This is a genomic window from Streptomyces sp. NPDC017676, from assembly GCF_044329325.1.
In the GTDB taxonomy this organism is placed as follows: Bacteria; Actinomycetota; Actinomycetes; order Streptomycetales; family Streptomycetaceae; genus Streptomyces.
In genome coordinates, this window is record NZ_JBIRJA010000002.1 from 628,149 (window position 1) to 743,491 (window position 115,343).

Consider the following 115,343-nt stretch of genomic DNA (forward strand, 5'->3'; position numbering starts at 1 on the left):
GAGCACGGCGTAGCCGAGGTTGGAGTACTCCTCCGCCTGGCCGGGGAGGCGGGTGAGGAGTGTGCCGAGCCAGATGCGAGAGCGTGATACCCGTCCTGGGCGCTGTCGGTAGCCATCGTTCGAGGGGATCGCCGGGAGCGAGCACCCCGGACGCGGCCCTGCGGGCCGTCGCCGTGCCCGTGACGACCTTGGTGAGCGAGCCGATCTGGACGAAGCGGGTCGACGGCGTGGCCGTCCCTGAGGGCCGGCGGGGCCGCGCCGCTCGACACGCACGTCGGGACGGGCCGCAGCGCGCCCTTCACACGCCCCGCCGTGGCACCGCACACGCGGGCGTGCCACCGGGCAGACGAAGGCGGTTGCGGGACACCCAGCGGTACGTCACACGGGCGCAGGCGCGGATGCCGGGCAGACGGACCAGGGCCGCGAGCGCGCGGTACGCGGGCGACGGCGAGGTGCCCACGTAGCGGGCCAGGGCGTCCGCTCCGCCCGCGAGGACGGAACCGCGATGGAGCAGCAGGACCTCACGGTCCAGACGTTCGAGGTACGGCGCGGTCGACTCGGTGGGCAGGGACTGCCACGGCACCGCTTCCAGGGCCGGTGCGGCGAGAGCCCGGATCCGGTCGACGGACGTCTGGCAGAAGCCGCAGTCGCCGTCGTAGACGAGGACGGGTGATGACGGCCTGACATCGGGGTGGGTCACGGGTTCTCCGTCCAGTCACGTGCTCGGATGCGCTCCGCATCTCCCTGTATGGTCCACCCGCGTTCTCCGTCAGCGGTACCCGTGCGGCGTCCTCTTCCGGCGCGGCCCCGCGAGCACTCGTCAGACGAACCGCTGCCTCAGCTCGCCGATGCCCTCGATGGAACTGACCAGTTCGTCGCCGGGGGTGAGCCACCGCTGGGGGTTCCGTCCGAGGCCGACACCGGACGGCGTACCGGTGTAGAGGACGTCTCCCGGGAACAGCTCCAGCACGTGCGACAGTTTCGAGACGAGCGCCGGGACGGAGAAGATCATGTTCCGGGTGGAGTCGTGCTGCACCTCCTCGCCGTTGACGCTGCACCGCAGTTCGAGGTCGTCGGGGTCGTCGAACTCGTCGGGGGTGACCAGGCACGGTCCCATGGGGGAGAAGCCCGGGAAGGACTTCGCCAGACCGAACTGGGGCGCGGGGCCGCTCATCTGCAGAACGCGCTCCGAGAGGTCCTGTCCGACGGTCAGACCGGCCACGTGGTCCCATGCGCCGGCCTCCGTGACCCGGCGTGCGGTCCGGCCGATGACGACCACCAGTTCCACCTCCCAGTCCGTGTGGCCTCCCTCGGGCAGCACCACATCGGTGAGGGGACCGGTGATGCTGCCGGCGAACTTGGTGAAGACGGGCGGCATGCCCTCGGGCCTCGTGAATCCGGCCTCGTCCACGTGCTCGCGGTAGTTGAGGCCGATGGCGAAGAGCTGGCGGGGAGCGGGCGCCGGGGCGCCGAGGCCGGCCGGGTCGTAGGGAAGACCGGGCACCGTGCCGGTGTCGGCCCAGGCGCGGAACTCGTCCCAGCGTTCGTAGACGGCCTGGGGGTCGGGCGGGAAGCGGCCGTCACTGGCGTCGTGGACGTCCACCGCCCGTCCGTCCTTGAGCAGGGTCAGACGTCCGGACAGGTTGGCGATGCGCATGACGGGTTCTCCTGTGCTGTGCGTCGCGGGCGAAGGCGGTGGTGCGGGGGGGCCGGCGGGGTCAGGCGGGTCTGGTGACCCGTTCGAGGAGCAGCAGCACCGACTGGTAGGGACGGCCGGTGACGTGCTCCATGCCGATCTCGCAGGTGCGGTTCGCCGAGAGGTAGGCGTCGTGGTGCCCCGCCACGACTTCCTCGGCCTCGTGGGCCGTCGCCGACTCGGTCAGTTCCCTGTGCAGCATCCCGCGGTCACCGGCGAAGCCGCAGCACTCCGCGTACACCGGGACGGTCACCCGGTCGGCCACGAACCGCGCCAGCTCCTCCAGCTGGGCCACGTCACCGAGGTGGTGCATCGAGCAGGTCGGATGGATCACCGCACTGCCGACCGTGGCGACCGCGGTCAGGTGCGGCATCAGTTCCTCGGCCGCCCAGACCAGCGAGTCGACGACCTGGAGCCGCTCGTGCCGGCGCTTGTTCTCCGGTGTGAGGTACGGGACGATCTCGTGCCCGATGCCGAGCGTGCAGGACGAGGCGTCGACCACGAGCGGCAGTTCGCCGCCGCCGGTCCACTCCCAGGCCCGTTCGACGGTGCGGTTGGCCATGAGCGTGTTGCCGTCGTCGTACCCCTTGGAGTGCCAGATGGTCGCGCAGCAGGAGCCGCCCAGGTCCGGCGGCACCCACACGGGGCGCCCGGCCCGCGCGGAGAGGGTCACCACCGCCTCGGGGAGCGAGAGGTCCTCGCCGCCTGCCGGACCCGCGAAGATGCGGTTGACGCAGGCGACGAAGTAGACGGCGGCGGCGTCCTCGCGCCGGGTCCGCGGCAGCCGCTTCCCGGCCGGACCGGGGATCGCGCTGATCCACTCCGGCACGAGGTCCGGTGAGACCGCCTTGCGCGCGAGCGAGGTGACGCCGCGCAGGAGGCGGTCGTCGACGTGCTCGGCCACGCCCAGCGCGGCGCGGACCGAGGTCTCCACGGCCGCGAAGCGCTCGGCGGCCCGCTCCGCGTTCCGTTCGGCGCGCCGACCGTGGCGCTGGTGCCGGAAGCGCTTCATCATCGCGCCGGTGTCGATGCCGACCGGGCACGCGATCGCGCAACTGGAGTCGCCGGCGCAGGTGTCCACGGCGTCGTAGCCGTAGGAGTCCAGCAGGTTGTCGGTGACGGGAGAGCCGGCGGACTGCCGCATCATCTCGCGCCGCAGCACGATGCGCTGCCGGGGCGTCGTCGTCAGGTCCCGGCTCGGGCAGACGGGTTCGCAGAAGCCGCACTCGATGCACGGGTCCGCGACGGCCTCGATGGTGGGGATCGTCTTCAGGTGCTTCAGATGGGCCTTCGGGTCGCGGTTCAGCACCACGCCGGGGGCGAGCACGCCGTGCGGGTCCAGGGCCCGCTTGACCCGCCACATCAGCTCGGTGGCCCGTTCCCCCCACTCCGCCTCCAGGAAGGGCGTCATGTTCCGGCCGGTTGCGTGCTCCGCCTTGAGGGAGCCGTCGAACCGGTCGACCACCATGGCGCAGAACTCCTCCATGAACGCCCCGTACCGCTCGACGTCCGCGGGCCGTGCGGCGTCGAAGGCGAGCAGGAAGTGCAGGTTGCCGTGGGCCGCGTGACCGGCCACCGCGGCGTCGAAGCCGTAGCGCCGCTGCATCTCCAGCAGGGCCGCGCCGGCCTCGGCGAGCCGGGAGGGCGGTACGGCGAAGTCCTCGGTGATCAGGGTCGTCCCGGTGGGCCGGGCCTTGCCCACGGCGGTCATGAACGCCTCACGGGCGTGCCAGTACGTATGCACCACGCCCGGGTCGGTGACGAACGCGTTCGTCACCGACTCCACGGGGGCGACCAGTTCCAGCCCCTCGGCGACGGCGCGGGCGGTTCGTTGGTCGGCGAGGTGCTCCTCCGGTGTGGAGGCGCGGAACTCGACCAGCAGCGCGGCGTTCTCCCGCGGCACGTCCCGCCAGTCGTCGGGCACCCCGTCCACGGCGGCGCAGGCGCGCAGGGTGTTGCCGTCCATCAGCTCGACGGCCCGGGCGCCCGCGCTGTTGAACAGGGGCACGGCGGCGGCCGCCGCGGGCAGGTCGGGGAAGAACAGCAGCGCGGTGCAGGTCATCCGGTCCAGGGGGACCGTGTCGAACACGGTCTCGGCGATGAAGCCCAGTGTGCCCTGGGAGCCGACCATCAGACCGCGCAGGATCTCCACGGCGGTCGTCCCGTCGAGGAACGCGTCCAGCCGGTAGCCACTGGTGTTCTTGAGCTCGTACTTGGCGCGGATGCGGGACACGAGCGCGCTGTCCGCCTCGATCTCGGCCTTGAGCTCGGCCAGGGCCGCCACGAGGTCCGGTTCCGCCGCCCGCAGCCGCTCCTCCGCGTCCGGTGCGGCGGTGTCCACGACCGTGCCGGAGGGCAGCACCATGGTGAGGGAGGACAGCAGCCGGTAGGAGTTCCGCAGGGTGCCGGCGGTCATGCCGGACGCGTTGTTCGCTACGACACCGCCGACCGTGCACGCGAGGGAACTGGCGGGGTCGGGTCCCATCAGACGGCCGTGCCGGGAGAGCGCGATGTTGGCCCGCCCGATCGTCGTACCCGGCCTGATCCGGGCCCGCACACCGTCGTCGAGCATCTCCAGCCCGGTCCAGTGACGGCGTACGTCCACCAGGATGTCGTCGCCCTGGGCCTGGCCGTTCAGCGAGGTGCCGGCCGCGCGGAAGACCACGTGGCGGCCGTTGTCGCGGGCGTGACGGAGCACGACGGCCACGTCCGCGGTGGTCTCGGCGACGACCACGACACGGGGCACCAGACGGTACGGGCTGGCGTCCGAGGCGTACCTCACCAGGTCCGAGATCTTGTGCAGCACCTTCTTGGGGCCCAGTTCGGCGACGAGGGCGTCCCGCAGGCCGTCCGGCGTACCGGAGGCCCGGTCGTCGGGGACCCGGTCGACGGAAGGACCGTCCACCGGGTGCGGGCGCAGCGCACCCGGCTCTGGATCGAGCAGCGGCATGTGTGCTCCTTCGGGTGGGCGGGCATGACGAGGTGGGTGGAGGCGACCTCGACGGAGATGTCGGTGCCGGGGGTGTCGCAGCGCTCGACGGGGAAGGGGCCGAGTGCCGCGGTCCGCGCGCTCAGCCCTTCCAGCCGTCCAGAAACGCCAGCAGCTCCGCGTTGACCACCTCTGGCTTCTCCTCCTGGCAGAGGTGACCGCACTGGGGGATCGGGACCCCGCGGACGTCCCGGGCCATGCCCTTCCACACGTCCAGCACGTCGTAGGCCTGGCCGACGGCGCTGAAGTCCTCGCCCCAGATGGTCAGCACCGGGCAGTCGATGGGCTGGTCCTCGTCCTCGCGGTCCTGGGCGACGTCCTCGGGGGCCGCGCGGTAGTCCATGCACGACCCGCGGACCGCCCCGGGCTGCTGATAGGCGCGGACGTAGACGGCGATCTCCTCGGGCGTCAGCATCTCCGGGTCGTACGACCAACCGCGGTAGAAGTGCGTCAGCCAGGTCTCCTCCTTGCCGGCGATCAGCGCTTCGGGCAGGTCCGGAACCTGGAGGAAGGTGAAGAACCAGTACCCCTGCCGCGCCAGGGCCACGTCGTAGGTGTCGGCGATCACCCGGGTCGGGATGTTGTCCATCGCGACGAACCGGTCGATGCGCTCCCGGTGGTCCTTGGCGAAGCGGGTGCCCACCCGCGCGCCCCTGTCGTGGCCGACCAGCGCGATCCTCTCGTGGCCGAGGTGGTCCATCAGGGCGAGGACGTCCCGCGCCATCGTGCGCTTGTCGTAACCGGACGCCGGCTTCTCGGTGTCCCCGTACCCGCGCAGGTCGGGCGCGATGACGGTGTACTTCTCGGCGAGGACCGGGATCTGCTTCCGCCAGCCGTACCACGTCTCCGGGAAGCCGTGCAGCAGGTAGACGGGCGGGCCCTGCCCGGCGCTGACCCAGTGCTGGTTGATGCCGTTGAGCACCTTGGTGTGGTGTGTGATCTCCGCGGTGGCTGTCATGTCGGCTCGCTCAGGTCGGAGGAAGGTCGGAGGAAGGTCGGAGGAAGGTCGATGGGAGGTCGGAGGACCAGTCGCTGTCCACTCTGCGCCGGTTCTCGTACGTTCCTTGTCCGGCAGTGCACGCCTTTGTGTGCTTCCGTGCCCCGTTCGGTTGCCGGCACGGCGGCGACGGCGCTGTCGTCCGGTGGCGCCGCCCCGGACGCCGTACCCCTGCCGGGAATGCCCGGCGAAAGACCGGCGTCCGAACGGCACCCGGCGGAGATCAGCCCTCGAAGACCTCGCGCAGGCGGGCTTCCTGGTCCCGGTCGAGGTTCGAGCGGATGAGTTCGGCGTGCTGGGTGGGGAACGCCTCCTTGACCCGGTCGAGCACCTCGTCCTGGGTCAGCAGGAACAGCGCGGACGTGCCGCGGGTCACCTGCGCCTTCACCGACTCGATGAAGTCGTCGTCGATGCCCACGTCGGTCAGCTTGCCGCCCAGGGCGCCGGCGGCGGCCCCCACGGCGGCGCCGAGCAGCGGCATGAGGAAGATGAGGCCGAAGAGCAGCCCCCAGAAGGAGCCGGACAGGGCACCCGCCCCGACCAGATCGGTCAGTTGCTTGGTCTTGGGCTTCTTCGCCTTCTCGGGCCAACTGACGGTGGCGGCGTCCACCACGGTGATCAGTTCCTGCTTCTGCAACCCGAGCAGTGTCTGCTCCACCTGCTCCGCACTCTCCGGCGTGTCGAATTTCCAGACCGTCAGCGTGGCCATCGGTGAACCCTTCCGTTCGCGGCTGTGTGTTCCGGTGAAGATCCGCCCGTGGCGTTCCCAGGCACGGGCGTCGGCGAGGCGCTGCCGGTCAGCGGCGGACCGAGGGCGACGCGTAATCGGAAGGCGTCGCGGACCTCGTCCCCGCGACCGGCGGCGAGGAGTGCTCGGCCGGTCAGCCCAGCTGGTCGGCCCAGTCGGCCGGCACCCGTCCCGCCGGTCCGGGAACGGGCTGGTCGGCCGGATGGCTGTGCGGCGGCGCGAGCCGCGGCCCCGTCTCGTAGAGGGTCGACGTGTCGTAGTCCCAGAACCACTCCTCGCCGGGTTCGAAGCTCTGGATGACCGGGTGGCCGCTCGTCCGGGCGTGGGCGGTGGCGTGCTTGGAGGGGGAGTCGTCGCAGCAGCCGATGTGACCGCAGCGCGCGCAGCGCCGCAGGTGGAACCACCAGGCGCCGGTGGCTTCGCACTCCACGCAGCCGGTGCCGCTGGGCGGGACGTCGGGAGCGATGCTGTCGGATGTCGTCACTGTGTCTCCACGGGGTGCGGGCCGGGGGGCCGAGGGGGAACCGGGGGCGGGCGCGCGCGGTCGGCCGGCCGACGAAAGGCGGCCGACCGGCCGGCCGACCGCCTTCGTACGCAGGCGCCGCTCCGTACGCGCCGTCCCGCCCGCGGTCAGCTGCTGTGCAGAGCGGTGTGCAGGGTGCGGGCCGCCAGGGTGATGGCGAGCTCCGCGCCGTGGGTCTCCCGCAGGGCGTTGAGCATCACGAAGTCGTGGATGACGCCCTCGACGCGGACAGCGGAGACGGCGACGCCCGCCTGACGCAGCTTGGACGCGTAGGCCTCGCCCTCGTCGCGCAGCACGTCGGCCTCGGCGGTGATGACCAGGGCCTGGGGCAGACCGGTGAGCTGCTCGATGGTGGCCCGCAGCGGGGAGGCGGTGATCTGGGCGCGCTCGGTCTCGTCGGTGGTGTACTGGTCCCAGAACCACTGCATGCCGTCGCGACGCAGGAAGTAGCCCTCCGCGAACTGGTGGTAGGAACCGGTCTCGAAGCTCGCGTCCGTGACCGGGTAGAACAGCACCTGCTGCACCAGGGGGACGTCACCGCGCTCCTTGGCCATCAGCGTCAGCGCCGCGGCCATGTTGCCGCCGACCGAGTCACCGGCCACGGCGAGGCGGGACGCGTCCAGGCGCTTGCCGGCGCCGTCCTTCACGATCCACTGGGCGACCGCGTAGTTCTGCTCGATGGCGACCGGGTAACGGACCTCGGGGGAGAGGTCGTACTCGGGGAACACCACGGCCGCGTGGGCGCCGACGGCGAGTTCGCGGACCAGGCGGTCGTGGGTGTGGGCGTTGCCGAAGACCCAGCCGGCGCCGTGGATGTAGAGGATGACCGGCAGCGTGCCCGTGGCCCCGGCCGGCTTGACGATCCGGGCCCGCACCGAGCCGGTCGGACCGCCCTCGACGGTGATCCACTCGTCGTCCACCGCGGGCTTGGCGATGTCGCCGGACTGCACCTCGTCGACCGTCTTGCGGCCCTCGACCGGGCCCAGGTCCGCCAGGTAGGGCGGCTTGTCGGTCGCCTCGGCGAACGCGGCCGCGGCGGGCTCCAGCACCGGCTGCACCGGCTCGTACACGTACGACATTGCACACTCCTGAGACGTCATGGATGTGCCGGTGGTACCGGCGCGGCCGTGTCCACCGGATGCGGGATCCACTGGACTGCCGCCACGTTAGAGCCGCTGCCACGTCCGCTCTTGCGCGTGTGCGCACTCACTCTGAACAGCCCGTGCACAATGAGGCGGGCGGGCGCGCCCCCCCGAGCGCCGGGCCGTCCTGGTCGTCGTGTGCGGCGGCCGGGGCCTGGCCGGGCCGCCGAGCCGCTGTGCCGGATGCGGGCGCGGTCAGCGGTGCTTGACGCCGGGCTGGGCGCCGGGGGCGAGGGTGGGTCCGGTGACGGGGACGTCGCCGAGGGCCTCGTCGACGGCCGCCAGCAGGTCTTCGGAGAGCTCTACACCGGAGGCGGCGGCGTTGGCGTGGACCTGTTCGGGGCGGGAGGCGCCGGTGATCGCGGAGGCGACCTCGCCGCGCCGCAGGATCCAGGCGAGCGCCAGGGTGGGCATGCTCATCCCGGCCTCCTCGGCGATCGGGACGAGGCGCTGCACGGCTTCGAGGGTGGCGTCGTTGTAGACGAGGTCCTTCGAGACCGCCATGTCAGGGGAGGCGAACCGGCTTCCCTCGGGGACCGGCTGCCCCGGCTTGTACTTTCCGGTGAGGACGCCCTGCGCGAGCGGGGACCAGACGATCTGCGAGATTCCGTTCGCGGCGCACGGGCCGAACACCTCGGCCTCGGGGGCCTGCCAGAGCATGGAGTACTGCGGCTGGGAGGAGACGAACAGGTCGGGGCCGGCGATGTCGACCGCGGCCTGGATCTGCTCCGGGGTCCACTCGCTGAAGCCGATGTAGCGGGCCTTGCCCTGGTCGACGACCTTCTGGAACGCCTCGACGGTGTCCTCGACCGGCACGGACGGGTCGAAGCGGTGCGCCTGGTACAGGTCGACGTGGTCGGTCTTGAGTCGGGCGAGGGAGGCGTCGATCTGCTTCGCGATCTGGGCGGGGGACAGGCCCTGGTCCGCGGGGTCGTCCGACATCGGGAAGTAGACCTTGGTGGCCAGGACGTAGGAGTCGCGGGGGTGGGCGGAGAGGATCTCGCCCCAGGCCGTCTCGGCGGCTCCCCGCCCGTAGACGTTGGCGGTGTCGAAGAAGTTGATGCCGGCGTCGAAGGCCGCTTCGGTGCAGGCGCGGGTGGCGTCCGCCTCGATGCCGCCGGAGTAGGTCAGCCAGGAGCCGAGGGAGATCTCGGAGACCTCCAGGTCGGAGCTGCCGAGTGTGCGGTACCGCATGGTTTCTCTCTTCTGTTGATGGGTGGTGGTCGACGGCCCACGGGTGTCCGGGCCGGCGTCGGTGTGTACCCGGTCCCGGATGGGTTCATGACCGTGCCGGGGGACGGTCTCGTCGATGTCCGGGGCCACGGAGGCGGCGTACGGCAGGCGGCACACGTCCCGCGGCGGACGGGTGTGCGGAGTGCACCGGCCGCACCCGGCGTCAGTGCTCGCTGTCGGACCGCGCGGCGGCCCCGGCCCGGTTCTGGGTGGCCGCCCAGCTGGCCAGGAGCCGCAGAGCGTCGGCGGTCGGGGTTCCGGGATCGGCGCTGTAGACGGTGATGGACAGTCCGTCTTCGCCGGGCAGGTCGAGACTCTCGTGGACCAGTTCGAGATCGCCCACCACCGGGTGCCGGAAGCGTTTGGTTCCCCTGGTGAAGACGTGCACGTCGTGCGCGCCCCACATGGTGCGGAACGTGTCGCTGCGGGTGGACAGCTCACCGATCAGGTCCTGCAGCTCGCGGTCGTAGGGGTTCTTGGCGGCTTCGACCCGCAGCACGCCCACTCCGTCGCGGGCCACGCGCTCCCAGTCGCGGTAGAACACGGTCGCCCGCGGGTCGAGGAAGACGAACCGGCAGGAGTTGGCCGGCGCCTGTTCGAACGCCTGGCAGTGCAGGGCGCGGGCGAGGGGGTTGGCCGCCAGGATGTCCATGCGGTTGTTCCGCACGTACGCCGGCTGGTCGTGCAGGCCCTCGATGATGCGCAGCACGCTCGGCCGCACGGTGGCCTTCCTGGGCCGGCGGCGGTTCCGGAGAGGGCCGGCGTTTGCCGCACGGGCGAGATCGTACAAGTGCTCCCGCTCGGTGTCGTCGAGCAGCAGGGTCTGCGCGAGCGCGTCCAGGACGCTGTCGGAGACCCCGCCGAGGTTGCCGCGCTCCAGGCGCGTGTAGTACTCGACGCTCACCCCGGCGAGCATGGCGACCTCGCCGCGGCGGAGCCCGGGGACCCGCCGCTGCCCGTAGACCGGCAGCCCCGCCTGCTCGGGTGTGATCTTGCCGCGGCGGGACTTCAGGAATGCACTGGCTTCGGCCCGATGGTCCATGATTCCAGCGTAGGGACGCGGTACGGCCGGTGGGGGTCCCTGTCAGTGCCCCCCAGTAGGGAAGGATTCCGGGGCGGTCGCCGGCTCGTTCGCGGGGGCCAGGGTGCCGGGGGGTGTCGCCAGGCGCAGGGCCTCGGCCAGGACGTCGATGAGGACCCCTGTCCACCCCCCTGGCACGACCCCTGCGCGCGCCGTGCCGGCGGCCTCCGGTGTCAGAGGGACGCACGCACGCGCGCCTTGTCTGCGTGCGGCGTGGCCTGCGCGTCAGCGGCACCGGTGTCCACGAGGCGGCCACGGCGGGTGAGGGTCCAGACGAGGAGGCCGACGAGCGTGATGCCCAGCGCGACGGCCATGATCGCGGTCCAGCCACCGAGCGCCCAGAGCGGGCCGGTCAGCGCGGAACCGATCGCGCCACCGAGGAAGTTGCAGACCACCAGGGCCGTGTTCAGCCGGCTGCGCGCGGAGCCGGGCAGGGCGAAGAGCCGGGCCTGTCCCAGCACGACGGTGCCCTGAACGGCGACGTCCAGTACGACGATGACGACGACCAGCGCGATGAGGGAACCGCTCGCCGCCCGGCCGGCGACCAGGGACAGCGCGAGGAGCCCCAGCGCGGCACCGGTGGCCGGGGCGGACCAGCCGCGGTCGTGCAGGGCGCCGGCCCGCCGTACGGCGAGCGCACCGGCCGCCCCGGCGAGACCCAGCAGGCCGATCCGGCCGGCCGAGTAGGAGAACGGTTCCGCCGAGAGCAGGTAGGTCAGGGACGTCCAGAACATCGAGAACACGGTGAAGCTCGCGGCGCAGATGGCAAGCGTCGGGGCGGCTGCCCGGTGGCGGGCCACGGTGGTGAAGACCGAGCCGAGCAGGCGCTGGTAGGGGACGGGTTCACGCGGTTCGAGGGGCGGGATGACCGCGCGCAGTACGACGGCGAGGAGCCCATCGGGTGGTGGAATCTCGTGGCCGGCACGAGGTCGTCCCGGCGGTCCTTGATCGCCCGGCCGACGATCTCCTCGGACTCGCCGCGGGAGTAGACGTCGGCGGTGTCGATGAAGTTGATGCCGGCGTCCAGGGCGCGGTGGATGATCCGGACGGACTCGTCCTGGTCGGGGTTGCCCCACGGGCCGAACATCATCGCGCCCAGGCACATCTTGCTGACGGACAGACCGGTACGGCCGAGCAGACGGTGTTCCACGATCGTCTCCAAGGGTCGGCTACGGGGTGCAGGGAGCCGTGCAGGCCCCGTCGGCATCCACGGAATCAGCGGCGACGCCCCGCGGACAGTCACGCTTGTGAGGGGTGACAGCAGGGACCCCCTCACACCGAGACCGGGAGTGGCGGCGGTCCGTGATCGCCTCCCTCGGAGGCGGAGAAGTCCTCTCCCAGAGGTCGGGCCGGCGTGCCGTCGAGTTCCAGCCTGTCGTCGTGGGCTGGATCACACCCGGCGGATTGAGTACGGTCCCCCGTGGAGGTCCGTACCCCCGCATGACGACCGAGGTCCGGATGCGAGGATGAGGCGCCATGACAGCAGGGCCGTGTGCTCGCGCGACACGGGCCGCGGTGTTCGCGGCCATGTGCGTGCTGCTCGCTGCCCTGGGCCACGTCCTGATGTCCGGCAGCGACGTGCCCGCGTGGGCGCTGGCCGCCGGCGGGGCCGTGACCGGTTCCGTGGGCTGGTGCCTGGCGGGGCGTGAGCGGGGGCTGCCGTTGATCGTGACGGTGGTGGTCGCCGCCCAGGCGGTCCTCCACGAGGTGTTCTCCCGCGCCCAGTCCCTGTCCGGCACGTCCGACGGCTCGGCCTCCATGGGCATGAGCGGCATGGGCTCCATGGACAGCTCCATGAGCATGGGCTCGATGCGGATGGACTCCATGGACATGGGCTGGATGCGGATGGACTCCATGGACATGGGCGCCCCGCACATGGGCCACCCGGGCATGAGCCCCGTGCGTCACATGGGGCACTCCATGGACGGCGGTTCGTCGTCCGGGATGCTCGCCGCCCACCTGATCGCCGCGATGCTGTGCGGCCTGTGGATGGCCTACGGCGAGAAGGCCACCTTCCGGATCCTGCGGGCGACGGCCGGATGGCTGGCCGCGCCGCTGCGGCTGCTGCTCGCCCTGCCCGCCACCCCCGACCGCCCCCGCCTCCACATGCGGCGCCGCCGCTCGGACCGGGCGCCGCGTCTTCTGCTTCTCGTCCACGCGATCACTTCTCGGGGTCCGCCCGTGGGAACAGCTGTCGTCTGAAGACAGCTGGTTTCCCGAGGTCGCCCGGCTCGCCGTGTGGGCCTCGGGCCAACGGCCGTACGACCGCACAGGTGCTGGAGCGCCGTAGCGACTCCGTAGGGCCGTCCTGCCCACTTCACCGGACCGCGCGCTTCGGCGCGCCCTGGTCCGGATCACGGTTGACCCGAGAAGGACACCAGGTGATCACCTCTGCCCTGCCCACCTCGCGCACCCGCAGTGACACTCCGGCAGCGCTCGACGAATCGATCACCGCGTGGGCGCTGGCCGCCCGGAGCGGTGACGCGGTCGCGGTCGAGCGGTTCGTGGGCGCCCTGCACCGGGACGTCCAGCGCTATGTCGCCCATCTGTGCGGCGACCCCCAGGCCGTGGACGATCTGGCACAGGACACGTTCCTGCGCGCGCTCGCCAGCCTGCACCGCTTCGAGGGGCGTTGCTCGGCGCGTGCGTGGCTGCTGTCCATCGCCCGCCGCGCGGTGATCGACAGTTACCGGTACGCCGCCGCCCGGCCGCGCCTGACCGACGTACCGGACTGGCAGTCGGCCGTCGAACTGGCCCAGCCGCGTGAGCTGCCGGGCTTCGACGACGGCATCGCACTGCTGGATCTGCTGGCCGCGCTGCCCGACGACCGCCGGGAGGCGTTCATGCTCACGCAGCTGCTCGGCCTGCCGTACGCGGAGGCCGCTGAGGTGAGCGACTGCCCGATCGGCACCGTCCGCTCCCGCGTGGCCCGCGCCCGCGCGACGCTGAGGGCCCTGCTGGACGACGGGGGCACCAAGTCAGTCGGGGAGGACACGCCGGCCACGCCGGCGGCCTGACGCTCCGGCAGGGTGCCGGCGCCGGCTGGAAGAACGGCATCGGCACCCTCGATCTGTCGGCTCGACCTGTCGAGCACCCGGCTGTCGGCGAGCCGGCTCACCACCGCGCCTGCGGCTGCCGCGGGCCCACCAGCCGGTGAAGGTGTCCCCGTGTCCTGCGCGGGCGTCGCCCACGCCCGGACCCCGACCGCCCCCCCGCGGGCGGATGGAACCGTGCGGCAGCCGGGATCCGTTCCGTCGAGGTCACTTGGTGGCACCCTGCGCGAAGCCGTTGTAGATGTAGCGCTGGAGGAAGAGGAAGACGAGGAGGGTCGGTGCGATCACCAGGATCGTGCCGGCCGAGATGTCCTCCCAGTGCGCGCCGAACGGGCCCTTGAAGCGGAAGAGCGCGGTGGAGATGGTGCCCAGATCCTCCGACGGCATGTAGAGGAACGGGACGTAGAAGTCGTTGTAGACGGTGATGCCCTTGATGATGACGACCGTGGCGATCGCCGGCTTGAGCAGCGGAAGGATGATCTTCCAGTAGATGGTGAGGGAGTTCGCCCCGTCCAGGCGCGCGGCCTCGTCGAGGGAGACGGGGATGCCGCGGATGAACTGCAGGAAGATGTAGATCGAGACGATGTCCGTGCCCATGTAGAGCAGGATCGGCGCCCAGAGGCTGTTGAACAGGCCGAAGCTGTTGACGACTTGGAAGGTCGCGACCTGGGTGGTGACTCCGGGCACCAGGGTGGCGATCAGGAAGAGCGCCATGACCGGCTTCTTGGCCCGGAAGTGGAAGCGGTCGATGGCGTACGCGGTCATCGAACCGATGAGCACCGTGCCGGTGATGGAGAACAGCAGGATGACGGTCGTGTTGAAGAAGGCGGACAGCATCTTGCCGTCCGTGAAGGCCGTCACGTAGTTGTCGAGGTTCAGCCAGTCGTGCGGCAGGGACAGCGGGCCGCCGTCGGTGACCTCCCGGGAGGTTTTGAGGGAGGTGAGGAAGACGACGACGAGCGGGACGAGGACGACCAGCGACGCGACGATCAGCGACAGGTAGGTGAGGGCGGGGGCGAGGCGGCGCCGGGCGGGCAGGGGCGTGGTCATACGAGGTCCACCTTCTCGTCGGGCACGAGGCGGCGCTGGATCCAGGTGATCAGCAGGATGATCAGGAGCAGGACGACGGCGGCGGCCGAGGCCAGGCCGGTCTTGTTGAACTGGAAGGCGAGCTTCACCGTCTGGATGACGAACGTCGTGGTGCCGGTCGCGCCGCCGGTCATGATGTAGGGGATCTCGAACACCGACAGGGAGCCGGAGATCGCCAGGATGACGCTCAGGCTGACCACCGGGCGGATGCTCGGGGCGATGATGTGCCGGAACTGCTGTCGGCGTGTGGCACCGTCCAGCTGCGCCGCCTCGTACAGTTCTCCGGGGATCGACTGGATGGCACCGAGGAACAGCACGAAGTTCAGGCCGGTGAAGCGCCAGACGGACACTCCCGCGAGGGAGGTGTTGGCGGATTCGGGATCGCCCAGCCAGGCGTGGTCGGAGCCGGTGCCGAACCAGGACAGCACCGAGTCGAGCGTGCCGCCGTCCTGGAAGAAATACAGGAAGACGAAGCCGATGGCCACGCCGTTGACCAGGTAGGGGAAGAACAGGATCCCCTTGAAGAGGTTCCGGAACCGCAGGTCGAAGCTGAGCACGGTCGCGAAGTACAGCGCGATCGCGATCTGTACGGCGGAGGCGGCGAGGTAGTAGAAGCTGACGAAGAACACCCGGAACAGCTCGGGGCGGGTGAAGATCTGCTCGTAGTTGTCGACGCCGACGAAGTGCCGGTCCGGGCTGACGCCGTCCCAGTCGGTGAAGCTGTAGTAGATCATGTTCCCGACAGGCACATAGGTGAACGTGATCAGCAGGGCCAGGGGGACGGCCAGGAAGAGCCACGGGGTGAGTCGGCGCAGCACGCTTCCGCCCCGGCGTCCGCCGTCGGGGACCGCGGTGCGGGCTGGTGCGGCCTTGCGCGGCACCTTGGCGGGCGCCGTGTGGGTCGTCTCGGTCATGCCGGACCTTTCGTCTTCACGGGTGCGCACTGCCGCCGGGCCCCGTCCGGTGCGCACGGGGCCCGACCGCAGTCGGTGAGGGCAGGAGGGGGAGGGGCCGCCGGTCAGGAGCCGGCGGTCCGGGCCGCCTCGTCCCACCGCTCGTCCAGGTCCGCGAAGTAGTCCTGGAGGCTGCCCTTCTGGGCACCGCGAGCGAGGTCGACCAGCTTCTGGCGGTAGTCGGGCTTGTTCAGGCCGATCTCGGCGGCGTTGTCGATCGTGTTGACCTCGCCGGTCCTCGCCTCGGAGCGCTCCACATAGGTGACATCGTTGTCAGTGAAGTCCTTGAGGGTGCTGGGCATGGCAGCGGACTTCACGGCCGACACGGCACCCTCCTCGGCCGAGTAGCCCGACTTGTCGGTGAACCAGTCGATCCAGGCCCTGGCGGCCGTCTTGTGCGAGGAGTGGATGTTCACCGCCTGCTGGTAGTCGGAGGCGAGGACGGCGCAGTACCTCCCGTCCTTCTGCACCGGGAAGGGCATGAAGCCGATGTCGGCCGGGTTCCTGCCCGCCTTCTTCGCCGCGTCCCGCATCTGCGTGATGGCCCAGGAGCCGAGCTGCATGGTGGCGACCCCGCCCTGGGCGATCATGCCTTTGGACGCCTCCCAGTTGGTGGTGTTGGGGTCCTTCTCGGAAAGACCGCCCTTGACGATGTCGTAGAGCAGGGAGTCGATCGTGTTCAGCTCGCCGCCCTTCCTCCATGGGGACACCGCGCCGGCGAGCTTGTCGTTGGCCTTGGTGTCGCAGGTGACGGAGCCGATGTTGTTGCTCCAGGCGGTCAGCGGCCAACCGTCCTTGAAGTTCGTGTAGTACGGCAGCGCGTCCGTCTTCGCCTTGACGGCGCGGAGGTCGGTGAGGAACTCCTCCGGAGTGGTCGGCCACCTGGTGACGCCGGCCTTCTTCCAGACGGCCTTGTTGTAGACGAAGCCGTTGGCGGTGCCGAACTGGGCGATGCCGTAGACCTTTCCGCCGACGTCGGTCTTGTCGCTGAAGCGGTACTTGGCGCCCAGTTCGGCGGTGGTGCCCAGAGGGGAGAAGAACTTCGGGTAGTCGTTCTTGGCGACGGCGGCCGGGATCATCAGGACGTCACCGTAGTCGTCGGTGTTCATCCTGATCTTGACCTCGCCCTCGTAGTCCGTGAGGGCCTCGAACTTCACCTTGACGTTGGGGTAGGTCTTGTTGAACTCGGCGGCGTACCGGGCCATCGTCCCGTTCTGCACGAGGTCGGTCCGGGCGGTGAGCACCTTGATCGTGCCCGAGGCGTCGGCCGGGTCGGCGGGTGCCTCGGCGGTCTCGCCGGAGGCCGTGCCCCCGCCCCCGCATCCGGCGGCGCTCAGTATCGCGGTCGCCACGAGCGCTCCCGTGAACGTCCTCTTCGTCCTCATGTGCCCAACTCCTTCAGGATGGCGGCTCGGCTCCGTGGGTGGGATGTCGGCACTATGTCAGCCGTCCAGTTAACCGGTAAAGCTCAAATTTCGAGTGTGATGCCCAATCGTTACCGTCGTCCTCCAGCTGCTGGCTTCACGTGCCCGTTCTTGGTGGCGTACTGACGCTTCCGTAGATGAACCGGTTTATGGACAAGGTCCTGATCAGCGGGTTAGGTTGTGCGCCGTTGTCCGTCGACCGGTCCGCGTCAGGCGATTGGAGCCGCACCATGAAGGACGTCACCCAGCTCACCGACGGCTGGTGTCTGCGCCACGGGGAGGACGTGCTGGAGGCCGGCGTCCCCGGCTGCGTGCACACCGATCTGCTGGCCGCTCAGGTCATTCCCGATCCGTACCTCGGTCGCAACGAGGTCGACGTCGCCTGGGTGGGGCGCCACGCCTGGACCTACGTCCGGCACCTCGGTCACGACAGCGCGCACGAGCGCACCGATCTCGTCTTCGAGGGGCTCGACACGGCCGCGTCCCTCACCCTGGCGGGCCGGCCCCTCGGCACCACGCGCAACATGCACCGCACCTACCGGTTCGACGTCACCGGACGCACCGGTGAGCTCGAAGTCCGTTTCGCCTCCGCGTACGACGAGGCCGCGGCCGTGCGCGCCGTGACGGGGGAGCGGCCCAACGTCTATCCCGAGCCGTCGCAGTACATCCGCAAGATGGCCTGCAACTTCGGCTGGGACTGGGGGCCCACGCTCGTCACCGCCGGTATCTGGCGGCCGGTCCGGCTGGAGCACTGGTCCACCGCCCGCCTGGCCGAAGTGCGCCCCCTGGTCACCGTGGCCGACGGGATGGGACGGGTGGAGGTACGGCTGCGGGTCGAACGCACCGCACAGGGCGGTGGCCGGGTCCTGCGCGCACGGGCGGAAGTGGCCGGTGTGCACGCCGAGGCCGAACTGAGCGGCGAGGAGGCGGTCATCCGCCTGGACGTTCCCGCCCCCCGCCTCTGGTGGCCCCGGGGCTACGGCGACCAGCCCCTGTACGACCTCGACGTCACCCTCGACGACGAGACCGGCCCACTGGACGCCTGGCGGCGGCGGATCGGCTTCCGCACGGTCGAACTCGACCGCTCGCCCGACGAGCACGGCTCGGGCTTCACCCTCGTCGTCAACGGCGTCCGGATCTTCGCCCGCGGCGTCAACTGGATCCCCGACGACGCCTTCCCCTCCCGGATCACGCCCGAGCGCTACCGCACCCGCCTCGCCCAGGCCGCGGAGGCCAACGTCGATCTCGTCCGGGTCTGGGGCGGCGGCATCTACGAGGACGACGCCTTCTACGACGCGTGCGACGAACTCGGCCTGATGGTGTGGCAGGACTTCCTGTTCGCGTGCTCCGCCTACCCGGAGGAACAGCCGCTGCGCGGAGAGGTCGAGGCCGAGGCGCGCGACAACGTTGTCCGACTGATGCCGCACCCCTCGCTCGTGCTGTGGAACGGCAACAACGAGAACCTGTGGGGCTTCCGCGACTGGGACTGGGAGCGCCCCCTCGCAGGCGACTCCTGGGGCGAGGGCTACTACCTCGGGCTGCTGCCGCGTGTCGTCGCCGAACTCGACCCCACCCGCCCCTACACCGCCGGCAGCCCGTGGTCCGGCTCCTGGGACCACCACCCCAACGACCCCGCCCACGGCACCCACCACTCCTGGGAGGTGTGGAACCGTCAGGACTACGCCGAGTACCGGGCGAGCGTGCCCCGCTTCGTCGCGGAGTTCGGCTGGCAGGCGCCGCCCGCCCTGGCCACCCTGCGCCGCGCCCTGCCCGGTGAGGACCTCGCCCCCGATTCGCCCGGCATGCTCCACCACCAGAAGGCCGAGGACGGCAACGGCAAGCTGAACCGCGGCGTCGCCCGGCACTTCGCGCTGCCCGACGACGACTTCGACCGCTGGCACTACCTCACCCAGCTCGTGCAGGCCCGTGCGGTCGCGGAGGGCATCGAGCACTGGCGCTCGCACTGGCCGGTGTGCGCCGGCACGATCGTCTGGCAGCTCAACGACTGCTGGCCGGTCACCTCGTGGTCCGCCATCGACGGCGACGGCCGCCCCAAGCCGCTCCACCACGAGCTGCGCCGCGTCTACGCCGACCGGCTGCTGACCCTGCGCCCCGACGACGGCGGCCTGGTGCTCGCGGTGATCAACCAGGCCGCCACGCCCTGGCGGACCTCGGTGAGCCTGCGGCGCATGGAGGCCGACGGCACCACGGTCGGCGAAACCGTCGTCGAGGTGTCGGCCGAGCCGCGCTCCGTGGCCCGGATCCCCGTCCCCGCGGCGCTCACACCGGACGAGCGGTCCGCCAAGGAGTTCCTGGTGGCCGACGCCGGGGAGGCCCCCGGCTCGCACGACGACGAGAGCGGGGCAGCGCTGCGCGCCCTGCACTTCCCGGTGCCGGACAAGGAGTTCGCGTACCCGCTCCCGGCCTACGACGTCACCGTGGAGCCGGTGCCGGGCCGGGGAGATACAGTCGATGTCGTGGTCAGCGCCCGTACCCTCGTCAGAGACCTCCTGCTCCAGCCCGACCGGCTCGACCCCGCCGCCGTCTGCGACAGCGGCCGGCAGACCCTGCTGCCCGGCGAGCGGGCGCGCATCCGCGTCAGCGGCTGCGGCTCCGTCACGGCCGACGCGGTGAAGGCCGCCCTGTTCTGCGTGGATGTGGTGTGAGCGGCTCGCCGGAACGCGTCACGATCAAGGATGTCGCGGCCCGCGCCGGGGTGTCCAAGGGAGCGGTGTCGCTCGCGTTCAATCACAAGCCCGGCGTCTCCGAAGCCACCCGCGAGCGGATCTTCGCGGTGGCCAGGGAACTCGGCTGGGCCCCCAGCGCCACCGCCCGCAGCCTGTCCAGCCGACGGGTCGACATCATCGGGCTCGCCCTGTGCCGCCCCGCCCGGCTGCTCGGCCTGGAGCCGTTCTACATGGACTTCATCTCCGGTATCGAGAGCATCCTGGCGGAGCGTTCCTGCTCGCTGCTGCTGCGGCTCGTGCGCGACCTCGACGAGGAGATCACGCTCTACAAGGAGTGGTGGCGCGGCCGGATGATCGCCGGCGCCATCCTGGTCGACTTCCGTGAGGACGATCCCCGGGTGCCCGCCCTGCAGGGCCTCGGCATGCCCGCGGTCGCCGTCGGCCACCCCTCCCTCACGGGACCCTTCCCCGCGGTGTGGACGGACGACGCGTCGGCGGTCACCGAGGCCGTCCGCTACCTCGCGGCCCTCGGCCACCGGCGCATCGCCCGCGTCGGCGGCCCCACCGACCTCGGACACAGCGCCATCAGGGCCCGCGCCTTCGCCGACACGATCCGCGAACTGAACCTGGAGGAGGCGAAGCAGATCAGCACCGGGTTCGACGAGAAGGAGGGCGCGCGCGCCACCCGCACTCTCCTGCTCGCCGCCGACCGGCCCACGGCCATCGTCTACGACAACGACATCATGGCGGTCGCGGGAGCGGGCGTGGCCGCGGAGATGGGGCTCACCGTCCCGGACGACCTGTCGCTGCTGGCATGGGACGACTCGCAGTTGTGCCGGATCACCCATCCGACGCTGTCGGCCATGAGCCACGACGTGCACCACTTCGGCGCCGAGGTGGCACGGGTGCTGTTCGACGTGGTCGCCGGGACGCACACGAGCGGCCACCAGGTGCCGACGCCTTCACTCATCCCGCGCGGCTCCACCGCGCCGGCGCCGGGAGCGGGCCCGTCATGACGACGCCGAAGGGCCGCGCCCCCCGCGGACGCGGCCCTTCGGCATGCCGGGAGCGGGGCGTCAGTTCTTCACGCAGGCGGTGCCGTTGAGGCTGAAGGCGGCCGGGGCGCCGTTGGTTCCGGTGGTCGAGGAGCCGTTGAAACCGAAGCTCACGCTGCCACCGGCAGGGATCGTCTCCGTCCAGGACTCGTTGTTCACCCGGACCTCACTGCCCTGCTGCACGGCCTTGGCGTTCCACACGGAGCCGAGTCGCTGCCCGCCGGGGAAGGCGAAGGCGAGCTGCCAGCCCTTGACGGCCGTCGTACCGGTGTTGCGGACGGTGACGTCGGCGTTGAACGTGGTGCCCCAGTCGCTGAGGCGGTAGCCGACCGAGCAACTCCCGTTGCCGGAACCGCTGTCGGGGTCGGTACTGGTGTCGCTGAAGACACTGGCTTCCTTGGCGGTCTGCCGGATGCCGTCGGGGCCGGAGAAGATCCGCTGCCCCCAGGCGGTGAGACGGGAGGCGTCGAAGCCGGTGGCCATGTCCAGGTACTCGACACCGCCGCCGTTGCCGCTCCAGGACCATCCGAGGTAACCCACGCCCGACTGCTGCGCGGTGGACATGATGGCGTCCTCGTCCGGGTCCCCGTCCGAGTGCATGTCACCGAATTCCCCGATGACAAGCGGAAGATGCTGCGAAGTGAACCGGTCAATGTAGTTCTTGACCTTGTCGGCGCTGTTGAACACGCCGTACATGTGGATCGAGAAAACGGTGTTGCGCTCGGGATCCGCCGCGAACACCTCGGCGGCGTGATCGCGCATCGTGAAGGACCAGTCCTGTCCCCAGTTCGGGGCGTCCACCATGAGAGTGTGGTGGAATCCGGCGGCCCGCATGCGGGTGAGGGCGTTCTCGGTGTCGGAGGTCCACGCCGTGTAACCGGAATTCCCGTACGGCTCGTTGCCGATGTTCAGGACGACGTACTTCTCCTGACCCTGCACCGCGTCCTTGACGCTGATCCAGTAGTCGACGGCGCGGGAGAGCGCGACGGCCCCGTCCTGTTCGCCGTAGCCGGTGGTGTCATGTGCCTCCAGGACGCAGACGAGCCGGTTCTGCTTGCACTGTGCGACGACGGCCGCGACGTCGGCGGTGTCGTTCCTGGTCCACCGGTCACCGGTGGCGAGCACCACGCGCACGGAGTTGGCGCCCAGTGCCTTGATGTCCTTCAGCGCCTGCGCCGTCCTGGTGGGGTACCAGGCATGGGCGTGGTTCGCGCCGCGCAGGACGAACTCCTTGCCGTTCGCGTCCACCAACCGCCCGTCGGTGACGTGGAACCCCGACGTGCTCCGCGTGTCCGCCTGCGCGGGGGACGGTGCGGCCAGTATCGAAACCGCCAGGGCCAGCACCGCTCCCGCCGCGGTGGCCAGTCTCTTCCTCATCCATGCTCCCAAGGAGGTGATGCGTGCCGCCGGACCGGGACGCGCCGACGGCACGGCACTGCCTTTCACTGTGTGACCGAGCCACGGCTCGCGCCGGCCCAACGGTGCGCTGGAAGCCGGAATACGAAATGCGCGAGCCGGTCTGACGCCCCGCCCAGGTATGGGACAGCAGCTCAGCGGGCGGCGGGACGATGAATCACCGACGGAGACCGCTTACCGACCTCGCCACGGAACAGGCGGCTCGGTCATGCCTCGCGATCGGCGACTGGAAGAGAGGCTAGGGCGATCGGCCCGCGCGTTCAACCATGAAGACGAAACCGGTTCAGTTTAGTGGGAGTTCAGTTCATCGAGTTGTCTGACGGCTGTAAGTGGCCCGGAAAGGGAATATCCCGCGCGGCAGGAAGGTGTTCGCCACGCCGGAGGAGGAGACCTTCTGGACGAGACGCGGGGAGGGGAACGGGGCGGTGCGGGCGGCTGGCCCAGGAGGCTTCCGCCGGTGGCGTCGAGGGAGGCGCAGGTGATCCAGCGCGCCCGGTCGGTGGCGAGGAAGACCACCACGACGGGGGCGGATCATTGCCGCCGCGCGCACGGTCTTCGGGAGCGCGGGGCTGAACGCGTCGATGGCCTCGGTCGCGCGGGAGGCCGGGGTCGGGATCGCCACCCTCTTCCGCCACTTTCCCCGCAAGGAGGACCTGGTCGCTGCGGTCTTCGCCGACCGTATGAAGGCGTACGCGCAGGCCACCGCCGAGGCCCTGGCCGACCCGGACCCGTGGCACGGCTTCACCGGCTACATCCAGCACGTGTGCGCGATGCAGGCCGCCGACCGCGGCTTCGCCGACATCCTGACCATGAGTTTCCCCGGCGCCCCGGACATCGAGGAGTACCGCGCCCAGGCGTACGAGGGCTTCCTCCAACTCATCGGCCGCGCCAAGGACAGCGGGGAGCTGCGGGAGGACTTCACCAGCCGTGACCTCGTGCTGCTGCTGATGGCCAACGCCGGCGTCCTCAGCGCCACGGCCGAGGCCGCACCGGACGCCTGGCGCCGCCTCGTCGCCTGGATGATCCAGTCCTTCCGGGCCCCGGCCCGCGGCCCGCTGCCGGACCCGCCCGAGGACGCCGCCCTGTACGAGGCCATGCGCCGCGCCGGCCAGGGCGTCACCTCGCTCGAAACGGGGAAGCGCCGCTGAGCCCCGGCCGGCGGCGGCCCCGTCGCCGCTCTGCCTTGACCGCCGCGCCGGCCGGGAACCGGGGCCCGGCGCCCCGGGATTCGCGGACCGGCCGCGTCGGGCGGACAGCCGGCGTCCGCGGGTTGAGGCGGCGGGCGCCTCGGTGCTCACGAGCAGCCGACCCGCCGCATGACGGCACGCCCCGGTGCGAAATACTCTCCCGATGAGTTCACGCACTTCCCCGATCAGCCAGCCGATCACGATACGGAGGGCCGTGGCGCGGGATGCCAAACGGCTCACGCGGCTCGTGCGCGGCTCAGGCGCCTACCAGGGTAAGTACGCAGCCGCGGTGGCGGGCTACCGGGTCGGGCCTGACTACATCGAGGCCCACCGCGCGTTTGTGGCCGTCGGCGCCGACGAGCATGGCGGCCGGGTCCTCGGGTTCTACTCGCTCGTCCTCTCTCCACCGGAGCTCGACCTGCTGTTCGTCGCCGATGAAGCGCAAGGACGGGGTATTGGACGGCTGCTCGTCGCGCACATGCAGTCCGAGGCCCGTGCCGCCGGGCTCGACCGTGTCAAGGTCGTGTCGCATCTTCCGGCCGAGGACTTCTACCACCGCGTGGGCGCGGAGCGGACCGGAACCGCGCCGGCGAACCCGCCCTCCGTACTGTGGGACCGTCCCGAATTCGAGTTCCGCATCCCTTCGGAATGACGCGGTGTGCCGGTCCGCACGGCACCGGCGGCCCCTCCCGCCGACTCCCTCCGCCTCGCCTGCCACACCCTTTCCAAGGCCCCGCCTCTGGGTGCACTCGGCTCGTTGCAGCACGCATCCCGCTGCTCGGCACCCCTGTGCCGGTCCGACCGGTACGCCGATCGGGCCACGCTGCGTGCAATGAGTCCGGGCCGCCGATCCGCGCGCGGCGGCTCACCCCACGGCCGAGACCGAGAACCGGACCTCGACGCTCTCGAACTGCCGCCGGGGAAGCAGCCGCCGTCCAGGGCCGACTCAGTAGCTCCGGACTGAGGCTCGGCCGAGGACGACGGAGGCGCTCCGCAGTGACGGATGGTTTGTGCCGGTGTGCTGTGAGACCTCCAGAACGGGTGAAGGAGCACACACCTTTACTCACACTCCCGTGTCAGGCAGGCTCTTGTGAGCGTCCTGGGACGGGTGTGGTGCGGCATGGTGCGAGGAGGCCCTTGCGACCTGCTTGAGCGCGGATGCCGTGGTGGGGTCGCCGACCTTGGCCGGTTGCTCGTGCGGGTGATCTGCGGGGCGGTCCTGGTGGAAATGGGAGGGTGCCAGCCTGTCGCCGGCGCCGTAGGACTCCGGGCCGGCGGTTTCCCTGGGCGTGGTGCCGGTGTCGGCTACAGCGGACCGTATGCCGCCCTTTGCCAGGTCACTCGGCTCCTCGCTGTGCCGGGGGTGTGGCTGGGTCAGCCAGGCGACGGCCGCCCCGGTGAGGGCCACGGGCCATTCCACCACTCCGGCGACGCCGAGCACCCCGGCTCCGGTGTAGACCGCCACCCGGCGGCCGCGTGGGGAGATGACCCCGATCCAATCCAGTGCACTGTCGGCGACCTTGCTCACCTGCTCTGCTCCGGGCAAGCGGCGCAGTCCGGAGCCGATGACCCGCAACGGCTGAGGAAGACCGGATGAACTCTCCTGCATCTGGTTCATGTCGAGCTCCCTCCGTCGGTCTCTCAAGGAGTGCCAGACCCGAGTTTCCCGTTGTCACACCGCCTATGCCGTGTGGCCACGGCGGGGTCTCACTCTTTTCGGTCGGAGGGGAGATGCCTCAGCTCACGCCCGCCCCTCGCTCGTGTGGTGGCAGGCATGTGTGTGAGGTGAGGGGGTAGCCGGGCGTCGTCGGCCGTTTCACGGCGGGCCGTGGAACGAGTTCGAACCAGGAGGGGACCTCATGGCGCTCATGAGCAGGTGGGACACGCAGCTGGCCGAGCTGCCCGAAGTAGCCGACCCTTCCCGCGTGGCGCCCAAGGACGCCCGCGAGCTCTCCCGCTTGTTCTTCGAACAGCTCGCGGTGCTGGAGGAGGGCACGCCCGAATACAGCTACGCCCGTAACACGCTGATCGAGATGAACATGTCCCTGGTCCGCTACGCGGCCGGCCGCTTCCGCAGCCGCGGGCCGGAGGAGATGGAGGACATCGTCCAGGTCGGGATGATCGGCCTGATCAAGGCGATCGACCGGTTCGAGCTGTCGCGGGAGGTGGAGTTCACCTCCTTCGCCATCCCCTACGTCGTCGGGGAGATCAAGAGGTTCTTCCGGGACACCACCTGGGCGGTGCACGTGCCCCGCCGCCTCCAGGAGGCCCGCGTCCAGCTCGCCCGCGCCACCGAGGAACTGCGCAGCCGGCTGGGCCGCACGCCGACGGTCAAGGAACTGTCGGAGCTGATGAGCCTGTCCGAGGACGAGGTCCGCGAGGCCCGCCTGGCTTCCAACGGCTACAACTCCTCCTCCCTGGACGCCACGATCGGCGGCAGCGAGGACGGCGAGAGCGTCCTGCAGGACTTCATCGGCACCGAGGACACCGCGCTGGAGTTGGTGGAGGACTTCCACTCCCTGGCCCCGCTGATCGCCGACCTGGATGAGCGGGACCGGCAGATCATCCACATGCGGTTCGTGGAGGAACTCACCCAGGCCCAGATCGGCGAACGCCTCGGCGTCTCCCAGATGCACGTCTCCCGACTCCTGTCCCGCTGCCTCGCCCGCCTGCGCGAGGGCCTGCTCACTACTGGCTGACAGCCGGTTGTCCGCGTTCCGCTGATGCCCGCCGCAGCCGTGGCGGGCATCAGCCGCATCAGCTGCATGAGAGGCCACGGTCCCGAGGCCAGGGAAGCCAGGCGTCCGGAACGGCACGGGGCCGGGCGCGTGTTCCCACCGGGCCGGCCTCACCGAGGACGACTGTGCCGGAAGAAGGGGGCCGCCATTCGAGCGGCACTCTCTCTGGAGTGTCTGCGGTAGAAGCTCACGTGTACTCCGTAGAGAAAAACTGTCGTGGCGGCAGTAGACACTCTGGCGTTGCAGGGTTAGCGTTGTCTACGTACCCAGGAGTCGAAGTGGGCACAGCAGGTACGGCTGTGCAGGTAGACCAGAAGGACACGGCCCCAGCGGGGCTGTGAGCAGCATCCGCGGTATCCGCGCAATCGAAAGGTAAGGAGCAGAACGCCATCAGGATCGCCCGGGCGAGGAAGCAGTCCGCCCGGGTACCGCAAGGCCCCGGATTGGAAGGTGGTCCCCGGTCACGCATCCGCGATCCCCGCAGCCCCGCCCTCCCGGGCGGCCCCTGCGGAACAAGAAGGCCGGCGCAGTGCGCCGGTAGATGGTGTTGAAAGCTCGGGGCCCGGGTGCCGGTACTGGCACCCGGGCCCCCCGACGCGTCCCCGAAAGAAGAGGTATATGCCGCCTGCCGGTTCCCGTCCCGTCGCCCCTCTCGACGATGACGACTACCCCGCCTACACCATGGGCCGGGCCGCTGAGATGCTCGGCACCACACCCGCCTTCCTCCGGGCCCTCGGCGAACACCGCCTGATCACCCCGCTGCGCTCCGAGGGCGGACATCGCCGCTACTCCCGTTACCAGCTGCGCATCGCCGCCCGCGCCCGCGAACTCGTCGACCAGGGGACCGCCATAGAGGCCGCCTGCCGCATCGTCATCCTCGAAGACCAGCTCGCAGAGGCCCAGCGCATCAACGAGCGACTGCGCGCCGAAGGCAGCTAGCCTCAGCCGAAGAGATCAGCCTGATCGGACCACTTGAACCCGAGGCAACCGATGTCCCGCTGGCGGACGAGGCGACCGGGAGACCCCACCGCCGTTCCGCACCCCAGGCGGGCTCAACGCGTCGACCAGATCCCGACGGAAGAGAAAACCGCGAGCGCGCGCGATGGATGTGCTGGGTGAAGACGGGCGAACCCGGGGAAGAAGGAGCGGCAACGGACAGGAGGTGGCCATGGGTGGCGGGGATCTGGAACTGGGGCAGCTTCTGGCCGCCGCGGAGGCGGCACCGCCGGGGGAGTCCGTCGAGGTAGTCGCGAACGACTTGCGCAAGCGTTTCGGGGCGGAGCGCGTGTCCTTCCTGTTCGTCGATCTCGTGGGCCATCGGCTGTTGCGCCTGATCACACAGGCCGATGACGGCGGGGGCGCTGCCGAGCGGATCGACCTGGAGGGCAGCGTCTACGACGCCGTCCTGCGCAGCCAGCGCCAGCACGTGGAACCGGACGGCCTGGGCGGTCGGCGTGTGATCTCGCCGGTGACCAACCGCGGCGACTGCATCGGTCTGCTGGAGGCGACGCTGCAGAACGCCGACGACACCGTGCTCGCCCAGATCGAGGACGCGGCGCACGCACTGGCCTACATCATCGTCACCGACCGCCGCTTCACCGACCTGTATCACGCGGGCCGGCGCACCACCCGGACCAGCCTGGCCGCCGAGATCCAGCACCAACTGCTTCCCTCGGCCTCCTGCTGCGAGGCTCCCCAGTTCACCCTCGCCGCGGGGCTGGTGCCGGCCGACGACATCGGCGGGGACACATACGACTTCACGCTCGATCGCGACACACTGCACCTGTCCATCACCGACGCCATGGGTCACGACACCCACTCCGCGCTGCTCGCCACGCTCCTGATCGGCGCTCTGCGCGGCGCTCGCCGCAGCGGTTGTGACGCGCTCCAGCAGGCCCAACGCGCCCATGACGCCTTGCTGACCCACAGTCGTGGCCTGGCCACCGGTCAATTGCTGTGCATCAGCCTCGCGACGGGGACCTGCGAACTGGTCAACGCCGGGCATCCCCGGCCGCTGCGCCTGCGCAAAGGCGCCACCGAGGTCGAAGAGGTCCAGCTCGCGGCCAACCTCCCCTTCGGCGTGGCGGCCCCCGCCTCCTACCGTGTCCAGCAACTCCAGCTCCTCCCCGGCGACCGTCTGGTCCTGCTCACCGACGGCATGCAGGAACGCGGCGCCGGAGCCGTCGACCTGGCATCCCTCATGTGGGACACCCGCGCCTCACACCCCAGGGAGACCGTGCGCACCCTGACCACCGCGGTGCTGGATGCCTGTCGGGGAAACCTCAGGGACGACGCCACCGTGCTCGTCTTGGACTGGCACGGTCCGCACCGCGAAGACGGGTAGAGCCCAGTCCGCCGATCAAGGACTACGGTTCGTCCCTCACGGCTGCGTAGCGTGATGCCCGACGACTGCACGTCACGGCACGAAGCCAGTGATCAGGCGCCGATGGAGCGGCCGATGCCGAAGCGTCAGTTGCTGAGGGCTTGGCGGAGCGTTTCCCGGCAGTCGATGAAGGTGTCGACGCCGACGATGTTCAGGGTGCGCATCACGGATTCGCGGGGTGCGGCCAGACGCAGCCAGCCGTCGGCTTCGCCGAGGGTGCGGTGAGCGGCGATGAAGATGTTGATGCCGCTGGAGTCCATGAAGGTGACCTGGTGCAGGTCGACCACGACGCGGGGGCGGGGGGTGTCGGAGACGTCCAGGGCCTGGCGGAGTGTGTCGCCGGTGTGGTGGTCGATCTCTCCGGCCAGGGTCACTACGTGGATGCCGTCGATGGTCGTGGACACGACCGATAGCCGGCCTGACGGCTCAGTGGGTCCGTTGTCGGTCATCTCCGCCTCAGCCACATAGGTGATCCCGGCATATGCACACCGTCGTACGCGGTGTCGCCCGGCATGGTACGGGCGGAGTCTTTGTGTGGCACAGTCAACAAGGCGGGCAAGGCGTGAACCTCGGCTGCGGGGGTATGCGCGCGCGTTGTAGATGGGGAAAGAACGGCGGCGTTGATGGGGCCAGGCCCGGTGGGGGAGGACGACACCGCGGACGACGCCGCGCCTGACGCCCGTGTTCTGCAGACCGCCGTGGCGCTGGAGGGGGACGGCGCCTGCATCGCCCAGGCTCGCCATCTGGCCGCAGGCTTTCTCGCCCATGCCCGGAGCGGGCAGGGAGTACCGGTCTCGCAGCGTGCCGTGGACCTCACCCAGCTGGTGGTCAGCGAACTGGTCACCAACGCCCGCAAGTACGCGCCCGGACCCGTACTGATGGAACTGCGGATCACTGGCGAAGTGGTGGAGGTCGTCGTGTGGGACTCCGACCCGGTGCTGCCGGTGGCGCGGGTCTCGGACGCAGGCCGCGTCGGGCAGCACGGCCTGGAGATCGTGATGGCCGTCGCGCAGGGCGTGGAAGTCCGGCGCGAGCCGGTCGGGAAACGCATCGCCGCCCGCATTGCCCTCGCTGACGTCCCCGGCCTGGCCGGCACCCGCGACAAACCCTAGGAATGCGGTCGGCTACCCCAGCCTCGCCGGTGACGATCACGGCCATCTCGGCTGCCGCCACCCGCTCCCTGCGGCAGCCTGGTGCTGGGCGTGCTGCCGTGCGAGCGACGAACACAGCCCCGCGTTGAAGATCCCATTGGTGACTTGCCGTTCGTGAAGACCCCTCCAGGGGGCCCGTACTCCAGCGGCACCCGAACTCAGAGTCCAGGTGGAGACCGGGTGAGCCGATTGGGCCGATTCCGATCGGTGCCGTACAGTTCACCGTACCGACGCGGGGTGGAGCAGCTCGGTAGCTCGCTGGGCTCATAACCCAGAGGTCGCAGGTTCAAATCCTGTCCCCGCTACTCGAACGTGAAGGCCCGGTGTCCACCGGGCCTTCACTGTGTGTGCCGGTTCGCTCCTGGCTCTCGGCGAACAGGGCACCGCGGTCGCACAAGGCGACAACGCACTGGGCTGCACCGACGACGCCGTACGCCGCCTCAGCCACCGTGCTTGTCCCAGTACCTCGCCGCCAGGGGGCTGCAGCGCACTCACCCAGCACGCGCCGGCACTGTCGAACTCCCGGCGGACGACTTTCGCGGGATCTGCCGGTCACCCGGCAGACACGGATGGTTCACCGGGCAGGCAGGGGTAACCCGACAGGTGGCTCCCACCGGCTGCGCACAGCACGCGTCGGCGGCGGCCCAGGGCCACCCGCGCTGGAGGAACCTCGTGAACGGCGAATCGACCACCCCATCCTGCGAGACGCGCTTCCCCGCGGTCACGGCGAGCATCACGGCCGCCCGGCACTGGGTCCGCGACTGCGTGGAAGGTTTCGGCGGCCCGCTGTGCCGGCACCGGATGATCCAGACCGCCGAACTGCTCGTCTCGGAACTGATCACCAATGCCATCCGCCACGGCTCCGGCCCGCCCCTGATCCAGCTCACCTGGAACGGGCGGTGGCTGCGCATAGCCGTCAGCGATTCCAGTGACCGCTGGCCCCGCGAACGCGCCACCGCGAACACCGAGCCCGGCGGTTTTGGCATGCAACTCCTCGACCGACTCGCCCGACGCTGGGGTGTCACCCCGGGTCACCCCGGCAAAACGGTCTGGGCCGAACTCAGCCCCGACTCCTGAGCGCGGTGGCGCAGCCGACCACCAACAGCGCCATCCTCGGCGCCGGCTGGGGCACCTCTCGTCCGTGCCCCCACCGGCCCCGGCAGCACTACCGTTCGCTGCGACCTCCCCGGCCGACCGTGCAGGAACGGGACAGTGCTGCCGGGCTGTGGCTCAGGCGTCGATGATGACGGGGATGATGAGGGGCTTGCGGCGGTGGGCGCGGAACGCCCAGTTCGCCACGGCCCGGGCGAGGAGCTGTTCGAGTTGGCGCGCGTCCCCGACGCCTTCCTCGGCCGCGGTGGCCAGAGTCTTCTCGATGACGGGGACGACCGGCTCGAAGGTGGTGTCGTCGTGCACGAAGCCGCGGGCCAGGAAGTCGGGGGCCTCGGCGAGGGCCCCGGTGTCCGCGTCGACGATCGCCACCACCGTGAGCACGCCTTCGGAGGCGAGGGTGAGGCGGTCCTTGAGAGACGCTTCGGTGGCGCCGCCGACTTCCATGCCGTCCACGTAGACGTTGCCGGCGGGGACCTTGCCGGTGATGGAGGCGCGCCCGTCGACGAGGTCGACGACGACGCCGTCCTCGGCGATGACGACCCGTTCGGGGTCGACACCGGTACGGATGGCGAGGTCGGCGTTGGCCCGCAGGTGGCGCCATTCGCCGTGCACGGGCATGACGTTGCGGGGCTTGACGATGTTGTAGCAGTAGACGAGTTCGCCGGCGCTGGCGTGCCCGGAGACGTGGACCTTGGCGTTGCCCTTGTGGACCACGTGGGCGCCCCACCGGGTGAGTCCGTTGATCACCCGGTAGATGGCGTTCTCGTTGCCGGGGATGAGGGAGCTGGCGAGCAGGACGGTGTCGCCCTTGCCGATGCGGATCATGTGGTCGCGGTTGGCCATCCGTGACAGCGCGGCCATCGGTTCGCCCTGGGAGCCGGTGCACACCAGAGTGACCTTGTGGTCCGGGAGCTTCTCCAGCTCCTTCGTGCTCACGACCAGACCGGAGGGGACCTTCAGATACCCCAGGTCACGGGCGATGCCCATGTTGCGGACCATCGACCGGCCGACGAAGGCGACCTTGCGGCCGTGCTGGTGGGCGGCGTCCAGGACCTGCTGGATGCGGTGCACGTGGCTGGCGAAGCTGGAGACGATGACTCGGCGCGGCGCGGTGCGCATCACCTGCTCGATCGCCGGGTTCAGCTCACGCTCGGAGGTGGTGAAGCCGGGCACCTCGGCGTTGGTGGAGTCGGTGAGGAACAGGTCCACACCCTCCTCGCCGAGGCGGGCGAAGGCGCGCAGATCGGTGATGCGGTCGTCGAGAGGGAACTGGTCCATCTTGAAGTCGCCGGTGTGCAGCACCAGCCCGGCCCGGGTGCGGATCGCGACCGCGAGGCTGTCGGGGATGGAGTGGTTGACCGCCACGAACTCGCAGTCGAAGGGCCCGAAGCCACGCCGGTCGCCCTCTCGCACCCGCACCGTGCGCGGCCGGATGCCGTGTTCCTTGAGCTTGGCCTCCAGGAACGCCAGCGTCAGCTTGGAGCCGACGACGGGAATGTCGGACCGCTCCCGCAGCAGGTACGGCACGCCGCCGATGTGGTCCTCGTGGCCGTGGGTGAGTACCACGGCCACGATGTCGTCCAGCCGGTCCCGGATCGAGGTGAAGTCCGGCAGGATCACGTCCACGCCGGGCTGGGTCTCCTCGGGGAACAGCACGCCGCAGTCGACGATCAGCAGCTTGCCCGCGTGCTCGAAGACGGTCATGTTGCGGCCGATCTCACCCAGGCCGCCCAGGGCGATGACCCGCAGCCCTCCTTCAGGAAGGGGCGGGGCGGCTTTCAGTTCGGGGTGCGGATGACTCATACCCTGACGGTACCCGGAGAGCGGGACGGATGATCCATTGCCTGCGCGATCTCCCTTCCCCGACGGTGCCCAGGCACCCGCAGCGGGTGCCCCGGCACGATCGGATCACGCCGGCGGCCGGAACGGTCAGTGGTGGCAGCGCTAGCACCGTCCGTGGCCGAACCGTGCGCCCGGTGCAGGAGAAGACGCGAGCGCCGTCAGCGCTCAGAAGCAAGTGGGCTGAGAGGGCCCCGAGGCAGCCTCCTTCGCCGGGCACACAGACGGAGGCGTCCCCGAAGTACTCGCCGCCCCCGCCCGCCATGCCGGAAGCCGATGTGGTGTCCCGTGAACTCGACGACGAGGTCGCGCGGGGTGTGGCTCGTCCGTGTATTGAGCCCGACGACGGGCAGGCCGCCGTCCTCCGAGAGCGGCCGGGCTGCCTTGTCCGGGGGAGGCCGCATGTCGAACTCGTGCTTGATCAGCCTGCCGGTACACGGGGCCGGCGCGCGGAAGCCCTGGTGATCGCTCTCACCGGTCACCGGAGGCGTAGCCCGTTCGGCGAGCCGGAGCCGGCTCCCGCGGGGGGAGCCACGACAGCCCCGGCCCTCGTCCTCACGACCGGTTCGCGATGGGGCCGACCCCCGCTCACCCCACGGTCGCGAGGACCGACTCAAGAGGCCCATGCCGGGGGAAGGGCGCGGATCTCTCGTAGACGCCGCCCCCGCCGACCCGGGCGGCGGCCCCCTCACTGTCCCCACCCTCAGCCAGAAAACAGTCGGTGGCGGGGAGGCCATGCCTCGTCGCCTTGTGCAGAAGAAGGGCGCGAGACTGCTTGATCACCATCTGCCGAGCCTCACGGGTGATCCAGCCCTTCGTTCCCGGCCGGATGCCGGCGCGTTTCCGCTAGCGGCTTCCATCATGCCGTTATAGCGTTGTGATCAGCAGTCGTGGTTCCGAAGTTCCGTTCGCCCGTGATCGCCATCACGGGCGTTCCTGCTGTTCAGCGCCTCTCCGGACCAGGGCGATCACCTCCCGGTCGCGCAGGGTGCGTGCCCGGTTTCCCTCGAAGGAGACAGTTATGGCCAAGGGCACAGTGAAGTGGTTCAACAGCGAGAAGGGCTTCGGGTTCATCGAGCAGGAGGGCGGCGGCCCCGACGTCTTCGCCCACTACTCCAACATCGCCAGCCAGGGCTACCGCGAGCTGCAGGAGGGCCAGAAGGTCGAGTTCGACATCACACAGGGTCAGAAGGGCCCGCAGGCGGAGAACATCCGCCCCGCCTGATCGCGCGCCTCGGTAAGGGTCCGGCATCCCGGCTTCGGGACTCCGGGCCCTTACCGTCTGCCGCAGTGGTCAGCGGACCAGAGCCGAGATACGCAGCCCGCGAGGTGTTCAACCTGGTCAGGCCGGTCGCTCGCACCCCCGCGTCATAGGGGCGTCTGTGATGGCGGTCTTCGACGAGAAGCCTCGCCGGTGCGGTCCGACGGGGGGCTTCTCAAAGTGCGTGCAACGCCGTCGAGGGCACCGTTGCGCCCGGCTTCTCCCCTCCTGAGCACCCGAAGCAAGGCGGGGGCGACGCCGCCGCTCTGACGGCCGAGGCACAGTCTGTCACCAGGGACTCTCCGCGCCCAACCGAGAGGCACCCCTCGCTCCTGCAAATCCAACCGCCTTTGAGGAGTGTCTACGGAACGGCATGTCTCTCCGAGGCCGGGCGGATCGCAACCGCGTCCACGCGACCGACCCGGCGTCGGTGAACTCGGTGCGTGGTCGTGCGGCCGATGCGCTGGAAGCGGTCGCGTCCACGTCACACCAGATCCCTTCCACCAAGAAGGGCGGGCGTGCCGGTCTCACGCGGACCCGTCTCCTCGTCATCGACCAGGGGGGTAACGCCCCGTGACCGCTCCTCAAGATGAATGTCCACGCCTGCAGCTGCACACGTCATGGTTCAGGACGGCATCCGCAGGGCGAGCAGGGCCACGTCGTCGGTGTTGCCGGGCGGCATGCGGTCGAGTAGCTGATCGCACAGGGTGTCGAGCGGTCCGTGGGCGAGAGCGAGGGCGTGGTGGCGCAGCCGGGTGAGGCCGGTGTCGAGGTCGCTGCCGGGGATTTCGATCAGGCCGTCGGTGTAGAGCAGCAGGGTGGAACCCGGCGGCAGCCACTGCGCGGCGTTCGGTCGGCTGCCGACGGTGCTCGAACCGGCGCCGAGGAGGAGCCCCTGCACGGCTTCGAGGTACTGCGCCTGTCCGTCCTGGGTCAGCAGGAGGGTAGCCCGGTCGCGGCGCGGGCCTGGTCCTGGGACCACACCAGCAGGTCGGGGGCGTTGTCGGGATCGAGGCCCTCGTGGTTGGGGTTGGCGTGGTGGCGGGTGTGTTTGTCCTGCCACCATCCGTAGCCCATCCCGATCGCGGCCCCGGCGATGCGGCCGGCCGTCTCGCTGGGCCGGCGCCGGCGGAAGACCTGGCGGTGGGCGACGTCGTGGGCGAGCAGAGCCACCTGGCCGGACATCATGGCGAGGAACGCGGCGACCGCCAGGGTTCACCAGCCGGCGCCGATGACGACGAACGCCCCCCAGCCCCCGGCGTAGGTGACGGCCACGGCGATGGACCGGACGGTGTAGTAGCCGGGGCGCCGGTTCATCAGGCCGGCCTCGGCGATCTTCTTGGACAGGCGGGCGAAATCACTGCCGCCTGCGGGGGAGGCGGGCGACGGGGAGGGGTGTGCGCGGTCATGCCGTCGGCGTGTCCTTCCTGGCTGACGGCCCGCATCCGGTCGGGCGGTGTACGCCGGATGCGATGCCGTAGCCGGGTACCCGCATTCCTGCCTTCGGACCGGCACCCTGGTGCTCCTCGGCCGGAGCCTGCGGAGGTCGCCGGGCTCTGACGTCGTGAGATCCTCCCCGGAGGGTGGCCGCTGTCGACGAACCTGCCGCGCTGGCAATCGGGGCGAAGCGGCATGGAAGGGATATAAGACACTAGCCTCGGGCCATGGTGACGCGTACCCGGCTGTATCACGACGGCACTCTGGTCCTGGAGGACTTTCCCGTCGGTGACGTCCCTGCGCATCTCGCTGATCCGGCGTCGGTCCTGTGGCTGGACCTGCACCGGCCCGGAGCCGCTGAACTCACCATGCTCGGTCAGGAGTTCGGCATCCACGAACTGGCTCTGGAGGATGCCGCCCAGCGTGGACAGCGGCCGAAACTCGACCGCTATCGCACCCACGAGTTCCTCAGCGCCTATGCCGTGACCGTCAGCCCGGACGGTGCGCAGCTGACGCACAGCGAGATCGCCGTATTCCTCACCGGCCAGGCCATGATCACCGTCCGCAAGGACGACGGCCTCGACATCGAGGACGTCGTCGCCCGCTGGGACGAGAGCCCGGACCTGGCCGGCCACGGCGTCGGATTCCTGCTGCACGGCCTGCTCGACCATCTCGTGGACGGACACTTCGCCGCCGTCCAGCAACTGGACGACAGCATCGAGGAGCTGGAGGGCCTGCTCTTCGCGGCCGGGCGCCGCGAGATCGAAGCCGTGCAGCGCCGGGTCTTCGCACTGCGTAAATCGCTCGTCCGGCTGCGCCGCGTCGTGCTTCCGATGCGCGAGGTGGTCAACGGGCTCATGCGCCCCGGCCTGCACCTGATCACCGACCCTCTCGTCCCGTACTACCAGGACGTCTACGACCACGTGCTGCGTGCCACCGAGTGGACGGAATCACTGCGGGACCTGGTGGCCTCGGTCATGGAGACGAACCTCTCGGTCCAGGCCAACAGCATGAACCTGATCATGAAGAAGGTGACGAGCTGGGCCGCGATCATCGCCGTACCCACCGCGATCACCGGCTACTACGGCCAGAACCTCCCCTATCCCGGTTTCGGCCACGAGTCGGGCTTCATCACCTCCGCCGCCGTCATCGTGCTCCTGTCCGCATTGCTGTATCTGACGTTCAAGCGCAAGGACTGGCTCTGACCGGCATCGGCACCGGCGACCAGGTCCCGAAGGCAGGAAACCACCTGGTCATCCCGCGCTTTTCGGGCCGGTGAGCGGAGTAGTGTGAAGACACCGGAAGTTTTTCGCGCACCGGCTCCGCTGCGGGTGCCGTTTCCGGTGATCGACAGCGCCGGGCCGCACCCACGAGCCCGGGGACAGGTCCGCGCCATGGCCGTGACCATTGACCGTACGACATCGAGCAGGCGCACGCGGCCGCCGGCGGCCCGGCTGTCCCTGAGACCCGCGCCGGGCGGGCTGGACGGCATGTGGTGGCCTCGCTCCCGTGCCCTCACCCGTGAGCTGCCCACCCTGACGGCCGCACTGGGCGATCTCTGGGGTCGTATCACGGGTGTCACCGTGCACCCGGCCTACTGGCCCGTCCTGCCGCACTGGGTGTCCGACGCCGGGCGCACCGTGCAGGTGGACTGGTCCACCGAGGAGCAGGATCCGCACAGACTCACTCTCTTCTCCGCTGACGGCCGCCGGGACGTGCTGGTGATTCCGCCGGAAACCGGTGCTGACGCCGCCGCGCAGCTGATGGCCGGCGACGGCATCGATGTCCCGGCCCGGGAGCAAGCGGCAGACAGGATCGATGCACGAAACAGGGAGGAAGCCTGGGAGGCCGAAGGCGGAGCAGGTCGACCGTCGTCCCTGCCCCGGCCCATCGGCTCGGCGGGGCCTTCGCCCGCCGGTCGGCGGAGGTGAGATCCCGTGCTCGTCATCGCCGTGGCCGTGCTGGTCGTCCTGATCGCCGTCGGAGTCGTTCTGATCCACCAGCTCAACGGTCAGCACGACGAACGGATCGCTGCCTTCCACTACAGCGATGTTCTGCCGGGGATCGGGCGTCGGCCCCGGAGGCGCCGTCGGTCGACGGTGAACGCGAGCGTTCCGACGCGCCCCACCGCGACGGCTGCCGCGGATGACATCGACTTCGGCCCGACGGACGGCAGAGGAAGGCGCGTCATGGCGATATTGCGAGACCGGAAGGCGTACCGCGAGAGGATCATGCAGGCTCTGTACCAGGCCGCCGAGGGCAATCGCCTCCTGGGCGTCGATGGGGCGAAGCTCCGCACCGACCTCGGCATCCCTGAGCAGGACATGGCCGCTGCCTGCATGTACCTGGCGGGCGAAGGCTGGATCGTCGTGGACTGGGGGAGGGGCAACACGCCCGCGATGATCACGCTGACGCACCAGGGGATCCGGCAGATGGAGACGGAAGAGGAAGGGCGTGGCTGAGCCTCCGCGTCGCTTTCTCGGACCGAAGCGAACCTTCGCGCAAGGATTCTTCCTGTCGGATTTGTCTCTTTGGCGTAACGTGGAATACGGGTCGGAGCACGCTCACGTGCAATGACCCGGAAGGGCGGCTCCGGCGGGTATACGCCGGAGCCGTTGCCCGTTTCCGTAACCGCGCCGTGCGGCGAGGCGCTCGCGCGAGCGTCGTGCGGAGTACGGTGAGGTTGCAGGGTCGTATCGCGGTCGCATGCTCTGCGGTCGCACTGATCTTTGCGGACGGGCGGACATCATGGCCGACTCAGACAACCCCGACCTCCCCAGGCTCCTGCCGGACGCCGTCCACCGGTCGGTGAAACCCGGCACGGCCCTGCTGCGGCTGGAGACGACACGCGCACGCGAGGGAATCCTGGACGGCGCATGGTGGCCGCGGTCCCGGGACATAGGTGCCGAGCTCCCCTCGCTGATCTCCGCGTTGACCGAGCATCTCGGGCCCATCACCCGGGTCGGTCTGGACGGGAGCGCCTGGGACGGACTGCCGACCCGGGTGACGGTCGACGGCCGAGTCGTGCACATCGACTCCTTCCCGGTCGGTGACGACACCGTCCTCGTCACCCGGGGCGACCGGGACCATTTCTCCCTGATGCTGGTCCCTCCGGACACGTCGCCCGACGCGGCACGCGCCGCGATGGCCAGGGCCGTACGGGCCGACAACGTCACCGAGGCCGGACAGATCCTCATCGATGCGGGCGGTGACGCGCCGCCTACGCCGGCCTGACACGTCCGTCGCGGATCGGCTCCCCGCCGGCCTGGACCCTAGATGCGGGCGAACTTCTCGGTCTGCTGGGCGAATTCCTGAGCCATGGCGGCGCTGACCGTGGGCCTGGTGTCGCGGATCGTGTCCAGGTAGTCATCGGTGGTGGGGGTGGTCCGGGTTCCGGTGTCGAACGTGCGCTCGAACTGGGCCTGGGAGACGGTGCGCGCCGCATGGGCGATGTCAGCGGGGGTGAACCCCTCGCTGGCGGACGCGAGTACCGCGCTGTCGGCCTGCGCCCCCGCTCGGGCCAGGTAGCTCTCCCACAGTGCGGTCCTGGCGGTGTGATCGGGAGGGCCGATCGGGAGGACGTAGTCGAAGCGGCCGTGGCGCAGGAACGCGGAGTCGAGCGTCGTGACGTTGTTCGTGGCGCAGACGAGCAGCCGCCCGTCCTGGCTACGGAACCGGACGATCGCTTTGAGCAGTTCGTTGACGACGCCGACAGCGGTCGCGTCCGCGCCGCCGCGTTCGCCGGCGATCTCCTCGACCTCGTCGATGAAGACGAGGACGTGGTCGAGCCGGGCGATCTCGTCGAAGCGCCGGTTGAGCCCGGTCGCCAGGCCGTACTCGGCGGCCAGACGGGCGGGGAACAGTTCGAGGAAGGGCCATCCCAGGCGGCCGGCGATCGCGTGCGCGAACGTGCTCTTGCCGGTCCCGGGCGGGCCGAACAGCATCACCGCCCGTGGCAGTTCCACTCCGTGCTGGGCGGCCAGTTCGGGATGGGCCAGCGGCAGGACCAGGCGCCGCTCGATGAGCCGCTTCTCCCGTTGCATGCCCGCGACTTTCTGCCACAGCCCCCCCGGTGGCAGCTCCGCTCCGAGCGAGGACAGCGTGCCGGCCGACTGCGGGGTCACCGGCCCGCGCTTCTCGAAGAAGACCAGCCCAGGGCGGGCGCCGAAGTCGCAGTTGCGCAGGGCGGTGGCACCGGTCTCGCCCTCGGGCAGGACGGCGTGCACCGCTCGGACGCCGGCGCCGAAGAGCCGTTGCTCAAGGGCGGTGACCAGGGCACTGCCCAGCCCGCGCTGCCGCCAGCCGGGCGCCATGCAGATGCGCAGAATCCATGCCCGTTCGCCCTCCACCCTGCTCACCGCGGCGCCGATCAGCACGTCGTCGGCCGTGGCCACCACAGCCGGGTGGCGGGCCTGGAGAGCCGTCACGGCGTCCGAGAGCGGGAAGAGCGGCGGCACCTCGGTCGTACTGCTCTCCATGTCGACACGGATCAGCGCTTCGAGATCGTCCTGGGTGTAGTCCCTGACCCGCCAACCCGTCATGATCAGCTCCGCGTGTTCGGCCGTACTCCCATCATCAGCCGATACCCGGAGGACGCGCGCGACTGGCATCGGCCGCGAGTCCGCTCTGGCGGCACGGATCGCCCGCTGGCACCACCGCGGTCAGGCGACTGACGCGACCGGTCTGTGCCGGATCGGCCGCGGAGGAAGGGCCGCTCTCGTACTTCCCTGGCTCGTCCGGTTCGAGCGGCCGGTCGGCAGCGGAGACGGCACGCCGCGTCTCGTCCGCGGCGATGAGAGCGCTTGCGGTCAGCGGCGGACCGTCGTGGTCGGACGCGGCCGCCATCAGGTGGGCCGCCGACTCCGCCCCGGTCTCGGGTGGGATGACCAGCAGATCCCAGCGGCCGGTTCCGTAGGAGAGCAGCAGCAGCTTGTGCGGGTCGATCTCCGGCGTGAACCAGCCGACCTTGACGACGTGACCGCCCACGGCAATCTCGTGCGGGATGACCGGCCAGTACTTCGGGTTGACGGCGATGCGGGTGATGCGGCCCCACAGGGGGTCCAGCACATCGGTCAGTACGGGCAGTTCGCTCGGCAGGTCCCGGGAGCGGGGCCACCAGGCACCGTCCAGGAGGCCGCGCGACGTGCCGTCGGTCTTCAGCGCGAGACGCGCGGCCAGGGCGGCGGCGGGCTCGTGGTGTGGTAGTGGTTCGTGCAAGGTCGCCGACATGGTGCGGACCCGTCTCCGGGCCGCCTTCGCGGCGACCCGGGTTTCATCTCTCGCCGAGAACGACCCGGCGTGGAAGCCGGTGTGCGAAATGCCCTCGGTGCTGTCAACCGTACTCCGCACCCGCCGGGGCGGTTGCGGAGGCGACGCCGCGTTCCGTGGAGCGGCTGTCGATCCCGGCGGGAGAAGGCCGAGGGCGCTGGGGCACGTCGCATGCCGGCCACCGGACCGGTCTCACGCACGACGGCTGGCGTGTCCTGGCCCAGCGCTCCTTGGCTGTGGGACGTGTTCCCCGTGTTCCGTCCAGCCCGCCGCTCCCCATCAGTCCGCCGGGCATCGGCGAGGAGTGTCGTGGTGATTACGACGCCGCGGACGCTCTGACCGCCGATGCTTGGTGGCCCGGTTCCCGCGACCTGAAGGCGGAGCTTCCGGCATTCAAGGGGCGCCGGCTGCGGCCCGAGCCGTCGCCCGTCAGACCTGACCCCGGTCACCAGTAATGGCGTCGACCCGCGACGGCGTGTCCCATCGCGCCGAGGATCCACAGGATGGCTCCGACGACCGCCAGGATGATTCCGATGGTCCACAGGATGGATATCCCGGTGAGGAAGCCGATGACGAGCAGGATGATGCCCAAGACGATCATGGTATCTCCTTTGGGGAGTAGGGCCGGTCACCTGCGGACTGCGAAAGACCGCAGGGGCGTTGGGCAGGGGAACGGTCGGTCTCTTCCTTTACTCCGCACGGTGGGGCTTGTGGCGGGCGACGTGCAGGCGGACTTCGGTGGGCATGTCAGGGAGGCCGGTGGACCGGCGTGCGGTGCGGAGCGGGCCTTCGCAGAGGGCACCGAGAGTGGCGCTGGGCGCGCCCTCGGGGGTGAGGGTGAGTCCGATGTGGGTGTGGTGGTGCGCAGGTCGGCCGGTGATGCGTACGGTCGCGTCGTCGACCCCCGGAAGGGCACCGGCTTCGGTCGCGATCGCGTCGGCGAGAGCGCGGTCGCGAAGTTCGACGCCCTCCTGCGGGGGTGTGCCGCCGACGGGCAGTGAGCCGGGGTGACGTCGGCTCAGCTGGGTGAACAGCCACCACAGGGCGAGCAGGGCGGCGAGGACCAGGGCGGCGATGACCGCGGGCCACCACCACCAGCCCTGGCTGCTCCAGCGGGCCCGGTCTGCGGAGCCGAGCAGGACGTCGGCCGGGGCGGTCAGGGGCCAGCCGGCGGGCGGGACCAGATCATGTCGCCGGTAGAGGTCGAGTCCGGCGAAGAGGATCAGCAGTCCGCCGCCGAGCAGGACCAGGCCTGCGAGGGCCAGCAGGCTGCGGTTGAGCGCGGATCGCGGCGTCATGGTGTGGGCTCCGGTGCTGCGGGTTTCGGTCAGTCGGTGCGTCGCCGCAGGCGTACGACGATGCGGGGAGGACGGGCGAGGGCCAGCCGGTCGCGCTCCTCGTCGAGGGCGGCGGTGAGGTCGTCCTTCACCCGCTGGGGATCGCGGAAGCGGACGTCCGCGCGCGCTTTGATGCGGTGGCGGCGCACCCGGATGTGCGCCGAGCCGACTCCGGGGACCCGCATCGCGGCGTCACGCAGCAGGTCGGCGGCCCCGTCACGGTCCAGGGAGGCCCGCAGCCGGGGGCAGCCGACGGGTGAGCGCAGGGGCAGCCAGTGCCGCAGGCCAGGGGTGAGGGCCAGGACGATCAGCCAGACGCCGACGGCGGCGGCCACGGCGGCTCCCGTGAGCATCCACACGTCGTCCACGGGGCGGGTGGCCAGTTCGTCGGCCAGATGCCGTCGCCAGGCCGCCGCCGGGCGTCCCACTCGTACGGCGATGACGTCGACCAGCGCCGCGACCGCCGCCACGAGGATCACCGAGGCGACCAGCGCGGCCGGGATACGGCGCGCGGACCACGGCCGGTGGGTTCGGTGCCCGCCCTCGCGCTCACCGGCCGTGCGATCAGGGCCGGACACGTCGCGTTCGGGTGGATCGGGCTCCTTCGTCAGCGGCACCGTGGCGCGGTGCGCGGACGGCGCCGAGCCGCGCGCGGGAGGACCGGGGTCGGGTGTCATCGCGCTCCTCCTTCCTGCTCGGCGTGCCCGGCGCCCCGTGGCGCGGGGCCGCTCACCGGACCCGCCCCCGGCTCGCTTCGGCGGTGGTCACCAGCCGCCGGACGGTGAGGGTGACCTCTCCCACCCGCAAGCCGGTCAGCTGGGCCACCCGTTCGGCGACGTCCTGCTGGATCCGCTCACAGACCTGGGGGATGTCGGTGGGGTAGGGCAGGTCCAGGGCCAGGTGCAGGCGCACCGATCCGGTACGGACGGCGGCGGAGGCGCTGGGTGCCGTCGGCCCGCCCCGGTCCGGCGGTACGGCTGCACGCCGCGACTGGGCCGTGCGGGCCGCCTGCGTGGCGATACGGGCGACCACCCTGTCCGGGATGACGGTGGCGCCCCGCTCGGCCGGGGGCGGCAGGCCGGCGGCCGGCGCCGGTGGGCCCGACGCCTCGCCGGCGGAACCGGGCCGGGCCTTCACCGCCGCCTCCGTGTCCGGAGGTCGAGGTCGCCCTGCAGGACGAGTCCGGTGATCAGGCCCGCCGTACCCAGGACCAGAACCAGCAAGAATGCCCAGAAGCCGCCGAAATAACCGGCGAAGCCCAGGGCCATGCCCGCCGCGAGGCCCGTCGTTGCTGCGTTCATCATGCACTCACCCGTCTCGCGCACGTACGTCATCGTGCGCGCGATCCACCGAGCCCGTAGCGGGCCCGGCGGTGGATCACCTCACGCGGCCCTCGTCCGGTGCGGCCTCTTCCTCCTCGTCGGGCAGGTGGACGTCGTCGACGGCGATGTTCACCTCGACGACCTCCAGGCCCGTCATCCGCTCCACGGCGCTGATGACATTGGTGCGGACAGCGCCGGCGACGTCGACGATGGGGACGCCGTACTCGACGACGACGTCCAGGTCGACAGCGGCCTGGCTCTCGCCGACCTCGACCTTCACTCCTCGCGTGACGCCTCCGCCCCCTCCACCGGGAACGCGTTCCCGCATGGCACCGAAGGCGCGGGCCATCCCCCCGCCCAGGCTGTAGATGCCCGGTACCTCGCGGGCGGCCATGCCCGCGATCTTGGCTACGACGCCGTCGGCGATGGTGGTCTTGCCCCGTGTCTCGGCCGGAGCTCCGGCTCCGGTACGGCCCTTCAGCGCGCTCACACCCGCATCGGGCCTGCCGCCCCCGCCGACGCTGGTGATGTTCTCCGTCATGGCGGTCGCCTCGATCGGTCGGTCGGTCGGACACCGGTGTGGCGCCCGTCGAAGGGTTGGACATGTCGGACGCCGCATTCCTCACGCGCGCGGCATGTGATGTGCGTCACAGGAGCCGGGGGGTACCTGGGTGGTCCGAAGCCTTGTGCGGGGGCGTCATGATCGAACACGCTGTCCCATCATCGCCGGAACGCGACCTGCTGGGTCGCGGCCTGCCGGACGCGCTGCTGGCCGTACAGGCGGCCGAGGGGGACGAGGACTCCTTCGCCGTCCTCGTCCGGCGGCACGGCTCGTCCCTCCTCGCCCTGGCCCGCTGCATGCTCGTCAATCCGCAGGATGCCGAGGAGGCCGTTCAGGACGCCTTCGTCAGCGCCTGGCGGCGACTGCCGGAATACCGCCACAGCGCGGAGTTCGGCACCTGGATGTACCGGATCACCGTCAACCGATGCCTCACCCTGTGCCGGCGCCGGCCGCCGCCCCTCTCGCTGGACGCCGTCGCCGAGCCCGCGGCGGGAGACGCCTGGAGCCAGCCCGCCCGGTTCGCCGAGCAGGACGCGGCCACTGCCGCCCTGTCCCGTGCGCTCGGCGAGCTGGACGCCGGGCAGCGGCTCTGCTGGATCCTTCGGGAGGTGCAGGGCCTGTCGTACAAGGAGATCGCCCACGTGACGCGGGCCACTGAGTCGACCGTGCGCGGCAGGCTGTTCAGGGCACGCCGATCCCTGCAGGAGGCGATGGGCCCATGGCGCTAGACGACCCGCACCCGGGGCCCTCAGACCCGCCCGAAACCGACGGGCCCCCGTTCGAGGGCGATGAGGTACTCCCTTGCGGCCGCCTGATCAGCCGGGTCTGGGAACAGGAGTGTGACGCGCTGCCGGCCACCGACCCGCACACCGTCTCCTGTCCTTACTGCCGGGAGGCAGCCGAGGCACTGGCCACGGTGAACGCGGCCACCCGCGTGCTGCGCGCCGAGGGCGCCCCCGGCCTGCACGCACTCGCCGACCGCGTCATGAACATCGTCCGGGCAGAGGTACGGCTCGGGCGGCTACTGCCTCTGGCGGATCCGGACCGGGACCTGCGGATCGCCGAGAGCGCCGCGGCGAAGGTCCTGCGGCGGGCCACGGACACGGTCCCCGGTGCCAGGGCGGCGAGCTGCCGTCTCGCACCCGAGGGGGAGAGCACCGACGTACGGGTGACCATGACCCTGGCCGCCGCTCTCGACCGTCCGCTGCCCGACCGGGTCCACCAGGTACGCGGAGCGGTCCTCCACTCGGCCGGACAGGACCTGGGTCTCGCCGTGTCGGCCGTCGACATCACCGTGGTCGACGTCCTGGAGCCGTGGCCGCCCCTCGGCCCGGGTCTCGCGACCGGTGGGGGCACGTGATGACCGCCACCGGCACCACCGCGCTCCTCTGCGTCGCGGCCGAGGCGGCCCTCGCGGTCCCTGGGGTGGCCGGCCTGCAACCCCGCCTCGCCCACCGCCTCGCGGCAGTCGCCGCGCCCACCCAAGCGGACACCATGCCCCGCCGAACGCCGCCCGAGGCCGGCATTCGCGCCGACCGGGCGCCGGACGGTTCGGGATGGCATATAGAGGTGCGCTGCGTCCTGACCGGGGGACGGCGGGCGCTGGACATCGCCCGGAACGTCCACGACCGGGTGGCTGCCGCCGTCATCGCCCACCTCGCCACCCACGGTGTAGCGGAGCCGGTCACCGTCTCGGTCACGGTGACCGGTGTCGCCGCCTGGCACGACGCGGCATGAGCAAAGGCGCGGGCACGGACCGCGCGAACCGTCGCTCCGCCGCCTCCTGCGCTGACTGCGGCGACGGGCGGCCGGCGCCTCGTGCTCCGTTCAGCCCGTAGCCGCAACGGTCCGTCGGCCCCAGACGGGGAGTACCCTGGTGATTACCGAGAGCATTCCGTACACCGGCTTCCACGCTGACGTCGTTCTCGGCGATTCACGACCACCGGGTCGGCCACGGTCGGCCCGGGGTTGGGCCCTTGGCATGACCGCGACTGTTCTGTTGACGCCCGCGGACGAGGACCGGACTCCTTGTTCGTCGCCCCTCCGACTCGTCCTGGCACCCCTCGGAACCGCTCCGGCACTGATCGACGGTGCCTGGTGGCCCCGTTCCCGCGACCTGACGGCGGAGCTTCCGGCACTCATCGCGGTCCTCGACCCACTGTGGGGCCGGATCACCCGGGTAACGGTGAATCCCACGTTCTGGCCCGTCATCCCCGAAAGGTGCCCGTTCATGGGCACGTGGTGCACGTCGGCTGGTTCGAGGCCGAACAAGACCCGCACAAGCTGCTCCTGCTCTCCTACACCGTCGGCCGCTGGGACCTGCTGGTCATACCGCCGGACACAGAACCGGCCACCGCGGCCCGGCTCATGGCCACGGCCACCGACCCGTCGCGGACCCTCACGGCGACCGGCCTGATCCATGAGGGCGAGCGCTTCCGGACCGTGGCGGAGGAAGCGGCCGACCGGGACTCGCTCCGGGAGGCGGTCTGGCACTCCGAAGGCGGACATGCCGCACGTACCCCTGCCGCAGAGGTCATCGAGCACGTGTCCACCCCGGTAGCAGGGATGTGAGAGGCAGGGAGATCACCACGGTGGGCATGCTGCGGATGCGGCTGCTCATCCGATTGCGGCGTATCCCCCGAGGTGACCAGCCGACCCTGCCCCTGGAACAGCCGACCGTGCGCCTGGAACAAGGGTTTCTCAACCGGCCGTTCGCCTCTCCGCACGCCAGTACGGCCGTGTACCGGGCGCAGGATGAGCCGCGTGTCCGGTCCTTCGCGCGCCAGGCCCGTCTTCTGATGAACCGAGGTGCAGAACGGCATTGCTGACCAGTCCGCTCAGCAGCAGGACCGCCGACTCCGCACTGTCCTCGGACACCGCCCATGCCCTCAGGACGGCCCGCGGCCGGCAGCAGGTGCCACGCACGTTCTCCGGGTGGCCGGCGAGCAGCATGCGAGCCTGCTGAGTGTTCCAGGGGCGGGGGGCCGTCGGCGGGCTTCCTGCCCGGTGCGGCGTCGGCCGCGTCAACGGATGCCGGTCACGAGCGAGAAGCCGACTCCGCGTCAGCCCCGTCCAGTCCAGATTGAGCGCCGGTTCGGACGAAATCACCCAGCTGTGGTCCGGCCATGCCGGTGTGCCGATCAGTGGGACGGTCGAGCAATGCCGTCCCGGACGGGGGTCTGACTCATGAGATCCATGACCGAAGCGTCCAGTCACGGGCTTGTCGACTGCCGTTGCCCCAGCACGTCACGCGCGGGAGAGGCGAACCACCATGACGACCAGACGGCGCAGTACCTCCTGCACCAGCACGGATCCACCTGTTCCCGGCGAGGTCGTCCTGGGCGTGGACACGCACGGCGAGGTGCACGTAGCCGCCGTGATCTCCCCGCTGGGAAGGTCCTGGGCACCGAGTCCTTTCCGGCGACGGCGGCCGGCTACCGCCGGCTGCTCGTCTGGGCCCGCAAGCGGGGTACGGTGCGCCGGGCCGGTGCGGAGGGCACAGGCACCTTCGGCGCGGGCCTGTCCCGCTACCTGCTGACGCAGCAGGTCGAGGTACATGAGGTGAACCGGCCCGACCGCTCGGCCCGCCGGCTGCTGGGGAAGTCGGACCCGCTCGATGCGCAGGCCGCCGCGCTGGCCGTGCTCAGCGGTCGGGCCCGGGCCAAGTCCGGCGACGGTCCGGTGCACAGCGCCCGGATGTTGAAACTCGGCCAGGACTCCGCGGTCAAGGCCCGTACCCAGGCGGTGAACCAGCTCAAAGCCGTCCTGGTCGTCGCCGATCCCGCACTGCGGGAACGACTGTCCAGACTGGGCAACCGCGAGTTGTTCCGCACCTGTGCACGCCTCGGGCCAGGCGACGGCGAGGACGGCGAGTGCACGGTGGCCCAGGCCACCCACATGGCCCTGAGAATGCTCGCCGAACGCATCGAACAGCTCACCGGGCAGATCGATGAGCTGAACCAACGCCTGACCCGGCTCGTCGAACGCCACGCCCCACAGCTGCTCGAACCGGTGGGCATCGGCCCGGACAGCGCCGTCACTCTCCTGATCACCATGGGAGACAACCCCGAGCGGCTGAACTCCGAGGCATCCTTTGCTGCCCTTTGCGGAGTCAGCCCCGTCGAGTATTCGTCGGGCCGGCGGAGCACGCGCCGGCTCAACCACGGCGGCGACCGCCGGGCGAACGCCGCCCTGCACCGCATCGTGTTCACCCGCCTGCGCCACGACCCGCGCACGCAGGCGTACTTCGAACGCCGCACCCAGGAGGGCAAGACCCGACGCGAGATCATCCGATGTCTCAAGCGATACGCAGCCCGCGAGGTCTTCAACCTGGTCAGACCGGTTTCCCGCACCCCCGCGTCATAGGGGCGTCGGTGATCCGGCGAGACCTCGCTGTCGTCCGTCCTGACAGGACTTTGAGCGGACGATGCGGTGGGCGCCTCATGCGGTCTCTGTTCCTGTGACGCTTCCGGGAGCCCCCTGCTTTGCGATTGCACTTGCAGGGAGGCCCACGCATTCCGTCAGTGCGTTGCCCGGGTCATCTGGAGCCCCCAGCCTTGCGGATCTTGTTCGGGGGAAACATGCGCCCAGGTTGAGAGTGGTGCCGACCCGCAGCCCCGCCTCGTTGGACGCACTTGCTGCGGACGGGGCCGGCGACAGCGCCGGCACGTCCGAGTGACGGCATGGCCGCTCCACCGTGACGCTCATGGAACGTTCATCGGTGGGAGTGAGGGTTTCCCGAGTCTTCCGAGCCCTGCGTTAGGGTGATGGGCGCCCATGGTGGGTAACGGGGGCACGCGGGAAGGGCGGGCGATCTGATGCACGCCGTATGCGGATCTCACGACGGCGAACCCGCGGCGGACCGTCATGTCGCGGTGGAGTATTCCACCGACGACGAGTGGGCCGCTCACCTTGTGCCCTTCGTCCGCGCGGGCTTCGACAGGGACGAGCAGGTGCAGTACTTCGCCGATGTCACCGACCCCCGCCTCGTGATGCGCACGCTCGCCGAGCGGGGCGTCGACGCCGACACCGCGGTCCGGCGCGGACAGCTCGTGGTGACCACCGCCGACGAGACCTACCTGGCCGGGGCCCGTTTCGACCCGGACGCCATGATCGGTCTGTGGGGCCGCGCCGTCGAGACCGCCCTCGGTCAGGGGTACGGCAACCTGCGGGTGATCGGCGAGATGTCCTGGGGCGCCCGGCACATAACCGGCGCGGAGCGCCTGCTGGAATACGAGCTGCGCATCCACCACGAGGTCTTCGAGCAGTTGCCGCTGACGGCCTGGTGCTTCTACGACCGCCGCCTGCTGGCACCCGAGGCCCTCGACGTGCTGACCGGCGCCCACCTGGCCCGGGCGGGCGCCGAGCCTCGCTCCCACGCCCGGCCCGGGCTCTCGGTCGTGCCTCTGGCCGGTCGGCCCGGCTTCCGTCTGTCCGGATCGGCGGGCTACGAGAGCCGCCGCGTGGCCGCCTCGGCGTCAGCCGCTCTCGCGGCCTCGCCGGCGCAGGACATCACCCTGGACCTGTCCTGCCTCGACCACCTCGACGTCGCCGCACTGGCCGACATCGCCCACGCCGCGCAGCGACGTCCCTCCGGGACACCGCTGCGGATCGTCGGGGCGCCGCCCGCGCTTCGCCGCATTCTGGAGCTTTTCCCCGATCTCGGGGCCGGCCTGCAGGAGGTCGGGCGGTGACGACGTACACCCCCACGTCGGCGGCGAGCCGGGTCGATCCGCTCTTCCACCACCCTGCCCTCTTCTACACCACGGAGAAGGATTACCTGCGAGGCGTGGGCGAGTTCGTCCGGGCGGAGGCGACCGGCGGACGCCCTGTTCTGGTCGCCGTTCCCGGTCCACGACTGCAGTTGCTCAGGGAAGTCGTCGGTGTCGAAGACGAGAACGTCACTTTCGTCGACATGCGGCAGGCCGGACGCAACCCCGGGCGCATCCTGTCATTGCTCCAGGAATTCGCGGACCGGCACCCGGACCGGCGTCCGTCCATCGTGGGCGAACCGATCTGGGTCGGGCGCACCGAGGCGGAGGTGCGGGAAGCGACCCGTCACGAGGCGCTGATCAACCTGGCGTTCGACGGCCGGCCCGTCACGATCCTGTGCCCCTACGACACCGCCCTGCCGGAGCGGGTGCTGGCGGAGGCGCATCGCACACACCCCGTCCTCGGAGACCCTGACGGCTACCGGAAAAGCCAGCGCTACGAGGACCCGCAGACGGTGTGCCGCGACTGCGACGAGCCTCTGGAGGAGCCGGCGGATCCACTCGTCCTGCACTTCACGGAGCGGGAGCTCGCCGATGTCCGTGACACCGCAGGGCACTGGGCACAGACGGCCGGCCTGTCCTCGCGTCGTCACACCGACTGGTTGCTGGCCGTCAACGAGGCCACCGGCAATTCGGTGCGGCACGGCGGAGGACAGGGCATTCTTCGGCTGTGGCGCACGGCCGACACCCTCATCGCCGAAGTGAGCGATCGTGGACGGCTCACCGACGCGCTCGTCGGCCGACGCTGTCCCGATCCGCTGTCCCCGGCCGGCGGCCGGGGCGTCTGGATGATGCACCAGCTGTGCGACCTGGTCGAGATGCGCACCCCGCCGTCGGGCCTGATCGTTCGTATGCACCTGGCGTTGGACTGATCGGTGGGCCGGCCGAAGCGCGTCGGCAGCGCCTGGCCGCAGCCGGGGCCGACGCTTGACGCCCGCTGTGGGTGTCCACGGGAGTAAAAACCGGGAGGAGTCCCCTCGTTGGCCTGACCACCGCCCGGTCACGGTCAGCTGGTCATCCCGTCGGCCGTCAGGACCTCGCATGTGAAGCCGACAGCTTGTGCCTGTCGGTGCCCGGGAGATCGAAGTGATATGCAAGCGGCTCTCTTCCCCCGCGGCGCCCGGGCAAGGGATCAGCTCGGGCCCGATGCTCCGGCGGGAGGCTGAACCCGACCGCTGGTACAAGCCCTTTGGCGGGTCGGTGCGATCAGCTCAGGTCGGCAGAGGGGTTGTGCACGCTGTCGCAGGCCATGCGCTCCACCCCGGTCGGCTCACCGGCCCCGCCGCCTGTGGAGGCGTGGGTGATTGAGCCGTGCCCGCCGGCACTGGTGGATCGGCTGTCGGTCATGGTGGTGACGGCTTCCGCGGCGGTGGCATGGACCGGCAGGACTGCGTCGACACCGGTGAGGACGAGCATCCGCATCAGGCGGTCGGGGATGTTGGCGAGTCGGAGTGCACCGCCCGCCGCTTGGGCGGCGTGCCAGAGGCCGATGAGCGCGCTCAGACCGGCGGAGTCGCAAAAGCCGACCAGCGACAGGTCCAGAACCAGGTGCGGACACCCTTGCTGGATGATCTCCGAGGCTTCGTGGCGCAGGGTGTCCGCGGTGCGTGTGTCCACGTCGCCGACGACGGTGGCGATCGCGAGGCCGGGACGGGGGTGCTGGACGGTCAGCTGCAGCGTGTCGGTCACGTCGGTCATCACTCCTGGCCGAAGTGTTCGGGCGCGGCGGCGGTGCGGGCGGTGGCAGCGACACTGCCGTCGGGGGTGGTGTGAGGGTAGGGGACGGACAGGGCCAGCAGAGCCACGTCGTCGCCGGCTCCGTCGGGCAGCGAGGCCAGCAGGGTGATGCTGTCCTCGACCAGGGAGGTGGCGGTGACGGGCCCGGTGCGCTGGTGGAGGAAGCCGGTCAGGCCGTCGTCACCGAGCATGGCGCCCTCGGTGGTGCGGGCTTCGATCAGCCCGTCGGTGTAGAGGAACAGACTTTCCCCGGCCGTCAGGGGAAACGTGGTCTGGGCGAAGGGCGCCTTGGGGAAGGCGCCGACGAGCATGCCGCCCTTGGGGTGCACGGCCCGCACCCAGACGGCGCCGCTGTCGTCGGGGCGAAGGTGGTAGGCCGGCGGGTGGCCGCCGGTGGCGACGGTGACGGTGAAACCGCCGGCCTCCCGGGGCTCCAGGAGGCCGAAGACGACGGTGCAGAAGCGGCGGCCGGCGGTGACGTCGGTGAGCAGCATGGTGTTGAGCGCGCTCAGCACGGTGACGGGGTCGGCGTTGACCTGGGCGGCGGCGCGCAGGGTGTGGCGGGCCAGGGCGGTGACGGTCGCCGCCTCCGGGCCCTTGCCGCACACGTCACCGAGGAAGAACGCCCACCGGCCGCCGTCGAGGGGAAAGACGTCGTAGAAGTCACCGCCCACATCGTGGGCGGAGGCGGTGCGGTAGTGGCAGGCCAGCTCCAGGCCCGGCACCACAGGAAGGGCCGGGGGCAGCAGGGTGCGCTGGAGGGTGGAGGCGAACGCGGCGATGGCGGCCTTGTCCTGCTCCGCCTTCTCCCGTGCCGCCCGTTCCGCCTCGGCCCGCGCCCGTTCCGCCTCGGCGTGCCGCTGCTCCGCCTCCCGGCGGGCCTGCTCGTCGCGCAGGGCGCGCAGCGCCGACAGCCGCAGCTCCATCTCGTCCAGCACGATCGCGGCGAGATCGGCCAGGGTGGCGGTGTCCTCCTCGGTGATCGAGCGCGGCCGGGTGTCGAGGACATTGACCGTGCCCAGCCGGTGCCCGTCGGGCGTGATGATCGGCGCGGCGGCGTAGAAACGCACCCCCATCTCACCGGCGACCAGCGGATTGTCCACCGCGACGGGGTCCTTGAGAGTGTCGGGGATGACCATCGTCTCATCGCGTAGGATCGCCGAGCCGCACAGGCCCGGATCACGGCCGATCTCCGCGACACCCTCCAGGCCGTGGGCGGCCTTGAACCAGATGCGGTCGGTGTCCACGATCGTGACCGTCGCCACCGGCACGTCGAAGAGCCGGGCAGCCATCGCCGCCACCCGGTCGAACGCCCCGTCGGGCGGAGTGTCGAGGATGTCGTAGCGGCGCACCGCCGCAATCCGGGCCGCCTCCACATCGGGGTCAGGCACCAGCTCGGGGCGGCGCCCGGGAGCCGGGTCGGTGGCCGACGCCTGCTGCATTATCGGCTTTCCTCTCCGTCGATGGGCTGCCGCCGTGAACGGCACGAACCGACGCAGCCTAAATCGACCACACACCCGAACGCCAATGCCGCCGTCAGCCGGGGCCCGGTCGCGGCCCCCGTGCGATGTGCCGGGCCGGCGCCGGTGGGTTGACCCCGTCCTTGGACCTCGACTCGAGATGTCATACGACGACGGCATGGTGCCGGTCCCGTTGCCAGGCGACCGGTGGCGCCGGCGTGCGGTGATCATGACACTGGCCGACTCGACCGACCGCTGCCCGACCAGGTCCCAGGTCCACCAGGTACGCCGATCAGTCCTCCACTCGGCCTGGCACAACCTGGGGCTCGCGGTTGACGGCCGTCGACATCACCGTGGTCGACGTACTGGAGCAAGTGGCCGTCCCTCGGCCCCCGTCTCGTGACCGGTGGAGGTGTGTGATGACCGCCACCGGCACCACCGAGCTTCTCGGCGCCGGGCCGAGGCGGCCCTCGCAGTCCCTGGCGTGGCCGGCCTGCAACCCCGCCTCGCGGCAGCCGCAGCGCCCACTCGGGCGAATACCACGCCCCACCGCACGCTGCCCGAGGCCGGCATTCGCGCCGACCGGGCGCCGGGCGGTTCGGGATGGCACATCGAGGTGCGCTGCGTCCTGACCGAGGGACGGCGGGCGCTGGACCCTGCCCGGAACGTCCACGCCCGGGTGGCTGCCGCCGTCATCGCCCACCTCGCCATCCACGGTGTAGCGGAGCCGGTCACCGTCGCGATGACCGGTATCGCCGCCTGGCACGACGCGGCATGAGCACATCGGGCACGGGGTCCGCGAACCGTCGCTCCGTCGCCTCCTGTGCTGACTGCGGCGGTGGGCGGCCAGCCATGATCAGGTGTTACGCAGGGCAGGGGCCGTGTTCGCCCTCATCTTCAGGACGTCACGGTTACCGGCTTGGCCGTATGCCCAGCCGCCCCGTCCTTCGTACCGGGTCACAAAGTCGGTCTTTTCCGTCGGTGACTGGTTCGCTCGGCGTTTGCGGGTAGTCGGTCGGTCGGGACGGGCTGACCGAACAGGGTGAGGAGGGCGCGCCGACGTGACCGACCCCGCGAAAGTGACGACCTCACTGGTCGACCTGATGATGCGCAGCCACGTGGCCGCGCTGGAGGAACTGCCGCAGATGGTGGCCGACCACGCCGAGGCGGTGGGCCTGCACGAGGTGGCGTTCTTTCTCGTCGATCTCCAGGGCGTCTTGCTGCGCCAGGTCACCGGGCGCGGCCTCGACGCCGGCGAGAGTGGACTGACGCCGGCCGTCGACGGGACGGTGGGGGGCCTGGCCTTCCAGCGAGTGGATCTCGTCAGCGAGCCCGGACGGACCAGCGAGCGAGGGCATCTGCGCTGGTGGGTGCCCGTCACCGACGGTGTGGAGCGTCTGGGTGTGCTGCGCGCCGATACCGACGACGATGACGAGACCACCCGGGACGCCCTGCGCTCTCTGGCGTCCATGGCAGCGTTGCTGCTGCTGAGCAAGCGGGGGTTCAGCGACTCCTACGCCCGCCTGGTCAGGACCGAGCCCATGACCGTGGCAGCCGAGATGCAGTGGCACCTCACCCCGCCCTCGGCGTTCGCCGGCCGCTCCACCACCGTCGCCGCGGTGTCCGAGCCGGCCTACGACGTCGGCGGGGACGCCTTCGACTACGCCGTGTCGGGCGACGTACTGCACCAGTCCCTCTTCGACGCCATGGGGCATGACGCCAGAGCCGAACATGGCGGTCGCCACTTGTCGCAACGCCCGCCGTCAGGGCGCCGACCTCGCGCAGGCCAGTCAGGCGATCGAAGACGCTCTGATCGAGCAGTTCGGTCTCACCCGGTACGTCACCGGCGTCATGGCCGACCTCGACCTGAGGACCGGGCAGCTGACCTGGATCAACCGCGGCCACCCCCTCCCCGTCCTCATCCGCGGCGGACGGTGGTCCCACGAACTGCGCTGCCGTCCGGCCGCTCCCATGGGAACCGCGCTTGGCCTGCCGGTAACCGTCTGCCGCGAGCACTTGCAACCCGGTGACCGGGTCGTCTTCCACACCGACGGCGTCGTGGAGAACCGCGACTCGGAGCGGCGCGAGTTCGGCCTGGACCGCTTCATCAACTTCGTCACCCGCCACCACGCCGGCAACCTCACCGTGGACGAGACGCTGCGCCGCCTCGTCCACGCCATCCTCGACTACCACCAAGGGCGTCTTGAGGACGACGCCACCGTCCTGATCACTGAATGGCGCGACTCCGACCAGGACGAACTGACCCCCTGAACCGAACGCCCCACCGAGCGTGCACCGTCGAAGGGAGCAGCGGTGCCCGGCCGTCCAGAACACCCGCCCACCACCACGGACACCCTCACGGTGCACGTCGAGACCCTGTCCGACGGCACTGTCCTGGCCACGCTGACCGGCGCACTCGACCACCACACCGTTGACCGGCTCACCGACGCCGTACGACCCGCTCTGGGGACGACGGCCCCCACCGTGTGGCTCGACCTCGCCGGTCTGACGTTCCTCGACTCCAGCGGGCTGACCCGCCTGCTCCACCTCTATCGAGCCGCCCGGCAGACCGGCGGTCACCTCGCCTTGATCGCCCCGGGGGGAGAGTCCGGCGCATGCTCGACTTCACCGGCGTCGGCCAGGTCATCCCCCACCACCCGGACCGTCCCTCCACGCGGACCGACCGACGCCGGGCAGCCCCTGAGCGGTCACACCTCGACGCCGGAACCCGAACACCGAGTGCAATCCTGTCGACCACGCCCACCACCTGTCCGGCGCGCCAGCGGGCTCCCGCTGCGGCCGTCCCTCGCCGTGCACCGGACGCAGGCATACACGGCCGCCATCGAAAGCGCCCTCACCCTCCCCGCCGAAGCCGCTGAGCGCATACGCCACGCTTCCCACCTGAAATTGCTCCTCGACCCTTCACTTTCCGTCGTCCCCTTGCACCGCATCGGCTGGACAACCGACGACTACCAGGCATGGTCACAGCGGCTCCCAGCCGGCCAGACCGGCTTCGTCGCCCCTACCGGATGGGAAGGCCGGACCGTTGGCCGGCTCGCCCCCTGCACCCGGCCACCTCGCCGGAAATGGTGCAGGATGCTCGCCGCCATGGCCTGAGCAGCAGAAGGCCACCTGATGGCACGCAATCGTCTGTCAATGCCGGTCACGAGTAGGCGAGGTATCAACTCCGTGTCGTCCCCGTCCAGGCCACGGTGAGCACCGGTTCGGGCGAAATCACCCGGCTGTGGTCGGGTCATGTCGGGGTGCCGAGATCAGTGGGACGGTCGAGCAGTGCCGTCCCGGACGGGGGTCTGACTCGTGAGATCTTTGACCGAAGTGTCCGGCGGCCCGTGCTCAGCGGTCGCGCCTGGGCCCGCGCAAAGTCCGGCGACGGTCCGGTGCGCAGTGCCCGGATGTTGAAACTCGCCAAGGACTCCGCGGTCAAGGCCCGTACCCAGGCGATCAACCAGCTCAAGGCCGTCCTGGTCATCGCCGACCCCGCCCTGCGGGAGCAATTGTCGAGCTTGGGCAATGCCGAGCTGTTCCGCACCTGCGCGACCCTCAGCCCGCCCGATGGTGGGGGAGACGAGGACGCGGTGGCCCAGGCGACCCACCTGACGTTGCGCATGCTCGCCGAACGCATCGAACAGCTCACCGGACAGATCGATGAGCTGAACCAACGCCTGACCCGACTCGTCGAACACCACGCCCCACAGCTGCTCGTACCGGTGGGCATCGGCCCGGACAGCGCCGTCACCCTGCTGATCACCATGGGAGACAACCCCGAGCGGCTGAACACCGAAGCATCCTTTGCTGCCCTTTGCGGAGTCAGCCCCGTCGAGTATTCGTCGGGCCGGCGGAGCACGCGCCGGCTCAACCACGGCGGCGACCGCCAGGCCAACGCCGCCCTGCACCGCATCGTGTTCACCCGCCTGCGCCACGACCCGCGCACCCAGGCGTACTACGAACGCCGCACCCAGGAAGGCAAGACCCGACGTGAAATCATCCGATGCCTCAAGCGATATGCCGCACGCGAGGTCTTCAACCTGGTCAGACCGGTTTCCCGCACCCCCGCGTCATAGGGGCGTCCGTGAGACGTGAGAGGGTCTGGGGCGTGAGTGAGACACCCCCGAACACCCTGCAATACCGCTTCGACGGGCCAGAAGACGCTCCGGTCCTGATCCTGGGTCCCTCACTGGGTACCACATGGCACAGGTTGTAGAGACCGTCCATGGGCGTCCAGGCCAGTCCAAGATGAACGCGTAATGGCAGGTCAGGGCATTCTCGTCCGGGGGAGTCAACGCAGTTGGTGCGAGGAGTGTGAGAGAGGCGTTCGACGGCAAGCCCCTGCAGGCGCGGCCGGCGGGGGCTTCCGAGCGGGTGTGCTGCCGTGGCCGGCGTCGGCACCGTTGCCCTCGTGTTCTCCTTCACCGAGCACTCGACGCGAGGGCGCAGGGATGACACACGTCTCACGGTAGAAGCGGCCCGGGGCTCTTTGCGACCAACAGGTCATAGCCTTCGCCCCTGCAAAATCGAACGCCTGTGAAGGTGCCTCGCCCCAGGGGATTGCCGAACCCGAGATGTATGAGCCGGAAGCATTCCTCCCGCTCCCGTTGCAGCTTGCGGCCCTTGCTCCTTGCGGCGCTTCTGGATCTCGAAGCCCACCGCATCACCTGAACTGGGGTGTTGCGACGACCACTAGAACGGAAGCTGGTCCGGCGTGGCTTCGTCGTGGGGCTGGTCAGGATGGGTTGGAGCCTGTGGCAGGACTCGAACCTGCGGCACCCGCTTTAGGAGTGGGATTGGATCCTTGCCGGGCGGTGCGCGGCGCTGCCGCGTGGTGCTGTTCTGCCTGGTCAGCACCACGCGGCTTGTTACTCGATCCCGCTCGTGACACTTCGTGCCGGACCGTCCGCTCACGTATCGCGCACGCATGAGGGGTACGTGGGGCTGTTTCCCAGGCTCATGTGACTTAGATGTGCCCTCGCGCGCCTCTAGCGCAGCACGTCCACGAGGGTTTCACAGGGCCTTGGCATCGTCCAGGGCGCTGCGGCACATGGTTTCGGTCAGTACGAGACGCTGCCCGATCTGCGCGGATGAACCAGGCACCTTGATCAGGTACTTCTCGTCCACGATGCCGTCGTTATGGGTGAAGACGTGTCGAGCGGCCCACGTTTCGAGGAGGCGCTGCCACGTTTGCGAGCCGAGAGCGGTCCGAAGGTCGGGGAAGCCGGCGGTGACGATGAGGTCGGCCATGTGGTCGAGACGCTGGAAGATGGCCCCCTTGCCGTTGAGGAGGCTGGCCGCGTTCGGCACGGCCGCGCGGAAGAGGGAGGAAGCCAAGGCTTCCACTACTCCGACCACGTTCTCTACGGTGTCGACCCAGTTGCGCGTGAACACTCCCTGTTCCCGGAGCAGTGCCTTCGCGTCCGTGGGCAGGGCTTCCAACGCGTCCAGGCGGGCGGTATCGGCCTGGAGGGCGTCGAAGGCGATCGATGCGGCCGGCAGCTGACCGCACACGGGGCAGTATCGGTGTTCTCCGAAGACCGCGTAGTTGTTCTGGCATCCCGCGCAGGTGCGGACACGGACGAGTTGCTCCTCGTCGATGCCCGGCAGCGGGCGGGGGTAGAAGGGCTGCGACCTGTAGGAGAAGGAGATGCTGCCGCCGCGCGAGCTGCGTGCGAGCCCGCCGAACATCTTGTCCAACTCCTGGCTGACCATCTGCATGGCGAAGTCACCTGCGGCGCGCATGATGCGATCGCGTTGCTGCTCGGTCATGAACTCCGAGTGCTCTGCGTGGTGTCCGCAGTAGACGCACCAGAGGGCGAGGTTGTCGGGCAGTGCCTCGTACTGCTGAACGTCCATGCGGAAGACCAGCGAACACTCCGGGCACTGGCGGCCGAAGAACCCGTTGTCATCGGAAGGAATGCTGACCCGCATCTCGAACGAGTCGCCCTGGCTGCCGACGAGTTCCGCACCATCGGCCATTCTAAATCTGCGGTGGTCACGCATGAGTTGATTGTTCCCCTCGGTGCTGACAGTGGCTTCTGTGCGTGCGCCGCTGGTCAGCGGTGACAGGTGATGCGTTCCTTGAAGAGGTCGAAGCCGCGCTGCATCATCGCGACCGTGCGGTCTGTCGCCCAGAAAAGCACCCTCGGGGAACTGGTGATCTGTGCGAGGCTCACGCGTCCCTGGGTGCCCACGATGTTGCGCTCCAGGATGCTGAGGGTGCCGTAGATGTCGCCGTGTGCCAGCGAGCTGCAGCTGCTCCACACGATTTCGGCCTCGGCAGAGCCCATGGGGGTCAGGGCCCCCGCTTCCCGCACGATTTCCGAGTACGTCGCGGGCTTGAGGACCCTCTTGGCGTCGGCCGGGTCTGTCCCCGCCTTGATGACGAGGTCGGTCAGCTGCTGCATCCGTACGTCCAGCGGCCGCCTGGGGTGTTGCTGGAGCAGTGCGTTCATGCGGTCGGAGTTCTTGTTCTCAGCAGCCTGCATGCACAGCCGCCGCTGCACGCGGACGAGGCGCTGGTTGGGCCCGAGCATCCATACAGCACGGGCGCTGTTCTCGAAAGCGCCTCGCAGCAATGAGTACTGCCCGTGGGTGTGGAGTGTGATCGAAACCGAGTTGTCCCGCGGGTCGTCCGCGAACGTGGAGCGGAAGCAGTGGAGGTGGTCGACGGCCACGCCCAGAGCGTTCCAAGCGTTGTGCGACACCTGGTAGGGGTCAGTCTTGGCGTCGTCCCCGGCCAGGGCGCTGCCCGGCTGTACCTGCCACTGCCTGGAATCGGATTGGGTGAGGCTCTCGTACGGCCTGGCGCTGTCCAGCAGTGCAAGGATCCGTCTGAGGTATTGATCTTCCTCAGTGGTGGTTGTCACGACTTGAGGGTATGGGTGAAAGTCGTACTAGTGCGCGGGATTTACGTATCTCGCCTAACTGTCAAGTCGGGATGGCCGGGGCAGCTTGATGTACGAGCGAGGCCGCCCCGGGAGCCCGAGTCCGTCAGGACGGTGCGACGGTCAACGCCTTCTCGGTCCTGCTGTCGGCAAGCGCGGCTAGGTACCGCTCTGCGTCGAGTGCGGCCTGGCAGCCACTGGCGGCGGCGGTGATGGCCTGGCGGTAGGTGTGGTCAACGACGTCGCCGGCGGCGAAGACGCCGGGGATGTTGGTGCGGGTTGAGGGCGAGGCGACCTTGATGTAGCCCTCGTCGTCCAGCTCCAACTTGCCCTAGAACAACTCCGTGCGCGGGTCGTGGCCGATGGCGATGAACAGGACGGTCACGTCCAACGCGCGGGTGGCGCCGGTGAAGACGTCAGCAGGGCCGAGATGTACACGGTAGTGCACGGCGACACCCTCTCCGGCATCGCCGGCGACCACGACGTCCGGGGCGGCTGGCGCGCGCTCTACGCGGCCAACCGCTCCACGATCGGCGCCGATCCCGACCTGATCGTGCCCGGCCAGCGGCTCAGCCTGCGCACCACCGCGCCCACGCCCGGCCACCACACACCGGACAAGTCCCCGAAGAAGCAGACGCCTTCGCAGCGGCACACCCCCACGCACCGGCCCACGTCGGCCGGCCACTCGCGCGTCGCACCGGTGGACGCGCCCATCGGCACCGGCTATCACGTGGCTGGCACGGCCTCGCGCTGCCCTGCCCGCGCTCTGCGCCACGCAGATCACCAGCTGGGGGATCGTCTACTACGCATTCCCCGTCCTGAACCCCCAGATCGCCGCCGCCACCGGCTGGTCGACGACCGCAACAACGGCTGCTTTCTCCGGCGCCCTCCTCATTTCCGCCCTCACTGGCATTCCGGTCGGCCGCATTCTCGACCGCCGCGGGCCACGCGCCGTCATGACCACTGGATCTGTGCTCGGAGCCATCGCGTTGCTGGCGATCGCCCACGCCCCCAATCTTTTGGCCTTCATCGTCGCCTGGCTGCTGTGAGCGGGCCGCACACCGCCATCCGTCACGAGAGGTGGACGATCAGCCCCGACCGCGAGCCGGACGCGCGGGCCGTGACGCACCAAATGAAGTGCGACATGTGCGGCGAGGAGTCCGGCAAGGACGGATCGTGGGAGCCGCCGCAGACCTGGGCGCTGAACCACTCGGGGAAGCCCCCCGCACCACTCCTATCAGCGAGATCATCATCCGCCCTTGGCGCACGTTCATGCACGACCTCTGAGACCGCTCCGCCCCAGCGTCGTTCCCCGTGGCGCTCGGGCGGGGCCACAACTGCACAAAGTCCCAGGTCAGTTGGCCGGGGGCTCCTTGCTTGCGATCAACAGCGGCGCGGCCTTACTCTGTCGGCACTACGAGGCCCCGCTAGCGTGGGGCCTTGAAGCCCCGGATGTGGTCCAGCCGGGGCTCTTGAGTGTCGTGCTAGGCAGCAACCCGGCTCGACGCAAACGCAAAACCCAAGGGTAATTCCGGGTTTGTTGCGAGGCGGACCAACGCGACTGACTCGACCGTGACTCCTCTGGAGGAAGTGCGTCTTCGTGACGTGCTTGCTGGAGGGGTTGACATCTACGACGTAGGTGGCCGGTCGAGCGTCGCAGGGCTCACCGACCGGTCCCAGAACTGGAGGAATTGGTGAGCGCCAACCAGAAGAGGGGCTTCGCTTACGCCCTCTGCTTCCCTGTCGCGTTTGTCGTCGGGGGATGCTGCGCGGGCGTGGCCGCCCTGTTCGATGCCTCGCCCTTGGGCATCGTCTCGGCCGGCATCGCGGGCTTCATGGCCGTCATGGGTACCGCGATCAAGCTGATCGGCCCGTTCGACTTCTGAGCAACAACGAAGAGACCCCCTGTCCAACGCGGACAAGGGGGTCTTCGTGCGTCAGGTCAGCCGCCGAGCTTCTTCTGGAGCTTGGCCTGCTGCTTCATCAGCTTCGTCTCTTCGCCTGCTTCTTCGTGGCCTTCGCGTAGGCCGCAGTGCGCTCCTTGTCCGAGCGGAAGTCGATGGCGCCGAGAGTGCTACTTTGGATGTGCCCCACGGCTTAGCGGCCGTTTGGGGCCACCCTCGCCGCGAAGTGGGGGTGTTGAAAGCGATCGAGGTCTTAGTCCAGCCGACGACGCTTTAGGGCACTCCTGCCCGACACGGGAGGTTTACCGAGGTTAAGCGGCGCCAGTGCTGCCGCTGTGTTAACCGAGTACCGGCGCTTGAGGACTGAAGCGGCAGGGCTCGACCCGCTCCTAAAGTGATACGTCCAGTGACGTGGCACCTACAGGGAGCGCTACGTCACTTGTCTTGGGGCAGGTGGCTGGTCGAGGCCGTCGCGCGCTTACCAGCCACCGGAAGGGAAGTACGGTGAGCGCCAACCACAAGAGGCTCATCGCGGTCGCGTTCTGTCTGCTCATCTCCGCCTTCATCGGCGTCGTCTGGGGCGTGGTCATGCGCGTTCTCGGTGACCCGGTTATCGACTGCGTCAAGAGCGGCGGAGGCTCGTTCGGCACCAGCGCCATGCTGGGGACTGCGGTTATCCTGCTGTTCCCCTTCAAGGACGACGTTTCGGGCGGCATCGCCAGGCAGGCGCCCCCGACCACGGATCGGGCGGGGACACCTGGTGCCTGAGCTACCGAACCGGGCAGGCGCCGGTCGCGCAGTCCTCGTCCGTGGAGTCCTCAATCGAGGTCAGCTCGTAGGCCGCGAACTCCTCGGCGGAGATCCGCTCGTACGGCGCCAGGGGTCGGGTGCCGTCGACCATGATCGTGGTGGCCTTCAGGGTACCGGCGCGCCGCCGGCTCGGTCAGCGCTCCTCGGTGGCCCGCTCGGTATGGAGACCTCGTGGGCGGGCGCCCAGTCGAGCAGACTGGACGCCCGTTCCAGCAATGGCTTGGGTTCGGGCGACCGTCAGCAGCAGAACCCGCGAGTCATGGCCCGGGGCTCGACGTCCGTGTAAGGCTTGAACCACTCGTCCCACAGGTCTTCTTCGGCCACGTCTGCTTCCAGGAAGTCGTGCGCCCTGTCGCTGACGTCGAGCAGCCCGCTCTCATTAGCGAGGAACTCCCAGTCAAAGTCGAACCGAGAGGTCGGAAGGGTCTGATAGACCTCGTCCGCGTGGACGGACTCGATACTGAACCCGCCGATGCCATCCACGGCGTAGCCGAATAGCACGCTCTCGGCCAGACAGCGCGGCTCCGGGATACAGCCGGCAAGTAGATCGGCCGCGAGGTCGTCGTACGCGCGAGCGCAGTGAAGAAGGAACCAGTCCGACTGAGTCCCCGCGCTGACCGGAACGCTGTGCTCCCAGAAGTCGGGGTCATAAGCGGCACGGTACGTCTTGTCCGCAAGGTCCCTCAGCCGCCGATGGAGAACGAATGCGGTCCTGGGCGTTACCCCAACGCCGCCGCAGTCCCCACAGCCGCGGCCCCGAGGGGACGAGCTGCAGACGGCGCACTTCGCGCAGTCCTCGGCAACATTGCAGCCGCAGCTTAGGCAGCTCCCGCAGTCGGATGCGCTGAAAAGCGAGAACACGGCCGCGTTGAGCTGTCCCAGGTTCTCCGTGACGGCCCGCGCGGCCCTGCGCGCAGCCCGGGCTCGTGGAGCGTCACGGTGTGTGTCCTCGATCTCATCCGCGATGTCAGTGATCGCCTTCCTGAGGGGGCCAGGCAGGGAAGCTGAGCACCCGTGAACCTTCGCGAGGGCGCCTACTCCTCCCTGGAGAGCCGCGTTGAGCGTGGCGGCGAGCAGCTGGGATTCGTCGTGATCTTCGAACGTCCCGATCTTCGAGAGTTCCGGTCCGCGGGGTGTCCCCCGCATGCTGAAGAGGATGGCACCGTTGCCCTTGGGCTGGGTCAGGAAGAAGAGATGCGACGGTGCGGAATGTGCCGGCATGGCTGAGCCTCCGTGTGGTGCATGGGCAACGAGTGCGGGCACGGTAGGGAACACCGCCGCAGACTCGTGCCTGCTACGTGAAAGATGAGGTGAGAGACAAGCCGGTGGCCCGGGTGCGTCCGCAGACTCCTTGGCTAAAGCGCAGCTGGTGATCTGGCTACGAGCGAGATCCCGTTGCTGGCACGCGGAAGCCTGCCACAGAAGGTGCCGGGGAGCCAGTGAGTTCGCGAAATCCTGAAGTCGGGGCGGGGGTTGCCCGGTCCCTCAACTCCTGCCCCTGCCTACCTGATGTCCTGGTTCCAGGCGCTGCTCCGGCCGTTCGGCCTCGTATTGCAGACCGTGTGTTCACAACGCCAATATGAGGTGGTCCCTCGCGCCCCGCGATGTCAGTGCGGCGGGATACCGTCCTCTTCACGCTGAGGTGAGGGGAGGACCATGGCGAGGAACGCCCGGGCCGAGCAGCTGCGGGAGTACGGCCGGTCCGTGCTGGAAGGGGCCCGATCGGAGCAAGTCCTGCGCATGGCACGGCAGGTGAACGCCGTGTCGTACACGAGCGCACGGGAGTACGCCGGCCGTTCGCTCTTCGAGTTGCTGCAGAACGGCTACGACGCGCATCCGGAGGACCGCCGCGACGGACGGGTCCACGTGCTGCTGAACGAGGCGGAGGGCGAGTGGGGGACGTTGTACGTCGCCAACGGCGGCACACCCTTCACCTGGCGGAACGTCGAACGGATCTGCGAGCTCGCGCAGAGCTCGAAGGAGGTCGGCGAGGGCATCGGGAACAAGGGCGTCGGGTTCCGCAGCATCCTGTTGATCAGCGAGGCACCTGAGATCTACAGCGCGGACCCCGACAGCCCGCTCGGTCCGGAATTGGACGGGTACTGCTTCCGCTTCGCGCAGAGGGCCGACGTGGAGGAGTTCCTCGCCGGTGAGGACAACGCCCATGAGGTGGCCGCCAAGTATCCGCCGCTCCAGGCGCCGCTGCCGCTGGACGATGTGCCCGCGACCTGTCGGCAGCTCGCTGCCCAGGGGTACGTAACCATCGTCCGGCTGCCCTTGCTGAGCGAGGCCGCCCGGGCCGAGGTCCGGCCGCGGATGCGCGAGCTCGCGGAGGCGAAGGTACCCGTGATGTTGTTCCTCGACCGGCTGGCTGGCTTGACGCTGGAACGGCGGGCCGCCGGTGGCGAGGCGGGCGAGTTGGACGACGGCCACGAGACGCTCGAGCTGCACGAACTGACCCGCTCCGAGGAGCGCTTCGCCGTTGCGCAGGACGGCGCAGGGCACGGATTCCCCGTCTCCTGCGCGACCGTGGACCTGGGGACGTCCGGCACCTTTCTCGTAGCCCGGGGCACCGTGGAGAAGGAACGGCTGAACAGCACCCTCGCCGAGGCCGTGGGTTCCGGACTCCTCGACGACACGTGGCAGGAGTGGAAGCGGTCCGCTGTCGTCGAGGTCGCACTCTCGCTGCCCGCCCTGCGCCGACCGCTACGCGGGCAGATCTACACCTTCCTGCCGATGGGCGAGGACCAGGCCGCGCCGTTCCCGGGACACGTGAACGCCCCGTTCTTCACCAAGTTCGATCGCACCGGGATTCCCCCCGACAACCCCCTCAACGTGCTGCTGCTCGACGCGGTCGCCGAGACCTGTCTGGCGGCCGCCGCGGTACTGCGTACCGTGCCCGAGTTGTCCATGCGGCAGCTGGCCGTGGACTTGGTGAGCTGGGAGAGTGAGAAGGGCTCGGCGGGGCGGCTCCGCACGGCGGCTCTGCGTGTGCACGGGAGCGAACTCGCCGACGTACCGCTCGTGCCCGTCCTCGCCGCGGACGGCGCCCCGCCGGAGGTGGGCTGGGCGCCGCCTCGGGGCGCGGTCCTGTGGTCGGACCTTGACCTGACCGTTCTCACGGCACACCGCGCGCACGAGGCCGGGATCGTGGTGGCGGACCCTGAGATCGGCGGGGGCCGGCTGAAACGGCTGGCCACCCTGTGCAAGGCCCTCGCGTGCCCGTGGGAGCCGGGCCCGGAGATCCTCGCCGAGTACGTGGAACGGATCGTCGGGGGCCTTCCCCTACCACGGCCCGGTGAGTCCCCCGAGCAGTGGAGCGCGCTTTACGAGGATCTGGCCGCCCTCTTCGAAGACGACGGGCACGTCCTGCACGGCAGGCAGTTGCTGCTCGCGGAGGACTGCACACTGCGGTACACCAACCGTCCCCTCGGCAGGGCGGGTAGGGGCACAAGTACCCGTACACAGGGCAAGCCGAGCGATCAGGGTGTCCGCCGTGAGGCGTTCTTCCAGCCGGTGCGTACGGAGGCGAACCCGACCGAGGCCCCGTCCGTCCCTGCCCTGCTCGGCAAGCGGTTGTTCTCCCTGCACCCCGGGCTGGTCTGGAAGGACCGAGGCGAGCGTACGCGCGGGCGGTCCGCCCGCGCCTTCCTCGAGCAGGAGGGGCTCGTCCGGCCGTACGACACGAGGGGCTTGCTGGACCACGTACGACAGGCGCTCAGCGCGAGCACCGATCTCCGGCTGCGGCTCCAGACCCTGCGGTTCGTCTTCCGGCTTTGGCAGCCGCAGCGTTCGCTGGGCGGGACGGAGATCTCCTCGCTCGGACTGTACGTACCGTCGGCGGACGGCCGGCTGATCAGGGCGAGCGACGCCGTCTTCGGCCGGGGCTGGGGCCGCGCGTCCGTAGGTGAGGACCTGGCGGCGGTGGTCGCCGCCGGGCAGGACGTGTCGAAGAGCCTCAAGGCGATCGCTGGACGCCTCCTTGCCGCGCCCGATGAGTTTGCCAAGCGGGGGGAGACCGAGGAATGGCGGGCGTTCCTGCTGGAGGCCGGGGTGGCCGACGGGCTGGTCCCGGTCACGTCCTCCGACGCCTTGAGCTGGGTAGAGCAAGGCCGGGAGCTCAGCACTCGGCAGCTGGTCCGCATGGCGAAGGTGTCTGCCGAGGTGCAGGAGCAGTGGGAGCCGTACGTCCACTGGCCCGGTGTCTACTACCCCCGGACGCCGTACCGGGGAACCCCCGCCTGGCGGCTCCCCGGCCAGGACATCGTCGGACGCCTCGGGCAGGAGGCCCGGCTGGCGTACGCACGGCTTGTCCTGCATGGCCTGGCCAGCTGGGAGGACGCGAGGTTCGCCAGCGTCTGGACCAGTGCCGGCAGCCAGAGTCCCCCGGACAGGGAACGGGTGCCGACCCCGCTCGGCGCCTTCGTCCGGGAGCAGCAATGGCTCCCGGTGCGGGGCCGCGACCGGGCCGTCCGGTTCGTCCGGCCGGCTGACGCCTGGCACTGCCCGCCTGGGCTGGAGGAGGAGCCCTCGTACGCGCCGACCGTCGACCATCGGGTGCGCCACCTTCTGGAACGCGGGAAGGCGGGCGACCGCCTTCGGGAGATGCAACTGCCGACCTGGGACGACCCCCGGGACAGCGCCCGCCTCATCGCCGCGCTGGGACGGCTCGCGGCGGAGGGGGCACTGGGGGCAGAGGACCGGCCCGCCGCGCAGCGCGCCAACGAACGCGCATGGAAGCACCTCGTACGGCGGCCCCATCCCGCACTGCCCAAGGGCGCCAGGCTGCTCGCTGAGTCCGGGGACCGGCTGATCAGCGTACCGCTGTCCGCCCTGGACGGCAGGGAGAGCGATGGCGATGGTGATGCCGGGACCGTGCTCTACATCAGCGGTGAACGCGACAGCCTGACGGCCCTGCTGATACGGGAGATGGCGCGCCCCCTGCTCACCCTGCCGGGTGTATCGGCGAAGGTCGCCGAGCTGCTGGCGGCCGAACACCCCACCACCGTCCGACACACCGACGACCTGATGTTCACGGTGACCGTGGACGGCACACGGGTTAACCCCAGGGCCATGGGAGAACCACTGGTCCAGCAGCTGCCCTGGCTCACGCTGGCCGTAAGCGTCCTCTCCGACCACCTGGCGCGCGGCCCCCGGGCGAGCGAGGCCGAGCTTAGCGAGCTGACGTCCCTGGTCCGGAGCGTACGTCTGCACCGCTACCGCTCCTGGGACATCGAGCTCGACGGTCGGCCAGTGACGTTGCCGGGCCGCCTCGGCGGAGTCCTGCCCATGCCCGATCCGAAGCATCCGCTCGTCCTCGCCCCGGCAGGCGAGCCGGCCTGGCCCGAGACCACCCGCATCGTGGTAGCGGTCGCCGAGCTGCTGGGACGGCGGGAGTTCGGCGACCGGCTGCGCCTCGCCGCCCACCAGCTCGCTTCCCGCCACGCCGACCTGCGCGACCCGGGCCAGGAGGAGCTTGCCGACGCCCTGGAAGTCACAGTCCACCAGGTCGAGGAGACACGCCTCCGGATTGACGGGGCCATCGGCGTGGTCCTGGAGCGCTCCCGGCCCTTCCTCGTCCACCTGCTCGGCATGGAGACGGCGAACTCGCTGTTCCTGCCGCCGCCGGGCGACACCCGGGAGTTCCAGACTCACCTCGAGGAGTACGCCGCCGAGCTCCCGGTCCCCGTATCCGAGTTCATCGCCAGAGCCCGCGCGGCCCGCGGTACGGACGAACTGCGGCGCGACCTGGGCATCGGATTCGCCGAGCTGAACGACACCCTGCGCACGATGAGCCCGCCCCTGGAACCGGTCAGCCACGCCGACGAGCATGAGGAGGCACTCCGCACCTACCTGGACCTGCGCAAGAAGGAGCTCGTCAACCGGCTGCGCTGGGCAGTGCTGGAGGACTTCGACGCACGCCGTCCGGTGCCCGACTGGCCCTCGGTCCGAGCCCTGGACTGGATCACCGCACCGGAGGCATGGGCGTACACCGTGGACACGGCCGACACGGGGAGCCTGGAGGCGCACGTGGAGGAGCAGCTGGCGCTGCGCATGGGCCGCCCGGTGCCGTTGCCCCGGTCAGGCGAACGCCTGCCCGCCCTCGACCAGGTACGCGGCGCGAACCTCCGTACGATCACCGGCCTGGCCGCCGATCTCGCGGTCCTGGTCAGGGCGGCCGGACACCCGTTGCCCGCGGCCCTGACCGCAGCCGAGCCCGCCGAGGAGGTCACCACGCGGCTGGAGGCCGCGGGCGCGCTCGACTTCCGACACTTGTCCCCCACCGACGTCGTCGGCTGGCTAGCGGCCCTCGGCCAGTGGCCCGACGGGATGGCGGTGGCGACGGATCCCGAACGGCACGGGCTGTCCGGGGCCGACCTGGACCGGGTGCGCAACGCGGCGGAACATGAGCGCCGCGAACGGGAGCGCAAACGGCGGTTGATCTCCGTCGGCGGCCGCGACTTCGACGTGCACTCAGGCGACTTCACCGCCCTCACCCGCGAACTCGACCGGGTCCTGCAGAGCGGCTCGGCGCCGGGCATCACCGCCGCCGGGCCGCTCCGCTTCACGGACCCCCGTCCCCAGACCGGGCGCACCCAGGCCACCGGTCGCACCCGCGGGTGGCGGTACGGGGGCGGCACGGAGAGCGGGCTGACCACGGCCCAGCGGGAGGCCATCGGGTACGTGGGTGAGTGGTACGCATACCAGTGGCTGTGTGCGCGCTACCCGGACCGCATGGACGAAACATGCTGGGTGTCGGGCAACCGCCGCAAAGCCTTCCCCGGCCCGTCCGGCGACGACGGCCTCGGGTTCGATTTCCGGGTCGGCTCCGGCAGCCGGCCCTACCTGTACGAGGTGAAGGCGACCGGGGGCGAAGGCGGCCGCTTCGAGCTGGGGGAGAGCGAGGTCCGCGCGGCCCGCCAGCACGCGGGCAACGACCGCTGGCGCCTCCTGGTGGTCACACACGCCCTCACCCCTCACAAGATGGCCATCCAGATGCTCCCCAACCCCTACGGAAAGCGCGGCCGGGGCCGCTACCGCGAGGAAGGCGGGGCACTGCGCTTCTCGTACATGCTGTGACCTTGACGTTCAACTCCAGCGCGAGATGAGTCGGGGCTGCACGTCAAGGTCAGAACTGGCCGAGACGAATCTGGTAGCAGTCGCTGGAAGAGGGCGCCGGCCTGGTCGCGAACGGTTGGGCTGTTGTCGGTGGGTCATCGAGCGCACGATCTCCTGGCTGACCGGCTACCGGCGTCTGTCACCCCGCTACGAGCGACATCCCCGCAACTACCTGGCCTTCCTCGGCCTCGCCGCCGCCCTCTGCTGCTACAAACGCCTCCTCAAACTGACCAGGTTGTAGGGACCGTCTTTGGGCGTCCACGTCAATCCAGGGCGGGCGCGTAGTAGCAGGTCAGGGCATCGCGGTCCGGGGGAGTCGGCGTAGTTGGTGACAGACTTGTGAGAGCGCCGGTGATACGGCGAAGCCCCGTCGGAAACATCACGACGGGGCTTCCGCATGGAGGGGGCTATGACAGAGTGCGGCGTCCGGCAGCACGGGCACTGACGCTTGGACTCCCGGCTCTGGAGCACCGGGAGCAAGGATGCCGGGCGTGGTAGGGCCTGGCCGACCACACGGCACACACGTTCGCTCAGCTCGCCGAACGGCTTTGCCTTCGCGAATATGGCGAGTCCCTCGACTGGCCAGTGTGCCTTCAGAGCGCGACCAGGAGGCGGTGTCCAAACCATCGACGGAAGATCGCGGTGCCCCGTTATAGGGGCAGTGCGGCCAGCGTTGCTGCCGTGGGGGGGGGGGGGGGGCCGGGGGGCGCCCCCCCCCCCCCCCCGCCCCCGCCCGCCCCCCCCCCCCCCCCCACGGCTCGGAGCCGTCCCGGTATCTACAGGTCGGTGCCGCTGGCTTCCTTCAGGATTTCGATGCTCTCAGGGTCCTTCGGCTCGGAGCGTCGGTACTGGGGGTGGCCAAGGTCCATCTGAAGCGCGGCGTGGAGCGGGGCCGGGTATCGCGTCCGGTCTGACCAGGAGAGCGCCTGGTGACAAAGCCGCGCCGCGGCAACCGCGAGAATCTCTCGGTCGTAGCCGTCCCGCGTGTGCATCGGGGTGATCTCCCTGGTGGTCATGCTGTACCAGGGTGCGTTCAGTTCGTTCTCCTTGCGCTCGTCGGCATTCTTCGATGCTTTCCCCGGGTCGGCGCGCCAGCGGGTCTTCCACTGCCCATGGCGCTTCTTGCCGTAGTTGCGGGGTTCGGTGAACAGGAACCAGGGGTGGCCTTCGGGCCGGGCTTCCGGGTAGTAGAGGTCGCTGGAGGTCTTGAGCGGGACGGTCTTGCCGTTCTTCTGCTTCTCGGTGACGGCGACCAGACGGGGCATTTCCGCCTGCGCGCAGTTCATGCGGATGATGCTGACCGGATTCCAGGACGGGGGCAGTCCGCTTGCGGGGAGCCAGAGGCGCGGCTCCCCGGGATCTTTTCCGAGGCCCTGCTTGTTGTTGTGGAGGCCGGGCCATACACGGCGGCTGGCGTGACCGTCGATCATCAAGGCGTAGGGCAGGCCGTCGAGTTCGTCGTGGAGCTCTTGGAGGGCGGTGCGGACGTCTTCACCGGCCTGTGCCCAGCGCTGGATTTCGCCGTCGCCGTTTTCAGTGTGAAGAGGGTAGTTGGCGGCGTGGAAGTTGCTCTGTGCGAGGGCGTAGTGCTCCCACTGCGGGTGGATGTTGCTCCAGCCGATCATGCGCCACGGGCCGCCGGGTTCAGGGGAGGGGATGATCACGCTGGCGGTGATGATCCTTTTGGGCTGGCCCTTGTACTTGCGGTCCGTGGCCTGCTTGCGGATGTGGATGCCGCAGAAGGCCATGCGGGGCAGCGGGTAGGGGTCGTCGCCGGGGTAGAGGGCACGCTCGAAGCGGTCGTCCACGACCCCGCACGAACGGTAGAGGTCCAGCAGACCCATGTAGACGCGGTGATCCTCGAAGGCTTTCGCGGGCCTCTTGATGATGGTGAAGGTCTTGGTGAACGGGTCGTACTCGCGGCCGACGAGGAATTGGGACGGCACTGCAGCCTTGGCGAGCTCCCGGACGACTTGGTGCTTGGCGTCGTTCTCCGCCAGGGCGGTCTTCACTTCGGCGGGCTTCATGCCCTCGTGTTCCTCGCCGCGCACCGGGATCTCTGTTTCACACCAGGCGGCGAGGAGGACGCCGGGTTCTGCGAAGGTGCCGGCGATCCTTTGGGCGTCAGTGGCGCGCTGAGTACCGGGGCCGTGCTCCAGCAGGGCTTCGGCGTTGCAGAAGACAGCTTCGATGCCGTCCGCGAGCGGGAAGGACTTCTTTCCGCCAGGGTCCGGATCGATGCCCTCCGGGTCCAGCCCGTAGGGGTGGGCGAGACCGTGGATCATCCGCGTGAGGGTCGCGTCGCGGTACCACAGGCACAGGATGCGGAGTTTCTTGTATCCGGCCGCTTCGATGGAACGGCGAATACCCTCCGGGGAGGGCTTGCCGATGAGATCGACGTATTCGCCATCCTGCTTCTTCTGTTGCTTCTCTTTCTCCTGGGCAGCGGTGGCGGGCTCGTGGGAACGCTTACCGAAGACATTCCCCTTCGACTTCAGGTCAAGCAGGGAGACGGCGTCACCGAAGACTCGCTGGATGTGTTCCCGCAGCAGGGAGAGATGGTAGATGCCGGCGCCGGTACCGACAGCGAAGGAGTCCGTCTTCGGCATGGTCGGCCTGATCGCGCCAGGAGGAGGAGTCAGGATGTCGATCCTCTTGCCATTTTCGTCCCTGGCGTTCAGGCGGCTGCGCTCACCGGCGACGCGTTCCTCGATGGCGTTGAGCGATGACCGGTCGGCGTCCATCTTCGCCAGGATTTCCAGCGCATGCTTGTTCGTCTGCCGCAGACCGCGCCCATCCAGGGACACAGACATGATCGGCCGGTCTGTTCCCTGGTCCACGAGAACGGTGCTGGCGTGGATCACCGTGTTGTTGATGCGCCGGATGTGAGCGTCAAGATTCAGGACAGGGTTCGGCTCGGCCGTGTAGGTGGCCATCTTCACCGACAGGCGGGACAGCGCGTACTGAACTTGACTGCGGGTGGGGTTCTCGGGACGGACCTTGAGCGCTTCGGCGAGGTCGACCGGGTGGGCGAGGGTGGCGAAGACCGGGCCGATGGGCTGTTCCCAGGCGATCAGGTCACCGTTGCTGATGGGCCGGTACTGCACGGCCGCGACGTTGTCGGAGGGCTGCCAGCCGACGGTCCTGTGTTTCACCTGGCCGTTCGTCGCCTCGTACGCCTCACGGACCGGCTCGACTTCCCGGTCGAGGAAGGGCTTTGCCGCCAGCTTCTTGGCGATGTGCCACTTCACCGCCTCATAGGCCCAGCTGTCCGGACTGGCGGGCTTGCCGTCTTCCTCTTGGAGGATGTTCTTAGCCAGGCTTCGGCGCTCAGGAGCGACGTCCGCGACCAGTCGGGCCAAGGTGGGTGGATCCATGAAGGGGATCTCATCCAGAGGAATCCGGCGGACGATGCCTTCCAGGTAAGTGAAGACCGTCCTGAGGGCGTCGGGCTCCACGGGGTTGAGCGTCACCATGAAGGCCAGGTACTTGTCCAGGTAGACGTAGCCATCGGTGATCTGCTGGAGCACGGTGACAGCGATGGAATAGGGGACCAGGAAGGGGTCGGATTCCTGGACATCCTTGATCCATTTCGCGTTCTTTGAGGCCGTGCTCCCCAAATCCCGCCAGGCCGTGCGGATGAGCGAGTGGTAGTCGCCGAAGTCCCAGACCAGGGCGGTCATGCCGTCCAGGAGCTCGGGGGTGCACCGGATCGATGTGGTGTGCGCGGTGAGATCCCGCTGCGTGTTGCTTCGCCCCATGAGCGGGGGTACCTCGTCTCTCGGTCTCTCCGTTTGGGAGAGGATGCGGGTCCGTCTCCGCCGCGGCAAGGCGGAGACGGGCGTGGTCAGTTCAGAGCGTCTCGCGGTCGAGCCCTGCATAGGTCAGGAATGCCTGAAGCGCTTGACCGTAGAGCTCATTCATGATGTCGCGCTGTTTCGGAGTCCAGTCGCGGTAGATCTGTTCGATGATCGTGGCCAGGTCGGAGCTGAACTTCTTGTCGTGGATGGAGTGGTCCACGATGTGGAGGGTCATGTCGGTCTCGCCCCGCCGGGCACGGCCGGCGAGCTGGATGAGCAGGACGAGCATTCCTGCGACGAGTTCCTTGCGCAGGTCGTGGTCCATATTGGAGAACCGGGCCGGGGAGCGAAGGATCTTGGTGAGTTGCTTCCAGGAGGCTTCGCCTGCTGCGCGCAGGACGGCCAAGGGCTCGTCGCTGCCGCCGGCGGGAAGGGTGTTGTAACCGGCGGCGTTGACGCTTGCGTGCAGCCAGTCGGTGTCCTCGATGCTCAGGACAGGCCGGACGCACAGATAGATGTCGCGGACTGCCGAGCGCGTTCCGACGACGATGTTCAGGCCCCGGCCGATGACGGCGAGGGGGGCGATAAGGATCTCTCCGCGGTCGGGGAACTCCTTGAGCTCTTCGCGGACCATCCGGTCCACGTGGGCAGGTAGGTGCTCCTCGTAGTTCTGTTTCTCCGGCTTCTTCACCAGCAGGCAGATCCGGTGGTTCAGCCCGTCGGCCTGTGCCACCCCGGAGGCGAGATAGGCGGCCTGCTCATAGGAGTTGACGGCGAGGATGACGCGGGCCCGTTCCGGTTCGTGCTTCTCCAGGCGGGCCAGGCGCTTGGCGAGCTGCTGCTCGTACAGGCCCCGGCCGAGATCGCGCAGTGCGTTGGGCTTCAGCTCTGGCGGGAGACCCCCGATCCTCATGGCATCCCCGCTGCTGCCCCGTACAGGCGTGGCGAGGGTGACGATGGACTCCGGACGGGTGTCGGGGAGCCACCAGCGGACCGGGGCATGGATGTGTTCCTGTACGGCCTGTGGTAGGTAGGCGGTGGCGGACAGGCCCATGACGGGACGCTGCACGCCGGCCGCCAGCAGGGCGGTGAGGCCGCCGAGTTCGCTGACGAAGGTGTGCGGATCGCCGCCGAAAGAACGTGACAGGAGTTCCGCTTCCTGCTCCTTTTTGTCCATGCCCTTGACCTGGTAGCCGTGGATGGAGCGGCCCAGCATGGCCAGGGGGTAGAGGGTGGCGACCGTGCTGCTGCGCATGCTTTCAAGGATCTTGCGGACCGATCCCAGGTCGAGATAGCGCAGGGTCTGGGCCTGCATGCGCAGCTCGTCCAGCGCGCTGTCGAGTTCCCGTAGCACGGTGCGGGTGATCAACAGGTTCACCACGGCGGCCTGCTGATGCGCATCGGGCACGAGCTCACGCAGGAGCGTGCGCATCGCGTCGCGAGTGTCGGTGAGGTGGTCCTGGCCGCGCTGCGCGGTGAGGATCGTCAGGGCTGTTTGGATGGCGTCCCAGTCGGCTCCGTCGGGAAGCTTGGCCTCCTCATCCGGTCCGGCCGCGTACCAGCGGGCGGGCATGATCTCGTCGAGGAAGGCGAACAGCTCGGGCGGAACGTCGTCGGCCGCGGTCTGGTGGGGGAACAGGAGCTGAAGGATTTCACGGTCCCTCGAGCGGGCCAGGCGCCAGCCGGTGTTGTCGCGGCTGGCCCCGTCAGGGCTGTCCGCCTCGTTGCCCGGGTTCAGCCTGAGCCCGCTGCCTGAGCAGAGCCACAGCAGCAGCATCTCGGCCATGAGCCGCGCGTGGCTGACCGGCGCTGCAAGGGACATCTCATGGACGACGGGCAGGTTCCTGGCGTCCGAGTCGATCTCCCGCAACGCGGTCGTTCGTTTCCGGGAAGCCAGAGTGAGCTCCGAGGTACAGCGGCTGATGGCGGCCGTCTGGAAGGCATCGATCTCATCGATCACCAGCGCATCGCAGGCGCGCAGCGTCATCTCCAGCACGCTCATGCCCCTGGTGCCACGTGCCTTGCCGCGGAACTCCTGCCCGTCCAGGACGACGCCGATGCGTGTGCGGCCTTCCAGGAGGTTGGCGTGGTTGGTGACGATCACGGCCGCGTCGGTGGCCCGGTAGAACTGCTGGAACTTGCCGCACACCGGGGCGAAGGAGCAGGTGAGCCGGGTGGAGCCGGTGGCCGGAGAGGTCAGCGAGGTGCAGTTCTCCTCCCCGTACGGATACAGGGTGGGCGGGTCCATCAACGCCCGCTGCGCGCAGCCGGCCGACAGCAGCGCGATGTCGGTCCTGGCGCGCCGGTCCCATTCGTCGATCTGGGTGGAGGTACCCAGGGCGGCGTAGTCCATGGCCCGCCGGTGCATGCTCGACGGGGACATCAGCGGAGTGCAGTGAGCGGGCTCGGCTAGGTGCTTGTTCTTGTGCAGATAGGCCAGGTCGTTGTTGATGTCCCAGGCCATGTCCAGGGTGGCGCGGACATCGGTGACGGCGAGGGCGATTCGCCGGTCGTTGAGCGCTGCCCAGGACGCCATGACCCGTACGAGTACCGTTTTGCCGCTTCCCGTGGGGGCGTTGAGGACCTGCAGGTCTCCGGACGTCAGGTCCAGTTCGGTCAGCTCGCCGTCGGTCGTCTTCATTGCCTTGAAGAAGCGCTTGAGCACCTTGTGCAGGTAGGCGACGCTCTTGTCCTGGCCGCTAAGGATCTTGGCGACATCCAGGAGTTGGTTCACTGTCGGCCCGACCCGGTCGCGCTGCGGGCGGGTGTGCACCTGCGGGAGCACCTCGTGGCCGGGCGCTTCAAGGAAGCCGGGAGTCGCCTGGATATGGATCTCCCTGCTGGTCGTGCCGTGCTCTTGGCCCAGGTAGGCCGTCCTCGTCTTGAGGGTTCCTGGGCCCGCGAACGCCTGTGCCTTGGGGCGCTTGCCGAAGGTGAAGAACGGCCCGGTGACGCGTTGTGCGTATCCGAGGAAATCCCCTCCCACCCTGGGGATCACCGCCTCGGCCAGCTGTGGGTCTCCGGCCGGCAGCCGCAGCGAACCTCCCGACCTGTCCGCGAGGTCGGGATCGGGGGCCAGGGTGCCTAGGAGCGCGAGGACGGCGGCCCTGAGTTTCTTCGCATCCGTCCATTCGGGAGCCATCAAGGCCATCACCTGACGGATCAGGTTCCGCTCGGCCACTGGCAAGCTCGCCCAATCCGACCATGCCTGCGGCTTGCGGTGGGCGAAGAACGTGGCTTCTTCGAAGCCGGCCAGGATGCGCCCCTCGTCGTCCTTGCGGGGAAAGTAGTGCGCGGCCAGAGCGAGTGCTCCAGCCAGGCCGGCTTCCTTACCCGTCATCTCCCCGCTCACGCCTTGCCCTCCTTGATCTGCGTGATGACCATCTCGAGGTAGTCCGTCGCGGTCATCGCCGCCTTCATCCTGTATGTGCGGCACACCGCGTGGAGCTGGGCCACCTGGTCCTGGCGATGGTCGGGCACTACCAGGTACTCGGCGCCGCCCTTATCGCCGCCGTCCATATGAAGCTTGCTGACCAGGTGATTCGGCCAGGTGTAGTCTTTGAAGTCAGCAGGAAAGTGCGGCTGTTCGCTTCCTTCGCGGGTGATCCACAGGTCACACTGGTCCCCGTTGGGCCACAGATGTGATGTCCAGGCGCTTCCCTCCAGGGCCGTCGCGGCGGCTCGGTGCAGGGCCAGTTCGGGTAGGCCAGGGATGACGGTGTAGCGCCACACCGGCCGTACCAGCGCCATGTACTCTGCGGCCGGCTTAGCCTGCGGCACGTGCGGTACGGCCCCGGTCCATAGGCGTGCGAACCGGCCGGACGGGACCCGGCATTCGAACGTCGGACTCAGTTCGGGGGCCGACTTCTTCCGGGCGGTCACGACGAACTCGTACGACGCGCCCGTCTCCTCGTGCCAGGGGTACAGACACCGCACCCTTCCCCTTGTGCGCGCGCCGGTGCGGGCAGCTGTCACCTTCATCGGCCACTTGCAGGCGGGGCAGGGCCACCACCAGCCGTTGAACTGCGCGTACTGGGCGATCGGCTTGTAGAAGTCGTTCGCCCGGGAGGGCAGCTTGAGCTCCGTGAGACTGCCCGTCGGCACCGTCGGGTTCTCAACCAGAGTGGTGCGGTGCCTCTGGTAGAAGGAGCCCTTGATCGCGCTGAAGACGGCTTCCTGGCTGTACTCGTCATCCAGCTTCGGTTTCGTTACCTGCCCGGTGAACTTCCCGACCTTCTGCGCGGCCCGCAGGACGCGCTGGGCTTCGTGCCGGAAGTCGAACCCGTCCTCCGTGGCAACGCCCTCGCTGTCCATGAGCCGCACGCCAGCGAGAGCCTCGCTGTCGATCCAGTCGGGCAGCAGCCCTTCCAGTGAGCCAGCCCGGTCGCCAGTGAGCCTGCCCATCAGTTCGTCGAACAGGATCAGGTGCCCCGGGCCGCATGCCGCCATCAGGATGCCGTGGGCCTCCATGAGGCGGTCCAGGCGTCTCGGCCCGTCCAGTCCCTCGCCGACCATCGCGTGCTCGCACACGGCGAACGCCTTGACGATTTCCAGCAGTGCGTGAGTCTGCTGAATGTCCGTTGTGTCGTCAGCTTGCATCACGTGCCGGACCATACGGCAGGCCACTGACAATGGGCCCTGGGAATCCCGAGGGGAGTTCAGCCAGAGCTCTCGTCGAGGCCCTCGGTGTCGATGCTGGGATACAGGCCGCGGTAGGCGTCGAGGTGGTCGGCGATGTGGCTTCGCCCGGAGTCGGTGAGGAACCACCGGTACGGTCCGTGAGTCACTCCGTCGGGGTGCCGCAACACGATGAAGCCCCGGCTCGGGGTCCGTCCATCAGGGCTTTGCCCCACCGCCAGGTAATGCGGCCCACGCCCGGCGAGGCTGCCGTCCACCCCCTGCGCTCCGGCGCGCGCGACCCGGACCATGATCTTCCAGAGCCACAACGACAGCAGCGGCGCTGGTGGTCCTGCTTCCCGGGGAGCCCCGAGGGCCGCACGGGCCACCGCTCGCCCGTGCCGGGTCATCTCCACCCGGGTACGGGGGATATCCCCCAGACCGTCGACATACAGCCGGTCCCGGTACACGACGATCAGGCCACGCCGCTCCAAAGCGGCCACCGACGATCCAGCTCCTGGGTCATGTACCCCCGCTGCGCGCAGCCCCTCCTGAATGCGGGTGTACCCGACTACATCAGACGAGGCGGAGACTGCCAACGTCATGCGCCGCCATTCGGCTGCTGGTCGCTGTTCCGCTCCCACCAAGCGGGCCTGCCGCTGTTCTTCCTCTACCTCCTGGTCGTGACGGAAGATGCACGTCAGATAGGTACGTTGCCGCTCGTTGAGGGCCCTCCATACAGCCATCGACTCCTCGGAAGGCTGACGGGGACGTCGGACGGGAAGCACTGGGAGAGGGTCCTCCGGGCGGCTGCGGCGCCAGGCATCCATCACCACCCGGTCGGGGACTCTATAGACCTGGGCAATCATGTGCGCCACTCTCCCCAGGGTCTCGGGAGATCCCCACATCCAGCCGCGCACACGTCTGCCGCGTTCAAGATCGCGGATCTTCTCGGCGCTGATATGCAGACCGTGTGCACCACGCTTGCGTCGTAGAGCTGAGGCGGCCTCTTCCGTGCTCAAGCCAGCATCACGACGCAAGTCGGCCAGGCTCTCGGTACCCGGTTCGCGCCCTGTCAGATCCTGCGCACCACATCGCAGAACCTCTAGCAATCGGCCGAAAGCTCGGTCACCAACAGTCCGTGTTCCCGCTTCCCAGTGGCGTACAGCACGTGGCGTAACCCCTACAGCCTCGGCGAGCTGTTCCACGCTCATGTCTCTGAACAGTCGTTGGCGTTGCAGGGCCTGGGGACGGAGGGACTGTGCCATACCGGAAGCAAAACGTAGTGAACAGTTCACTGCAACTATTCACGACGGGGCGATCCTGAGCCCGGCCAAGGCGGTTGCGGGCAACTACCGTCCAGAGCTTGGGGCCATCGCTGGTCGCCCCTCAGGACGCGCGCGGTCTGTGCCTCTCGGTCGCAGGGCCGGCCAGCGAAGGAGCCGTGGTGCACGACAGGGTGGCGAGGTCGCTCCGGTCTTCGCCGTCGTCGGCCACGCCGAAGGGGACCGTCCCCGTAACGTGTTCTCGTCGGTGGACGCCTCCGTGCACCTCAGTGACCAGTCCACCAGCGCCGTTGGTCGGCGCCTGCCCAAGGGGATGCGGCCCGAGATCGCGCCGGGTCTGGAGGGCGCTGACCGTGATCTGGCGATCCGGCTGCTGACCCGCCCCGAGGGTGCACCGTGGTGGAGTCTGAAGTTGTACCGCTCTCAGTCGTACGACGGCTACCGTTCCGGCAGGGCGGACCACCCCGCTGTGGGCGAGCTGCCGCCCATCCTCGTCGACTCGCTCGGGGAGCCGGTGGTCGCGGCCTGGACGTCGCCGGAGGGCGACCAGCGGTGGTATCTCATCCCCGATGCCACCCGCTGCGCTGCGCCGGGCCAGGTCACCGTTCTTCATCGACCCCGATCTGCAGACCGTCGGTGAGCAGAGCGCTCGCGACGCGCTGGAGGACCTGGAGGCGCGGTACGCGGCCGATTCTCAGGCTCATGTGCCCTCGTGGGTCAGCTCGCTTCAGGACCACGCCCCCCAGACAATGACCGCCGCGGCTGCAACCAGGGCGACCGAGACGGCCCAGACGATCGCTGTCCGTGCAGAGGTTTGCTGGGCCCCTCCGCTGACTTCGGCTCGCGCTGATCCACGATGGCGCGCGACCGCAATAGGCGCCGTGACGGTCACAGAGGAGTTGTCGCCCGTGATGATGTTGATGCTTTGAAGTGCTTGAGCGACCTGGTCCGGTGTCGGATCTTTTTGCCCTTGTGGCATCGCGGCCCGCAACTCCCCGACGAGCTGGACGAGTCGCGTGCGGACCTGGTCCAGAATGCCCTCCAGGGCTGACGGGTGCACAGCCCAGTACAGCCTGAGAACCTGCCTGGGCGAGTTCTGGCTCATGAACACGGCCAGGTCGGCAGCCATGGCCGGACCGAGCTGCACAGTCTGGCCAGAATTTCCGGCGATGAGGGACTCGATCTGGCCGACGCCCTGCCCGAGGCGAAGTTCGCCGCCCAGGCTGTCACGGGCGAAGTCCGGCAGGTCGAACATGCTGACCGGCTGCTCCCGAAACTGGTACATCCCAGCGAGGCCATCCATCACCAGGGGGGCTGAGATTCTCCGGTAGTCGGGAATCGGCACGTCCGTGCCCTCGTAACCCTGGAGTTCCCGCAGCGCCCAGGCCCGCAACGGTTCGGAGTGAGCGTGCCCGCCCAGGGTGATCACCTGGCGCAAGATCGGCGCGAGCGGGCGGCTCTCGTCGAGGACGTCGCCTTCCAGTCTGTCGAGGCGGCTTCGGCGGAATCTCACTTCACGGCCACGGTGACGATGACGCCAGCAACCGTCCCCAGAGCGGCGATGGCACCCCAGATGACCGAGGTGCGGTGCCACCAGGGCTGCGGAGTCGCGGGCGCGGGTTCATTGACGTTGGCGCTCGCGGTGCCGCCGCGGTCCGCTTTCGCGTTCGGCGCCACGATGTTGAAAGTGGAGCCGTCGCCTCCTGTGATGTTGAGGGCCTGTTGCGCGGCCGAGTTGATCTGGTCGGGGTTCGGGTTCTGCTGGCCCGGGGGCATGGCTGCTCTCACTTCCGCGACGAACTGGGTCAGACGTGTTCTGATTTGATCGAGGACGCCCGCGATACTGGCGACGGAGACGTCCCAGTGCAGAGAGGTGATCTGGGAACCTTCGTTTCCCTGCTGATGCTGCTCCTGCGTCATCAGTAGGGCGTAGTCGGCAGAACCGGGCGGGCTCAGGCGTACCGACGCCCTGTCGGTGCGGGCGACCAGCGCTTCGAGTTCCCGTACTCCTTGTCGGATCGGCGCGCTCTCCCCGATGCCGCGATCCTGGGCGTGTTGAGGTAGTTGGTTTGGACTGACCCGCTGGGTATTGTCCCGAATGATCTGACCTGGAAGGTAGAGATCGACCACGACTTCGAGCGCGGCTGGCACCTTCCGGTAAGAGGGCAGCTCATCGGACGCCGCGTACCCCTCCAGCTCTTTCAGCGCCCATGCGCGCAGCTCCTCATGGCGCGCGTAGCCGGCCAACATGAGGCACTGCCGGAGCGCAGTGGCGAGAGAGGCAGCGTCGTCTAGGACGGCGCGCTCAAGCTGCTCTAGTCCTCGGACGTCGGGTGTCGTCACGGCATCCAGTTTGCACGGCCCCACTGACAACACCGGTCGGATTCGTTGTCCTGGTGCGAGGATCCACACCCGGGCCCTCGGCCGGCCCACCCTCGACTGCCAACAACCAAATGGGCCCCCGACTCCGTCGGCGGCCCATCGCGACCTTCGCCGGGGCCGCACTTGCGCGCGAACTGGGCGGTTACGCCTCTCTGTTCGCAGTGCTGGCGGTGACCTAGTTCGCCGCTGCCGTATTGGCCGCTGGATCGGGGCACGGACTTGCTCAGTCCAAGGCGAGGCAGCGGAATGCATTGCGGCTGTGAGGGGCTCGGCTCACGTCCGACGGCGTCCGATGTGAATGGCGGCCTACGACGTTTCCTTCATGCGGCCACACGCACCGCTTACACGAAGGCGAGTTCACGGAAGGCGTTGCGGACATCGGTCAGTGGTCCGCGGTCGCGGGTGTAGTAGAGCTTGTTGGTCAGGAGCACTGCCCACAGGCCCCTGGTGGGTGAGACCCACATTCCTGTGCCCGTGACTGTTCGGCGGTGGTGCCAGGGGCGGGATGCCAGAAGAAGCCGCGCGCGGGTTGCAGCGCGCCGGTCTGGATCGTCAGCGACTCGGTGGTCCAAGCGGGACCGAAGCCAGCCTGCCTTGGCGCGGTGTCGGTGTTCAGCATGTAGCGCAGGAAGGCAGCGAGGTCGTCGAGGATGGTGAAGACGCCGACGATGCCGCAGACGCCGCCCACGAGGCGTGCGGAGAAGTCGTGAGCTGTTCCCTTGAGGTGGCTGTCGGTGTCCTGGTCGAGTTCGGGAGGCGCAGCGAGCGGCGATTTTCTGTAGGCAGGGGGACGAAGCGGGTGGAGTTCATGCCCAGTGGGTGCCACGTGCGGGCGGTGGACAGCTGGTCCAAGGGTTGGCTGGTGAGGTGTTCGGCGAGGTAGCCGAGGATGAGCGCGGCCCGGTCGGTGTACTCGACCCGGCGACACGGCTGGCCAGTCTGCCTTCAGAGCGGGGTAGTGAGAGGGCGTGCTTGGAACGACGAAGCCCCGCCGGAAGCGGAGCCTCGTCGAAGCCGGCTTAGGGTGTGGGGCGGCATCCGGCGCGGGCATCGTTATACTCCGGATCTCCGCTTTCGAGGACGCGGAGTAGGGACGCCGTGACAACACGCGTCTTACGGCCGATGCGTAGCACACGGCACGGAAACTGCCCGCTGCGGATCAGGTCGTATCCCTTGGCCCGTGAGAATCCCAGCGCCTTTGAGGCGTCCTCCACGCTCCCCGTTCCGCCCCAGTTGGCGCGGATGTGAGCGGGGCTATAGCGAGGGCCTAGAGTCTCTTCGATCTGCGTGTGCATTCCGATTACTTTCGTCTTGGCGGGTAGCCCGTGTCGGGCCTACGGACACCGCATGCGCCCGTCATCGCGGTGACCGTCAATACTCCGCGTTATCGCCGGTTTGGCTAACCGGCGATTTGGGGCTATGTTGCCTCGCTCGCCGTGGAGGGGCTCGCTCTGACAGCGTAAGGCGCGATGCCGGAGAGGAGTCGGCAGGGTCCATCACTTCACTGCATTGCCCAGCACTGTGACGAACGGTTACCACGGATCAGTTGGGTGTTGCATGGGTCGCAGTTCGCCCCGTTGCACCACTGCAGGTCAATTGGGGTCTGGCTCTTCGGGGTCAGGCCCGTTGATGTTCAACGGGCTGGATAGGTGCTGGATTTCCTGACCCCTCGTCACCTGCCGTCAACCCCGCATCTCCTGTGCCGTGCTGGATTCGTGCTGGACGCCGACGAATCACGGCCACCACCGGCCTGCGTGCTGCGCGCCGGGGCAACTGGCCCGGTCGATCGGGCCTCGGGCACACGTTCTTCACGTGACTCGCGCCGGTTGCGGAAACAAATCTCTGCCTGTCCGACGTTGTCGATCTCCTATGCGATAACGGGGGTGGTCGGCTTGAAGTTGTTCCGGACGGACGCATCGCAATGCGGAGTGAGCGAGGTCATGCCGCGTCTTGCTGAGGTCGAGGCAGATGTGCAGGGTCTCGTCGAGGCGCACATGGAGACGCTGCTAGGCGTCCGTTTCCTGGCGAGTGAGTACGGCACCGGGCCGGTCCACAAGGGCCGGATCGATTCGCTCGGGCTGGACGAGAACGGATCGCCGGTCATCGTCGAGTACAAGCGCGGCATCGACGCCGGCGTCATCAACCAGGGCCTGTTCTACCTGGCGTGGCTAATGGACCACCGTGCCGAGTTCGAGCACCTGGTCCTCGAGCGGCTCGGGATGAGGGCCGCGTCCCAGGTCTTGTGGAGCAGCCCTCGCCTGATCTGTATCGCCGGCGACTTCACGCGTTACGACGTGCATGCCGTGCACGAGCACCGGCGGTCGATCGACCTGGTTCGCTACCGACTGTTCGGGAGCGACCTGCTCGGGCTTGAGACCGTGGCGTCCGGGAGCGGCGGCATGCAGGCGGCACGCCGAGCCCGCCGCCAGGCGGTTGCCCGGGCGACAGCCGGCATCCAGGACGCGTCGATGGTTGAGCTGGCGAGCGCGGTCGATGAGGCATTGCTCGGGCTCGGGGACGGTGTGAACCGCGTCGAGCGCAAAACGTACCGGGCGTACCAGCGGCTGCGGAACTTCGCCTGCCTCTGTCCGCCGCAGCGGAGCAAGCTGCTGGTCTACCTGAAGGTTGACCCGAAGGACGTCGACCTTGTCCCGGGATTCACCCGGGATGTCTCCGGTCTCGGTCACCATGGGACGGGTGATCTGGAGGTGCAGTTGCGTACGCCGAGGGATGTGGAGCGGGCGCAAAATCTGTTCCTGGCGAGCTACGCGGCAGCGTGACTCGTCCCTTCTGCGGCCTGCCCAAGGGCTGAGCCTGTGGCGGGTGTTTGCCTGGCTCCTGGCGACTCCGATTCTTCCGACGCTCCAGCTGCGTGACCATGCAGTGCCAGTGCGGTAGGCGTGCACCTTCCGCGCGCAGGTTCCTGCACCAGAGCGACGATGAGGGGGCAGCATCATGGACGTGGTCGAGCGCTGGACCGGCTGCTACGCCTGCCTGCTGCAGTCCGCCTTACGCCTCGGCAACGAACGCAGTCGAGAACATCGATGTCATGTGGGTCCCAAGAAACTCGGTCCCCCGCTTCATCCCCGTCGATACGATCTTCCCACGCATCCTGGCTGTCCTGGAGGAGCAGATGTGACGCAGCAGAACGCGGAGGAGCAGCCGGGCATCGCCGCGGCCATCGTCGTCAGCGAGGGGCGCGTGCTCATGGTGCGGCGCCGGGTCAGCGAGGGACAGCTCTCGTGGCAGTTCCCGGCCGGCGAAATTGAGCCGGGCGAGAGCCGCGAAGACGCCGCCGTACGAGAGACCCACGAGGAGACCGGGGTGGAGGTGGCCGCCATGAAGCTGCTCGGCGAGCGGGTCCACCCGAAGACAGGTCGGTTGATGTCGTACACGGCCTGTGAGGTGGTGGGCGGTACTGCTCATGTCGCGGACGCCGAGGAGTTGGCTGAGCTTGCGTGGGTCGCCCATGGTGATATCCCGCAGTATGTGCCATATGGGCTGTTCGAGCCGGTGCAAGAGTATCTCGACGCGGTCATGGCGACCTGAGTGGTTCCATCTCAAATGGGCGATCTCTTGAGCTCGAGTAAGTGCGTTAGTACCAGGACTGGAACTGGGGCGTGGCTGCTGGAGGCGGACCTCAATCTTGGTGAGCAGGACCTGCCTGCCCCTCGTGGTGGAAGCCTAGGTGGGTAGACGGCACCGGCGACCGCATCGACATCGAGACAAGCGCGAGCGTCCTCCAGGCCAAGAAGGACCTCAGCCGCCTGAAAATCCGCCTGTGTTCCGGGTTGTTCAGGTGCCCCATTCCATCCGTACGGGCTCGCGGGCTGCGGCGAGGGCGCCGTCGAAGTCGGCGAGGCGTTCGGCGAGGGTGGTGGTGGCGATGCGGGGCGGGAGGGCCGCCGAGAACTTGAGGCCGCGGACTGCCCGCGGGTCAACGGTGGGCAGGGTGAGGGAGTCGGGGAGTTCGGCGCGGGCGGCTTTCCAGTCGATGGGGGAGAGGTCCTGGCGGAGCCGGATATGGGTGTCCGTGGGGCGCTGGACGGGGTCGGCGAGGTTGCCGAGGGAGGCGGTGAGGGTGGCGTTGGCGCGGTATCCGGCCCAGGTCCACCAGCGGGTGGCGTCGGCGTCGCGGACCAGCAGGGTGCCCGCCGGGTGGACTTCGTGGGGTGCGCGGTCCATACGGAGTTCAGCGAGGGCCGCGACGGCGCGGCGGGTGAGGCGGACGTCGGGGTCCGTGCCGAGCAGGACGTCGCGCATGGCGCGCGTGAGGACGTAGGACAGCCCGCGAGCTTCGCTGCCCTGCCATTTGGCGATGCCGCCGTCTTCGACGGGTTCCACGAAGGCACGGCGTCGGGCCCAGTCGATGAACGTGACCTGCCAGCTGCGGCCGGCCAGCAGCAGGCGGCGCGGGCCCGGTCGTTCTTCGGTGAGGACGGTGGGGTCGGTGGTGCCGATCTCGGTGCGTCCAGCGAGCACCGTGAACTCGGGGGGTGCGGTGAAGGAGGCGGTCAGCTCCATGAAGTGCCGGCGGCCGAAGTGCTTCTCGGCTTCGGAGCCGATGAACAGCATGCCGCCGTCGCTGTCGAGGAAGCCTTCCGCGACCAGGTGCGACAGGAGGGGCGCGGCAGACTGGTCGAAGGGAGCCAGGCCGTTCCACTGCTCGGGCCACAACCGGTCGCCGACGCGGTGTTCCTGCAGGGTGATGGCGAGGAGCTGCTGGGCGACGAGATGGCGGGGTGAGGGGGGCGGGGTGACGGGTTCCACCCAGCCACGGGCCCACAGAGTGAGCAGGCCGGCGGCTTGGAGCAGGGTGTCGGGTCGGGTGGCGAGGAACAGGCAGTTGCGGGATGTGCCGGCGCGACGCCCGGTGCGGCCGATGCGCTGCAGGAACGAGGCCACTGTGCTGGGTGAGTCGATCTGGATGACACGGTCGAGGTCGCCGACGTCGATGCCGAGTTCCAGGGTGGAGGTGGAGACGATGACGCAGTCGCGGGCTTCGGCGAATGCCTGCTCGGAGCGTGCGCGTTCGTCGGTGGACAGTGAGGCGTGTGAGAGGAACACGGTGACGTCGCGGGCGCGCAGTGCCGCACCGAGTTCTTCCACCTGCTTGCGGGAGTCGCAGAAGACGAGCCGTTTCTCGCCTCGGTGCAGGGCGGAGATCACCTTGGCGGCGTTGGCGAGCGATCCGACGTAGTCGAGCTCCACCTCTCCTGCGGGGCGCGGGTGTTCGGTGGTGCCGGTTGTGGCGGGCAGAGTGACGCCGGGGGCGACGACCCGGCCAGGGCGGTCGGCGGGGCGTGCGCCCTGGAGCCAGGTGAGCAGGGTGTCGGGGTTGCCGACTGTGGCGGACAGCCCGATGCGCTGGATGCGGTGGCTGGCGAGCCGTTCCAGGCGTTCGAGCACGGCAAGCAGGTGCCAGCCGCGGTCGTCCCCAGCGAAGGCGTGCACCTCATCGACGACGACGGCACGCACCCGGCCCAGCATGTGTGCGTGGTCGGTCTTGACGCTGATGAGCATCGCTTCGAGCGACTCGGGTGTGGTGAGCAGGAAGTCGGGGGATTCGGTGCGGATGCGACGGCGTACGGACTCGGGGGTGTCGCCGTGCCAGAGGGCGGCTCGGCGCCCCAGCCACTGGGCGTAGCTGTCGACCCGGTGCACCAGGTTGTTCAGGAGCGCCTTGAGCGGGGCCAGGTAGAGGACTGAGGTGCCGGTCCAGCGCTGCTCTCGCATGGCGGACAGCAGGGGGAAGGTGGCGGCCTCCGTCTTCCCGCCCGCCGTCGGCGCGAGCAGGATCGCGTCCTCGCCGTTCATCAGCGGGTGCACGGACGCCTTCTGCAGCGGGCGCAGATCGGGCCACCCGAGCGTGTTGACGATGTGGTGCAGGACTACCGGGTCGAGGCGCTCCAGCGGGTCGGTGCCGCGCGGCTGCTCCTGCACGTCTGCAACTCCCGGGCTGTTCGTTCGTCAGAGTTCGGGACTTCGGGACTGGGTCGTTAGATGTCGAGGTTGAGGTCGTCAGCCGAGGCGGCTGGTGCGGGTGCGGCGAAGTTCCGTTCGGTGACGGTGAGCTCACTGCTGCCCACGGTCAGCTTGTAGTGCGTGCGCGGGTCGAAGTCGGGGAACTGGTCGATCCGGTCGAGTACGTCGCCAACCAGCTTCTTCAGGTACAGCCGTGGTGCGACTCCTACCTTCCCGCCCAGTGCCCCGCCCACAGCCCGGGCCAGGTCGGTGAGGTAGGCGTCGTCGGCAAGCTGCTTGATCCTGTCGGGGGACTGGGAGCCTTCGGTATACAGGTCGCGGATGGTGGTGCCCAGGCCGGTCAGTGATGCCTCGGTGAATCCGGGTAGCCGGATCTGGACGGCCCGCGGGTTGTCGAAGCGGGGGTCGGTGGTGAAGTCGGTGGCGAGGCGCTGGGCGAGCGGTGCGAGTCGCTGGACGCCCTGCTGCCCGTCGTAGAAGGCGGGCGTGCCGGTGATGATGAGATACAGGCCGGGGAAGCGGCCGGAGTGGACCTCGTCGATGAGCTGCCGCAGTGCGTTGAGTGCTTTGTCGCGGGCGTCGGAGCGGACCCGTTGCAGGGTTTCTACTTCGTCCAGGACGAGGACGAGGCCGGCGTGCCCGGCGTCTCTCAGCACGGTGAGCAGGCCCTGAAGGAAGCCGAAGGCACCGAAGTGGTCGAGGTCGCCGCGGACGCCTGCACTGCGCCGGGCGGCTGCGGCGACGTGCGGCTGGCCGCCGAGCCAGGCCATCACAGCAGCGGCGGTGGCCTCGTCGCCGGTATCCAGGGACTGCTTGTATCCGCGCAGGGCGGTGGCGAACGCGGGGGCGTGTCGGGACACCTCGGCCAGGCGGGCAGTGAGGAGCCGGTCCACGGCCTGTGGCAGCTCGCTCTCGCTCGCGCCATCGGCGAGTGCGTCCTCCTCGAGTGCGTAGAACCAGGCGTCTACGACCGGCCGCAGGGCGCTGGGTGGGAAGCTCGCGGTGGCCAGGCGCTCGGTGAGTCGCCGGTAGACCGTCTCCAGCTTGTGCAGCGGGGTCTCGGTCTCTGACACCTGCACCTCGGCCACGGCAAAGGTGCGCCGTTTGGCGCGCTCGCTGAGCCAGCGAGTGAAGAAAGTCTTGCCGGATCCGTACTCGCCGCGCACGGCCTTGAACACCGAACCGCCTGCGGCGGCAGTGTCCAGTTCCTCATCGACGGCCCGCTCGAAGCGGTCTAGTCCGGTGGCGAGCAGGTCGAGGCCGCTCTCGGGGACGGCGCCGCGCCGCAGCGCGTCCACGACAGCACGCCGCCGCACCGCGCTGACCGGGGTGGTAGCCCCGGATGCTGAAGATCCAAACGCGTTCACCCGAATAGTCTCCCATCCAGCCGCCCACCTGGCCGGACACCCGGCCATGCACCGCGCCGCCGGTGCTCGGAGCGGCCGGGCGGGCCGACTGCACCGCCCGGCATGGCCGCAGACCCCCGGTTCACAGTCCGAACTGCTCGATCATCTGGCCCCGGTGCAGGCGCAGGGTGCGGTTGTCGGGGAGAATTTCCAGGATCTGGGCGCCGTCATAGTTGAGGAGCTGGGCCAGGGTCGCGGCGAGGCCAGGGGCTCGGGTGGCGGGTTGGCCGGCGCGTTCGGCCAGGGCGGTCATGGGCAGGGTGCCCACTTCGACCAGCGCGGCCAGAGCTTTCGGCAGGACCGCCTTGTCGCGTGGCACACGGGCGAGCAGTGCCAGCTGTTCCTGGTACAGCTCGGTGGCCATGAGGCGATTCACCAGTGCGGTGGCAGGGTCCTCTGTTTGATCGGAGACGGGTACGGCCGCAGGCTTCACTACAGGGGCGACAGGTTCCTGTGGTGCGGAGGGTGCGACCTCGTCCTCGCCGAAGAGACTGATAGCGCCCTCTGTCACGGGCGGCGCTGACTTCTTGGCCTGCTTGCGGCTTGGGCGTGCAGCGGTGGCCTCGGGTGCCGCGACGGCATCGGCTCCGGCCTTCGTCTCGGCCTCGAGTCCGGTGGTGGCGTCGTTGTCCTGCTCCCACCATGCGGGCGTAAGGTCGCCCAGTTCCCGCCACCCCGTAGGTGGCTCCGCGCCGAACGGCAGTAGGGCGAGGAGGGGGATGGTGAACTCGGCGAGGGTTGCCCCGCCGTGGTAGCCCGCCTTCAGCGCGGTGTACCGGGCGTCGTGGTCCCGCAGCGCGACGATCCGCGATCCGGGCTCCGGCCAGACTACCCGTGGTCCGGACAGCTCGATTTCGGCCGGTGTGACGGGTCCGCCGGGGGCGCGGTGACGGGCCGACCCTATGACGCCGGCGGCCGTGTCGATCTTGCTGCCGCGTCGCTCGACCACATGGCCGTGGTCGGAGGTGAGGAGCACGGTCATGTCGTTGGCGCGGGCGGCCCGCAGCAGCGGTTCCAGGCCGCCGATCTCCTTGATCTCCCAAGCGCCGTCGCCGAGCTTCTGCTCCTTGGCGAGCCGGTCGTCGACGGTATTGAGGACGACCGCGACATGGGTGCGCTCGTCGGCGAGCGCTTCAGTCAGGGCGGTGGAGAAGGGCGAGCCGGTGTCGGGGCTGCGCAGATCGTCCTTGTGGAAGACAGCCGCAGGGGCCCCCTTCCAGCACGGGTGCTGGGGGAAGAGCCGCTTCTCGTCGTTCTGGTCGCCCTTCATCAGGGTGCCGGCGAACAGCGAGGTGCGGGAAACGGTGGTGAGGGTGGGCAGCGCAGCGGCCACGGCACGCCTCACCGGTGCTCCGGTCGCGCCCTGCAGCGGGTCGAACTCGGACCAGTGTGCGTGCAGTTCCTCACCCAGTTCGGCTGCGATCGCCGCACTCATTCCGTCGATGAGGAGGAGCAGGACCCGTCGGCCGGGACAGTCCACGACGGGCGCGACGACCCGGTCCAGGAAGCTTTCGACGGTGAGCATGGCGCCGGGGGCGGTGCCATCTGCGGTCCACACCGCGAGCCGCTCGGAGAACGCGCGGTCCAGCTCACGACGTTTGCTGCGCACCTGCTCGCCGATCCGGCTGTAGGCGTTGGCGAGTGCGTCATCTGCGTCGCCACCCGCGTCCAGGTGTTCCAAGGCTCGGTCTACCCAGCCGAGTTCGCGGATCTGGCGGTCGGCGCCGTCTGCCACCGAGGCGATGTCGACTTCAGGCTGGGACGCCAGCCACCGCCGCAGCCGCGCTGCCATGCGTACCCGTTCGATACGGGCCTGGGTGGCGCCGTCGACGGCCAGGGCGTGTTCGGCCAGCGCGGTGATGGCAGCCGTGACCGTCTCGGGACCGCCGTCGGCGAGGGCGCGGCCCGCGGCGGTGAAGCGGGCATCGAGTCCGGCGGCGAGCAGCGGACTGGCAGCGGCGGCGGTCTGCGCCCCGAACTGTGTGACGAGCTGTGCGGCCCTGCTCAGGACCGGGTCGGCGAGCCGGTGTTCGCCCCGGTCGACGAGGCCGCGGACGTACGCCTCACCGCTTTGCCCGAAGGAGGTAAGGAGTCGGTCGAGGTCGTCGCCCTGGGCGGGGGGTTGGTCGCCGAGCCATCGCTCGGCGCGCCCGCGCGCCCGGTACAAGTCGTGGTCGGCCTCCGCGTGCCCCCACAGAGCCGCGCAGACGACCGCGTAGGCGGGTGCGTCCGCCCCGTGGTCGGCGTCTACCAGGGCGGTAATGATCTTTCCGGTGGAGCCGGCCTGTTCGGGTTCGGCGAGGAAGCGGGCCAGGCCGGCCCGTTCCGGTCCGCGCAGGTCGCGCAGGAGGTTGGGGCCGCCTGGGATGTGGGTCCACCGGAACAGGGTGATGGGGTCGATGCGGTCTCCGTCATCGTGTGCGGCCGGCCCGCCCAGCGCGTCCGTGTCACGGCGGCCGAGCCGGAGCCGACGCCGGGCCAGCCGGGTGAGGGCTTCGTCTCGGGACAGCAGTCCTTTACCGAGGGAGGGCCAACCGCGACTGGCCGCCGCGTCAAGGAGCGCTTCGGCCGCCCAGGTCTCCCTGCGCAGCCGCCCGTCGAGACCGCGCGCGTCGAACGCCTCCTGCACGACCTCCCAATTGTCGACGGACCGGATCCTTCCGCCGTAGACGCGGGCGAGCAGCCCGGGGTCTAGGTCGGTGTCCTCGCGGTCGGTGAGGACGACCAAGACTTTGGGGTCGGGAGGAGTCGGCGCGTCGAGGTGGCCCAGGATCTGCTCGTGCACGGCCAGCACCGAGGGCGCGACGACCACCCGTGCTTGCAGCCCGCTCGCCGTACGCTGCACGGCGGGCCCGTCCCAGACGGGAGCGGCCCGCAGCAGCAGTACGCGGACTGTGCCGTCACCGAGCCGACTGCGGGCGGCGAGGTACTGACGGACGGTTCCTGCCGACAGCCGGGCGGGGCCGGCGGTCGCGGTGACTGCGGTGACCGTGTCGGACATCAGTCGACGACCTTCCAGATGACCTCGACGGTGGCGTTCGGGTGCTCGGCCGCGAGCGCCGCGATCTCCGCCTGCAGTTCGGCGGCGGCCCGGGCGGCGGTAGTCCGCCCGCCGCCGGAGCGGGCCACGGACCGGGACGGTGTGCGCGGCCCCGGCTGCTGCGGCGGCTCCGGCAGCACCTGCGGGTGGGCGGAGCCGCCGTTCAGGTCCACGCTGTCGGAACTCGGCGGAGGAGTGGGCGACGGCTGGGGGCGCTCGGCCGTGCTCTGGCGAGACCTCAGCAGGGACAGCACTTCCCGGCCGCAGGCGTGCAGCACGCCCGGCAGATCGGGGTAATCCCCCGGGTCGCCAGCGGCGGCATCCCGCACCCGCTCCAGGACGGCCGCACCGTCCACGCCGAGGGTGTCGGCCAGGCCCAGCTGGTCCCAGCTGGTGTTCTGCAGCGCGCTGGCGACCTTCCCGGCACTCTTCAACGACATGCCGTACCGGTGTGCGGAAAAGTCGCCGAGAGGGAAACGGGCGAGCCGGTCCACGACGGTCTTCGCCTCGATGCCAGCTTCCGTCACCTCCTTGACCAGCTCCTGCGCCCGCCGGGCAAGGACGAGCCGGGGGGAGTCGTCGTTCAACTGGAGGAAGCCACGGTGCTTCTCCAGCTCCCCGACGAGCCGTCCGGCGTCCTGGCCGAGTGAGGCGGCAGCCTGCTTGATCTGTGCGGCGAACTGGTTGACGATCCGGCCGCGCCGCAGTTGCGGCGCCTGGTCGCCGAGCATGGTCTCGAACCGCTTGCGCGCCTCTGTCCAGTCGCTCTCCGTGGGCAGTTGCTGCTCGCGCAGGGCGTAGTCCGGCTTCAGCTCGTGGGGTGCGGGCGCGGGTTCGATGGGGACGCCGCCGCGCACCCATACCCGGTCGGTCATCTCCGCGTACGCGGCGGCGAGCAGCCGACGCAGCGGCTCGGGCAATCCGCGCGGCTCGGGAAGGTCGGTCCAGTCGGAGAGCTTGACCAGGGTCGGCTCGGCGGTGCTGTTCCGGCGGGCTCGGTCGTTGAAGTGGTCGGGCCAGGCGGTGGACTGCCGGTAGTACGCCTCCCTCATGGCGCCGAGCCCAAGACCGCCCGCGATCCGCGCCATGGTCTTGCGGTCCTTGCTGTCGACCTCGGTCTGCCCGTCACGGTTTTCGGCGGCCTTGCGCACATACTCGAAGACGGTCTTGATCTCGGCAGGCTTCACCGGCCTGCCAGTGCCGTCCGGGTCCAGGTCGGGGTGGGCGGGGTACTGATGGGCGAGCAGCTTGCCGGCCAGGTCACGGGCGGCGGTATCCAGAGTTGCCCCGAGCGGAAGCCGCAGCTCGGGTACGTCCTGCTGGGCGACCAGGTGGGTGTCGAAGCTCAGGTCGACGACCCCTTCCTGCTTCTGCGTGAGCCCGTACGCCTGCCGCAGCGCCTGGGTAACGCGCTCGGTGAGGATGAGCAGCTGCGACTGGAGCATGCCCTTGGCGCGCTCTTTGTCGTCGGCGTTGAGGCTGCGCGCGAAGTCGGAGTCGAAGCGGGTCTCGTCAGCGAGGGCCTTGTCGATGACGACGAGGCGCTCGAAGTCGCCGCGGGAAGCATCGGTCAGGTGAGTGGGCAGCCAGGCCAGCGTGCGCGAGTCACCACCCGGCTTCTCCCGCAGCGCACGCAGCCGCTGCAGGTCATCCATCGGCCCGAACTCGCCCTCGTCGTAGGGGAAGTCGACAATGAGCCGCCAGGCGTCCTCCTGGCTGGGCCGCAGGGTCGCCTCGGGCAGCGAGTCGACATCGGCGACGTTACCGAAGACCACCTCGACCTGCCGTTCGGTGCCCTTCCACACAAGGTTGAGCACGTCGTACGCGTCGAAGCCGCCAGGCCCGTCGCTGACGCCGAGCGCCTCCTTGAGCAGGCCGCGCATCTTGGCACGCCGGTTGTTCTGGTTGTTGTGCACCTGGGCGTTGGCGAGGACGGCGTCCAGATCGACGCCGGTGAGCTCCAGGCGCACCACCGCACCCGGCCCGGTACCGGTCACCTTTATCTCGGGGAAGGTCGCCGCCCACTCCTTTGCCTTCTGCTCCAGCCGGCCGACCTCGGTCCCCGCGATGCGGGTAGTGATGGAGCCGTGGTTGAGGGCATGCAGCCGCGCCAGAGTGAGGTCGGCCAGCGCGGGCACACTGGGCGCGAGCGCAGACAGCAACAGGGTCTGCAGCAGTCGGCTGTCACCGGTGAAGTCGCGGCAGCGGGCCGCAAGTTGAGGGTCGCCGAGGGTCTCGGGGCGGCGTCGGTACGCCTCGACCTGGTCCTCGGTGACCTGGTTGGTCTTCAGCAGGTACGGGCGCAGCTTGTCCCGGTACAGCTTGTCGGCAGCCTCGAAGTGAACACTGGTCTCCCCGCTGAACGCCTTGTCGCCGCCGCCCGCGATGGCCGGGTACAGATCGCCCAACGGCACAAGCTGCCCGAGCCGCCAGTCGTCGCGGTGATCGACGAGCAGCTGGCTCATCAGCTTCAGGCCGGTGCGGGAGCGCTGCAGGGCCGCGGAGATGTGTACCAGGGTGTCCATGAACGCCGGCGGGAACGGGTACGTCCGCCTGAACGCGCCCTCGTCCGCGCCGGTGGTGGACTTGTCGTGGCCGAGCAGGGTGTCCCATACGTCCGGACCGAGCCTCTTGGCCTCGGCGAACGCAGCCTCCACCTTCGCCTCGGCCTCCGGGCTGGTGGGCTTGAGCAGGCGGGCCTGCGCGATCTGTGGGAGGTTGCGGTCCTCCAGGACGATCTTGTCGAAGCGCCCGCCGCTGAGCTTCAGACTGTCCTGGACGGCGGCCTCGGCGGCCCCTGACATCTCCTCGCCGACCAGCTCACGCAGGTCGCGCTGGCGGGCGATGAATGACACCACCGGGATGGCGCGCCGTTCGTCGCCGCCCTCCACAAAGTTCGTGATCTTGTCGGCTTCGCGGGAGACGAACTTCTGGTCGTGGATGCGGGAGGCCAGCCACAGGATCAGCTCGTCCATGAAGAGGACGAGCCCGTCGTAGCCGAGGGACTTGGCGTGCGCGGCGATGATGCCGAGCCCCTTGTCCAGCGAGACGAACCCGTCGGCATCCTCGGAGGCGTTACGTGAGAACGACGGGAACAGGGTCTGGGTGAGGTCCTGCACGAGTCGGGCCCGCAGTTCCCGCGGCGTGGAGGGGTTCTCCAGGTCGAGGTCCTTGGTGTTCTCGTGCTCCTCCGGGGCGTTTACCGCCTGATCCAGCAGTTCGGTGGTCCAGGCGAAGGAGTCGCCCCACTCGTCCTCCTGGCCGTCGCCGGCATCGGCGAGCTGCTCGATCACCCGCTCGTCGCCGTTCCGGCGGCGCTGCTCGGCGAAGTCCTCGAAGAGCCCGTCGGTCCGGTAGACCTGCGGCAGCGGGCAGCCGGGGTGGAGTTTCCGTACGTGCTCGACGTACTTGCCGAGCACACGCTGCTCCAGCGACTTGGAGCCCAGCATGTGGTAAGGCACCAGCAGGAACTTGCGGTCGTCCGCATCCAGCCAGGCGTGCCGCGCTCGCACGGGGTCGAGGTCGCGGCGCGCCCGGGCGGCTTGGTTCCGCGACAGCAGCGCGTAGAGCACCGCCATGAAGTGCGACTTACCAGAGCCGAACGAGCCATGTAGATAGGCAGCCTTCGACGAACGGCTGTCCAGCGCCGACTTGATCAGGTCGAGGGCCTCGTCGAAGTTGCCGAGCAGCCGGTCGGTGACGACGTAGTCCTTCAGCGCCGCCTCGGCCCCCTCGGGCGTGACCGCTTCGTTCAGCTTCAACACGAAGTCGGAGGTGGACACCGACTCCGGGATGTCGATCAGCTCCCGAAGCAGCGGCCGGTCCTCGGGACGAGGATTGTTCCTGTTCATGAAAGCCATGGTGTGTCTGCTCCTCGCCCCTGCTCAGGCGGACTCTGTGCCGCTGACAGCATCGGTGACGGACATCTGGACGGCGGCCTTCGTGCTCGTGCGCTTCTTCGAAGCAGCAGCCTTTGTCGCGCCGCGTCCGCGCGTGGCGGCGGACGGGCGCCAGGCACGCAGCGCGTCGTCAGTCAAGCCAAGCTCGCCCTGCTTCTGCTGCCTAAACGCCAGGATTTCGGCGGCCGGCGACGCCCCGAACTCCGGGTCGTACTCGCCATACCACTGCTCCAGCCACGGCTGCAGCTCAAGCAGCCCCGCCAGGTACGGCACGAGGTCGTCGCCACTGACACCGGTCTGCTGGATGTATGAGGCGAGGGCGAGGGCCTGCTCCAGGTGATCCCAGCCGGCCCATCCATACAGCTCCGGCGACTGTGCGTTGACCGTGCCGTATGACACGAACCGCTCCTTGGGCACATCCAGCTTGCCGCGTGCACGCCAGTAGCTCGGCTTCAAGAAGTCCGCCGAGGTGTACTTCGGCGGCATGGGCGTCCGCTCACGGATCTTCCGCTTCGCAGGCTCGTCGGGCGCTGCGTCCTCCTGGCGCTGCAACTCCCACACGTGCTCCCAGTCGGCACGCTTCTTCATCGCGGATGGCTTGTACCGCAGCGCGGACACGAACGGCACGTGCTCCTCGGACAGCAGTTCGCGCACGGTCTTCACGAGGTCTTGCCGGGGTGAGTACAGCTCGGCGACGGACACGAAGTTCTCGTCGGCGGACAGGTTTTCAGCGAGGCGGGCGAGCGTAGTGATGGTGGGATTGCCGCTGGTGTCGAACCAGTGCGCGCGGTCCTCGACCCGGTCGAGCAGCCAGGACTTCAGCGCCTTCTGCCGCATCGCATTCCAGCCCTCGGTGGCCCAGCGCCGCTTGTACTCGGGGCGCTCCACCATGCCGATGGCACGGTTCGACTCGATGACGTCGATGCGTTTCTGCACAAGTGCCTGGTACTCGGCGGGCCAGTGGGAGGGGATCTCGGTGATGGGGGTGGAGCCGTGCCGTTTGAACCACACCTCATTGACCTCGCCAGCTGCCACCCGGCGCGCGAGCACGATCTCGAAGGCCCGCTCGCCGAGGGCGAGTTCGGGGACATCGGTCATATCGGGCAGACGCAGGCTCTCGGGGTGCAGGCCGTAAATGGAGTACACCTGCCAGTCCAGTTCCTCCTGCAGCGCGATCATGCGGCCGCGGGTGGCGTTGTAGCGGTCCTGGGCTTTGCGGAGCGCGGCGGCGGTGGGGGCGGACTTGGCGGCTAGGGCGGCGGGCGTTGCGGCCGACAGCTGTTGCGCGAGGGTGTCGAGCTCGGTGGCGAGGGCGGTGGGGTATTCGGCGGGGACAGGGAATTCCTGGAGCTTGGTGCCGGTGAACTCGTAGAAGCGTTCCCACTCGTCATGCATGAACCCACCGGTGCCTGACTGGCTACCCTTATCGTGGCTCACCATCTTGAGCCAGAACGCGGCCGTGGAACTGTTGAGCAATCCAAGCAGCGCCAGATGCTCTTCTGTTGTGGCATCCTCACGGAGCTTGATTACCTGTGCTGAGTCCTTCACAGGGAGTCGGCCAGTCTGGAGGTAGAAGTGATTATGCGTCGCAACTTTTGCGTAAACGATCAACTTTTGTGCTTTGACGCGGGAACTGTAAACCTCACGCCATGAAATCCAAGGGATTCCCCTGTCTAGCATCGTGATGCTGAAGCGCTTGCGAAGCTCCAGTACGTGACGCAGTGGCCACATGAAGCGGAGCAAGTCCTCGATCTCTGCACCTTCGAGGAGCTTCATATCCTGGTCATACGGGCTGGAGAGCCAAGCCGCGCCGGTGAGTGCCCAATCCCGTACCTCATCGCCATTGGCGACCGCGGTGGGCATGGCGCCTCGTTGGCGGGCGGCAGCAGTGTTCACGGAACCAAAGGCGTTGTCCTCGCCAGTAACGATGGACAGGCCGAGTTCTTGTGACGCAGTTCGCAGCCGCTTTCCCGGGCTCTCGACGATCTTCAGGGTATCTGGTGCGGCACCTCCTGTGAGACTCCATGGATGCTTTGACAGGTCGTCACGTGGCGTGTCGCGAACGCTGATCCAGTCGCTCTCGGAGTCCGGGGAGTCGGTCTGTTGAATGATAGCTCGCCAGACGAGTCCGTCCTCAGCCTTTTCCGGAGCCGCTGGCTCACCCTGAACGCTCCGGACAGTGCGGATGGTGGCCCGGCGAGCGCCCGTGTAATCCAGCGGGCGGCCGACGAGGATAACCGTCGGCGTCCCATGCCCCGGGATATACGCCCCCGACGTGTCGATGACCTCTGTCAGTTCGACCTGATCCCGGAAGAAGCTCTCGATCAGCTTGGTGCCGAACTCCCTCTTCATAAACGAGTTCGCCGTGATCTGGCCGACCATGCCGTAGCCGAGCCCGGACTCCGCCTCGCCCCGAACCGCAAGCTCGTAAAAGCGCTGTGCGAACGGGACCGACAGGGCGTATGTACCCGCGCATGCGTCGTACAGCTTGCGATACAGCTCGTTGAGTGTTTTGTCCTTGACTGTGATGTACGGAGGATTCCCCACCACCACGTGGTAGCGGCCCCGGTTCAGGATCTGCGGGTACTCGAACACGTCCTCCGTGCTCAGCGCGTAGTACGGGTCTTCCGCGTCGCCCGATTCCACACTGTCGCCAAGGCTCAGCTGTTCGTCGCCGAAAAGACCCTCCTGCCGGTGCTCCGTAGGCAGCAGCGAGTCGCCCACCGCGAGCTGGATCGGCCACTCGTACTTCCGCGCCTCTGCGAACGTCCGCATGCCGCTCGCGGCCATCGCCGCGACCAGGAGCCGGAAGCGGGCCACTGCGACCGCGAACGGGTTGAGGTCAACCCCGTGCACCGAGTCGAGGGCCGCTCGCACCCGCTCGTACGGGCCCACCTCGGGCCGCTGCTCAGCCCACATCCGCACAAGCCGCCGGAATGCGCCGAGCACGAAGTGGCCGGACCCGCAGGTCGGGTCGATCATCTTCAGCTCTTCAAAGCCGAACTCCCGCACTGCCGGGGTCATCGTCCGGTCGAGGATGAACTCCTCCACGAACTCCGGTGTCTGCAGCAGCGCGTACGTCTTGCGGGCCGCCTCGCTCAGGTCCTGGTACAGGTCGCCCAGGAACCGGGTGTCCCATCCCTCGGTGCCGTCCGCGCTCAGCGGGTCGCTGAAGTCGTGCACGAGAACGGGACCGCCAGTCCCTTCGTCCCCGCTGGCGCGCTGCTCCCGCCAGAACGCGAGCAGTGCGCCCGCCCCGTCGTGCGAGAGTGGGATCTGGTAGAGCGGGTTGTGGTCGCGGTCGAAGAGCAGCCGCCCGGCCTGCCCGGCGCCCAGTTCGGCGAACGCTGTCTCCAGCCATCCTCGGTATGTCGGGTCGGCGTCCTTCTCCAGGTACTCCTCGAACCGCGCCTGGGCGGTCTCCCGCCCTGCTACGTCGGGGGAGGTGATGTAGGGCTCGGCGATCAGCCGGTTGTCCTCGCTGAACCGCACGAAGACCGTGCCGAGCACCCAGGCCACCGCGACCTGGGTGATCCGCTCGCCGAGCCAGGCGTTCCACGTCGCCGACGTACGGCCCAGCTTCCGGGCCTGCTCGTACTCGCCGCGCAGCCGCGTCCCGACCTCGGGGACGGCCTTGACCTGCTGTTCCAGATCGGTCTCTGCCGCCTTGACCTGCTTCTGCAGGTCGGCGAGGAGGATCTTGCGGTCGATCACGAACGGCTCCTGAGGAGAAAAGCGAGAGGACGGAAGAAGATCAGGTTAGGAGGAGGGGCTGGTCAGGCGTCCGGCTCGAGGTGTTTGCGCGCGACCCAGGCGTCAGGCACAACGATCCACTCGTCGAACCCCGCCTGGTACGGCACACTCTGCCCGGCCAACCGCGGCGCCCGTGCCGGATCGGACTGGGCGACGAGCAGCCACAGCGGGCTGCCGCCCTGTCGAGCCTCCTCCGAGAGGCGCCCGAGCAGGTCGAGCGCGTCGTAGCGGGCCAGCACCGCAGTGTCGGTGAGCAACAGCGGACCATCGGCCTCCGCTAGCTGCTCCCGCAGCTGCGGCTCGATCCGCCCCCACGCCTTGTCGGTGCGTATGCGCAGCTGTTGGTGAGCCCGACTACCCGGCTCGGCGGCGTCCGCCTTGAGGACGGTCTCCCAGGTCGGCCGGGCAGCCTCGCCGACCACGCCGCGCAGTTCGGCCACGAACAGTGCGGTCACCGACACCGGCCGAGCCCTGTATGGTTCGTCGGCCAGCCGTCGCACCGCGTCCTCGGCCCGCCGCTGGGGCACGGTCAGGACCCGGAAGCCGTCCTGCCGCGCCGAGTGCATAAGTCGTTGCTCAGCCTTCACGGCAGCGGCGACGGCCGCGTCCGCGTCGTACTGGGTGGGGGCCGAGCGGCGCGCAGCCGAGGCACCCCAGCTCGCCGAGGTCAGCCCGGCAGTGGCGTCCCCGGAGGGGCGGTCCGGGATGAGCCGGAGCACCTTGTCGTAGCGGGTGGCCAGTTTCAGGTCGAAGCCGGCCTGCTTCAGGGCGCGGACCAGGGCGCTGCCCGTGGGCAGCTCGCGCGGCGCCAGGGGATCGTTGCCCAGGTCGGGGAAGCGGGTGGCGACCCGCTTGTGCAGCGCGTCCACCGTCAGGCCCGGCTGCCGCTCCTCCTCGACGCCCGGCTGCACGGCGACCACGCCGGCCTGGGTGATCCGCAGCGCACGCACCAGGTCCAGGTCGCGCGGGTAGATCTCCAACCGCGGGGTGAGCGCGGCCCGGGTGGAGGCGGCGACCGCGATCTCGGCCGTCCGCCGCTCGTCCCAGCCCAGGCTGCCCGGTGGCCGTCGCACCGCGTCCAGCTCGGTGAGGACCGTGCTCGCCGTCGGCAGGGACTCAAGCGCCGCGAGCCGGTCGGCCCGCACGCCCAGGTTCAGCGCGTACTCCTGCAGGGCGGGCAGCGCCGGGGTGTCCGGACCGTCCACGTCCTCCCGGACATCCAGGGCGAGCAGGCCGAGTACCGGATCGGCGCCCTTGGGCATGCGGGCGTGGAAGTAGCGGAAGAGCGGTGGGGACTCGTTGTCGTAACTCTCTCGTTCGACCACCGCACGCAGCAGCGACAGGGCGAGTGCACGCCGGTTGCGCCGCTCCACGTGCTGGGTGCCGCGCCGGGCGATGAGGGCGTCGGCGAGCTCGAGCACCGGGGCCACCCGGCCGCGCTCAGCCAGAAGCTCCACCACCTGCTCACGCAGCAGCCCGAGGGCCGCGTCCTTGTACCAGCGCTCGCGCGCCTTCTTCACGATCTGTGGGATCCGGCCCGCGGTCAGTCCCACCGCATCGGCGACGTCCCGCTGCCGGACCCAGGCCAGGCCCCCGGGCAGCGTCCCTGTCTCATCGGGCAGCCGCAGCAGCAGCCGGATTGCTTCGCGCTCCTTGGCATTGGAGCGGGCACTACCGCTGGATGGCTTCGGTACGAGACGGGCGGCGAGCGCGTCCAGGCTCAGGCCGCCCAGCACCTGCGGGTCGGCGCCGTCCCCGTCGGCGGCGACCGACTCTGCGACCGCCCGCTCCAGGTCGGAGAGCTCCTGGCCCGCCGCCTTGCGGGCCTCCGCGCTGAGCGGCGCGGGAGCCGCCTTGCCCAGGCGTGCGTTCCACTCTTTCTGCCGGCGCTGGATCTCCTCCCGGGTGCGCGAGCCCATGCCCGGCGCCGTGAGGAACTTCTTCGCCGAGTATTCCAAGACGTCCCCGACGGTGTTCAGCCCCATCGCGAACAGCTGCGACTGCGCTGCGACCGTCAGACCCGCCACCGACAGCGGCGTGTTCCGGTCGGCGCGCTCGGCCTGCTGGTCGCGGACCTGCTCGGCAGAGACGTCGTCGTCCTCCCGCCCGATCCGCGGCTGCGCCGCCGACCCGGCAACCGCGTCGGTGCTGCCCTTCGCTCCGCGCCCCGACTTCTCACCGTGACCGGTGCTCGGCGCCGTGGTCTGCTGTGCGTCCAGGAAGATTCGCTGCCAGGCGCGCTCCATCGGCTTGAGATCCGGGAAGCGGTCCTGCACATCTCGGGCCAGTGCCTTACGGAAGAACGCCACCAGGCCGTCCCGGACGGCTGGCTCAAAGGCGTCTGCCGCCAGCTGCGGGTACGGCCATTCCTTCGCATCCGTCTGCCGGGCCGTGACCGAGCCGTCACCCCAGCGGGGCAGCTCGTTCGACGCCATCTCATGCAGCGTCACGGCCAGGGCATACCGCTCGGCGTGCCCGTCGTACGAGCCGCGCGTGATGACGCCCACGAACGGGTCGAGATAGCCCTCGGTGCCCGCCTCGATCTCCTTCGCCGGGTACCCGGCGAGCGAGAAGTCGATCAGCACCAGCTGACGGGTGCCGTTGGGGCGGACCCGGATCGCGATGTTGTCCGGCTTCAGATCCCGGTGCCAGATCCCCTCCGCCTCCAGGTGCTCCACAGCACCGAAGAGGTACTTCCCATACGCCTCCAGCTGGTCCATGCCCAAGCGGCCGTTGTCCCGCAGCTGGCGGGCAACGGTGTCCTCCCTGCGGCGCGGCCCCTTACTCGCACTGCCGTCCTGGTCCTTCAGCTCCCGGCTGTCGCCCACGTACTCCAGGACCAGGACCCGGCGCCCAGCCAATGTCAGCGGCTGCGGCTCGTACAGCGAAATGATGCTGGAGTCCCTGTGGATCCGGCCCAGGACCTCCGCCTCACGATCCAGGACAGCATGCTTGGCCTCGCTCAGCGCGACCTTCAGCACTGCCACCGGCAGGCCGCCGCTGCGCCGAGGCTCGCCCTCCAGATCCCGCACCAGGAAGGCCCGCGCGGTCGAGCCTGTACCGAGGCGGCGCACGACCTCCCAGCGTCCGGCCAGTACGTCCCCGGCCACGGCCTCCAGCGGGTCCTTCTCCGGCTCGGATCTTTCCTCGCCCACGCCTGCGGCTGAAGCGCCGTCCCCGCCCGCGACTGCGGCCGCATCCCCGCCGCCCGGGACCTCCTCGACGAATGCCTGCTCGACGTACTCCAGCATCTCCAGGAAGTCGTCGACCGTGGACAGACGCCGACCCGGTTCGTACGCGGTGGAAGCCTCCACCAGATCGTCGATGTCCGGATTGAGACCGTCGACGAGCGCGCTGGGACGCAGACTCTCGCCGGCCTCCAGACGTGCCATGACCTCGCTCTGGCTCGCGCCAGGCGCTTGCCCGGTCACCAGCAGATACGTGAGCACGCCGAGCCCGTACACATCGAGGCGCACTGGATCGGCCTTCGGAATCCTCAGCTCCGGAGCCAGATAGGGATCAGCCTGCTCGGCGACATGGAACCCCGTCACGTTAGTCGGAGCCAGGGTCAGAGGCCGGCCGCGGCTGGAGCTTTGCCCAGTGGCGATCTGCCAGTCCGCGATCTGCGTCCACGGACGCAGCCAGCGCTGCTCCTCGCCGAGCTCCCGCCCGCGTGGACCGCGGTCGCGCGGAATCACATGCACCGCGTGCGCCGACAGCGTGCGGTGGTGGACCCGCCGGGAGTGCGCGGAGCGCACCGTCTCGGCAAGCTGCCGCACCAGCGCGAGGCGCCCCTGCAGATCGAGACCCTCACCGTGCTGGACCAGGTAATCGTCCAGGCGCAGCGTCTCCGGGTGGTAGTCGAAGAGGATCGCGGGCCCGGCGGGATGCCCCGACGGCAGATAATTCTTCAGCTGTACCGCACCGGGATGACGAAAACGGCTGAGTACCGATGCCTCGCGGGCGGCGGCACGCTCCACCGAGCGCCGCTCGTCGTCGGAGGCACCACGTTCACTGAGGAAGACCCGCACCCGTGCCAAATCGTGCAGCTGGGAATGGCGTCCCAGATAGTCGGCCCAGGACGGCCCGGAGTCGAACGCCTTCGCCTCCAGGAGATAGGAGCCCACCTCGTACTGGCGGCGGATCGGTGCGATACGGAGCTTTTTCAGGGCTGCATCGACAAAGCGGGATGCCTCGGCTGTGATCTGGTAGCGGGCGTCTCCCGGCGGCACGGCCAGCATCTCCACCAGCTGCTTGACCGTGAACACGCCGTTCATGTCGGCAGCCGGAAGGTTCACCTGAAGCTTGTCGTCCGTGAAGCAGACAGCCTCACCCACCCAGATCTTCGTTCGGTGCGCGGGCCGACCGGAGACGCCGTTAATCAGGCCCGACAGCTCCTTGGCCTTCCGGTTCGCCAGGTGCAGCGGGTTGCCGTGCCGACGGCTGGTCCCGCTGGGCGTGGTCTGCACCCAGTCGTTGCCGCCGCCGTGGACCGAGCCGTGCCAGTCCTTCAACTCGACCAGGAAGACCCCGGCCGGCGCTACCACCAGAAGATCGACCTCACGGACGTGCCCGCTGTTCGCGGTGAACATGAAGTTCGTCCAGGCACGCCACGGTTCCTCATCTGGCAGACGTCGGCGGATCGCCTCAAGACCACGGCGCTCGTGCTCATACTCGGACTCGGTGACCGTCGTCCACCGGTCTTCCAGCATGCGGCTCCCCGTCCGTGTCTGTAAGCCTGCCGTAGTTCCTGCCGCTGCGTTCAGGAAGCACAGCTCAACCCTCGGACCGAATCCTAAAGGGTGTCACTGACATCAAGAGCGGCCTGAGCGTGCTACGACCGAGGCCGCGGAATCCCAGACGTGGCGTCGATGGAACGGGGCAGAGTGCGCCGCGAACGAATGGGCGCGGGATCGCCGGTTTGACCAACCGGCGATCCCGCACTGTGTTGCCGCGCTCGTGTGCGCCAAAGATCAGCGTGAACGGCTGATGGCTGGGTCGGCCGTAAACATGGGCGTGGCCGGCGGACTGGTAGCGAGGCTGGTCCTGTGTTCGCGGCCCGCAGGCTGTGCCTGGCGCGTGCCGGTCTCGTGGGCGAGGGTTTCGAAGAGATCGGCCAGCAGTGAACTCGGGGTATGCGGGGACGCGGTGATGGCCCAGGTGGGCCGGTCCGGTACGGGGCCGGCCCAGACGGTCCAGGTGGCCAGGTTCTGATTCGGGTGTTGTGCTGCGAAGGCGTCGAACTGGACGCCCACGTTCCCGTCGGGGGATGTCCAGCGGATCCATCGCCCGTCCACGGTGTGCTTCCATCCGGCGTCGGAGAGCGGATGGGTGGCCGCGGTGACCATCTTCTCATCCACCAGGACGCCGGTGGTCGTGTCCCGGCCGTCGCCGTCGGCGAGGTGATTCAGAAGTTCCGCTATCACCGCGGCGGGGGTGGCGCCGGTCGCGGTGAGGACCCACATGCGGTCGGAGACGGGCGTCTCGTAGGCGGCTACGGTCCACGCGGTCTCGTGGGCCGGGGTCTCGTGGACGCGCTCGATGCGCAGGGTCTGCGACTCGTGGATGACGTGGGTTGTCTCGTCGGACCAGGTCCGCCACTTCTCGAACTCGCCGTGCCTGTCGAGGAAGGAGTCGAGGAGGGCGTCGTGGTCGCCTGCATCGGCCAGGCAGACGGGGACGGTCTCCGGCTCCGGGCGGTGAGGCCCGGGTTTCGCTGCGCCGAGGTCCAAGGCGGTGCGGGCCTCGACGGCGGCGCGCTCGGCGTCGGTCAGGGGTGCCGGACCGGGGCGCATGTCGGTGCAGTGGACCTTCTCGAAGGCGAGCAGGGCCTGAGCGGGTGAGTCGAAGGTGTCGGCGACCTGGCGCAGGTGGTCCTCGCCGTGGAGGTAGACCGACTTGCCGTCACGGCCGAGGTACGTGCCGACCGCGACGGTGGTGTGGCCGTCGTGGGCGTGTGCGTGGATGAGGAGATGGCCGTGGCGGATGTCGTCGTGGATCTTCTGCGCGTGGTTGGAGACCTCGCGGATCTCGCTGCGGGTGCACCACGGCATCGGATAGTCCGCCCAGGTCCATTCCTCGTCCATGGCCTCCCGGAGTCGAGGGGTGATTTCGACGCTGATGCCGCTGGCGGACAGATGCTTGGCTGCGTCCTCAGCCCAGTAGGGCTCCTCGTGGTCGATGCGGGCCAAGACCAGGACGTTGTCGGCGAGGACGGCCCAGTCGGCTGCCTCGAGAGCCATGAGAGCGATGCGGGCCTGGCTGCCGGTCAGGACAGCGGTCACGGCGCTGGGATGGGTTGGGTGGGTGTCGAGGCGGACGTGAGCGTCGATGGAGGGAGTCACGTTGGGGTGTCGTCTCTTCTGCCGGTGGCAGGGCCTTCGGGCCCGACCACCGGCGTATGCGGGGTGCTATCGGGTTGCTCGCGCGGCGCGGGCGGCGTGAGCGGCCGTCGTGGTCGGCGGGCGGGCGCGAGTGGCAGGTGCCGGGCGCGGCCGTGGTGGCGGGACAGTTCGCGTGGCGTGCTGCCAGCGGGTGCGAACCGCGCTGATGTCGGCGACGGCGCGGCGGGCGCCCACCACAAGCTGGAACGGGGTGTTCGCCGGGTCTCCGGCGTACGCCGAGATGCGCCGGCCAGCGTGATCGGCGGTGGCTAGGAGGGAGCGCTGCAGGGCACGTTCGCCCCAGTGCTCCACAGAACCGGCCGGTTCGGCCAGCAGGCGGAGCACCTCGCCGGGTTCACTCGCGTTGTCGAGCAGGCCGCGCTGTTGGGCCTCCCATAGGACGGTGACGGGGTCGACGGGCTCGCGGCGGCGGGCCAGGGCGGTCAGGCATTGCCACAGGCCGACGTGCAGGGGCCGGGTGAGGTCGTCGGGGAGCAGCCACCGGACGGACTCGATGTCGGCGGGGTGGGCGGTGGCGGTCGCTAGGAGCAGCTGCTCCTCCTCGACCGCCTCGGTGCGGTCGGTGGTGTTGACCGGCGGCGGTGCCGCGGTGCGGGGCAGCACTCCGGCGCGCGGCGGGAACCGGCTCGCGATGTCGTCCACGACCGCGGTAAGCGCGTCGGCCTCGGCGAGCACTGTCTCGTCTGGGTGCGGGTGGGAGGCGTCGTGGACGGTTTGGATGAGGCGTTCGGCGGCCGTCTGCAGGCGACGGCGGGCGTGTTCGGCCTCTACCATCCGGGCGTAGGCCGGTGCGTGGCGGGGCCAGGGGCAGACCTGGACGAGGGTGTGCAGGTAGGAGGCGGTCAGTCCGCGCGCCTGTTCGCGCCCCGTGGCGAGCACTTGGTCGAGCCATTTGGTGTTCTTCGCGTGCTCGGCGGGGTCGGGCGGAGGCAGGGTGCTGATGGCGGTGAACAGGGCGGCGTGCGCGGCGGTGGAGAACGAGTCGGCGGCGATGCCGGTCACGTCGCCGAGGCGGTGTGGATGAAGGAGGAGGGCGCCGAGGAGGGCCTGCTCGACGTGGAACACCGGCTGCGGCGGTGCGATGGCGTCGAGGTGGTCTTCTTCGGGTTCGGGGACGTGGGGCATCAGGCTGCGAGGGTGAAGTCGTCGGGGTTGAGGGTGACGCCGAGGTGCGGGGCGAGGAGGTGGCCGGCGAGCAACGGCGGTACGGCGTTGCCGATCTGGGAGAACTGCTGGCCCTTGTTGCCGGCCCAGGGGTAGTCGGCGGGGAAGGTCTGCAGGAGGCCGGCCTCGCGGGCGGTGATCCGGATCGGCTCGGGTACCGCTGGCGTGTCCGTGTCCTCGCTCGGAGGCGAGGCTGGTTCGGCGACCCAGGTGCACTCGTTCGCGCGGTGCCCGAAGAACAGTGTGCCCGCCGGCTCGGACAGCGGGCGGACGGTGGCGTTCGCTTGGTTGTTGCTGCGCAAGGACCAGGACCAGCGGTGTGCGTCGGCGGTGAACGTCGGCGCCGGAGCGTCGGCGGCACGGTTCTGTCGTGCGCCGTGCCGTGCCTTCCAGCCAGTTCCTTCGCGGCGGGACTGCAGGAGCACACCGTCCGGCCTGGGCATCCAGGTGCCGCGCTCCCGGGCGTCGGAGAGCGACTTGCGGGAGCCCGAAGGGAACGGTTCGGGTCCGCCGCCGGGTCCGCCGCCGGCGCAGACGGTGGGAACGGGCCGGTCAGTCGCGCCCCATCCGAGGGCCTCGGCCATGCTGACCCAGCGGGCGCGGCCCGGACCGAACAGCGAGTCAGGCTCGGCGACTTGGGCGTGGGTGGGCGTGGGAGGCTGTGCCGTACGGACCCGGGAGGCGATCAGGATCGCTCGCCTGCGCGTCTGTGGAACGCCGAAGTCAGCGGCGTTGAGGATCCCGTACCAGACCGAGAAACCCCAGCCGCGCAGAACGGCCGCGTACTGCTTCCACAGCGGCAGAACGTCGGGCACCTCCTCCATCGCGACCCACTCGGGCTCTCCGAACGTGTTCAGGGCATGCAGGTAGCGCATCGGCTCGGCCGCGAGCAGGGAGCGCTCGTCGCGGCAGGCGGCGAGGAGACGCTCGCGGGTGTCACGGCCGACGGCGAGGTCCTCCACCGCCGTGTGCACCAGCGGCTGGTCGAGCAGGCCGAGGCGTTTGCCGGCCATGCTCCATGCCTGGCACGGCGGGGACGCGATCAGCCCGCGCGTGCGACCGAGGAAGGGCCACGTCGGATACATGGCCACGTCCGTGCGGATCGTCAACTGTCCAGCAGCCACACGGGTTTTGCAGGCCCACTCGTCCCATTCCAGGCCGACGTCGCGCACACCGAAGACTGCCAGTGCCCTGCTCCAACCACCCGGACCCGCGAAGAGGTCGAGTATCACGTGGCCAGCCCGAAGTCGTCGCGGGTCAGCACGTCCGCGTCCCCTCGGCACGCCCACGGGGAGCAGCCGTCCACGACGCCGTTCTCCAGCGCGTCGGCTTCGTCTGCGTCTATGCGCAGTGCTGCCCGTTCGGCGGCGGTGACGTGGTCGATCGGCGCCTGGCTCAGCGGGACGCGGGAGCGGTGCAGGAACGCCTCGCCGAGCAGTCGGCTGCCCGAGGCGTTGGCGCGGGCATTGCCCTGCCGGATGGCCGCATCGAATTCGACGACGTCCGCCCACTCGGACGGGGACGTGTCCCTGATATGCCTCCACTGCGCATTTCCGCGGAATGGACAAGTTATTGAGAATCGAGACAGGAGCGTGACCTTTCGTACGGTGTAGTGGGGTTCGCCCGAGGTGCCCATGGCCTGACCCTCTGGGCATTTCGGTCGGGTGTCAGTGGTCTCTGGGACCGTGTGAGTCGTGGATGAACTCGTGGAACGGGTCAATGCTCAGGACCGAGTGCTGGGCGTGGTCAGCCGAAGGGAGGCCGTCCGGGAGGGCTGGCTGCACCGGGTTGGCGTGGTGGTGTGCCGCGATAGGCAAGGTCGTTTTCTCGTCCATCGGCGCGCCGAGCAGCTGTCCCGTTTCCCAGGGCACTACGAACTCGGTGTAGGGGGCGCTGCGGGAGTCGGCGAGTCTTATGAGCAGGCAGCTGCCCGCGAGCTCAGTGAGGAGCTCGGGGTGCGGGCGCCAGTGTGCTTTCGGTTCAAGTTCCTCAACCGGGGTGGGCTCAGCCCTCACTGGCTTGGGGTGTGCGATGCCGTGTCTCCAGAGATCGGCGTCCCCGACCCGGGAGAGGTGGCCTGGCACGGGTGGCTGACCGAGTCCGAGCTGCGGCGGACTCTGCAGGAGTGGACCTTCACTCCTGATAGTCAGGAGATATTCGGACGGTATCTTGCATGTCGCGTTGACCCGGCGTCTTCGCGGAGAGGGTGCTCGTGAGCTGGGTCAGAGGAATGAAGCCGCTGGTCGTTCCGAGTTCTCTGGGGGTTGGTCCCGCGGGTGTGGGGGTGTCGGCGAGGCGTTCGGCAAGGGCGGTGACCGTTTCGCGGTCGCCTTCGAGTGCATCGCGTTCGTCGTCGGTGAGATCGAGCTGTTCGAGCATCTGGTCGATGCCGTCCTTGACGGCCAGGAGCTGGCCGCGAGCGGACTGTTTGGGGACGTAGAACGGGCAGCTGTCAGGGCGCTTGCCACAGTGTGCGAGCGATCTGCGAGGTTCCGCGGTCCGTCCGCGGCCGGGACGGCGTGTGCCAGCCCGGCCTTGCAGGACGGTGGGCCAGGATGCGCCACCCCGCGCCGCGCAGCGAGGCTCCGCTCTCCCCTGCCTGCGTATAGGTGATCAGCTGCCGGTATCCGAGCGCTTTGGCCGCTCTCCAAGCAGCTCCGTAGAGCATGGAGTTGGCGTTGCGTGTGCCGTCACTGGCGGTGCGGGTGACTTCGAGGGTGGTGCCGTCGTCCAAGTGGCGGGCGACAGGGCGGCCGACCACGGCCACGGCGCGCAGGATGTTGGCCTCGTCGGCGGCACCGAGGGAGAAGATCTGTCCGGCGGGCGGCGGGTGGTGCCGGTGCCAGAGGCGGACGAACTCCTTGGCGTCCCGAGAGCGGACGGGCACCAGGTGCAGGCGCGATTCGCTCACGCGGCGGGCCCGAAGTCGGACTGGACCGGTGCGTGCTTGGCGATGGCCCGGGCGGTGATCGCCTTGGATGTGCGGTCGGACGCCGCGGACAGTTCTGCCGCGCCGGGCTCTTGGTACCACGGGCGCAGGTCGAGCATGGCGGCGCGCAGACCGGTGGCGAAGCAGAGGGCCGTGCCCTTGGGCAGGGCGCGGATCTCGTCGGCGGGAAGGATCCGCTGCTGTCGCATCGACACCGAGGTCGACTTGCCGGACTCGGAGTGCGAGGTCGAGGTGGTCTCGACGTCGTGGTCGCCGATCAGGCGGGACAGCTTGTCCGCGAAGTCGGGGTCGTCGATACCGGAGCCGATGACCTTGACGGTAGAGGCGGACCACATGGCGTCCATGCCGGCGTCCCCCCAGACCTTCTGGCCCTGGCGGTAGGACTGCAGGATCGTGATCGGGATGATGCCGCGCGACCCGAGGTGCGAGTACAGGTCCGGAAGGTCCGAGATCTTGCACACGTTGGCGGCCTCGTCGAGGATCGCGAGCATGGGCGGGTCGAGGCGTCCTCCGGCGCGTTCGGCCTGGGCGGTCGCGGCCCGCATCACCGAGTCGGCGCACGCCGCGATCAGCGCCGAGGCTCCGCCTCCGCCGTCCTTGCTGAGCAGGAAGAGGGTGTCGGTGGAGGTGACGAACTCGGACGGCCTGAACTCGGGGACGTTCTTCTGCGGGGTGACCCAGGCGGCGATCTCGCTGTTGAGCAGCGCGGCGGCGTACTGGCGGGCGGTCTCGTAGATGCCGTCCCGGGTTTCCGGCGGTCCTTCCACGGTGCCCTTGAGCTGGGCGGCGACGGCGGTGAAGTCGTGGTCGCGGAGGATGTCGAGCGGGGTGCGGTCGGCGGGGAAGGCCAGCCACTGCATGACGTCGGTGATCGGCCGCTCGTCCAGGGCCGCGGCGAGGAAGAGCTGGGCGAGGATGTTGGATCCGGCCTTGGACCAGAAGTCGCCCTGCTGGGAGGCGTCCACGGAGGCGGCGAGGAAGTGGCCGGCCAGCCGCCCGGCGCCATCCAACGTTTTGGCGTCCGCCAAGGGGTTCCACCACATCTCGCGTGCGGCGTGCGCGATCTGCTGCGGGTCCATCGACCACACCCGTCCCACCGCGGCGCGGGCGTCGTAGGTGGCGGTGAACGCATCGCCGGCGGCCTTGTTCGAGGTCAGCAGGACCGGGCCGGGCGCGGCGAGGATGGAGGGGATCGCGAGCGAGGTGGTCTTGCCCGAGCGGGGCGCCATGATGGCGACGGCCACGTCCTCGTAGCCCATACGCACCTCGTGCTTGGTGTTCTGCAGGTTGCCGAGGAGGATGCCGGTGTCCCGGGCCTCGATGTGCTTGGCGTCCTTCAGGCTCGGGCGCAGGGAACGGGCCTTGTCGGTGATCGCCTTGGCCATCAGCGGTTCGATGTCCCGGGCCTTGGCCATGCCGGTGATCTTCTTCCGGCCGCCGCTGCGGTTCTTGTGCCGGGCCCACAGGACGCCCGCTGTTGTCCCGAGGGCCAGGAGGAGGAGAACGGGAACGATGCGTGCCCCGATCAGCAGGGATGTTTCTCCCGCGTGGGGCCAGAGGCGCTGGGGGTGGAGCAGGGCGGTGGTCGGCTGGTACGGCGCCCAGCCGCCTCCGGTGAGGTAGGCGGTGATGTTGCCGGACAGCCAGGCGAGGTGGGACAGGGGGACGACGACGGCTGCGACTCCGATCAGGAGGCGCAGGACGATGTCGTACCCGTCGGTGGAACTGTTGGAGGAGGTGGGGGGCAAAGAGTTACGTGCCTTCCGGGCGGGGGGCGGGGCATTCAGCGGCTGCGGCTGTTCCTGGCCGGCGGCGGGCGCGACGGGCCTGGAGTTGCCGGCGGGACGTCGCTGAAGGCGGCGATGAGTTCGACCGGGGTGCGGGCGCCGAAACTCGCGTACCAGGCGGGCCGGTCCGCCTCCGCCGCATGGTTGAGGGTCCACCACTGTCCGTCGGGGTCGGGTTCCAGGCGCAGGAGGGCCTTCTGGTTCGCGCTGGAGAGCAGGACGCGGGGCATCAGGGGGTCGTTGCCGTGGCTCCAGCCGCAGGCACGGTGCAGGGGGACGGTGATCCAGGCGGGGGCACCGCCGCCGACCAGGTGGCGCGGCGTGATGAAGTCGACCTCGACGGTCTCGGGAGTCGGGGGCGTGCTCACTTCCGTGCCGTAGCTCGCCAGTCGGGCGCGGTGGCCGGGGCCGGTGTCGGTGTGGGAGCCAGGGGTGAAGGGGCTTTACGGGCGGCCGTGTTGATCTCGCGGAGCGCCTTGCCGTGGGTGGCCCAGTCGTCGAGGTAGCTCCACGATTCGGCGTGATGTGCGGCGAGTGCGTCGTCGAAGTCCGGGGTGCCGGGCTTGGCGGTGGCGGGGAGGGCGTCGCGGGTGACCAGCCATTGCTCGTGCAGTTCGTCGAGTCGGTCGAGTGCGTCGCGCAGGACGCACAGCTGGTAGACCCAGCGGCTCTGCACGTTGGTCTCCGGCAGGTGGGCCAGTTGCGTTTCGGCCGTGGCCAGCAGGTGACGGACGCCGTACCGGAGCGGCTCGAATGCCTCGGCGGTGTCGGCGTCGCGCTGGCTCGCGCGCCTTCCGTAGGCGTGGTCGTCGTAGGGCCATCCGTCGAGGTCGGTGTGCTCGTCGGAGTAGGCGTCCCAGGCGTCGAGGATCTTCTTGCTGTCGCTCACGTAATGGTCGAGGTGGCGGAGAAGGGCGCGGTGTGCGCGGTGATCGGCGGAAATGGGAAAGGGGTCCTGTCGGTTCAGCGACGGGCGGCCGGCTGGGCGGTGTGGGCCGGCGCCGGGGTCGGTGCGGGTTTCGTCTGCTGCTTGCGGGCGGAGCGTGCCCGGCCGCGGAGCGACGCGATACGGGCAGTGTGGGCGTCGACCACCTGCTGCGGGCGCAGCGGGCTGGGCTCCTGTATGGCGCTGTAGTGGCCAGTGCGGTCGTACATGCCGCGCTGGAGCGGGCTGCGGTCGGCCAGCGCGGTGAGGAACGATCCGACATGGTGGGCGGGGACGTCCTCGTCGAAGTAGGCGTGCCAGATGCGCGGGCCGGGGAACTGCCCGTCGCCGGGCTCGCAGGTCTCAACGTGCCAGGACGACCGGTCACTGAATTCGCTCAACGGGCGCAGTTCGATGTGGCACATGGAGTCCGGTGAGCGCGCCGTACCGTCCGAGTCGCGGTGCCAGCCCGCCGAGGTCACCGGCTGCCACGGGTCTGGCTGTTGTGGCGGCGGGGCGATGAGGGCATCGGTGAAGCCGGCGAGGACCTCGGCGGGCACGAGTTCACCGAACTCGGCGTACCAGCCGGGCTCGGTGTCGGTGGGCTCGGCCCGCAGCCGCCACCACGCAGAGGTGGCGGACTGCGGGTCGAACTGGAGGCTGTGGCGGAGGTCGGGACTGCGCAGGACGATCTCGGCACTCAAAGGGTCGGAGACGGCGCTCCATCCGGCGGCGGCCAGGCCGTGGGTGACGTGGCGGGCATCCCCGGGGCCGGCGAGGTGGCGGGGGCTGGTGTCGAAGGGGATCCGCCAGGCGTGCTTGTCGGCGAACCCGGCGAGCTGCCGTTCGCTCAGCGGCACCGACCGCACCCCGGCTCGCTCGAGGCGGCGCTGACGATCACCTTGCGCAGCTCGTCCAGGACGTAGTGGAGCATGTACTGGTCGGTCTGCACCCACGCTGCGGCACGCAGCTCGGTGACCAGATCGCTGATCTTCTCGCTGCGTGGTGTGTTCGGGTGGCTCTGTACGGCGCGGGCAAGGGCGCGCAGGGTGTCGCCGAGTTGGATGGGCAGGCCGGTGTATTCGTCGAGGAGGGGCTCGACGAGAGCGAGCGCCTCCTTGGGGTCGGGGTTCTCGCGCAGGTATTCGGTGAGGCGGCACAGGGTGTCGGTCGCGGCGCGGATGGTGTCCGGGGTGAGTGCGGGCATCGGGCTCCTCGGGGTGGTGGGTGTCGTGGTCAGCGGCGGGTTCGTGTGCCGTCGGCGGCAGCGTGGGCGCGGGCGGTGGTGCGCGGTCTGGTGCTTCGGGCGCTGTTGCGGGCCCATGTGGCGGCTCGGGCGGCCGTGATGCGGGCCTGTTGCCAGGCGCTGAGTTGGGAGAGCTTGACGGATACCGACCAGGTGCGGATCTGCGCGCTGTGTGGGACGCGTCCGCGCGGGCGCATCACGGGGTCGGGGCTGGCGAGTTCGGTGGAGAAGGCTTGCACGAGGTACATCGGGGTGTTCGGCGTGAAGTGGGCCGTCCAGCCGGTGCCTTGCTTGTCCTGCGCTCCGCTCGACCACATCGCCGCCCCGTCGGGGTTCTGGCGGTACTGCATCCAGGCGGTGCCATCGGGGCTGGTCGCCACGTAGTGTTCGCCCTCGAAACGCGTGTGCCAGTTCTGCTCCTGCAGTGGAGCCCAGACGTTGGGGGCGTGTGCGGAGCGGGGACGGGTGAGGGCGTCGGTCAGGCCAGCGACGATCTCCACCGGGGCCTGACGGCCCAGGTGCGCCGACCACTCGCCGCTGGCACCGTCTGCCCGGCCGTGGATGGTCCAGCCGCCGGGAAGGACGTAAGGGTCGTAGGCGACGCGGACGGTCCGGTCCGGGCTCTCCATGAACAAGGGGCCGCCGGTCTTGGACTTGTCCCGCCAGCCCGAGGCACGCAGGAACTCCGAGACGTGCCGGACGTCGCCGCCGCCTGCCAGGGCACGGGGCTGGACGAGGTAGTGCTGCTCGGCCTGCTCGCCGGGCCCCCAGCCCTGCCACTGCTTCTTCTTCACCGGCGCCGCCGGACCACGAGCGGTGCGGGCACTGGGCGCTTCGCCGCGGTGGTGGCGGGCTGGGTGCTGACGTGCGCCAGGGCGTCCTTGTGTTCGTCCAGGTCGAGGGTGATGTCGTGCAGTTCGTTCGAGGCACGGCCCAGAGCGAGCCACACCTCCGCGGGGAGCGCGCCGCGCTCTGCCTGGTCCTTGGCGAACACGCTTCCGGTGGCGACGAGGTGAGTGACGCCGCCGAGGACTCCGGCGTCCGGGTCGAGAACGCGGGCGATGATCTGCGCGGCCTGGGGTGGGGGAAGCTGCGAGAGGTGGTCGGCGAGCTGGCCGAGCTGGCGGGTGATCTCGTCGGCCAGTCTCACCGGATAGAGGGCGGGGTGGGACATGCTCCTCCGGGGCGGTGAACGGTCAGTGGTGGTGGCGCTGCCCGACGCGCTGTGACTCGGTGAGGACGCCCTCCGGGCGGGCGCCGGTCAGCGGGGAGGTGTGGTCGGGACCGGTCGGTATGCAAGCGCGCAGATAGCGGCGGA

Annotated in this window: 91 protein-coding genes, 1 tRNA gene and 12 pseudogenes (1 of these 104 only partly in view); 38 read left to right on the top strand and 66 right to left on the bottom strand. The window is 69.5% G+C overall.

Features of this window, described 5'->3' with window-relative positions; genetic code table 11:
- From ACH4LD_RS06960 to ACH4LD_RS07020, 13 genes and pseudogenes are all read right to left on the bottom strand, one after another.
- Positions 1-6: the 5' portion of a serine hydrolase gene (locus tag ACH4LD_RS06960; protein WP_398054192.1), read on the bottom strand. It extends 450 nt beyond the left edge of the window; 6 of the gene's 456 nt are visible here — the first part of the coding sequence; it begins with the start codon at positions 4-6; the stop codon falls past the left edge of the window.
- A gap of 109 nt (positions 7-115) precedes the next feature.
- Positions 116-205 (bottom strand): annotated as a pseudogene (locus ACH4LD_RS06965) (serine hydrolase); the annotation flags it as partial.
- A gap of 93 nt (positions 206-298) precedes the next feature.
- Positions 299-700, bottom strand: a complete 402-nt coding sequence (locus ACH4LD_RS06970; protein ID WP_398054191.1) for a thiol-disulfide oxidoreductase DCC family protein — start codon at positions 698-700, stop codon at positions 299-301.
- Between the two features lie 120 nt (positions 701-820).
- Complete coding sequence (locus tag ACH4LD_RS06975; protein WP_398054190.1) at positions 821-1,657, bottom strand: fumarylacetoacetate hydrolase family protein; 837 nt, start codon at positions 1,655-1,657, stop codon at positions 821-823.
- A 61-nt stretch (positions 1,658-1,718) separates the two neighbouring features.
- On the bottom strand, positions 1,719-4,646 hold the full coding sequence (locus ACH4LD_RS06980; protein WP_398054189.1) for an FAD-binding and (Fe-S)-binding domain-containing protein: 2,928 nt from the start codon (positions 4,644-4,646) through the stop codon (positions 1,719-1,721).
- A 121-nt stretch (positions 4,647-4,767) separates the two neighbouring features.
- Positions 4,768-5,643, bottom strand: a complete 876-nt coding sequence (locus ACH4LD_RS06985; RefSeq protein ID WP_398054188.1) for an alpha/beta fold hydrolase — start codon at positions 5,641-5,643, stop codon at positions 4,768-4,770.
- A 262-nt stretch (positions 5,644-5,905) separates the two neighbouring features.
- Positions 5,906-6,391, bottom strand: a complete 486-nt coding sequence (locus ACH4LD_RS06990; RefSeq protein ID WP_132783005.1) for a DUF1269 domain-containing protein — start codon at positions 6,389-6,391, stop codon at positions 5,906-5,908.
- Between the two features lie 172 nt (positions 6,392-6,563).
- Positions 6,564-6,914, bottom strand: a complete 351-nt coding sequence (locus tag ACH4LD_RS06995; protein WP_132783004.1) for a UBP-type zinc finger domain-containing protein — start codon at positions 6,912-6,914, stop codon at positions 6,564-6,566.
- Between the two features lie 146 nt (positions 6,915-7,060).
- Positions 7,061-8,032: an alpha/beta hydrolase gene (locus tag ACH4LD_RS07000; protein WP_398054187.1), complete on the bottom strand. Its 972-nt coding sequence runs from the start codon at positions 8,030-8,032 to the stop codon at positions 7,061-7,063.
- 258 nt (positions 8,033-8,290) lie between these two features.
- Positions 8,291-9,289, bottom strand: a complete 999-nt coding sequence (locus tag ACH4LD_RS07005; RefSeq protein ID WP_398054186.1) for an aldo/keto reductase family protein — start codon at positions 9,287-9,289, stop codon at positions 8,291-8,293.
- 202 nt (positions 9,290-9,491) lie between these two features.
- A complete protein-coding gene (locus ACH4LD_RS07010; protein ID WP_398054185.1) occupies positions 9,492-10,370 on the bottom strand; it encodes a helix-turn-helix transcriptional regulator in 879 nt (292 codons plus the stop codon).
- 212 nt (positions 10,371-10,582) lie between these two features.
- Complete coding sequence (locus ACH4LD_RS07015) at positions 10,583-11,143, bottom strand: hypothetical protein (RefSeq protein ID WP_398054184.1); 561 nt, start codon at positions 11,141-11,143, stop codon at positions 10,583-10,585.
- A gap of 125 nt (positions 11,144-11,268) precedes the next feature.
- A pseudogene (locus tag ACH4LD_RS07020) lies at positions 11,269-11,559 on the bottom strand (aldo/keto reductase); the annotation flags it as partial.
- Between the two features lie 326 nt (positions 11,560-11,885).
- Here ACH4LD_RS07020 and ACH4LD_RS07025 point away from each other — a divergent pair.
- Entirely contained in the window at positions 11,886-12,611 is a 726-nt protein-coding gene (locus tag ACH4LD_RS07025) for a hypothetical protein (RefSeq protein ID WP_398054183.1), read from the top strand.
- A 179-nt stretch (positions 12,612-12,790) separates the two neighbouring features.
- Positions 12,791-13,426, top strand: coding sequence for a sigma-70 family RNA polymerase sigma factor (locus ACH4LD_RS07030; RefSeq protein WP_398054182.1), 636 nt, complete (start codon positions 12,791-12,793; stop codon positions 13,424-13,426).
- Between the two features lie 243 nt (positions 13,427-13,669).
- Here ACH4LD_RS07030 and ACH4LD_RS07035 read toward each other — a convergent pair whose 3' ends face one another.
- From ACH4LD_RS07035 to ACH4LD_RS07045, 3 genes are all read right to left on the bottom strand, one after another.
- Positions 13,670-14,512 carry a carbohydrate ABC transporter permease gene (locus tag ACH4LD_RS07035; RefSeq protein ID WP_398054181.1) on the bottom strand — a complete coding sequence of 281 codons (843 nt, stop codon included), beginning with the start codon at positions 14,510-14,512 and terminating at the stop codon, positions 13,670-13,672.
- The gene (locus ACH4LD_RS07040) at positions 14,509-15,465 is read right to left on the bottom strand and encodes a carbohydrate ABC transporter permease (RefSeq protein WP_398054180.1); all 957 of its coding nucleotides are present in this window, start codon (positions 15,463-15,465) and stop codon (positions 14,509-14,511) included. The genes ACH4LD_RS07035 and ACH4LD_RS07040 overlap by 4 nt, the downstream gene beginning before the upstream one ends.
- 104 nt (positions 15,466-15,569) lie before the next feature.
- A complete protein-coding gene (locus ACH4LD_RS07045) occupies positions 15,570-16,889 on the bottom strand; it encodes an ABC transporter substrate-binding protein (protein WP_398054179.1) in 1,320 nt (439 codons plus the stop codon).
- Between the two features lie 269 nt (positions 16,890-17,158).
- Between ACH4LD_RS07045 and ACH4LD_RS07050 the strand changes: the two genes are divergently transcribed.
- Entirely contained in the window at positions 17,159-19,594 is a 2,436-nt protein-coding gene (locus ACH4LD_RS07050; RefSeq protein WP_398054178.1) for a glycoside hydrolase family 2 protein, read from the top strand.
- A complete protein-coding gene (locus ACH4LD_RS07055; RefSeq protein WP_398054177.1) occupies positions 19,591-20,631 on the top strand; it encodes a LacI family DNA-binding transcriptional regulator in 1,041 nt (346 codons plus the stop codon). Before ACH4LD_RS07050 ends, ACH4LD_RS07055 begins: the two co-directional genes overlap by 4 nt.
- 60 nt (positions 20,632-20,691) lie before the next feature.
- Here the strand turns inward: ACH4LD_RS07055 and ACH4LD_RS07060 are convergent, their stop codons facing one another.
- Positions 20,692-22,047 carry a cellulase family glycosylhydrolase gene (locus ACH4LD_RS07060; protein WP_398054176.1) on the bottom strand — a complete coding sequence of 452 codons (1,356 nt, stop codon included), beginning with the start codon at positions 22,045-22,047 and terminating at the stop codon, positions 20,692-20,694.
- A 572-nt stretch (positions 22,048-22,619) separates the two neighbouring features.
- Between ACH4LD_RS07060 and ACH4LD_RS07065 the strand changes: the two genes are divergently transcribed.
- Entirely contained in the window at positions 22,620-23,234 is a 615-nt protein-coding gene (locus tag ACH4LD_RS07065) for a TetR/AcrR family transcriptional regulator (protein WP_398106165.1), read from the top strand.
- A gap of 202 nt (positions 23,235-23,436) precedes the next feature.
- Positions 23,437-23,925, top strand: a complete 489-nt coding sequence (locus tag ACH4LD_RS07070; protein ID WP_398054175.1) for a GNAT family N-acetyltransferase — start codon at positions 23,437-23,439, stop codon at positions 23,923-23,925.
- 411 nt (positions 23,926-24,336) lie between these two features.
- Here ACH4LD_RS07070 and ACH4LD_RS07075 read toward each other — a convergent pair whose 3' ends face one another.
- The gene (locus ACH4LD_RS07075; RefSeq protein ID WP_398054174.1) at positions 24,337-24,891 is read right to left on the bottom strand and encodes a hypothetical protein; all 555 of its coding nucleotides are present in this window, start codon (positions 24,889-24,891) and stop codon (positions 24,337-24,339) included.
- A 250-nt stretch (positions 24,892-25,141) separates the two neighbouring features.
- On the opposite strand from ACH4LD_RS07075, the gene ACH4LD_RS07080 reads away from it, so the two are divergent.
- The 3 genes from ACH4LD_RS07080 (at position 25,142) to ACH4LD_RS07090 (ending at position 28,355) form a co-directional block, all read left to right on the top strand.
- The gene (locus ACH4LD_RS07080) at positions 25,142-25,972 is read left to right on the top strand and encodes an RNA polymerase sigma factor SigF (protein WP_398106160.1); all 831 of its coding nucleotides are present in this window, start codon (positions 25,142-25,144) and stop codon (positions 25,970-25,972) included.
- Between the two features lie 657 nt (positions 25,973-26,629).
- On the top strand, positions 26,630-26,950 hold the full coding sequence (locus ACH4LD_RS07085) for a MerR family transcriptional regulator (RefSeq protein ID WP_390736234.1): 321 nt from the start codon (positions 26,630-26,632) through the stop codon (positions 26,948-26,950).
- A 229-nt stretch (positions 26,951-27,179) separates the two neighbouring features.
- Positions 27,180-28,355, top strand: a complete 1,176-nt coding sequence (locus tag ACH4LD_RS07090; protein ID WP_398054172.1) for a PP2C family protein-serine/threonine phosphatase — start codon at positions 27,180-27,182, stop codon at positions 28,353-28,355.
- A gap of 125 nt (positions 28,356-28,480) precedes the next feature.
- Here the strand turns inward: ACH4LD_RS07090 and ACH4LD_RS07095 are convergent, their stop codons facing one another.
- Complete coding sequence (locus ACH4LD_RS07095; RefSeq protein ID WP_398054171.1) at positions 28,481-28,798, bottom strand: STAS domain-containing protein; 318 nt, start codon at positions 28,796-28,798, stop codon at positions 28,481-28,483.
- A 219-nt stretch (positions 28,799-29,017) separates the two neighbouring features.
- Between ACH4LD_RS07095 and ACH4LD_RS07100 the strand changes: the two genes are divergently transcribed.
- From ACH4LD_RS07100 to ACH4LD_RS07110, 3 genes are all read left to right on the top strand, one after another.
- Positions 29,018-29,506: an ATP-binding protein gene (locus tag ACH4LD_RS07100; RefSeq protein ID WP_398054170.1), complete on the top strand. Its 489-nt coding sequence runs from the start codon at positions 29,018-29,020 to the stop codon at positions 29,504-29,506.
- A 270-nt stretch (positions 29,507-29,776) separates the two neighbouring features.
- Positions 29,777-29,850: transfer RNA gene (locus tag ACH4LD_RS07105), tRNA-Met, on the top strand.
- Between the two features lie 367 nt (positions 29,851-30,217).
- Positions 30,218-30,622, top strand: a complete 405-nt coding sequence (locus tag ACH4LD_RS07110) for an ATP-binding protein (RefSeq protein WP_398054169.1) — start codon at positions 30,218-30,220, stop codon at positions 30,620-30,622.
- A 153-nt stretch (positions 30,623-30,775) separates the two neighbouring features.
- Here the strand turns inward: ACH4LD_RS07110 and ACH4LD_RS07115 are convergent, their stop codons facing one another.
- Complete coding sequence (locus tag ACH4LD_RS07115; RefSeq protein WP_398054168.1) at positions 30,776-32,461, bottom strand: ribonuclease J; 1,686 nt, start codon at positions 32,459-32,461, stop codon at positions 30,776-30,778.
- A gap of 1,057 nt (positions 32,462-33,518) precedes the next feature.
- Here ACH4LD_RS07115 and ACH4LD_RS07120 point away from each other — a divergent pair.
- Positions 33,519-33,722, top strand: coding sequence for a cold-shock protein (locus ACH4LD_RS07120; RefSeq protein WP_266963435.1), 204 nt, complete (start codon positions 33,519-33,521; stop codon positions 33,720-33,722).
- A 661-nt stretch (positions 33,723-34,383) separates the two neighbouring features.
- Here ACH4LD_RS07120 and ACH4LD_RS07125 read toward each other — a convergent pair.
- Together ACH4LD_RS07125 and ACH4LD_RS07130 are read right to left on the bottom strand one after the other, a co-directional pair.
- Positions 34,384-34,701: pseudogene (locus tag ACH4LD_RS07125) on the bottom strand (SpoIIE family protein phosphatase); the annotation flags it as partial.
- Positions 34,701-35,105, bottom strand: a pseudogene (locus tag ACH4LD_RS07130) (fatty acid desaturase family protein); the annotation flags it as partial. The pseudogenes ACH4LD_RS07125 and ACH4LD_RS07130, both read right to left, overlap by 1 nt.
- Before the next feature lie 317 nt (positions 35,106-35,422).
- Here ACH4LD_RS07130 and ACH4LD_RS07135 point away from each other — a divergent pair.
- From ACH4LD_RS07135 to ACH4LD_RS07150, 4 genes are all read left to right on the top strand, one after another.
- On the top strand, positions 35,423-36,400 hold the full coding sequence (locus ACH4LD_RS07135) for a magnesium transporter CorA family protein (RefSeq protein ID WP_398054167.1): 978 nt from the start codon (positions 35,423-35,425) through the stop codon (positions 36,398-36,400).
- A gap of 189 nt (positions 36,401-36,589) precedes the next feature.
- Positions 36,590-37,126 carry a DUF5994 family protein gene (locus ACH4LD_RS07140; protein ID WP_398054166.1) on the top strand — a complete coding sequence of 179 codons (537 nt, stop codon included), beginning with the start codon at positions 36,590-36,592 and terminating at the stop codon, positions 37,124-37,126.
- Between the two features lie 258 nt (positions 37,127-37,384).
- On the top strand, positions 37,385-37,657 hold the full coding sequence (locus ACH4LD_RS07145) for a hypothetical protein (protein ID WP_132783440.1): 273 nt from the start codon (positions 37,385-37,387) through the stop codon (positions 37,655-37,657).
- Between the two features lie 286 nt (positions 37,658-37,943).
- A complete protein-coding gene (locus tag ACH4LD_RS07150; RefSeq protein ID WP_398054165.1) occupies positions 37,944-38,429 on the top strand; it encodes a DUF5994 family protein in 486 nt (161 codons plus the stop codon).
- Positions 38,430-38,467: 38 nt separating this feature from the next.
- Here the strand turns inward: ACH4LD_RS07150 and ACH4LD_RS07155 are convergent, their stop codons facing one another.
- The 8 genes from ACH4LD_RS07155 to ACH4LD_RS07190 all read right to left on the bottom strand — a co-directional run bounded on the left by ACH4LD_RS07155 (position 38,468) and on the right by ACH4LD_RS07190 (position 43,663).
- The gene (locus ACH4LD_RS07155) at positions 38,468-39,736 is read right to left on the bottom strand and encodes an ATP-binding protein (RefSeq protein WP_398054164.1); all 1,269 of its coding nucleotides are present in this window, start codon (positions 39,734-39,736) and stop codon (positions 38,468-38,470) included.
- A 34-nt stretch (positions 39,737-39,770) separates the two neighbouring features.
- Positions 39,771-40,424: a DUF5994 family protein gene (locus ACH4LD_RS07160; RefSeq protein WP_398054163.1), complete on the bottom strand. Its 654-nt coding sequence runs from the start codon at positions 40,422-40,424 to the stop codon at positions 39,771-39,773.
- Between the two features lie 484 nt (positions 40,425-40,908).
- Positions 40,909-41,064, bottom strand: a complete 156-nt coding sequence (locus ACH4LD_RS07165) for a DUF6131 family protein (RefSeq protein WP_165951485.1) — start codon at positions 41,062-41,064, stop codon at positions 40,909-40,911.
- An 88-nt stretch (positions 41,065-41,152) separates the two neighbouring features.
- Positions 41,153-41,761 (bottom strand): alkaline shock response membrane anchor protein AmaP, encoded by a 609-nt coding sequence (locus ACH4LD_RS07170; RefSeq protein ID WP_398054162.1) that lies wholly within the window; start codon positions 41,759-41,761, stop codon positions 41,153-41,155.
- A 29-nt stretch (positions 41,762-41,790) separates the two neighbouring features.
- Positions 41,791-42,477 carry a DUF6286 domain-containing protein gene (locus ACH4LD_RS07175; protein WP_165951484.1) on the bottom strand — a complete coding sequence of 229 codons (687 nt, stop codon included), beginning with the start codon at positions 42,475-42,477 and terminating at the stop codon, positions 41,791-41,793.
- 52 nt (positions 42,478-42,529) lie between these two features.
- Positions 42,530-42,937, bottom strand: a complete 408-nt coding sequence (locus ACH4LD_RS07180; RefSeq protein ID WP_132782969.1) for an Asp23/Gls24 family envelope stress response protein — start codon at positions 42,935-42,937, stop codon at positions 42,530-42,532.
- Positions 42,934-43,125: a hypothetical protein gene (locus ACH4LD_RS07185; protein WP_165951464.1), complete on the bottom strand. Its 192-nt coding sequence runs from the start codon at positions 43,123-43,125 to the stop codon at positions 42,934-42,936. The genes ACH4LD_RS07180 and ACH4LD_RS07185 overlap by 4 nt, the downstream gene beginning before the upstream one ends.
- 52 nt (positions 43,126-43,177) lie before the next feature.
- Positions 43,178-43,663 (bottom strand): Asp23/Gls24 family envelope stress response protein, encoded by a 486-nt coding sequence (locus tag ACH4LD_RS07190; protein WP_132782967.1) that lies wholly within the window; start codon positions 43,661-43,663, stop codon positions 43,178-43,180.
- 158 nt (positions 43,664-43,821) lie between these two features.
- Here ACH4LD_RS07190 and ACH4LD_RS07195 point away from each other — a divergent pair, with 158 nt between their 5' ends.
- The 7 genes and pseudogenes from ACH4LD_RS07195 to ACH4LD_RS07225 all read left to right on the top strand — a co-directional run bounded on the left by ACH4LD_RS07195 (position 43,822) and on the right by ACH4LD_RS07225 (position 50,327).
- Positions 43,822-44,412 carry an RNA polymerase sigma factor gene (locus tag ACH4LD_RS07195; protein WP_398054160.1) on the top strand — a complete coding sequence of 197 codons (591 nt, stop codon included), beginning with the start codon at positions 43,822-43,824 and terminating at the stop codon, positions 44,410-44,412.
- On the top strand, positions 44,403-45,044 hold the full coding sequence (locus tag ACH4LD_RS07200) for a hypothetical protein (RefSeq protein ID WP_398054158.1): 642 nt from the start codon (positions 44,403-44,405) through the stop codon (positions 45,042-45,044). Before ACH4LD_RS07195 ends, ACH4LD_RS07200 begins: the two co-directional genes overlap by 10 nt.
- Positions 45,044-45,421: an Asp23/Gls24 family envelope stress response protein gene (locus ACH4LD_RS07205; protein ID WP_132782965.1), complete on the top strand. Its 378-nt coding sequence runs from the start codon at positions 45,044-45,046 to the stop codon at positions 45,419-45,421. The genes ACH4LD_RS07200 and ACH4LD_RS07205 overlap by 1 nt, the downstream gene beginning before the upstream one ends.
- Before the next feature lie 244 nt (positions 45,422-45,665).
- A pseudogene (locus ACH4LD_RS07210) lies at positions 45,666-46,255 on the top strand (DUF5994 family protein).
- 624 nt (positions 46,256-46,879) lie between these two features.
- The gene (locus ACH4LD_RS07215) at positions 46,880-48,049 is read left to right on the top strand and encodes an IS110 family transposase (protein ID WP_398106161.1); all 1,170 of its coding nucleotides are present in this window, start codon (positions 46,880-46,882) and stop codon (positions 48,047-48,049) included.
- 509 nt (positions 48,050-48,558) lie between these two features.
- The gene (locus ACH4LD_RS07220) at positions 48,559-49,377 is read left to right on the top strand and encodes an MEDS domain-containing protein (RefSeq protein WP_398054155.1); all 819 of its coding nucleotides are present in this window, start codon (positions 48,559-48,561) and stop codon (positions 49,375-49,377) included.
- Positions 49,374-50,327: an anti-sigma factor RsbA family regulatory protein gene (locus ACH4LD_RS07225; protein ID WP_398054153.1), complete on the top strand. Its 954-nt coding sequence runs from the start codon at positions 49,374-49,376 to the stop codon at positions 50,325-50,327. Before ACH4LD_RS07220 ends, ACH4LD_RS07225 begins: the two co-directional genes overlap by 4 nt.
- A 334-nt stretch (positions 50,328-50,661) precedes the next feature.
- Here ACH4LD_RS07225 and ACH4LD_RS07230 read toward each other — a convergent pair whose 3' ends face one another.
- Positions 50,662-51,144 (bottom strand): STAS domain-containing protein, encoded by a 483-nt coding sequence (locus ACH4LD_RS07230; protein ID WP_398106162.1) that lies wholly within the window; start codon positions 51,142-51,144, stop codon positions 50,662-50,664.
- A gap of 8 nt (positions 51,145-51,152) precedes the next feature.
- A complete protein-coding gene (locus ACH4LD_RS07235; RefSeq protein WP_398054152.1) occupies positions 51,153-52,634 on the bottom strand; it encodes a PP2C family protein-serine/threonine phosphatase in 1,482 nt (493 codons plus the stop codon).
- A 502-nt stretch (positions 52,635-53,136) separates the two neighbouring features.
- Between ACH4LD_RS07235 and ACH4LD_RS07240 the strand changes: the two genes are divergently transcribed.
- On the top strand, positions 53,137-53,430 hold the full coding sequence (locus tag ACH4LD_RS07240; RefSeq protein WP_398054150.1) for a hypothetical protein: 294 nt from the start codon (positions 53,137-53,139) through the stop codon (positions 53,428-53,430).
- 310 nt (positions 53,431-53,740) lie between these two features.
- Here ACH4LD_RS07240 and ACH4LD_RS07245 read toward each other — a convergent pair whose 3' ends face one another.
- On the bottom strand, positions 53,741-54,340 hold the full coding sequence (locus ACH4LD_RS07245) for a hypothetical protein (RefSeq protein ID WP_398054149.1): 600 nt from the start codon (positions 54,338-54,340) through the stop codon (positions 53,741-53,743).
- A 25-nt stretch (positions 54,341-54,365) separates the two neighbouring features.
- On the opposite strand from ACH4LD_RS07245, the gene ACH4LD_RS07250 reads away from it, so the two are divergent.
- From ACH4LD_RS07250 to ACH4LD_RS07260, 3 genes are all read left to right on the top strand, one after another.
- On the top strand, positions 54,366-54,923 hold the full coding sequence (locus ACH4LD_RS07250) for a PP2C family protein-serine/threonine phosphatase (protein WP_398054148.1): 558 nt from the start codon (positions 54,366-54,368) through the stop codon (positions 54,921-54,923).
- Between the two features lie 90 nt (positions 54,924-55,013).
- On the top strand, positions 55,014-55,769 hold the full coding sequence (locus ACH4LD_RS07255) for an STAS domain-containing protein (RefSeq protein ID WP_398106166.1): 756 nt from the start codon (positions 55,014-55,016) through the stop codon (positions 55,767-55,769).
- Positions 55,770-56,065: 296 nt separating this feature from the next.
- Positions 56,066-56,734: a transposase gene (locus ACH4LD_RS07260; RefSeq protein ID WP_398054146.1), complete on the top strand. Its 669-nt coding sequence runs from the start codon at positions 56,066-56,068 to the stop codon at positions 56,732-56,734.
- A 937-nt stretch (positions 56,735-57,671) separates the two neighbouring features.
- Here the strand turns inward: ACH4LD_RS07260 and ACH4LD_RS07265 are convergent.
- The 3 genes and pseudogenes from ACH4LD_RS07265 to ACH4LD_RS07275 form a co-directional block, all read right to left on the bottom strand.
- A complete protein-coding gene (locus ACH4LD_RS07265; RefSeq protein ID WP_398054145.1) occupies positions 57,672-58,664 on the bottom strand; it encodes a hypothetical protein in 993 nt (330 codons plus the stop codon).
- A 53-nt stretch (positions 58,665-58,717) separates the two neighbouring features.
- Positions 58,718-59,530, bottom strand: coding sequence for a hypothetical protein (locus tag ACH4LD_RS07270; protein WP_398054144.1), 813 nt, complete (start codon positions 59,528-59,530; stop codon positions 58,718-58,720).
- Positions 59,531-59,654: 124 nt separating this feature from the next.
- Positions 59,655-59,966: pseudogene (locus ACH4LD_RS07275) on the bottom strand (NAD(P)/FAD-dependent oxidoreductase); the annotation flags it as partial.
- Between the two features lie 3 nt (positions 59,967-59,969).
- Here ACH4LD_RS07275 and ACH4LD_RS07280 point away from each other — a divergent pair.
- From ACH4LD_RS07280 to ACH4LD_RS07295, 4 genes and pseudogenes are all read left to right on the top strand, one after another.
- Positions 59,970-60,129: pseudogene (locus ACH4LD_RS07280) on the top strand (LysM peptidoglycan-binding domain-containing protein); the annotation flags it as partial.
- 144 nt (positions 60,130-60,273) lie between these two features.
- Positions 60,274-60,594, top strand: a pseudogene (locus tag ACH4LD_RS07285) (MFS transporter); the annotation flags it as partial.
- Between the two features lie 648 nt (positions 60,595-61,242).
- A complete protein-coding gene (locus ACH4LD_RS07290) occupies positions 61,243-61,434 on the top strand; it encodes a hypothetical protein (RefSeq protein WP_398054142.1) in 192 nt (63 codons plus the stop codon).
- 522 nt (positions 61,435-61,956) lie between these two features.
- Positions 61,957-62,220 (top strand): hypothetical protein, encoded by a 264-nt coding sequence (locus ACH4LD_RS07295; protein ID WP_398054141.1) that lies wholly within the window; start codon positions 61,957-61,959, stop codon positions 62,218-62,220.
- A gap of 1 nt (position 62,221) precedes the next feature.
- Here the strand turns inward: ACH4LD_RS07295 and ACH4LD_RS07300 are convergent, their stop codons facing one another.
- Complete coding sequence (locus ACH4LD_RS07300) at positions 62,222-62,353, bottom strand: hypothetical protein (protein WP_358691573.1); 132 nt, start codon at positions 62,351-62,353, stop codon at positions 62,222-62,224.
- Between the two features lie 146 nt (positions 62,354-62,499).
- Positions 62,500-63,483 carry a hypothetical protein gene (locus ACH4LD_RS07305; protein WP_398054140.1) on the bottom strand — a complete coding sequence of 328 codons (984 nt, stop codon included), beginning with the start codon at positions 63,481-63,483 and terminating at the stop codon, positions 62,500-62,502.
- A gap of 435 nt (positions 63,484-63,918) precedes the next feature.
- On the opposite strand from ACH4LD_RS07305, the gene ACH4LD_RS07310 reads away from it, so the two are divergent.
- A complete protein-coding gene (locus tag ACH4LD_RS07310; RefSeq protein WP_398054138.1) occupies positions 63,919-69,342 on the top strand; it encodes a sacsin N-terminal ATP-binding-like domain-containing protein in 5,424 nt (1,807 codons plus the stop codon).
- Positions 69,343-69,451: 109 nt separating this feature from the next.
- Positions 69,452-69,622: pseudogene (locus ACH4LD_RS07315) on the top strand (transposase); the annotation flags it as partial.
- A 535-nt stretch (positions 69,623-70,157) separates the two neighbouring features.
- Here the strand turns inward: ACH4LD_RS07315 and ACH4LD_RS07320 are convergent.
- The 9 genes and pseudogenes from ACH4LD_RS07320 to ACH4LD_RS07360 all read right to left on the bottom strand — a co-directional run bounded on the left by ACH4LD_RS07320 (position 70,158) and on the right by ACH4LD_RS07360 (position 82,761).
- Entirely contained in the window at positions 70,158-73,142 is a 2,985-nt protein-coding gene (locus tag ACH4LD_RS07320; protein WP_398058956.1) for an RNaseH domain-containing protein, read from the bottom strand.
- Between the two features lie 91 nt (positions 73,143-73,233).
- On the bottom strand, positions 73,234-76,533 hold the full coding sequence (locus ACH4LD_RS07325; protein ID WP_398058955.1) for a hypothetical protein: 3,300 nt from the start codon (positions 76,531-76,533) through the stop codon (positions 73,234-73,236).
- A complete protein-coding gene (locus tag ACH4LD_RS07330; RefSeq protein WP_398058963.1) occupies positions 76,530-77,780 on the bottom strand; it encodes a hypothetical protein in 1,251 nt (416 codons plus the stop codon). Before ACH4LD_RS07330 ends, ACH4LD_RS07325 begins: the two co-directional genes overlap by 4 nt.
- Positions 77,781-77,839: 59 nt before the next feature.
- Entirely contained in the window at positions 77,840-78,301 is a 462-nt protein-coding gene (locus tag ACH4LD_RS07335; RefSeq protein ID WP_229901339.1) for a hypothetical protein, read from the bottom strand.
- Positions 78,302-78,889: 588 nt separating this feature from the next.
- Positions 78,890-79,066, bottom strand: a pseudogene (locus ACH4LD_RS07340) (helix-turn-helix domain-containing protein); the annotation flags it as partial.
- Positions 79,067-79,811: 745 nt separating this feature from the next.
- Positions 79,812-80,597, bottom strand: coding sequence for a hypothetical protein (locus ACH4LD_RS07345; protein ID WP_398058954.1), 786 nt, complete (start codon positions 80,595-80,597; stop codon positions 79,812-79,814).
- The gene (locus ACH4LD_RS07350; protein WP_361292715.1) at positions 80,594-81,427 is read right to left on the bottom strand and encodes a hypothetical protein; all 834 of its coding nucleotides are present in this window, start codon (positions 81,425-81,427) and stop codon (positions 80,594-80,596) included. Before ACH4LD_RS07350 ends, ACH4LD_RS07345 begins: the two co-directional genes overlap by 4 nt.
- Before the next feature lie 651 nt (positions 81,428-82,078).
- Positions 82,079-82,357, bottom strand: a complete 279-nt coding sequence (locus tag ACH4LD_RS07355) for a serine hydrolase (protein WP_398058962.1) — start codon at positions 82,355-82,357, stop codon at positions 82,079-82,081.
- A gap of 128 nt (positions 82,358-82,485) precedes the next feature.
- Positions 82,486-82,761, bottom strand: a complete 276-nt coding sequence (locus ACH4LD_RS07360) for a helix-turn-helix domain-containing protein (protein WP_398058953.1) — start codon at positions 82,759-82,761, stop codon at positions 82,486-82,488.
- Positions 82,762-83,349: 588 nt separating this feature from the next.
- Between ACH4LD_RS07360 and ACH4LD_RS07365 the strand changes: the two genes are divergently transcribed.
- The 3 genes and pseudogenes from ACH4LD_RS07365 (at position 83,350) to ACH4LD_RS07375 (ending at position 85,015) form a co-directional block, all read left to right on the top strand.
- Positions 83,350-84,246: a DUF5655 domain-containing protein gene (locus ACH4LD_RS07365; RefSeq protein WP_398058961.1), complete on the top strand. Its 897-nt coding sequence runs from the start codon at positions 83,350-83,352 to the stop codon at positions 84,244-84,246.
- Positions 84,247-84,494: 248 nt separating this feature from the next.
- Positions 84,495-84,605 (top strand): annotated as a pseudogene (locus ACH4LD_RS07370) (NUDIX hydrolase); the annotation flags it as partial.
- Complete coding sequence (locus tag ACH4LD_RS07375; RefSeq protein WP_398058952.1) at positions 84,602-85,015, top strand: NUDIX hydrolase; 414 nt, start codon at positions 84,602-84,604, stop codon at positions 85,013-85,015. The pseudogene ACH4LD_RS07370 and the gene ACH4LD_RS07375, both read left to right, overlap by 4 nt.
- 246 nt (positions 85,016-85,261) lie before the next feature.
- Here ACH4LD_RS07375 and ACH4LD_RS07380 read toward each other — a convergent pair whose 3' ends face one another.
- The 10 genes from ACH4LD_RS07380 to ACH4LD_RS07425 all read right to left on the bottom strand — a co-directional run bounded on the left by ACH4LD_RS07380 (position 85,262) and on the right by ACH4LD_RS07425 (position 108,753).
- The gene (locus tag ACH4LD_RS07380) at positions 85,262-87,409 is read right to left on the bottom strand and encodes a DEAD/DEAH box helicase (protein ID WP_398058951.1); all 2,148 of its coding nucleotides are present in this window, start codon (positions 87,407-87,409) and stop codon (positions 85,262-85,264) included.
- 56 nt (positions 87,410-87,465) lie between these two features.
- A complete protein-coding gene (gene brxD, locus ACH4LD_RS07385; RefSeq protein ID WP_398106163.1) occupies positions 87,466-88,866 on the bottom strand; it encodes a BREX system ATP-binding protein BrxD in 1,401 nt (466 codons plus the stop codon).
- A gap of 73 nt (positions 88,867-88,939) precedes the next feature.
- Positions 88,940-91,858 carry a BREX-2 system phosphatase PglZ gene (gene pglZ / locus ACH4LD_RS07390; protein ID WP_398058949.1) on the bottom strand — a complete coding sequence of 973 codons (2,919 nt, stop codon included), beginning with the start codon at positions 91,856-91,858 and terminating at the stop codon, positions 88,940-88,942.
- Positions 91,858-95,757, bottom strand: coding sequence for a phage resistance protein (locus ACH4LD_RS07395; RefSeq protein ID WP_398058948.1), 3,900 nt, complete (start codon positions 95,755-95,757; stop codon positions 91,858-91,860). The genes pglZ and ACH4LD_RS07395 overlap by 1 nt, the downstream gene beginning before the upstream one ends.
- Before the next feature lie 24 nt (positions 95,758-95,781).
- Positions 95,782-99,510 (bottom strand): BREX-2 system adenine-specific DNA-methyltransferase PglX, encoded by a 3,729-nt coding sequence (gene pglX, locus ACH4LD_RS07400; protein WP_398058947.1) that lies wholly within the window; start codon positions 99,508-99,510, stop codon positions 95,782-95,784.
- 62 nt (positions 99,511-99,572) lie between these two features.
- Positions 99,573-104,261 (bottom strand): BREX system serine/threonine kinase PglW, encoded by a 4,689-nt coding sequence (gene pglW, locus ACH4LD_RS07405; protein ID WP_398058946.1) that lies wholly within the window; start codon positions 104,259-104,261, stop codon positions 99,573-99,575.
- A 261-nt stretch (positions 104,262-104,522) separates the two neighbouring features.
- A complete protein-coding gene (locus tag ACH4LD_RS07410; RefSeq protein ID WP_398058945.1) occupies positions 104,523-105,893 on the bottom strand; it encodes a DUF317 domain-containing protein in 1,371 nt (456 codons plus the stop codon).
- A gap of 66 nt (positions 105,894-105,959) precedes the next feature.
- Complete coding sequence (locus ACH4LD_RS07415) at positions 105,960-107,078, bottom strand: DnaB-like helicase N-terminal domain-containing protein (RefSeq protein WP_398058944.1); 1,119 nt, start codon at positions 107,076-107,078, stop codon at positions 105,960-105,962.
- Positions 107,078-108,349 (bottom strand): DNA cytosine methyltransferase, encoded by a 1,272-nt coding sequence (locus tag ACH4LD_RS07420; RefSeq protein WP_398058943.1) that lies wholly within the window; start codon positions 108,347-108,349, stop codon positions 107,078-107,080. Before ACH4LD_RS07420 ends, ACH4LD_RS07415 begins: the two co-directional genes overlap by 1 nt.
- Positions 108,346-108,753: a hypothetical protein gene (locus tag ACH4LD_RS07425; RefSeq protein ID WP_398058942.1), complete on the bottom strand. Its 408-nt coding sequence runs from the start codon at positions 108,751-108,753 to the stop codon at positions 108,346-108,348. The genes ACH4LD_RS07420 and ACH4LD_RS07425 overlap by 4 nt, the downstream gene beginning before the upstream one ends.
- A 70-nt stretch (positions 108,754-108,823) precedes the next feature.
- Here ACH4LD_RS07425 and ACH4LD_RS07430 point away from each other — a divergent pair, with 70 nt between their 5' ends.
- Positions 108,824-109,333, top strand: a complete 510-nt coding sequence (locus ACH4LD_RS07430) for an NUDIX domain-containing protein (RefSeq protein WP_398058960.1) — start codon at positions 108,824-108,826, stop codon at positions 109,331-109,333.
- Here the strand turns inward: ACH4LD_RS07430 and ACH4LD_RS07435 are convergent.
- The 9 genes and pseudogenes from ACH4LD_RS07435 to ACH4LD_RS07475 all read right to left on the bottom strand — a co-directional run bounded on the left by ACH4LD_RS07435 (position 109,251) and on the right by ACH4LD_RS07475 (position 115,199).
- Positions 109,251-109,496, bottom strand: a complete 246-nt coding sequence (locus ACH4LD_RS07435; protein WP_398058964.1) for a hypothetical protein — start codon at positions 109,494-109,496, stop codon at positions 109,251-109,253. The genes ACH4LD_RS07430 and ACH4LD_RS07435 overlap by 83 nt on opposite strands.
- Before the next feature lie 73 nt (positions 109,497-109,569).
- Positions 109,570-110,028 carry an XF1762 family protein gene (locus ACH4LD_RS07440; RefSeq protein WP_398058941.1) on the bottom strand — a complete coding sequence of 153 codons (459 nt, stop codon included), beginning with the start codon at positions 110,026-110,028 and terminating at the stop codon, positions 109,570-109,572.
- Positions 110,025-111,815: a type IV secretory system conjugative DNA transfer family protein gene (locus ACH4LD_RS07445; protein ID WP_398058940.1), complete on the bottom strand. Its 1,791-nt coding sequence runs from the start codon at positions 111,813-111,815 to the stop codon at positions 110,025-110,027. The genes ACH4LD_RS07440 and ACH4LD_RS07445 overlap by 4 nt, the downstream gene beginning before the upstream one ends.
- A gap of 62 nt (positions 111,816-111,877) precedes the next feature.
- A pseudogene (locus tag ACH4LD_RS07450) lies at positions 111,878-112,222 on the bottom strand (DUF317 domain-containing protein); the annotation flags it as partial.
- A complete protein-coding gene (locus tag ACH4LD_RS07455; protein ID WP_398058939.1) occupies positions 112,219-112,743 on the bottom strand; it encodes a hypothetical protein in 525 nt (174 codons plus the stop codon). The gene ACH4LD_RS07455 and the pseudogene ACH4LD_RS07450, both read right to left, overlap by 4 nt.
- A 74-nt stretch (positions 112,744-112,817) precedes the next feature.
- A complete protein-coding gene (locus ACH4LD_RS07460) occupies positions 112,818-113,639 on the bottom strand; it encodes a DUF317 domain-containing protein (RefSeq protein WP_398058938.1) in 822 nt (273 codons plus the stop codon).
- On the bottom strand, positions 113,630-113,986 hold the full coding sequence (locus ACH4LD_RS07465) for a hypothetical protein (protein ID WP_389579177.1): 357 nt from the start codon (positions 113,984-113,986) through the stop codon (positions 113,630-113,632). Before ACH4LD_RS07465 ends, ACH4LD_RS07460 begins: the two co-directional genes overlap by 10 nt.
- Before the next feature lie 29 nt (positions 113,987-114,015).
- Positions 114,016-114,819: a DUF317 domain-containing protein gene (locus ACH4LD_RS07470; protein ID WP_398058937.1), complete on the bottom strand. Its 804-nt coding sequence runs from the start codon at positions 114,817-114,819 to the stop codon at positions 114,016-114,018.
- Positions 114,816-115,199, bottom strand: a complete 384-nt coding sequence (locus ACH4LD_RS07475; protein WP_398058936.1) for a hypothetical protein — start codon at positions 115,197-115,199, stop codon at positions 114,816-114,818. Before ACH4LD_RS07475 ends, ACH4LD_RS07470 begins: the two co-directional genes overlap by 4 nt.
- Between the last annotated feature and the right edge of the window lie 144 nt (positions 115,200-115,343).

Coding starts and splice junctions, on each gene's coding strand:
- ACH4LD_RS06975 (WP_398054190.1), bottom strand. CDS start 1,657: ATGCGCATCGCCAACCTGTCCGGACGTCTGACCCTGCTCAAGGACGGA.
- ACH4LD_RS06980 (WP_398054189.1), bottom strand. CDS start 4,646: ATGCCGCTGCTCGATCCAGAGCCGGGTGCGCTGCGCCCGCACCCGGTG.
- ACH4LD_RS06985 (WP_398054188.1), bottom strand. CDS start 5,643: ATGACAGCCACCGCGGAGATCACACACCACACCAAGGTGCTCAACGGC.
- ACH4LD_RS06990 (WP_132783005.1), bottom strand. CDS start 6,391: ATGGCCACGCTGACGGTCTGGAAATTCGACACGCCGGAGAGTGCGGAG.
- ACH4LD_RS07000 (WP_398054187.1), bottom strand. CDS start 8,032: ATGTCGTACGTGTACGAGCCGGTGCAGCCGGTGCTGGAGCCCGCCGCG.
- ACH4LD_RS07005 (WP_398054186.1), bottom strand. CDS start 9,289: ATGCGGTACCGCACACTCGGCAGCTCCGACCTGGAGGTCTCCGAGATC.
- ACH4LD_RS07010 (WP_398054185.1), bottom strand. CDS start 10,370: ATGGACCATCGGGCCGAAGCCAGTGCATTCCTGAAGTCCCGCCGCGGC.
- ACH4LD_RS07015 (WP_398054184.1), bottom strand. CDS start 11,143: ATGTTCTGGACGTCCCTGACCTACCTGCTCTCGGCGGAACCGTTCTCC.
- ACH4LD_RS07025 (WP_398054183.1), top strand. CDS start 11,886: ATGACAGCAGGGCCGTGTGCTCGCGCGACACGGGCCGCGGTGTTCGCG.
- ACH4LD_RS07035 (WP_398054181.1), bottom strand. CDS start 14,512: ATGACCACGCCCCTGCCCGCCCGGCGCCGCCTCGCCCCCGCCCTCACC.
- ACH4LD_RS07040 (WP_398054180.1), bottom strand. CDS start 15,465: ATGACCGAGACGACCCACACGGCGCCCGCCAAGGTGCCGCGCAAGGCC.
- ACH4LD_RS07045 (WP_398054179.1), bottom strand. CDS start 16,889: ATGAGGACGAAGAGGACGTTCACGGGAGCGCTCGTGGCGACCGCGATA.
- ACH4LD_RS07050 (WP_398054178.1), top strand. CDS start 17,159: ATGAAGGACGTCACCCAGCTCACCGACGGCTGGTGTCTGCGCCACGGG.
- ACH4LD_RS07060 (WP_398054176.1), bottom strand. CDS start 22,047: ATGAGGAAGAGACTGGCCACCGCGGCGGGAGCGGTGCTGGCCCTGGCG.
- ACH4LD_RS07070 (WP_398054175.1), top strand. CDS start 23,437: ATGAGTTCACGCACTTCCCCGATCAGCCAGCCGATCACGATACGGAGG.
- ACH4LD_RS07075 (WP_398054174.1), bottom strand. CDS start 24,891: ATGAACCAGATGCAGGAGAGTTCATCCGGTCTTCCTCAGCCGTTGCGG.
- ACH4LD_RS07080 (WP_398106160.1), top strand. CDS start 25,142: ATGAGCAGGTGGGACACGCAGCTGGCCGAGCTGCCCGAAGTAGCCGAC.
- ACH4LD_RS07085 (WP_390736234.1), top strand. CDS start 26,630: ATGCCGCCTGCCGGTTCCCGTCCCGTCGCCCCTCTCGACGATGACGAC.
- ACH4LD_RS07090 (WP_398054172.1), top strand. CDS start 27,180: ATGGGTGGCGGGGATCTGGAACTGGGGCAGCTTCTGGCCGCCGCGGAG.
- ACH4LD_RS07100 (WP_398054170.1), top strand. CDS start 29,018: ATGGGGCCAGGCCCGGTGGGGGAGGACGACACCGCGGACGACGCCGCG.
- ACH4LD_RS07115 (WP_398054168.1), bottom strand. CDS start 32,461: ATGAGTCATCCGCACCCCGAACTGAAAGCCGCCCCGCCCCTTCCTGAA.
- ACH4LD_RS07120 (WP_266963435.1), top strand. CDS start 33,519: ATGGCCAAGGGCACAGTGAAGTGGTTCAACAGCGAGAAGGGCTTCGGG.
- ACH4LD_RS07135 (WP_398054167.1), top strand. CDS start 35,423: ATGGTGACGCGTACCCGGCTGTATCACGACGGCACTCTGGTCCTGGAG.
- ACH4LD_RS07140 (WP_398054166.1), top strand. CDS start 36,590: ATGGCCGTGACCATTGACCGTACGACATCGAGCAGGCGCACGCGGCCG.
- ACH4LD_RS07145 (WP_132783440.1), top strand. CDS start 37,385: ATGGCGATATTGCGAGACCGGAAGGCGTACCGCGAGAGGATCATGCAG.
- ACH4LD_RS07150 (WP_398054165.1), top strand. CDS start 37,944: ATGGCCGACTCAGACAACCCCGACCTCCCCAGGCTCCTGCCGGACGCC.
- ACH4LD_RS07155 (WP_398054164.1), bottom strand. CDS start 39,736: ATGACGGGTTGGCGGGTCAGGGACTACACCCAGGACGATCTCGAAGCG.
- ACH4LD_RS07160 (WP_398054163.1), bottom strand. CDS start 40,424: ATGTCGGCGACCTTGCACGAACCACTACCACACCACGAGCCCGCCGCC.
- ACH4LD_RS07165 (WP_165951485.1), bottom strand. CDS start 41,064: ATGATCGTCTTGGGCATCATCCTGCTCGTCATCGGCTTCCTCACCGGG.
- ACH4LD_RS07170 (WP_398054162.1), bottom strand. CDS start 41,761: ATGACGCCGCGATCCGCGCTCAACCGCAGCCTGCTGGCCCTCGCAGGC.
- ACH4LD_RS07175 (WP_165951484.1), bottom strand. CDS start 42,477: ATGACACCCGACCCCGGTCCTCCCGCGCGCGGCTCGGCGCCGTCCGCG.
- ACH4LD_RS07190 (WP_132782967.1), bottom strand. CDS start 43,663: ATGACGGAGAACATCACCAGCGTCGGCGGGGGCGGCAGGCCCGATGCG.
- ACH4LD_RS07195 (WP_398054160.1), top strand. CDS start 43,822: ATGATCGAACACGCTGTCCCATCATCGCCGGAACGCGACCTGCTGGGT.
- ACH4LD_RS07200 (WP_398054158.1), top strand. CDS start 44,403: ATGGCGCTAGACGACCCGCACCCGGGGCCCTCAGACCCGCCCGAAACC.
- ACH4LD_RS07205 (WP_132782965.1), top strand. CDS start 45,044: ATGACCGCCACCGGCACCACCGCGCTCCTCTGCGTCGCGGCCGAGGCG.
- ACH4LD_RS07215 (WP_398106161.1), top strand. CDS start 46,880: ATGACCGAAGCGTCCAGTCACGGGCTTGTCGACTGCCGTTGCCCCAGC.
- ACH4LD_RS07235 (WP_398054152.1), bottom strand. CDS start 52,634: ATGCAGCAGGCGTCGGCCACCGACCCGGCTCCCGGGCGCCGCCCCGAG.
- ACH4LD_RS07250 (WP_398054148.1), top strand. CDS start 54,366: ATGACGCCAGAGCCGAACATGGCGGTCGCCACTTGTCGCAACGCCCGC.
- ACH4LD_RS07260 (WP_398054146.1), top strand. CDS start 56,066: ATGTTGAAACTCGCCAAGGACTCCGCGGTCAAGGCCCGTACCCAGGCG.
- ACH4LD_RS07265 (WP_398054145.1), bottom strand. CDS start 58,664: ATGCGTGACCACCGCAGATTTAGAATGGCCGATGGTGCGGAACTCGTC.
- ACH4LD_RS07300 (WP_358691573.1), bottom strand. CDS start 62,353: ATGGTCGACGGCACCCGACCCCTGGCGCCGTACGAGCGGATCTCCGCC.
- ACH4LD_RS07305 (WP_398054140.1), bottom strand. CDS start 63,483: ATGCCGGCACATTCCGCACCGTCGCATCTCTTCTTCCTGACCCAGCCC.
- ACH4LD_RS07310 (WP_398054138.1), top strand. CDS start 63,919: ATGGCGAGGAACGCCCGGGCCGAGCAGCTGCGGGAGTACGGCCGGTCC.
- ACH4LD_RS07320 (WP_398058956.1), bottom strand. CDS start 73,142: ATGGGGCGAAGCAACACGCAGCGGGATCTCACCGCGCACACCACATCG.
- ACH4LD_RS07330 (WP_398058963.1), bottom strand. CDS start 77,780: ATGCAAGCTGACGACACAACGGACATTCAGCAGACTCACGCACTGCTG.
- ACH4LD_RS07360 (WP_398058953.1), bottom strand. CDS start 82,761: ATGCACACGCAGATCGAAGAGACTCTAGGCCCTCGCTATAGCCCCGCT.
- brxD (WP_398106163.1), bottom strand. CDS start 88,866: ATGGCCGGGTGTCCGGCCAGGTGGGCGGCTGGATGGGAGACTATTCGG.
- pglZ (WP_398058949.1), bottom strand. CDS start 91,858: ATGTCCGACACGGTCACCGCAGTCACCGCGACCGCCGGCCCCGCCCGG.
- ACH4LD_RS07395 (WP_398058948.1), bottom strand. CDS start 95,757: ATGGCTTTCATGAACAGGAACAATCCTCGTCCCGAGGACCGGCCGCTG.
- pglW (WP_398058946.1), bottom strand. CDS start 104,261: ATGCTGGAAGACCGGTGGACGACGGTCACCGAGTCCGAGTATGAGCAC.
- ACH4LD_RS07415 (WP_398058944.1), bottom strand. CDS start 107,078: ATGCCCCACGTCCCCGAACCCGAAGAAGACCACCTCGACGCCATCGCA.
- ACH4LD_RS07425 (WP_398058942.1), bottom strand. CDS start 108,753: ATGGGCACCTCGGGCGAACCCCACTACACCGTACGAAAGGTCACGCTC.
- ACH4LD_RS07435 (WP_398058964.1), bottom strand. CDS start 109,496: ATGCTCGAACAGCTCGATCTCACCGACGACGAACGCGATGCACTCGAA.
- ACH4LD_RS07465 (WP_389579177.1), bottom strand. CDS start 113,986: ATGCCCGCACTCACCCCGGACACCATCCGCGCCGCGACCGACACCCTG.
- ACH4LD_RS07475 (WP_398058936.1), bottom strand. CDS start 115,199: ATGTCCCACCCCGCCCTCTATCCGGTGAGACTGGCCGACGAGATCACC.